This window comes from Chryseolinea serpens, from assembly GCF_900129725.1.
Taxonomy (GTDB): domain Bacteria; phylum Bacteroidota; class Bacteroidia; order Cytophagales; family Cyclobacteriaceae; genus Chryseolinea; species Chryseolinea serpens.
The window spans coordinates 173,015-288,357 of record NZ_FQWQ01000003.1 but is presented as its reverse complement, the minus strand read 5'-3'; the positions used below and the strand labels follow the sequence as shown (position 1 = coordinate 288,357).

99 protein-coding genes (2 of these 99 running past the window's edge) are annotated in these 115,343 nt (G+C 51.9%); 43 read left to right on the top strand and 56 right to left on the bottom strand.

The window, feature by feature from the left end:
- The 3 genes from BUB30_RS21030 to BUB30_RS21020 all read right to left on the bottom strand — a co-directional run.
- Nucleotides 1-828, bottom strand: partial view of a carboxylesterase family protein gene (locus tag BUB30_RS21030; protein ID WP_073137909.1) — the 5' portion only. It extends 75 nt beyond the left edge of the window; the window shows 828 of its 903 coding nt (coding positions 1-828); its start codon is at nucleotides 826-828; its stop codon lies beyond the left edge, outside the window.
- A gap of 306 nt (nucleotides 829-1,134) precedes the next feature.
- On the bottom strand, nucleotides 1,135-2,235 hold the full coding sequence (locus tag BUB30_RS21025; protein WP_073137907.1) for an ABC transporter ATP-binding protein: 1,101 nt from the start codon (nucleotides 2,233-2,235) through the stop codon (nucleotides 1,135-1,137).
- A 109-nt stretch (nucleotides 2,236-2,344) separates the two neighbouring features.
- Complete coding sequence (locus BUB30_RS21020) at nucleotides 2,345-3,544, bottom strand: helix-turn-helix domain-containing protein (RefSeq protein ID WP_143165020.1); 1,200 nt, start codon at nucleotides 3,542-3,544, stop codon at nucleotides 2,345-2,347.
- Between the two features lie 34 nt (nucleotides 3,545-3,578).
- On the opposite strand from BUB30_RS21020, the gene BUB30_RS21015 reads away from it, so the two are divergent.
- The 5 genes from BUB30_RS21015 to tsaA all read left to right on the top strand — a co-directional run bounded on the left by BUB30_RS21015 (nucleotide 3,579) and on the right by tsaA (nucleotide 7,158).
- Nucleotides 3,579-4,250 carry an FAD-binding oxidoreductase gene (locus BUB30_RS21015; RefSeq protein WP_073137903.1) on the top strand — a complete coding sequence of 224 codons (672 nt, stop codon included), beginning with the start codon at nucleotides 3,579-3,581 and terminating at the stop codon, nucleotides 4,248-4,250.
- Nucleotides 4,251-4,423: 173 nt separating this feature from the next.
- Nucleotides 4,424-4,720: a hypothetical protein gene (locus BUB30_RS21010; protein ID WP_073137901.1), complete on the top strand. Its 297-nt coding sequence runs from the start codon at nucleotides 4,424-4,426 to the stop codon at nucleotides 4,718-4,720.
- Nucleotides 4,721-4,722: 2 nt separating this feature from the next.
- Nucleotides 4,723-5,580: an immunity 49 family protein gene (locus BUB30_RS21005; RefSeq protein ID WP_073137899.1), complete on the top strand. Its 858-nt coding sequence runs from the start codon at nucleotides 4,723-4,725 to the stop codon at nucleotides 5,578-5,580.
- Between the two features lie 289 nt (nucleotides 5,581-5,869).
- Complete coding sequence (locus BUB30_RS21000) at nucleotides 5,870-6,745, top strand: AraC family transcriptional regulator (protein WP_073137897.1); 876 nt, start codon at nucleotides 5,870-5,872, stop codon at nucleotides 6,743-6,745.
- A gap of 11 nt (nucleotides 6,746-6,756) precedes the next feature.
- Nucleotides 6,757-7,158, top strand: coding sequence for a tRNA (N6-threonylcarbamoyladenosine(37)-N6)-methyltransferase TrmO (gene tsaA, locus BUB30_RS20995; RefSeq protein ID WP_073137895.1), 402 nt, complete (start codon nucleotides 6,757-6,759; stop codon nucleotides 7,156-7,158).
- Between the two features lie 45 nt (nucleotides 7,159-7,203).
- On the opposite strand, the gene BUB30_RS20990 is transcribed toward tsaA, so the two are convergent.
- The gene (locus tag BUB30_RS20990) at nucleotides 7,204-8,097 is read right to left on the bottom strand and encodes a phytanoyl-CoA dioxygenase family protein (RefSeq protein ID WP_073137893.1); all 894 of its coding nucleotides are present in this window, start codon (nucleotides 8,095-8,097) and stop codon (nucleotides 7,204-7,206) included.
- Nucleotides 8,098-8,232: 135 nt separating this feature from the next.
- Between BUB30_RS20990 and BUB30_RS20985 the strand changes: the two genes are divergently transcribed.
- Together BUB30_RS20985 and BUB30_RS20980 are read left to right on the top strand one after the other, a co-directional pair.
- On the top strand, nucleotides 8,233-9,081 hold the full coding sequence (locus BUB30_RS20985; RefSeq protein ID WP_073137891.1) for an AraC family transcriptional regulator: 849 nt from the start codon (nucleotides 8,233-8,235) through the stop codon (nucleotides 9,079-9,081).
- Between the two features lie 130 nt (nucleotides 9,082-9,211).
- Nucleotides 9,212-9,598 (top strand): iron chaperone, encoded by a 387-nt coding sequence (locus BUB30_RS20980; RefSeq protein ID WP_245804145.1) that lies wholly within the window; start codon nucleotides 9,212-9,214, stop codon nucleotides 9,596-9,598.
- Between the two features lie 62 nt (nucleotides 9,599-9,660).
- Here the strand turns inward: BUB30_RS20980 and BUB30_RS20975 are convergent, their stop codons facing one another.
- The 6 genes from BUB30_RS20975 to BUB30_RS20950 all read right to left on the bottom strand — a co-directional run bounded on the left by BUB30_RS20975 (nucleotide 9,661) and on the right by BUB30_RS20950 (nucleotide 17,762).
- Nucleotides 9,661-10,155, bottom strand: a complete 495-nt coding sequence (locus BUB30_RS20975) for a DUF2061 domain-containing protein (protein WP_073137888.1) — start codon at nucleotides 10,153-10,155, stop codon at nucleotides 9,661-9,663.
- A 277-nt stretch (nucleotides 10,156-10,432) separates the two neighbouring features.
- A complete protein-coding gene (locus BUB30_RS20970) occupies nucleotides 10,433-13,111 on the bottom strand; it encodes an FtsX-like permease family protein (protein WP_084138285.1) in 2,679 nt (892 codons plus the stop codon).
- Entirely contained in the window at nucleotides 13,108-13,437 is a 330-nt protein-coding gene (locus BUB30_RS20965; RefSeq protein ID WP_073137886.1) for a PadR family transcriptional regulator, read from the bottom strand. The genes BUB30_RS20970 and BUB30_RS20965 overlap by 4 nt, the downstream gene beginning before the upstream one ends.
- Before the next feature lie 98 nt (nucleotides 13,438-13,535).
- A complete protein-coding gene (locus tag BUB30_RS20960) occupies nucleotides 13,536-14,741 on the bottom strand; it encodes an acetyltransferase domain-containing protein (RefSeq protein ID WP_073137884.1) in 1,206 nt (401 codons plus the stop codon).
- A gap of 56 nt (nucleotides 14,742-14,797) precedes the next feature.
- Nucleotides 14,798-15,070, bottom strand: coding sequence for a DUF4242 domain-containing protein (locus BUB30_RS20955; protein WP_073137882.1), 273 nt, complete (start codon nucleotides 15,068-15,070; stop codon nucleotides 14,798-14,800).
- Nucleotides 15,071-15,161: 91 nt separating this feature from the next.
- Nucleotides 15,162-17,762: a helix-turn-helix transcriptional regulator gene (locus BUB30_RS20950; protein ID WP_073137880.1), complete on the bottom strand. Its 2,601-nt coding sequence runs from the start codon at nucleotides 17,760-17,762 to the stop codon at nucleotides 15,162-15,164.
- Between the two features lie 119 nt (nucleotides 17,763-17,881).
- Here BUB30_RS20950 and BUB30_RS35480 point away from each other — a divergent pair, with 119 nt between their 5' ends.
- Nucleotides 17,882-18,496: a DUF4242 domain-containing protein gene (locus BUB30_RS35480; RefSeq protein ID WP_221408766.1), complete on the top strand. Its 615-nt coding sequence runs from the start codon at nucleotides 17,882-17,884 to the stop codon at nucleotides 18,494-18,496.
- Between the two features lie 105 nt (nucleotides 18,497-18,601).
- On the opposite strand, the gene BUB30_RS20940 is transcribed toward BUB30_RS35480, so the two are convergent.
- Together BUB30_RS20940 and BUB30_RS20935 are read right to left on the bottom strand one after the other, a co-directional pair.
- Nucleotides 18,602-19,375 (bottom strand): DUF4382 domain-containing protein, encoded by a 774-nt coding sequence (locus tag BUB30_RS20940; protein ID WP_073137878.1) that lies wholly within the window; start codon nucleotides 19,373-19,375, stop codon nucleotides 18,602-18,604.
- A gap of 236 nt (nucleotides 19,376-19,611) precedes the next feature.
- Nucleotides 19,612-20,889, bottom strand: a complete 1,278-nt coding sequence (locus BUB30_RS20935) for an amidohydrolase family protein (RefSeq protein WP_073137876.1) — start codon at nucleotides 20,887-20,889, stop codon at nucleotides 19,612-19,614.
- Nucleotides 20,890-21,129: 240 nt separating this feature from the next.
- On the opposite strand from BUB30_RS20935, the gene BUB30_RS20930 reads away from it, so the two are divergent.
- The 5 genes from BUB30_RS20930 to BUB30_RS20910 all read left to right on the top strand — a co-directional run bounded on the left by BUB30_RS20930 (nucleotide 21,130) and on the right by BUB30_RS20910 (nucleotide 26,657).
- A complete protein-coding gene (locus BUB30_RS20930; protein ID WP_073137874.1) occupies nucleotides 21,130-22,041 on the top strand; it encodes a VOC family protein in 912 nt (303 codons plus the stop codon).
- Nucleotides 22,042-22,227: 186 nt separating this feature from the next.
- Complete coding sequence (locus BUB30_RS20925) at nucleotides 22,228-22,677, top strand: SRPBCC domain-containing protein (protein ID WP_073137872.1); 450 nt, start codon at nucleotides 22,228-22,230, stop codon at nucleotides 22,675-22,677.
- A gap of 163 nt (nucleotides 22,678-22,840) precedes the next feature.
- Nucleotides 22,841-23,179 carry a PadR family transcriptional regulator gene (locus BUB30_RS20920; RefSeq protein ID WP_073137870.1) on the top strand — a complete coding sequence of 113 codons (339 nt, stop codon included), beginning with the start codon at nucleotides 22,841-22,843 and terminating at the stop codon, nucleotides 23,177-23,179.
- Nucleotides 23,176-25,845 (top strand): ABC transporter permease, encoded by a 2,670-nt coding sequence (locus BUB30_RS20915; RefSeq protein WP_084138283.1) that lies wholly within the window; start codon nucleotides 23,176-23,178, stop codon nucleotides 25,843-25,845. The genes BUB30_RS20920 and BUB30_RS20915 overlap by 4 nt, the downstream gene beginning before the upstream one ends.
- A gap of 62 nt (nucleotides 25,846-25,907) precedes the next feature.
- Nucleotides 25,908-26,657, top strand: coding sequence for a DUF72 domain-containing protein (locus BUB30_RS20910; RefSeq protein WP_221408765.1), 750 nt, complete (start codon nucleotides 25,908-25,910; stop codon nucleotides 26,655-26,657).
- A 46-nt stretch (nucleotides 26,658-26,703) separates the two neighbouring features.
- Here the strand turns inward: BUB30_RS20910 and BUB30_RS20905 are convergent, their stop codons facing one another.
- From BUB30_RS20905 to BUB30_RS20865, 10 genes are all read right to left on the bottom strand, one after another.
- On the bottom strand, nucleotides 26,704-28,560 hold the full coding sequence (locus BUB30_RS20905) for a carbamoyltransferase family protein (RefSeq protein ID WP_073137866.1): 1,857 nt from the start codon (nucleotides 28,558-28,560) through the stop codon (nucleotides 26,704-26,706).
- 3 nt (nucleotides 28,561-28,563) lie between these two features.
- On the bottom strand, nucleotides 28,564-28,713 hold the full coding sequence (locus BUB30_RS35825) for a DUF5989 family protein (RefSeq protein WP_221408789.1): 150 nt from the start codon (nucleotides 28,711-28,713) through the stop codon (nucleotides 28,564-28,566).
- A 20-nt stretch (nucleotides 28,714-28,733) separates the two neighbouring features.
- Complete coding sequence (locus tag BUB30_RS20900) at nucleotides 28,734-29,126, bottom strand: hypothetical protein (RefSeq protein ID WP_143165019.1); 393 nt, start codon at nucleotides 29,124-29,126, stop codon at nucleotides 28,734-28,736.
- 15 nt (nucleotides 29,127-29,141) lie between these two features.
- Entirely contained in the window at nucleotides 29,142-31,184 is a 2,043-nt protein-coding gene (locus BUB30_RS20895) for an SGNH/GDSL hydrolase family protein (protein WP_073137862.1), read from the bottom strand.
- Nucleotides 31,185-31,222: 38 nt separating this feature from the next.
- The gene (locus BUB30_RS20890) at nucleotides 31,223-32,497 is read right to left on the bottom strand and encodes a glycoside hydrolase family 99 protein (RefSeq protein ID WP_073137860.1); all 1,275 of its coding nucleotides are present in this window, start codon (nucleotides 32,495-32,497) and stop codon (nucleotides 31,223-31,225) included.
- 535 nt (nucleotides 32,498-33,032) lie between these two features.
- Complete coding sequence (locus BUB30_RS20885; protein WP_073137858.1) at nucleotides 33,033-34,559, bottom strand: RagB/SusD family nutrient uptake outer membrane protein; 1,527 nt, start codon at nucleotides 34,557-34,559, stop codon at nucleotides 33,033-33,035.
- A 28-nt stretch (nucleotides 34,560-34,587) separates the two neighbouring features.
- Nucleotides 34,588-37,707, bottom strand: a complete 3,120-nt coding sequence (locus BUB30_RS20880) for a SusC/RagA family TonB-linked outer membrane protein (RefSeq protein WP_073137856.1) — start codon at nucleotides 37,705-37,707, stop codon at nucleotides 34,588-34,590.
- A gap of 282 nt (nucleotides 37,708-37,989) precedes the next feature.
- Nucleotides 37,990-39,426: a GDSL-type esterase/lipase family protein gene (locus BUB30_RS20875; protein ID WP_221408764.1), complete on the bottom strand. Its 1,437-nt coding sequence runs from the start codon at nucleotides 39,424-39,426 to the stop codon at nucleotides 37,990-37,992.
- Between the two features lie 78 nt (nucleotides 39,427-39,504).
- Entirely contained in the window at nucleotides 39,505-39,717 is a 213-nt protein-coding gene (locus BUB30_RS20870) for a hypothetical protein (protein WP_073137852.1), read from the bottom strand.
- 46 nt (nucleotides 39,718-39,763) lie between these two features.
- On the bottom strand, nucleotides 39,764-42,049 hold the full coding sequence (locus BUB30_RS20865) for a GH92 family glycosyl hydrolase (protein WP_073139525.1): 2,286 nt from the start codon (nucleotides 42,047-42,049) through the stop codon (nucleotides 39,764-39,766).
- A 164-nt stretch (nucleotides 42,050-42,213) separates the two neighbouring features.
- Between BUB30_RS20865 and BUB30_RS20860 the strand changes: the two genes are divergently transcribed.
- The 3 genes from BUB30_RS20860 to BUB30_RS20850 all read left to right on the top strand — a co-directional run bounded on the left by BUB30_RS20860 (nucleotide 42,214) and on the right by BUB30_RS20850 (nucleotide 45,734).
- Nucleotides 42,214-44,769 carry a Kelch repeat-containing protein gene (locus BUB30_RS20860; protein WP_143165017.1) on the top strand — a complete coding sequence of 852 codons (2,556 nt, stop codon included), beginning with the start codon at nucleotides 42,214-42,216 and terminating at the stop codon, nucleotides 44,767-44,769.
- A 225-nt stretch (nucleotides 44,770-44,994) separates the two neighbouring features.
- Nucleotides 44,995-45,387 carry a VOC family protein gene (locus tag BUB30_RS20855; RefSeq protein WP_073137848.1) on the top strand — a complete coding sequence of 131 codons (393 nt, stop codon included), beginning with the start codon at nucleotides 44,995-44,997 and terminating at the stop codon, nucleotides 45,385-45,387.
- A gap of 74 nt (nucleotides 45,388-45,461) precedes the next feature.
- Nucleotides 45,462-45,734, top strand: a complete 273-nt coding sequence (locus BUB30_RS20850) for a Kazal-type serine protease inhibitor family protein (RefSeq protein ID WP_073137846.1) — start codon at nucleotides 45,462-45,464, stop codon at nucleotides 45,732-45,734.
- A gap of 21 nt (nucleotides 45,735-45,755) precedes the next feature.
- Here BUB30_RS20850 and BUB30_RS20845 read toward each other — a convergent pair whose 3' ends face one another.
- A complete protein-coding gene (locus tag BUB30_RS20845; protein ID WP_073137844.1) occupies nucleotides 45,756-46,991 on the bottom strand; it encodes an amidase in 1,236 nt (411 codons plus the stop codon).
- Nucleotides 46,992-47,160: 169 nt separating this feature from the next.
- Between BUB30_RS20845 and BUB30_RS20840 the strand changes: the two genes are divergently transcribed.
- Together BUB30_RS20840 and BUB30_RS20835 are read left to right on the top strand one after the other, a co-directional pair.
- The gene (locus BUB30_RS20840; RefSeq protein ID WP_073137842.1) at nucleotides 47,161-48,051 is read left to right on the top strand and encodes a PfkB family carbohydrate kinase; all 891 of its coding nucleotides are present in this window, start codon (nucleotides 47,161-47,163) and stop codon (nucleotides 48,049-48,051) included.
- Between the two features lie 169 nt (nucleotides 48,052-48,220).
- Nucleotides 48,221-48,688: a VOC family protein gene (locus BUB30_RS20835; protein WP_073137840.1), complete on the top strand. Its 468-nt coding sequence runs from the start codon at nucleotides 48,221-48,223 to the stop codon at nucleotides 48,686-48,688.
- 83 nt (nucleotides 48,689-48,771) lie between these two features.
- Here the strand turns inward: BUB30_RS20835 and BUB30_RS20830 are convergent, their stop codons facing one another.
- Entirely contained in the window at nucleotides 48,772-49,752 is a 981-nt protein-coding gene (locus tag BUB30_RS20830; RefSeq protein WP_073137838.1) for a GlxA family transcriptional regulator, read from the bottom strand.
- Between the two features lie 129 nt (nucleotides 49,753-49,881).
- Here BUB30_RS20830 and BUB30_RS20825 point away from each other — a divergent pair, with 129 nt between their 5' ends.
- Together BUB30_RS20825 and BUB30_RS20820 are read left to right on the top strand one after the other, a co-directional pair.
- Nucleotides 49,882-50,475 carry an alpha/beta hydrolase gene (locus tag BUB30_RS20825; RefSeq protein ID WP_073137836.1) on the top strand — a complete coding sequence of 198 codons (594 nt, stop codon included), beginning with the start codon at nucleotides 49,882-49,884 and terminating at the stop codon, nucleotides 50,473-50,475.
- Nucleotides 50,476-50,482: 7 nt separating this feature from the next.
- Nucleotides 50,483-51,019, top strand: coding sequence for an SRPBCC family protein (locus tag BUB30_RS20820; protein ID WP_073137834.1), 537 nt, complete (start codon nucleotides 50,483-50,485; stop codon nucleotides 51,017-51,019).
- Nucleotides 51,020-51,102: 83 nt separating this feature from the next.
- On the opposite strand, the gene BUB30_RS20815 is transcribed toward BUB30_RS20820, so the two are convergent.
- The 3 genes from BUB30_RS20815 to BUB30_RS20805 all read right to left on the bottom strand — a co-directional run bounded on the left by BUB30_RS20815 (nucleotide 51,103) and on the right by BUB30_RS20805 (nucleotide 56,638).
- A complete protein-coding gene (locus BUB30_RS20815; RefSeq protein ID WP_245804144.1) occupies nucleotides 51,103-52,344 on the bottom strand; it encodes an MFS transporter in 1,242 nt (413 codons plus the stop codon).
- A gap of 12 nt (nucleotides 52,345-52,356) precedes the next feature.
- Nucleotides 52,357-53,376, bottom strand: a complete 1,020-nt coding sequence (locus BUB30_RS20810) for a bile acid:sodium symporter family protein (RefSeq protein ID WP_317044214.1) — start codon at nucleotides 53,374-53,376, stop codon at nucleotides 52,357-52,359.
- Nucleotides 53,377-53,566: 190 nt separating this feature from the next.
- Nucleotides 53,567-56,638 carry a PKD domain-containing protein gene (locus BUB30_RS20805; RefSeq protein ID WP_084138281.1) on the bottom strand — a complete coding sequence of 1,024 codons (3,072 nt, stop codon included), beginning with the start codon at nucleotides 56,636-56,638 and terminating at the stop codon, nucleotides 53,567-53,569.
- A gap of 143 nt (nucleotides 56,639-56,781) precedes the next feature.
- Here BUB30_RS20805 and BUB30_RS20800 point away from each other — a divergent pair, with 143 nt between their 5' ends.
- A complete protein-coding gene (locus tag BUB30_RS20800; RefSeq protein ID WP_073137828.1) occupies nucleotides 56,782-57,021 on the top strand; it encodes a hypothetical protein in 240 nt (79 codons plus the stop codon).
- Between the two features lie 508 nt (nucleotides 57,022-57,529).
- On the top strand, nucleotides 57,530-58,726 hold the full coding sequence (locus tag BUB30_RS20795; protein ID WP_073137826.1) for a glycosyltransferase family protein: 1,197 nt from the start codon (nucleotides 57,530-57,532) through the stop codon (nucleotides 58,724-58,726).
- A gap of 216 nt (nucleotides 58,727-58,942) precedes the next feature.
- Here the strand turns inward: BUB30_RS20795 and BUB30_RS20790 are convergent, their stop codons facing one another.
- Complete coding sequence (locus BUB30_RS20790) at nucleotides 58,943-59,716, bottom strand: phytanoyl-CoA dioxygenase family protein (RefSeq protein WP_073137824.1); 774 nt, start codon at nucleotides 59,714-59,716, stop codon at nucleotides 58,943-58,945.
- A 37-nt stretch (nucleotides 59,717-59,753) separates the two neighbouring features.
- On the bottom strand, nucleotides 59,754-61,034 hold the full coding sequence (locus tag BUB30_RS20785) for an acetyl-CoA C-acetyltransferase (RefSeq protein WP_073137822.1): 1,281 nt from the start codon (nucleotides 61,032-61,034) through the stop codon (nucleotides 59,754-59,756).
- Between the two features lie 314 nt (nucleotides 61,035-61,348).
- Here BUB30_RS20785 and BUB30_RS20775 point away from each other — a divergent pair, with 314 nt between their 5' ends.
- Nucleotides 61,349-63,847 (top strand): ABC transporter permease, encoded by a 2,499-nt coding sequence (locus BUB30_RS20775; RefSeq protein ID WP_178377159.1) that lies wholly within the window; start codon nucleotides 61,349-61,351, stop codon nucleotides 63,845-63,847.
- A gap of 10 nt (nucleotides 63,848-63,857) precedes the next feature.
- On the opposite strand, the gene BUB30_RS20770 is transcribed toward BUB30_RS20775, so the two are convergent.
- Complete coding sequence (locus tag BUB30_RS20770; RefSeq protein WP_073137816.1) at nucleotides 63,858-64,445, bottom strand: TetR/AcrR family transcriptional regulator; 588 nt, start codon at nucleotides 64,443-64,445, stop codon at nucleotides 63,858-63,860.
- Between the two features lie 95 nt (nucleotides 64,446-64,540).
- On the bottom strand, nucleotides 64,541-65,656 hold the full coding sequence (dinB, locus tag BUB30_RS20765; protein ID WP_073137814.1) for a DNA polymerase IV: 1,116 nt from the start codon (nucleotides 65,654-65,656) through the stop codon (nucleotides 64,541-64,543).
- 273 nt (nucleotides 65,657-65,929) lie between these two features.
- Here dinB and BUB30_RS20760 point away from each other — a divergent pair, with 273 nt between their 5' ends.
- Together BUB30_RS20760 and BUB30_RS20755 are read left to right on the top strand one after the other, a co-directional pair.
- Complete coding sequence (locus BUB30_RS20760; protein WP_073137812.1) at nucleotides 65,930-67,270, top strand: ATP-dependent DNA helicase; 1,341 nt, start codon at nucleotides 65,930-65,932, stop codon at nucleotides 67,268-67,270.
- Between the two features lie 201 nt (nucleotides 67,271-67,471).
- On the top strand, nucleotides 67,472-68,158 hold the full coding sequence (locus BUB30_RS20755) for a hypothetical protein (protein ID WP_143165016.1): 687 nt from the start codon (nucleotides 67,472-67,474) through the stop codon (nucleotides 68,156-68,158).
- 6 nt (nucleotides 68,159-68,164) lie between these two features.
- Here the strand turns inward: BUB30_RS20755 and BUB30_RS20750 are convergent, their stop codons facing one another.
- From BUB30_RS20750 to BUB30_RS20740, 3 genes are read right to left on the bottom strand one after another with little or no spacing between them, the layout of a single operon-like run.
- A complete protein-coding gene (locus BUB30_RS20750) occupies nucleotides 68,165-68,971 on the bottom strand; it encodes a polysaccharide deacetylase family protein (RefSeq protein ID WP_073137808.1) in 807 nt (268 codons plus the stop codon).
- The gene (locus tag BUB30_RS20745; RefSeq protein WP_221408763.1) at nucleotides 68,964-69,932 is read right to left on the bottom strand and encodes a glycosyltransferase family 2 protein; all 969 of its coding nucleotides are present in this window, start codon (nucleotides 69,930-69,932) and stop codon (nucleotides 68,964-68,966) included. The genes BUB30_RS20750 and BUB30_RS20745 overlap by 8 nt, the downstream gene beginning before the upstream one ends.
- Nucleotides 69,929-71,116 carry a glycosyltransferase family 87 protein gene (locus tag BUB30_RS20740; protein WP_073137806.1) on the bottom strand — a complete coding sequence of 396 codons (1,188 nt, stop codon included), beginning with the start codon at nucleotides 71,114-71,116 and terminating at the stop codon, nucleotides 69,929-69,931. The genes BUB30_RS20745 and BUB30_RS20740 overlap by 4 nt, the downstream gene beginning before the upstream one ends.
- Nucleotides 71,117-71,570: 454 nt before the next feature.
- On the opposite strand from BUB30_RS20740, the gene dnaX reads away from it, so the two are divergent.
- From dnaX to BUB30_RS20725, 3 genes are all read left to right on the top strand, one after another.
- Nucleotides 71,571-72,680 carry a DNA polymerase III subunit gamma/tau gene (gene dnaX / locus BUB30_RS20735; protein ID WP_073137804.1) on the top strand — a complete coding sequence of 370 codons (1,110 nt, stop codon included), beginning with the start codon at nucleotides 71,571-71,573 and terminating at the stop codon, nucleotides 72,678-72,680.
- Nucleotides 72,681-72,946: 266 nt separating this feature from the next.
- A complete protein-coding gene (locus BUB30_RS20730; protein ID WP_143165015.1) occupies nucleotides 72,947-73,321 on the top strand; it encodes a hypothetical protein in 375 nt (124 codons plus the stop codon).
- 30 nt (nucleotides 73,322-73,351) lie between these two features.
- Nucleotides 73,352-73,750 (top strand): hypothetical protein, encoded by a 399-nt coding sequence (locus BUB30_RS20725; RefSeq protein ID WP_073137800.1) that lies wholly within the window; start codon nucleotides 73,352-73,354, stop codon nucleotides 73,748-73,750.
- Nucleotides 73,751-73,875: 125 nt separating this feature from the next.
- Here the strand turns inward: BUB30_RS20725 and BUB30_RS20720 are convergent, their stop codons facing one another.
- From BUB30_RS20720 to BUB30_RS20695, 6 genes are all read right to left on the bottom strand, one after another.
- Nucleotides 73,876-75,426 carry a helicase HerA-like domain-containing protein gene (locus tag BUB30_RS20720; RefSeq protein WP_073137798.1) on the bottom strand — a complete coding sequence of 517 codons (1,551 nt, stop codon included), beginning with the start codon at nucleotides 75,424-75,426 and terminating at the stop codon, nucleotides 73,876-73,878.
- A gap of 101 nt (nucleotides 75,427-75,527) precedes the next feature.
- On the bottom strand, nucleotides 75,528-76,457 hold the full coding sequence (locus tag BUB30_RS20715; RefSeq protein ID WP_073137796.1) for a DUF3078 domain-containing protein: 930 nt from the start codon (nucleotides 76,455-76,457) through the stop codon (nucleotides 75,528-75,530).
- Nucleotides 76,458-76,514: 57 nt separating this feature from the next.
- A complete protein-coding gene (locus BUB30_RS20710) occupies nucleotides 76,515-76,895 on the bottom strand; it encodes a response regulator (protein ID WP_084138278.1) in 381 nt (126 codons plus the stop codon).
- Nucleotides 76,896-77,065: 170 nt separating this feature from the next.
- Nucleotides 77,066-78,982 (bottom strand): LysM peptidoglycan-binding domain-containing protein, encoded by a 1,917-nt coding sequence (locus BUB30_RS20705; protein ID WP_084138277.1) that lies wholly within the window; start codon nucleotides 78,980-78,982, stop codon nucleotides 77,066-77,068.
- Between the two features lie 12 nt (nucleotides 78,983-78,994).
- Complete coding sequence (locus tag BUB30_RS20700) at nucleotides 78,995-79,636, bottom strand: O-methyltransferase (RefSeq protein ID WP_073137790.1); 642 nt, start codon at nucleotides 79,634-79,636, stop codon at nucleotides 78,995-78,997.
- 16 nt (nucleotides 79,637-79,652) lie between these two features.
- Nucleotides 79,653-80,891, bottom strand: coding sequence for a M16 family metallopeptidase (locus BUB30_RS20695; protein ID WP_073137788.1), 1,239 nt, complete (start codon nucleotides 80,889-80,891; stop codon nucleotides 79,653-79,655).
- A 465-nt stretch (nucleotides 80,892-81,356) separates the two neighbouring features.
- On the opposite strand from BUB30_RS20695, the gene BUB30_RS20690 reads away from it, so the two are divergent.
- A complete protein-coding gene (locus BUB30_RS20690) occupies nucleotides 81,357-81,608 on the top strand; it encodes a hypothetical protein (RefSeq protein ID WP_073137786.1) in 252 nt (83 codons plus the stop codon).
- Nucleotides 81,609-81,766: 158 nt separating this feature from the next.
- Here BUB30_RS20690 and BUB30_RS20685 read toward each other — a convergent pair whose 3' ends face one another.
- The 8 genes from BUB30_RS20685 to BUB30_RS20650 all read right to left on the bottom strand — a co-directional run bounded on the left by BUB30_RS20685 (nucleotide 81,767) and on the right by BUB30_RS20650 (nucleotide 90,297).
- Nucleotides 81,767-82,627 (bottom strand): nucleoside phosphorylase, encoded by an 861-nt coding sequence (locus tag BUB30_RS20685; protein WP_073137784.1) that lies wholly within the window; start codon nucleotides 82,625-82,627, stop codon nucleotides 81,767-81,769.
- Nucleotide 82,628: 1 nt separating this feature from the next.
- Nucleotides 82,629-82,838, bottom strand: a complete 210-nt coding sequence (locus BUB30_RS20680; RefSeq protein ID WP_073137782.1) for a hypothetical protein — start codon at nucleotides 82,836-82,838, stop codon at nucleotides 82,629-82,631.
- A gap of 7 nt (nucleotides 82,839-82,845) precedes the next feature.
- A complete protein-coding gene (locus tag BUB30_RS20675) occupies nucleotides 82,846-83,484 on the bottom strand; it encodes a NeuD/PglB/VioB family sugar acetyltransferase (protein ID WP_073137780.1) in 639 nt (212 codons plus the stop codon).
- A 37-nt stretch (nucleotides 83,485-83,521) separates the two neighbouring features.
- Nucleotides 83,522-84,808, bottom strand: coding sequence for a hypothetical protein (locus BUB30_RS20670; RefSeq protein ID WP_073137778.1), 1,287 nt, complete (start codon nucleotides 84,806-84,808; stop codon nucleotides 83,522-83,524).
- 66 nt (nucleotides 84,809-84,874) lie between these two features.
- Nucleotides 84,875-86,164 (bottom strand): DUF2851 family protein, encoded by a 1,290-nt coding sequence (locus tag BUB30_RS20665; RefSeq protein ID WP_073139517.1) that lies wholly within the window; start codon nucleotides 86,162-86,164, stop codon nucleotides 84,875-84,877.
- 64 nt (nucleotides 86,165-86,228) lie between these two features.
- On the bottom strand, nucleotides 86,229-87,047 hold the full coding sequence (gene pyrF, locus BUB30_RS20660; protein WP_073137776.1) for an orotidine-5'-phosphate decarboxylase: 819 nt from the start codon (nucleotides 87,045-87,047) through the stop codon (nucleotides 86,229-86,231).
- 106 nt (nucleotides 87,048-87,153) lie between these two features.
- Nucleotides 87,154-87,795: an outer membrane lipoprotein periplasmic chaperone LolA1 gene (locus BUB30_RS20655; protein WP_073137774.1), complete on the bottom strand. Its 642-nt coding sequence runs from the start codon at nucleotides 87,793-87,795 to the stop codon at nucleotides 87,154-87,156.
- Nucleotides 87,796-87,825: 30 nt separating this feature from the next.
- On the bottom strand, nucleotides 87,826-90,297 hold the full coding sequence (locus tag BUB30_RS20650; RefSeq protein ID WP_073137772.1) for an FtsK/SpoIIIE family DNA translocase: 2,472 nt from the start codon (nucleotides 90,295-90,297) through the stop codon (nucleotides 87,826-87,828).
- 326 nt (nucleotides 90,298-90,623) lie between these two features.
- On the opposite strand from BUB30_RS20650, the gene BUB30_RS20645 reads away from it, so the two are divergent.
- Genes BUB30_RS20645 through BUB30_RS20635 form a run of 3 tightly spaced genes read left to right on the top strand, consistent with a single transcriptional unit; the run spans nucleotide 90,624 to nucleotide 94,432 of the window.
- Complete coding sequence (locus BUB30_RS20645; RefSeq protein ID WP_073137770.1) at nucleotides 90,624-93,323, top strand: T9SS type A sorting domain-containing protein; 2,700 nt, start codon at nucleotides 90,624-90,626, stop codon at nucleotides 93,321-93,323.
- Between the two features lie 32 nt (nucleotides 93,324-93,355).
- Complete coding sequence (locus BUB30_RS20640) at nucleotides 93,356-93,787, top strand: lipocalin-like domain-containing protein (protein WP_073137768.1); 432 nt, start codon at nucleotides 93,356-93,358, stop codon at nucleotides 93,785-93,787.
- A gap of 9 nt (nucleotides 93,788-93,796) precedes the next feature.
- Nucleotides 93,797-94,432 carry a porin family protein gene (locus tag BUB30_RS20635; RefSeq protein WP_073137766.1) on the top strand — a complete coding sequence of 212 codons (636 nt, stop codon included), beginning with the start codon at nucleotides 93,797-93,799 and terminating at the stop codon, nucleotides 94,430-94,432.
- 187 nt (nucleotides 94,433-94,619) lie between these two features.
- On the opposite strand, the gene BUB30_RS20630 is transcribed toward BUB30_RS20635, so the two are convergent.
- Nucleotides 94,620-96,341 carry a tetratricopeptide repeat protein gene (locus BUB30_RS20630; RefSeq protein WP_073137764.1) on the bottom strand — a complete coding sequence of 574 codons (1,722 nt, stop codon included), beginning with the start codon at nucleotides 96,339-96,341 and terminating at the stop codon, nucleotides 94,620-94,622.
- Between the two features lie 181 nt (nucleotides 96,342-96,522).
- On the opposite strand from BUB30_RS20630, the gene BUB30_RS20625 reads away from it, so the two are divergent.
- Complete coding sequence (locus BUB30_RS20625; protein ID WP_073137762.1) at nucleotides 96,523-96,978, top strand: lipocalin family protein; 456 nt, start codon at nucleotides 96,523-96,525, stop codon at nucleotides 96,976-96,978.
- A 23-nt stretch (nucleotides 96,979-97,001) separates the two neighbouring features.
- Here the strand turns inward: BUB30_RS20625 and BUB30_RS20620 are convergent, their stop codons facing one another.
- The 6 genes from BUB30_RS20620 to xerD form a co-directional block, all read right to left on the bottom strand.
- The gene (locus BUB30_RS20620; RefSeq protein WP_073137760.1) at nucleotides 97,002-98,036 is read right to left on the bottom strand and encodes a quinone-dependent dihydroorotate dehydrogenase; all 1,035 of its coding nucleotides are present in this window, start codon (nucleotides 98,034-98,036) and stop codon (nucleotides 97,002-97,004) included.
- A gap of 8 nt (nucleotides 98,037-98,044) precedes the next feature.
- The gene (locus tag BUB30_RS20615; RefSeq protein WP_084138275.1) at nucleotides 98,045-98,599 is read right to left on the bottom strand and encodes a DUF4136 domain-containing protein; all 555 of its coding nucleotides are present in this window, start codon (nucleotides 98,597-98,599) and stop codon (nucleotides 98,045-98,047) included.
- 61 nt (nucleotides 98,600-98,660) lie between these two features.
- Nucleotides 98,661-99,371 carry a carbohydrate-binding family 9-like protein gene (locus BUB30_RS20610; RefSeq protein WP_073137756.1) on the bottom strand — a complete coding sequence of 237 codons (711 nt, stop codon included), beginning with the start codon at nucleotides 99,369-99,371 and terminating at the stop codon, nucleotides 98,661-98,663.
- Between the two features lie 66 nt (nucleotides 99,372-99,437).
- Entirely contained in the window at nucleotides 99,438-100,598 is a 1,161-nt protein-coding gene (locus tag BUB30_RS20605) for a hypothetical protein (protein ID WP_143165014.1), read from the bottom strand.
- A 29-nt stretch (nucleotides 100,599-100,627) separates the two neighbouring features.
- Entirely contained in the window at nucleotides 100,628-102,568 is a 1,941-nt protein-coding gene (locus tag BUB30_RS20600; protein ID WP_143165013.1) for a WD40/YVTN/BNR-like repeat-containing protein, read from the bottom strand.
- A gap of 600 nt (nucleotides 102,569-103,168) precedes the next feature.
- Nucleotides 103,169-104,077 carry a site-specific tyrosine recombinase XerD gene (gene xerD, locus BUB30_RS20595; RefSeq protein WP_073137750.1) on the bottom strand — a complete coding sequence of 303 codons (909 nt, stop codon included), beginning with the start codon at nucleotides 104,075-104,077 and terminating at the stop codon, nucleotides 103,169-103,171.
- Nucleotides 104,078-104,221: 144 nt separating this feature from the next.
- Between xerD and aroQ the strand changes: the two genes are divergently transcribed.
- The 10 genes from aroQ (at nucleotide 104,222) to BUB30_RS20545 (ending at nucleotide 114,010) form a co-directional block, all read left to right on the top strand.
- Nucleotides 104,222-104,644: a type II 3-dehydroquinate dehydratase gene (aroQ, locus tag BUB30_RS20590; RefSeq protein ID WP_073137748.1), complete on the top strand. Its 423-nt coding sequence runs from the start codon at nucleotides 104,222-104,224 to the stop codon at nucleotides 104,642-104,644.
- A 129-nt stretch (nucleotides 104,645-104,773) separates the two neighbouring features.
- The gene (locus BUB30_RS20585; RefSeq protein ID WP_073137746.1) at nucleotides 104,774-105,826 is read left to right on the top strand and encodes an aminotransferase class V-fold PLP-dependent enzyme; all 1,053 of its coding nucleotides are present in this window, start codon (nucleotides 104,774-104,776) and stop codon (nucleotides 105,824-105,826) included.
- A 106-nt stretch (nucleotides 105,827-105,932) separates the two neighbouring features.
- Nucleotides 105,933-106,289, top strand: a complete 357-nt coding sequence (locus BUB30_RS20580) for a hypothetical protein (RefSeq protein WP_143165012.1) — start codon at nucleotides 105,933-105,935, stop codon at nucleotides 106,287-106,289.
- A 287-nt stretch (nucleotides 106,290-106,576) separates the two neighbouring features.
- On the top strand, nucleotides 106,577-108,778 hold the full coding sequence (locus BUB30_RS20575; protein WP_073137742.1) for a SulP family inorganic anion transporter: 2,202 nt from the start codon (nucleotides 106,577-106,579) through the stop codon (nucleotides 108,776-108,778).
- A 2-nt stretch (nucleotides 108,779-108,780) separates the two neighbouring features.
- Nucleotides 108,781-109,311: a carbonic anhydrase gene (locus BUB30_RS20570; protein WP_073137740.1), complete on the top strand. Its 531-nt coding sequence runs from the start codon at nucleotides 108,781-108,783 to the stop codon at nucleotides 109,309-109,311.
- A gap of 53 nt (nucleotides 109,312-109,364) precedes the next feature.
- The gene (locus tag BUB30_RS20565) at nucleotides 109,365-110,741 is read left to right on the top strand and encodes a hypothetical protein (RefSeq protein WP_073137738.1); all 1,377 of its coding nucleotides are present in this window, start codon (nucleotides 109,365-109,367) and stop codon (nucleotides 110,739-110,741) included.
- Nucleotides 110,742-110,824: 83 nt separating this feature from the next.
- Nucleotides 110,825-111,397 (top strand): MarC family protein, encoded by a 573-nt coding sequence (locus BUB30_RS20560; RefSeq protein WP_073137736.1) that lies wholly within the window; start codon nucleotides 110,825-110,827, stop codon nucleotides 111,395-111,397.
- Nucleotides 111,394-111,861, top strand: a complete 468-nt coding sequence (rnhA, locus tag BUB30_RS20555; protein WP_073137734.1) for a ribonuclease HI — start codon at nucleotides 111,394-111,396, stop codon at nucleotides 111,859-111,861. The genes BUB30_RS20560 and rnhA overlap by 4 nt, the downstream gene beginning before the upstream one ends.
- Before the next feature lie 74 nt (nucleotides 111,862-111,935).
- Entirely contained in the window at nucleotides 111,936-112,844 is a 909-nt protein-coding gene (locus BUB30_RS20550) for a bile acid:sodium symporter family protein (RefSeq protein WP_084138274.1), read from the top strand.
- 56 nt (nucleotides 112,845-112,900) lie between these two features.
- Nucleotides 112,901-114,010: a 1-acyl-sn-glycerol-3-phosphate acyltransferase gene (locus BUB30_RS20545; RefSeq protein WP_073137732.1), complete on the top strand. Its 1,110-nt coding sequence runs from the start codon at nucleotides 112,901-112,903 to the stop codon at nucleotides 114,008-114,010.
- A gap of 603 nt (nucleotides 114,011-114,613) precedes the next feature.
- On the opposite strand, the gene BUB30_RS20540 is transcribed toward BUB30_RS20545, so the two are convergent.
- On the bottom strand, nucleotides 114,614-115,343 hold the 3' portion of the coding sequence (locus tag BUB30_RS20540) for a saccharopine dehydrogenase family protein (RefSeq protein WP_073137730.1). The gene runs 599 nt beyond the window's last position; the window shows 730 of its 1,329 coding nt (coding positions 600-1,329); its start codon lies off the right edge, out of view; its stop codon occupies nucleotides 114,614-114,616.

Here is a 115,343-nt window from a genome sequence, read left to right as displayed (position 1 = left end):
CTTGCCTCTGCCTGTACCGGTATAGGTCATTTCCCCGCATTCATGGGCCACCCCAGGGTATAAAGTCAGCCTCGCGCGGACCGTCGGCGACAGGGCATTCATGGCGGGTACCACGGCCATGACATATTCCGGAAGTACCGTTTCATCCTGTTCGCCATGGAAAAACCACATCGGTACATTGGCCATACGTTGTGTGAACAGATCGTTCATGACACCACCGGCGGCGATCGGCACGGCGGCGGCGATCTGATTGTTTTCGAATGAGTTCAATTGATCGACCGTGGCATTGCCTCCCATACTCATGCCGGTGAGGTAAATGCGTGTGGTGTCGATGCGATAGGTCGTGCTGATGAACCGGATGAACGTGCGCACATGCTCGCGATCCCACCATCCTTCATGACATTGCGGCGAGACCACCACCATGGCATGCGATGGCGCCCAGTGTTTGGTGTCGATCATCTTCGGCGGACCGGAGCCCAACACTTTTTCCAGTTCGGCGGGCGCGCCCTGGCTATCGCCGGTTTCGTTGGAACCGTGCAGGTAAATCAGCAAGGGGTACTTCAATGTGTCGGTGGCGTATGCTTCGGGCGTGTAGACGTAATACCCGTAAGGGGCATCATCCGTACCGCGTGGCATGGCTTTCTGGACACCTTTGTCATCGGTGACGGGAATCGTAGTCGTCGTATCTACCGGGTTTGTGCGGGTGGTATCTCCCGGTGTGTTCGGGTTGGAGGGATCGGGGTTCGGGTTGACGGGCTGCACCGGATCTTTGGTACATCCCAGCACAATCAACCCTGTGGCCAACAGGAGAGAAATCTTGTTTTTCATAAAATGAAAAGGTTGTTAGGGAACGCTTAATCTAACGGGGGGGACATCAAATTACATACCTACGTATATACCCTCAGTGAGGGGTCGAGGTAACCCTTTAAATTTGCTCAAAAACCGGGATTTGTAACCTTTCATGTAAAAACTGCCGACCAGGTAACCCGGTCGAAAGCCCAAATTGGAACTGTTTTTTTCCAAATTCTGGTCCGTCATTTCTGGCTTAGGATGGTCATTAATTGACGGATGGGTGGCTGGAAAGGCCAGATTTTCCGCCACCCGTCCGTTGGGTTCATTGTTCCTGTTGACGCCCTATCTTCCGCGAACCTTGTGCATCTCTATGGTGATCGCGTTCTCTCCCAGGGTGCCCGTGAGGATCAATTCCCTATCATTTTGTGTGGTGAGCGTGGCCTGCAACGGTGTATGGAACGTTGAGGGATAATGCCACGTAGCCCCCAGCTTTCCCGTATGCTCTTCATAGGCATATTTCCCGAACAGGCGTCTTTTCTGGTCGTTAAATTCAAGCACCATATCGTTTCCGACGTCGAGGTAAACCGTGGTCAATACACTGTCCTGACAAGTGCCTGGCTTTAGCGTCGCCTGATTCCATTGCAGTTTTGTCACTTCATATTTGCCCGTAAGCGCAGGATGCTGGTCTGGGTTTTCATAGCGTGCGATGAGCAGGAGGGGAATCATGACAACGGACAGACGGATACTTCTTTTGATGAATTTGTTTTTGAAAACAAGGGAAGGCATGGCGGTCTGCGTTTTAAAAAAGAATTCCACCAGCCGGTGATATTCCGTGAGCAGGAGATACAGCAGTTCCACGAAAATGACAGAAGCATAAAGCTGCTCACCCCAATCCAGCCCATAAAAGAAATCGATCAGCACAATGTTGAGCAACACCGGCAACAAGGTGAACAACGCCAATAACCGTGTGCGATTAAAAAGCAACAAGAACGACCCGATGATCTGGAGGCTACCGATCGTCACCACCATCGGATAGGAATGTCCGAAGTAACTCCACGTAAGGTCCTCGCCCGACAGGCTGCTGAAGGGCAGATCGAGCATGCCCATTGGTGACACCAATTGAAGACGGGTGATCTTTTGCCAGCCAAACATGGAAAGATCAAGGGCAATGGCGTAGCGAAGTATGCCCTGCCAAAAATTCAACTGCATCCAGAGGGGCGAAGGTGTGTCTGGGACGGTGGCGTTTTTTACTTTCTCACGTCTATGCCACACCACGGCGAGGACGAGGGCAGATATGAAAAAGAGAAGCGCAAAGGCCGCGATGACTGGAAGGGGGATCAACGGAGAAATAAATCTTCGGCCGATCCTGAGCGTTGCCGCCATAACGGAAAGGCCGGCAAAAAAACAGGCAACAAATTTTTGAAGAAACGAACGGGCTTTCATTTTGACTTTTGATTTAGGATGAACGCCCTAAAGTAGGCCTCCCCTGCCGCCGGGGTGTTCCGATGGAACCATCCGAACCCCTTTCCAGAGTTTTAAAACAAAAAAAGCTTTAGCCGCGCGTGTCCATCCGGCCTTCTTCAGGGCGTGCCGGCGGTGCCGGTTGGACTTCCCCCAGGGCGTTTCGCTGGAATTGGGTGGGCGATTGACCGGTAAATTTCTTGAAGGTCGTATTGAAGGTTGTTTTGGAGCTGAACCCCGCCTCGTAGGCGATGCCGAGCACGTTGAGATGGCGATGTTTCGGAGAAAGTAAAAGTATTTTCGCCTCGGCCACGCGATAGCGGTTAACAAACTGGAAAAAGCTTTCGCCAAATCCTGCGTTGAGCAGGTAAGAGAGATCGTGCGGAGACACGTGCATACGCCGGGCCAGCTGTGGCAAATCCAACTCCTGGTCCAGGAACGCCTTGTCGTGTTCCATGATCGCTTGCATTTTTTCTTTCAGCGTCGCCATCGCTTCGCCGGAAAGGCGCGGCGTTTTCGCGGTCGAGACCGGGTCTTCTTCCAGTATTTCGCGAATCGCTTCTACTTCTTGTCTTTCAAAGCGGAAGATCTCTTGTTGGCGAAGTGAAAAATAGCCGATGAAATAAACGGCCACCAGGTATCCGAACGGCGCCAGGGTTTTAATGATCGTGATACCGAAGAACAACTCGTTGAACCAAAGAAAGATGATGAACACCAGGGCCCAGAGAAAATACTGCAACCACCGCAAATTTATCGCCGCGGTCGTCGAAGCAAACATGCGAATGTTGCGCTGGTGCCAGACAAGTCTACTCTGACTCAACAACCAATAGGCGACGATTTGAATTTTTACACTTAAGAACATCGCCGCTCCCATCGCTTTTCCCAACGCCGGGGGGAGTAGAGGGGGGAGGCGCGGCGATGAAAACAAAGTGATGATCGAATACAGGGCAAAAAGAAGGAAGGGCAGAAAGTGGAGATACTCGCCTTTCTTGAACGTTCGCCCTGGCGAAGTAAAATTCAATACACTCATGTACAGCGCGGGAGCGATCGCAAATCTGGACAGTTCCGTCAACACCGTGAATGGCGTCGGCGGCATATGGGGTGGAAAAGAAAACAACGCCCGCTCCAGCAATGCGCAACCAAACGAAAACAGAAAAACGCCCAGCCATTTATTTGCCGTATCGTTCGCCCCCTTCGGATTCGCAACCGAAAGAAATGCCAGCAAAAAAACACTGCCGGCGGTGAGCGTAAAAAGGACAAGGTCTTGCATGCGCGAGATTGATCGCTGCAAGATATTTAATTATTATTTATAACTATCTTACATCATGGAACCTGCCATCGTCAAGATATTGAAAGTCGAACCCGTCACGCACAACGTCAGGCGATTTACGCTGGAAAGACCTGAGGGCCTTGCCTTCGTGCCTGGCCAGGCGGCCGACATTTCCATCAACACGCCGGAAATGAAGGGTGAAAAAAGACCATTCACCTTCACCGGTCTGGCCGAGTGGGACCACCTGGAATTCACCATCAAGATCTACACGGACCACAACGGCGTCACCAACCACCTGGGCAAATTGAAGACCGGCGATCAATTGATCATCCACGACGTTTTCGGTGCTATCCGCTACTATGGCGAAGGTGTATTCATTGCAGGCGGCGCGGGCGTAACACCTTTTATCGCCATCTTCCGACAATTAAAAAAAGAGGCGAAACTGGGCAACAACACGCTAATCTTTTCCAACAACACCGAAAAGGATATCATCCTGCGCGAAGAGTTCACGCAAATGCTTGGCAAGAATTTTATCAACACGCTTACGCAGGAAGAGACAAAATCATTTGATCATCGTATGATCGATGCGGCTTACCTGAAAGAAAAGCTGCCTACCTTCTCTACCTATTTTTATCTTTGCGGCCCTGACCCCATGGTGCTCGCTTTGCAAAAAACACTGATCTCGCTGGGGGCAGAATCCTCAAAAGTTATTGTTGAACAATTTTAGAGACGGTCTTATAGTAAGCGGGTCGATCAGTTTCCGGTCACCACAGTGTATGTAATATGGTTTTTGTCCTTTCCTGCTAAACTCCCCCAACTTCGCGCTGCAAAATACCGGCCTATGCCACTAATGGCATATATTCGCTAGTTGGCGGCAAGCCATTAGACTAATAAAATAACATGAAAAAACGATTAGCTCTTCTGATTTTCAGTTTCCTCATTTACCCTTGTGGGTTTGGACAAACAACCCAGGGTGATTTAAAAAGACCCGATGACCTACATGACGGCATTACGACTTCTACATTGGAAGATGTAGGAATGAATAGAGCCGCAATTAAACAAATCATTGAAGACATTGATTCGGGTTTTTATCCCAACAGACACAGTCTGCTTATATACAAAAACAATAAACTTGTTCCGGTGAAATATTCGAAAGGAGAATTAGGTGACTTAATTATTAATGAATTTTCAAATTGAAAATGGATAGACACGACATAGGGTTTCAGATTGATAGGATAGAAACTTACCATGAAAAATTCAAAGTAAGGTTATCATCTTACGTAGAGGCGTTAAAAATAGATTTCAGATCGCGAGACATAATTTCCTTTTATACAAGCATAATAAATGACATTGGATACTCGATTGTTTTAAACTGCGATAAAGATGAAATTTTTCAGAGCTTTTTTTACGCTCTTCAATTTGGGTTGAATCATTTCAAGTTGGCTTCTAACCCAAACAAAGAAAGAGAAATCCAAGTAGGAAAGACAACCATCAAAACAGTTGGAAAAGAGACTAGAGATTATATTGATTTCGGAACATGGATACCAGTGTTTTATACAGCCGTTATTTTAAGGGATAAAAAAGCTATTGATTTTTTAACAGATCTTGAGAACAGGTTTATGAAACAAGGAAACGTTTCTTTTGACGATGTAAGAATAGCCGAAGTCGAAGTTTATAAAGTTCTTTTTGAAGATTCTAAGTATTTAGAGAAAGCTATTGAGATTTATGAGTTAAAAGAAAAAGAGTTTAGTAAAACTAATCCATCAAGAAATTGGATTGACAATCAGGGAACTCCGGTTATAATGTTATGTAAATCAGTTCTTCAAAAAGATGCATTTGGTTTTAATGATCTTCTTGAAAAAGCTTTGAATAAACATAAAGAATATTTTAGTAAGAAAGATAGAGCGGCTGATTTCTGGGGCTGGGTTTCCTTTCCACTCCTTATGATTTGCTCCTATGCCTATGATAACGGAATTTCTATTACTGTAGAAAGTGACTATATACCTCGATGGTTATGTGAAGGTGATTTTAAAGATTGCGAACTAAATATAAAATAATTTTTTCTCCGCAGAGGCAAAATGCTTATTTCCGGGCCCGGCCAGGGATAGCAGTGGAAAGCCCGAAGTGCGTTGGCTTTGCGTGTTGGACGGACTTGGAACGGATAGCCCGGCCCCGAGGCCTCCGAGGGGGGCCGCATTAACAGATACCACGCTCCGAGGGCGACGCCTGTCTTTTTCCAATATGCACAAGCTTGCCTCGCTAGCTTGTTTGCCCGGCATCCGGAACAAAACTGATACTTTTTTAACATCAAAATATCCGTTAGTTTAGACCTGGCAAAACACCATCATGCAACCCGTACTCGAAAGATTGCCCATAAAATCGGAGGAATCCTTTGTCGTGAAGTATTTCGATTATCGTTACTACCCCACGCCGTGGCATTTTCATCCCGAATACGAACTGGTGCTGGTCACGGCCAGCACGGGCCAGCGCTTTATCGGCGACAACATCAGGACCTTTCGCGAAAACGACCTGGCGCTCATCGGCCCCAATCTGCCGCACCTCTATAAAAATGGAGCTGAATATTATCAGCCCAAAAGCAAACTGCGTGCGCAGTCGATCGTCGTCCACTTTCTCGAACATTCTTTCGGGGATGATTTTCTTTTGTTGCCGGAAGCCCGGCGGCTTAAAAGCCTGCTCTCACGCAGTGCCCGAGGTCTCGACATTTTGGGGAAGACCAACGAGAGCGTTCGTAAAAAAATGTTCGAGCTTTGCGCGCTGAAAGGATTCCCCCGCATGCTCAAACTGCTGGATATCTTGCAAGAGCTTTCGGAGTCGCGCGATTATCGCCACATCTCTAACGAACCGGTGAAAGGCGTGAACGCGGTGGAGTCGTCGCGCATGAACGAAGTGTTCGATTTCGTTTTTAACAATTATCAACGCGAGATCCGCCTGGAAGAAGTGGCTTCGCTGACCAACCTGGCCGTGAATTCCTTTTCGAGGTTCTTTAGTCAGCGCACGCGTAAAACCTTCACCTCCTTTCTCAACGAGGTGCGCCTTGGGCAAGCCACCAAACTGTTGATCAACCAGGACAAAAGTGTTTCGGAGGTTTGCTTTGCCTGTGGGTTCAACAACCTCTCCAATTTCAACCGGCAATTCAAAAAAGTTTATAAAGTCAGCCCGCTGGTGTTCCGGCAGGAGTATTGGAAAAAGGTCATGAAGTAACTATCGATGCTATGGAAAAATTCTCATTACAACCCATCGGCTACATACGTTCGTCGCTAAAGACGTTGGAAGATTGTCCTTTGCAAGAAAGTGAAGGCGCACCCGAGGCCGTGATCGAAATCGATGCGGCGTTCGCGGAGGGAATTCAAGGGCTGCGGGTGGGTGCTCCCCTGGTGTTGCTCACCTGGTTTCATCTCGCCGATCGCCGTGTGTTAAAATGTTATCCTCGCCGCGAGACCACCGCTCCGGAAATTGGTGTTTTCACGACGCGTTCACCCGACCGACCTAATCCCGTCGGTCTCCATCGTGTCAAGGTCATCGAGGTGTTGCCGGGTAAACTGAAAGTGCATCCGTTGGAAGCACTCGATGGCACGCCCGTGATTGATATTAAACCAGACATTTCGCCGCGGTAAATATTCCCAGTGCCGGCGTCAAACCAAAACGTTGCGCCACGCAGATCAGCGGATCGAAGCTGGATCGAACAGCAGCGGAAAAAATTGCCCCTGCATTTTATTGCCTGTGGCGATGGCCGGCACGCCGGTCAAGACCGCGTCGTCGGTGTTCGACACTGTGCCGTCGGCAAATACATTCAACACAAAGGCGCGACGCGAACGAGGCGAGCGGTTCTCGTAGGAGCCGTGCACCATCAGCGGATGATGGAACGTGGCATAGCCGCGGGGCATTTCGATCGCCACCTTGTTGGCAAATTGTTTTTTCTGTTCGTCGGTCAGAAATCTCTCCAGTCCTTCCATGTCGCCGGCCAGAGTTGTTCTGTCCAGCAAATCCCAGCGATGACTTTTTGGGATGTAATGCAAGCAACCATTTTCGCTCGAGGCGTCGTCCAGCGCCACCCAGCAGGTGAGGTGCTGCATCGGTGTGGTGCGTGTCCAATAGCTATAGTCCTGGTGCCATGCCACGACGCCGCCATGGTGTGCCGGTTTGCAAAACAGTTGGTCGTGCCAGAAACGCACCGCGCGATTTCCGAACAATTGGGATGCGGGAATAACAAATCGCGGATTCCACAAAACATCATGAAAGCCCGGCGTGATGCGCCAGTGCCCCAGGGAATGAAACAATACTGAATTTGGATCTCCGGATTCGTTGGAATGGAATTCGTAAAACAAGTGATGGAGCGGGTGTGCAGGGTTCATGATCTCGGTCAACTCCTGGTTGAGTTGATCTACCTGGTCATGTTCCAACAGTTTGATGTTGGCGAGGTACCCGTTCTCTTCAAAAAAAGCGAGTTGGTCGTCAGACAATTTATAGGCTTCCCAAAGTTCGCGGGTGTTGGCTTCGGGAAACATCGACCCCAGTAAATAATGATGCTCTGAAAGATCGCTGTACATGTCCATATTTTTCAGGTTTGGGTTGAGACAAAGTAGCGAAAACAATGCGGCACAGTTCTTCCTTTATTTTAACAAAAAAATACACTATTTTGTATAATATATTGATATAAAGTCCATTATTCCATACAAAATACAGGATAAATGAAAGCCGTCTTCGAAAAAGTAAGAGCCCATGAGGAAAGCTCGGTGACGGCGTTCGATTACCAGGGGCCGGTGTTTGATGCTCCCTTCCATTTTCATCCGGAGTATGAATTGACGTATATCGTGAAGAGCAAAGGCATCCGTTATGTGGGCAATCACATCTCGCCGTTTGCCGAGGACGACCTGGTGCTCATCGGTTCGAACGTGCCTCATTATTGGAAGAGCGACAAGGCCAAAACAACCGTCGCGCGATCTTTAGTCATTCAATGGAATGATGCGATCATACAACCGTTAAAGGAATTTGCGGCCATTGCGTCGCTGTTGAAACGCGCCGAGCGTGGCATCAAATTCGACGACGCGTTTGCCCGTCATGTAAAAAGCAAGCTGCACGAAATTATCGACAGCAAGGGAGTGAACCGCTACCTGCAGCTGCTCGCGTTGCTGGAAGAACTGACGCATCAAAAAAAGATCGCATTCCTCTCCACGCCCGATCACACCTTCACTCTTTCACACGACGTGCACGACCGGTTGAAGTGTGTACAGGAATACGTGCATGAAAACTACGCACGCCGCATCACCCTTGCCGAAATGGCCTCCCAGGTTTCCATGACGGAACAATCTTTCTCGCGTTTCTTTAGCAATGCCATGCGAAAGCCTTTCTTCAGCTATCTGAACGAGTACCGCATCCAGGTGGCCGCCCGGCTTTTGGCGGAGGGCTCCACACCGGTGGCACAGGTGGGATATGGTACCGGTTTTGAAAGTCTGCCTTTTTTTTACCGGCAGTTTAAAAAATACAAGAACACCTCGCCGCTACAATTCAGAAAACTACAAATGCCCGGTCCGTCCTAGGAGACGCGAGGCATCAACCTAAGCCAACCCATTCACCCTGCCGCATTCGGCCCCGCTGATTGTCGTTTTCATACAGCTTTTATTTTCCTTTGTTTGGCTAGCTTGTCATACATCAAAAATCTCACAGACCATGGCAAAGACTATGAAAAGCCCACCCGCCGAAAGCATCGATGCCTACATCGCCGACTTTCCGGAGAACATCCAGAAAATTCTGAAGACCCTACGGGCCACTATTCGCAAGGCCGCTCCAAAGGCAGAGGAAACCATAAAATATGCGATGCCCACTTTTACCCTCGATGGAAACCTCATCCATTTTGCGGCGTATCAAAAACATATTGGAATATACCCCGTGCCCACGGGTGTGCAGGGTTGGGATGAGGCACTGGCGCCTTATGTGAGCGGCAAAGGCTCTTTACAACTTCCCTTGGATAAGCCAATGCCTTTAACGCTAATCGATAAGATTGTAAAATTCAATGCGAAACGCAATGCCGAGAAAATGAAGGCTAAAAAGAAATAGCGGAAGCGAATGCTGCTTTCATGCAGGCTCGCTTCCGCTATTTAATATTCCGTTCTAAAAAATCAGGATTGCAATGTGGTCTCGCGGACCTCGACTTTTTCAGGCTGCGCGACAGCGGCGACGGCAGTGCCGCGTCCCCACTTTATTCCACTCCAGATGCGTTCGTGAACATAGAAGAACGCCACTTTGGTAAATACTTCGAAGCCGCCGATCTTGAGCGCGTCGAGAGGAACACCGGTGATGAAATACGCAATGAACATCGTGTCCAACGTACCCACTGCACGCCACGAGATGCCTTTCAGCAAGCTGCGCAAGTGTGAAGGTTTTTTGTCGCGGGTGCGGGCGAAGGAAGTGGTGTTCCAGATCCGTTCGTGGAGGTAGTATAAAAAGACTTTCGTGAACACTTCCGTGAACCCGATCTTGAGCGCGTTGCCGATGTTTCCCGTGACGATAAAGGAAAGGATGATGGTGTCGATGGTGCCCACGACCCGCCAGCTTATACCCTTCACGAGACTCCTCGCGTGGCTGTCCAACGTATTCCGGTTTGTTAAAAACATGTTCTAAAGTCTATTTTTATTATTTACTCTATCGAATTAGTAGCGCATCAGGCACAAACATTGACCGCGGTTATTCATTTTTCTTCAAAAATTGCGGGAAATGCAGGTTTTCTGCGTCTAGGAGCCCTAAAGGTAAGACCGCTCCGGCCAGAAACCAAAGGTCAGAACACCCAATCTCAGAATAAAATGTAACTAGCTAACGCCCGTTATTTGTATTTCTTTGCCTGCCAGACGAAGCTTCAGCGAAGGAGGACAGTTAAAAAAGTACAGGCCCACCCTACTCCGTGCGAATAGACTTCACCGGATCAGCCGAAGCCGCGCGAAACGAATGGTACCACGTGGTCAGCCAGGCAATCACCAAAACCAGGAGCCCCGCTGCAGCATAGACCATAAGTCCAATATCAACTTTATAGGTAAAGTTCTCCAACCACCACCGCACGCCAACCCAGGCCAACGGCGCGGCGACAACAAAAGCAATCACGATCAGTTTTGTAAACTCACCCGACAACAAAAAGACAATGCTGGCCACCGAAGCCCCCAAAACTTTCCGGATGCCGATCTCCTTTGTACGCTGTTGCGAAGTGTAGGCGGTCAGTGCGAACAACCCGATGCAGGCGATGATCACGGCGAAGGCGGCAAAGATGCCAAACAACTTTGCGAGGCGCTGTTCTCCGGCATACATGCGCCCGTATTCCTGGTCGAGAAAAGAATATTGAAAGGGTTGGCCTGGCGCCATGCGTTTCCATGTGGCTTCGAGTTTGTCAATGACCGGCTTTGGGTCGCCATCAAACCGAATGCTGACAAAACCGTCGCTCTTGCCCAGGAAAAGTGCCAGCGGGCCGATGTTCTCCTTCAGTGAAGAGAAATGAAAATCGTCCACGACGCCGATCACGGTAAAGAATACTGGGTGATCAAAATCCGGAACACGGCCGCCCCCAAATGTAGCGATGCGTTTGCCGATGGGATCGGAACCCAGGCCAAAGCGATCGGCACCGGTTTTATTCAAGACCACCGCAGCTGAATCGGATGGGAAGTCTTCTGAAAAACCTCTTCCATCCACTACATCCAGCCCTAGCGTGGTGATGTAGTCAAAATCCACACTCCATTGTTGGATGTTGACCAGGTTGTCTGACGAGGGCTGCGTCCCTTCTTTCCAAAATGAACGATCGCGTCGGGGAAAATCCGAACCGCCTTCGACGGGAATAAATCCCGACACCGTCGTGCTGCGAACGGCTGGAATCTTCGCCGCCTCTGTTTTGTATACGCCGCTATTGGGACGAAGGGCATAGGCGTCTTTCACCAGCAAAACGTGATCCTTTTCGAAACCCAGTTTCTTGTTTTGAATATACGCCACCTGTTGATTGACCGTGAAGGCGCCTACCATTAGCAGTATGGAAACTACAAATTGAAACACCACCAGTCCGCTGCGCAGAACACCGTTGGAGCGTAAGGATGTTCGTCCCTTCAAAACACTCACCGGTTTAAATCCCGACAAGACAAAGGAAGGATATGCCCCCGCCAGGAGGCTCACCACGCCTGTGGCGACACCTAGCGCCGCATAGAACCACGGTTCTGTTAGTGGAAGCTGCAGCGGTTTCTGAAGAATGCTGGAGAACAGGGCCGTCAGCAACTGCGCCAGGCCGATGGCAACGGTGAACCCCGCTCCGGTGATGATGAACGACTCCAGCAAAAATTGTCTGACCAAATGTCCGCGCTGTGACCCCAGCACTTTCCGGATGCCGACTTCTTTTGCGCGTTGTGTGGATTGCGCGGTCGCCAGGTTCATAAAATTGATACAGGCAATGATGAGTACAAATACCGCCACGGCAAAAAACAAATAGACATAGGTGATGTCGCCGTTTGTTTCCAGCTCGCCGCGCAGCTGTGAATGCAAATGAATGTCGAGCAGGGGCATCAGTTCAAGCCTTGCAAAATCCCCGCCTTTCGATGGGCCGTTGTACTTCTCTACGAACGCGGGAAGTTTAGCTTCCAGGCTATGCACATCGGCTCCAGGCCGGAGCAGGATATAGCTGTTGAAGTTATTGTTTGAAAATCCACTAAACCTTGCCTCACGGGCTGCGGGCCAATCGCCCGCCAGCGAGATGAGCATGTCGGCATGGAAGTGGGACACCGCAGGAAGGTCTTCAAAAACGGCGGTGACCTGAGCGTGGATCCGGTTGTCGAGCACAAGTGATTTTCCCAGTGCGCTGGCATTGCCAAAGTATTTCACGGCCGTGCGCTTGCTGATCGCCACACCGTAAGGATCAGCCAAGGCCTTGTTGGCGTTGCCTTCGAGGACCTGTAATGAAAAAATTTTAAAGACCGTGCTGTCGGTCCACAGCACATGATATTCTTTGATACTCTCTTTTGCCTCGGCTGCTCTGACCAGATACGTGCCGTAGTCCAGGAACCGCGTGGTCGATTCAATCTCTGGAAATTCTTGTTGCAAGGTACTGGCGGCCATTGCCGGCGTGGTGGCCATGTGCGCATGATTCTCGCCGAAACGATGCTCAAAGTTCAGCCGATAAATGCGATCGGCTTTTGAATTGTAACGGTCATAGCTCCGTTCGTGAGCGATGAACAATAAGATCATAAGACCCACTGCGCCGGAAATGGCAAGCCCGCCGATGTTCACCACGGCATAGCTTTTATTTCTAACCAGGTTGCGGAATCCAATCTTCAAATAACTGAGCAGCATGGCGGTTTGGGCCGACGCGCCGGCATAGGGATGAAACGCCGCCCGTTGTTTTCTTCGTCGCAAGGCATAGGAAAAAATCAGCGACAGCACGTGTCGCCAATAGTTCCATTTGGCGCGGCGCACCGACATCTTTTCCAGGTTTCTAAAAAACAATTCTTCCAGGTCGCCGTGCAGGTCTTCAATGGACGCATTGTTACAGTACCATTCAAAAAGGCGGTCGGCCAGGCGTGGGGGTTTAACGGAGGGTTTTGTTTTCATTTGGCTAGCGTGAGGGTGGCTTTTGAAAGTTTCCAAAGTTCATCCCGTAGCGCCTTGATCTCGTGCAACGCGACCTTTCCCTGGTGGGTGAGTTCGAAGAATCGCTTTCGTCTCCCACCCCGCTCTTGTGTGGGCTCGCCGAGCCACGATCGGATAAATTTCTTCTCTTCCAATCGCGTGATGGTGGAATGCAACGCCCCCAGGCTGATGTCGCGATCAGCCCGCATTTCGATGTCTTCTTTGATCGCGACGCCATAAGCATTTTCGCCCAGGCTTGCGATGGTGAGCAATACCAGCTCTTCAAATTCGCCGATGTAGCCTTTCATTCACTACTTTGGTTTTCTTGTAAACAAAGCTAATGATATGTTTCTACTTTTAAGATATAATTAGATACTTTTATTTCATCAGCAAAAGAGCCCGGCCGCTATATATACTTCATCCATCCTATTTCCGGATGTTCGGCCTTATACCGGGCATACCACCGGCAGACATAATACAAGATCACCACGTCGATAGCCCATACCAAATACAACAACGGCAGGCCCCAGCGCTGATCTTCGGCCATCCCCACGAACGGTGCATTCGTGTACCAGTCCTGGTGTATCGCTCCGTACAACAATAGATTCACGATGAATGCAGAGAGGTGGATCAATAGCAAATGCAGCAGATAATAAAACATCGGCACACGCCCGACGATCTTCACCGCGTCGGCCAGGCGGCCGTGCGTTTTCTCAGCCCAGGGTACAAGCGCGATGATGGGACCGAGGGTCATGAGCAGGAAGAGTTGAGAAGGCGGATATTTTTTTTGGCCGAGCAACCGGAACAGGAAAGGCGTGGTGTCATCCGGAGGTATGTTTATCGAAGCCATGATGATCCCTCCGACGAGAAAAAGAACCACCGCTCCCAGGCCTATGCGCAAACAGAGCTTTTTTACTTCAGCCGATGGTCTCAGCAACAATTTTCCGAAACCGTATCCCGCCATCATCACCCCAATCCAGGGGATGATCACATAGAAAATGCTGAGGCCAAACGGTTTGTCCATACCCGATGTTCCGGAGAGGTTTCCGGCGCCAGACAATCCCTCCATGGCCGGTGGATAGAAGAAGCCCCAGACTTTTGCTACGGACCCTTGCAGGGAAGCCGGAAAAAGCTGTGGCACAAATTGAAAAACTTGCTGACCGAAAATGATCACGAGTCCTACTATACCCAGCGTCGATGGACGGAGCCCGACAAAGGCCGCCATCAACACCATGCACCATCCCAGCATCCAGATCACGCCGGTGAAAGTGAAGGTGGCGTAGTCAAAATTGAACATCCAGAAGAAACGGATCACTGTCATTTCCAGCAGTACCAGCAGCAGGCCGCGGGTTAGTAAGAATCTTGCCACGGGTCCCTTATCGCCTGTTTTTTGAAAATACAGGAACGCACTGGTGCCGGCGAAGAAAACGAACGTCGGTGCACAGTAATGGGTGATCCAGCGGGTAAAGAAAACATCGGCGGTTGGCCCCCCGGCGGGAATGCCGGAATAGACGCGCACGTGGTCGATTGCCATAATGATCATGACCGCACCTCGCAAAAGGTCTACCGATTGTATGCGAGAGGCTCCGCCGATGTTTGGAGAGGAATTCATAGAGAGGGTCGGGTTGGGCTCCTGTTTACCTAAGATACTATTATCTTCTCTTATTTTTATGCGCTGGTGGTCGGATCCATAATACTTCTTACTTCGGATACTTTGTCGGCAGGAAAGCCACCCTGGCGGGCGTGTTCCAAAACCGTTTCGCGGTCGGGTGCGATGTGGACACAATACAGTTTGTTATCGGTCACGAAGGTTTGGATCCAATGGTACTGTGCCTCCAGGTTGTCCACAACTTCGCACGACTTGGTGGCAATGGACTTCAATTCGGAGGGGGTGAGTTTGCCGGCTCCCGGCAGCTCGCGTTCGATGATGAATTTTTTCATGCAGAGAATTTGTTTTAATTTCTCTGCAAGCTGGTTTTGGCTGGGCATTTGTGCGCCAGGAGGATTCCCTATTTTATCCTCCCGGGGTCCCCTATTTTAAGATACCCAACTTCTGCGCCTCCAGCACCGCCTTGGCGCGCGAGGTCACTTCCAGCTTCGAGAGGATGGCCGAGATATGATGGTCCACGGTTTTGGGCGAGATGAACAACTTGTCGGCTATCTCTTTGTTGGGCGCGCCGCCTTGCAACAGGTTCAGGATCTCGATCTGGCGGCCGGTGAGTTGGGCGGGATTGTTTCGGGTGCTTTCGCGCGGTCCTCTCGGAATGTTTCGCATGCCCAGTCCTTTTAATTTCAGCTTTAGCATTTCGCTGGTGGCGGTGGCGCCCATTTCATCGAGCAAGAGGATGCCTAGCTTTTGATGTTTCTCGTCGCCACCCAGCAGCGCCAGCGCGTGTTCATAGCGGCACCCGGCTTCCTCCCATTGTTCTGCGGCAGCTTTCCAGTGGCCCTCCATTTCTAAACGGAAGGGACCAACAAAATCGATGTTACTGGTCAACGGCAGTCTGCATTTGTGCATCCAGTACGCCAACGCGGTATAATGCCAGGATGTATCTTTTTGAAAGAACAAGGATTCTTCTACGCCTTTCAATTCTTCCAGGGGAAGAGGCTCCCCGGTGATCCAGCTAAATTCCATTGCGGCGGTCAGCACGGGAACGATGCGTTGGGCTTCGCTGGTTTGGGGGGCGATCCGTTTTCCTTCCTCAATCAATTGTCGCGCTTCTTCAAATTCTCCTCGCCTTGTCTTCAGGCGCGCCAGCGTAACGATGGCGCCGATCTTTGTGGTGATCGGTTGAAGAGCATTGCTCAGTAACGATAGGGCCAGTGCTTCGGCTTCAGGCCAGGCGCCTGTATCCAACAGGATCTTCACCCTTTCGCTCTCCATATAATACGACCATGATTTCAAGTCGCGCTCTTCACAGTACTTTAGTCCCTCATCAAAAAATGTGGTAGCTTTTTTATACTGCCGGATCAACACATAAGAATAAGAGAGATTGGTGTAGGCCCGGGCCGCGTGTTCGTGCAAGCCGTTCTTTAACGCAATGGCCAGGCTCTCCTGGAGCTTGGCTGCTCCTTCTGTTGCATCGTTACTAAATTTTATTTGCACCGCGCCCACATTGTTGAGGGCATGCGAAAGGATCTCCTGGTCGTCCATGCGCTGTGCCAGGTCGATGGCTTTGTTTCCCCAGAGCAACGTGTTTGCGGGATCGTCGGCCAGCATGCTGAGTTGTGCCAGGTTGCTATAGGCCAATGCACGCTCGCGTGTTGGAAAACCGTTCTCCAAAACTTCGATCGCTTCACGTGCCAGTGCGATGGATTGTTCACGATGCCCGCTAAACCACCAGAGTCGCGACAAAAAGCGAAGGGTGTCGCCTTCTCTCAATTTCACTTTCCGTTCGCGCCACATCGCGAGCACGATTTGTTGTGAGGCGATAGCCGGTGCGATCTGGTTGGTGAGATAGCATTCGTAGGCATGACGTTCATAGAGCTCTACCAGCATAGGGTCCGTGGGGTCGGTGTATTCAATGGCCGTCAGGTAAAGCTTGGATGCCTGAAGGTGAGCACCCAACGCGGCGGCTTCTTTGGCGGCTTGGGGTGCGAGGCGCGCTACGGTCGCGCGGTCATCGGCTAGCCTGGCGTGGTGCACAACTTCCGAGAGGTTGTTGAATTCCACAGGGCAGTCCAACATGATCTGGAGTATCCGGTGGTGCAGGCTTTTGCGCCGGTAGGGCGTCATCGACTCTTCGATGGCGATGCGGTAGAGTTCGTGTTTGAAGTAGAGGAAATCATTTTTGCTCACGATAATACCTGATCGCATACAGTGTTCCAGGCCCTTTGGAAAGTGAGGATCGATCTGTTCCGCTTTTTTGTAGTCAATACCCGAGGGCAGGATGGACAAAAATTCCCACAGCGCTTGCGTGGTTTCATCACGCCCGTGAAAGACGGTGAGGATAGCGTCTTTCACCTTTTCGGGGATGCCGGGGCTATAGCTGGCGAGGATCTCCGTCACATAAAAAGGATTCCCGGAGGTGAGGGCGTATACTTCTTTGCCTGAAGCGTAGCCTTTCTCCAGTGCCATGCGGTCCACGGCTTCGCGCGAAAGTCTTTGTACAATGCGTTTGGTGAACAGGCCTGCGGGGAGTTCACCGAACAAGGCCTTCAGGGGAATATAAAAGTTGGCTTCCTCATCGCGAAACGTCAGCAGGAACAAACACGGAATGCGGGCAATGCGACGCGCCAGGAATTTTATGAAGTCGATCGTAGCTTCATCGGCCCAGTGAATGTCTTCGAACACCAACACGACCGGGGCACCCGGGGTCGACAAGGCTTGCAGAAAAGAGGTAAAGATCAGTGCGCGGTCCTTTTCATTTCGCAGCAGTTCCAGCAAGGATCTATCCAATTGCCCGGCAATGTCATAGAGGGGTCCGAGGGGTCGCGGTGTGAAGAGGGAATCGCAGGCGCCGGTATAAATTTTGGCTTTGCCGGCTATGCCTTCCAGGAAACGATTGACGAGCGAGGTCTTGCCCACGCCCGCCTCCCCTCCCAAAAACACGGTATGCCCGACGCCGTTAACGAGGTGCTGATACTGTTCTGCCAGCATACTGAGGTACGCATCGCGCTCGACTAATTCCATGTTGCGAAGAGAGGGTTTAGTAAAAATAGGGAACCGGAATACTAAAACGGGGAAAACCTCCGATGAGATTTGCTTTCCCTTGAATTTCCTTTGTCCTAGTTAAAACTAAATCACGAAAAATGAAAAAGACCTGTATTGTTTTCCTCTCCCTGGCCCTGGTTTTGGGTGCTTGTTCCACGAATGTCCAACAGCCTAAACCAGTCGAACGACAGCTTTACATCGATGTACACAACCTGGAGCCCGGTAAAGTAACGGCCGCCGACGTGGCCGGTGCCCACCAGAAAGATCTGGCAACGCAAGACAAATTTGGTGTGAGTTTTCTAAGCTATTGGGTGGACGAAATGAAAGGCAAAGTGTATTGCCTCTCTGAATCACCTAACGATTCCGCCATCTATAAGACACACCAACAAGCGCATGGCCTTGTACCCGACCTGATCGAACTCGTCACCAGTGGGACTGCCGCTGCGGCCCAGTCGCATGGTTCACTCTTTCTCGACGTTCACCATCTCGGTGCCGGCAATGTAACGGCCAAAGCCGTCGCCGACGCGCACGTGAAAGACCTGGCCGTTCAAGGCAAATACGATGTGAACCTGATCAACTATTGGGTAGATGAAAAATCAGGCGTGGTGATGTGCCTGGCCGAAGCGCCCGACTCGGCCGCCATGGTGAACACGCACAAAGAAGCGCATGGCCTTATCCCCGACGAAGTGCACCTGGTGAAGCAGGGGAATTAAGCGCGGAAATCAGAGACTTCCATGGAAGTGAATTGTTAATAGTAAAAGAGGGCTGCCTTTGTAGTGCAGCCCTCTTTGTATGCTTAGGTGTCGTTTGTTTTTATGCTAAGGAACATTGACGACGCCGACATCCGTTACCACTCCCAGAGATACCGATACGGCTGGTTTCTCTGTGGGTTGATAAGTCGGTTTAGGGCTAATCTTTAATGTATAGGTGCCCGGGGCGATGCCGCGCAATAAGAAGTTACCCGAGGTAGTATCGCTGTACGTTGTGGCCACAGTGTCGCCACTCATGTTCACGGCGAAGATCGCAGGTTTTGAAATGGCGGGCACAATCACTCCTTTAATGGCACCACTGGTAGCTTCACTCACGCCGCGGATCACCGGCTTGAGATTGAAGCCGCCGTTGCCTTTTTCAACAACAGAACGCGCTGCGTCGAAGTCGAGTAGAATGGTGTAGGTAATGCCCGGCGTGAGGTCGGCATTCACTTTTACTTTTAAACCCGACTGCTGGGCGCTGGGTGTTTTCAAGGGAGTTATAATGCCGTTCTTTTTCACGCTGTTATTTTCACCCAGTATCAGTCTGATCTGGGAGATATGACCTGCGGGAAGTTCCACATGGCTCAACACGGTGTCCAACCCGTTGGTGAGTTTGAGCAGGTTGTAAACGCCTTGGTGTACTTCAATTGTTTTCCATCCCGAATCCGATTCGGTATCGCTGGCGTTGATCTCTACGGATTGGATGTCGATGTTCACTTCTTCATAGTCGCCGGGGGCGTCGGTCAATCGAATCTCGAGTTGCGCATTTTCGTTGCTGTCGGAGTTGCTACAAGCCGTCGCGATCAGCAGCACGCAGAATATCTGAAATAGTTTTTTCATAGTCGTCATAGTTGTCGGGGTTAATCTTTTAGCATACACCTTTCATACATACTCCTTTCAGTATAAAGGTATCGTACGATACATCCTCAACTGTCTGTGAGTGTATATGCGCACACTAAAAGTCCGCAATATTAACCAATCTTAACCTTATCTTGTTTGTCCGTTCAAAGAAGCACCGAGGCCTTTCAACGCCGTTAACTACATGTCCACGGCGTTGCGATTTCGGAGGCCTTGATCTAGCGACTAACCTCGTGCCCTGCGATAAAAACAGCATTTATTTCTCTCAGATTTTTTATATCGCTCAAGGGATCGGCATCCAACACCAGGAAGTCGGCCCAGTGGCCAGGAACCAGTGTGCCCACGTCCTTCAGGCCCAGGTATTCTGCAGGGTTCTTTGTCGCCGACAAGAGAATCTGTTGGGGTGTGAGACCGGCGTCGGCCATCATGCTCATTTCTATGTGTTCGAAGTAGCCGATAAATCGGGTGGGCACGCCGCTGTCGGTTCCAAAAACAATGGGAACGTCCTGGTTGCAAAGGATTTTGAGATTGGCTTTGGCTACGGGCAATTGTTTCTTATACGTTTGCGCGCTTTTGCTGTCGCGCATTTTTTTTTGGCGCGCAGGATCCAACAGGGGTTTGATGGTGGTCGTGTCGTATTCGCGCAAGAAGAACGGATCGGAGAAAAATTCGGCCGTATCCTCATAGACAAAGGTGGAAAGTTCGCGGGTTAAGGTTGGACAATAGCAGGCTTTCTTTTGTTTGATCAGTTGAATAAAGGCATCGTCTACGGGGAGGTCGCGAACGCTGTGGGCCATCATGTCGGAGCCGGCGTCGAGCAGTTTGCGGGCGTCGTCGAGGTAGTACATGTGGGTGGCCATTTTGTAGCCGAGTTCGTGTGCGCGTTTGATGGCGGCGCGATAAATTTCCTCGGGCATTTTCGGCGAAGTCCCGAGATTGTCGTCCACCCTGATCTTCATGATGTCGACCCCCATGTGGTGGTTGCTATCGGCCACGGCCATGGCTTCCTCCGGTGTTTTGCCATTGATAATTTCACCGGCAATAAATAAGCGGGCGTGCGCTGTGTTGGTGGTATCGTTCACCGCCCGCAGCATTTCCGCTTCCGGTTTGTCGCCGCCCAGGCTCACCACCGTGGTGATGCCATAGCGGGCATAGATCGACAGATTGTCGATAATATTTTCTTTCGAATAATGGCCGCCTTCAATACCCTTCACGTCGCCCACGTGACCATGGGCGTTGATCAATCCGGGGATAATGGTTTTGCCCATTACATCGTGGACCGTGGCATGCTCCGGAATTTTCACATTTTCCTTTGTACCCACAGCCACCACGCGCCCATTGGAAATCAAGAGCACGCCATCCTGGATCGGGGTGGAGCCACTGCCATCGATAATGGTGGCGCCGGTGTAGGCTGTAAAGGATTGACTGGTTTGTTCAGGGCGCTTGCACGCCATCGCGGCGATGAAGAGCAGGGGGAGTAGTCTCACGAGGTTCATGGAGGGAATTTAAACAGTTTCCAGGTATGATCGTTGGGTTATTATATATCCGGTGGAGGCGCGACAATTTTTCTGACGCATCTGCCCCCTTAAGTTGACGTTTTCAGGACGTCGTCAAAAGCGTCCCCTACCCTACCTTTGAATGGCACAACGACGCGGAGTATGAATCACCAAACGGTTCGCCGCACTGGTTCAGCACAGCTACTAGATTATATCATTCATAAAAAAACAAATTTAACCATGACAAAAATCACCAAACGAATCGCCACGGGGTTGTGGTTCGACACCCAGGCCGAAGAAGCAGCAAATTTTTATACGTCGCTTTTTCCCAACTCACACGTCGGAGTTATTGCACGCTATGGCAAAGAAGGCTATGAAGTTCACCACCAACCCGAGGGACAGGTGCTCACGGTAACCTTCAACCTCGACGGCCAGGAGTTCATGGGCACCAACGGGGGACCGCTCTTCAAAATGAATCCGACCATATCCTTATTCACGGTTTGCGAGACGGAAGCGGAAATCACAAAACTCTGGAAGGCGCTTTCAAAGGATGGAACCGTGATGATGCCGCTGGACAAATATGACTGGAGTGAAAAGTGGGGCTGGGTCAGCGACCGCTACGGATTGTCGTGGCAACTCAACCTGGGCAGCGTGAAAGACGTCGGTCAACGAATAACGCCCATGGTGATGTATGTCGGCAATCAATTTGGAAAAGCGGAAGAGGCCGTCAAGTTCTACACCACCGTGTTTGAAAATTCCTCCATCGAAACCATTCAGCGCTATGGTCCGGAGATCGACGGTCATGAAGGCAAAGTGATGCATGCCCGTTTCAAACTGGCCGGCCAAACGTTTATGGCCATGGATGGCGGCTTGCAACACGATTTCGAATTCAACGAAGGCATTGCGCTGGTCGTGAACTGTGAAACGCAAGCAGAGATCGATAACTACTGGAAGAAACTCACGGCCGGTGGCAAGGAAAGCATGTGCGGGTGGTTGAAGGATAAATTTGGTTTGTCTTGGGAAGTTGCGCCGGTGCAACTCGGGGAGATGCTTATCGATCCCGATCCGAAGAAAAAGGGAAGAGTGATGAATGCCTTTTTGAAAATGCGGAAATACGATCTGGCTACTTTGGAAAAAGAGTATGCAGGATAAGCGGGTTCCCCGGAAAGGAATGTCATAACCTCGCACTTTGTGGAATTTACGCCGCATGGAAAGCAAAACGTTGCTTCCCTGCGGCGTTCTTTTCTTAGCATCGCTGCGTTCCACGAACATTGCCGATGGCAGATTGTTAGTCTCAGGGAGAAGGAAAAAGTCATCCACCACAAAAAAAATCTTTTTATGAAAACAACCATCGCCGGCAACCATGTTGTCAACAAAAGTATTCGCATAAAAGGAACCCCTGCACAGGTTTGGGATGCGCTGACCAATCCTGAAAAAACAAAAGAGTACTTTTTCAACTGCGAAGTGATCTCCGATTGGAAACCAGGCCGCGCCATCACCTTTAAAGGCCACGTCATGTCAAAAAAGATCGAATTGCGCGGTGAGATCCTGGCCATCGAACCGGAAAGACTCTTACAATACACGTTGAAGAATTCCGAGGACAAGCATCCGGACAGCACCTCGACCGTAACGGACCGCTTAGAATACCAGAATGGCGAAACCGTTGTGTCCATCACAGACGACGTGGGCGCGGGAGACGGGGCCGAGACAAGGTATGAGAAGTCCGTGCAGGGATGGGATAATGTTCTGAACGGCTTGAAAGCGCTCGTGGAAAAAAAGACGGCTTAGCCCCTGCCCATTTCATCCGGCCACACGAACGATCCATCCCGAAAACGCACACTTCTCGCAGGTCAACCCCATCCGACTACAGGACTTCAAAAAAAATTCCTTTACAAAAATTGTAACCTTTCCGATTTACGCTGATATTTAGGCAAAGGTGAAACATATAAATATGAAAGGGACCTATTTGGGCGAATTTGAAGAACTGGTCTTATTGGCGGTGGGCATTTTATTTGGCGACGCTTACGGATTAGCCATCATAGACGAATTGGAAAAGAAAACAGGCCGCAACATCATGATCAGCTCCGTACACAAGACGCTGGTGCGCCTGGAAGAAAAGGGCTATCTCAAATCGCACATGGGCGGAGGCACGCAACAACGCGGCGGCAGAGACAAACGATTGTACACACTCACCCAAGGCGGGAAGAAAGCGCTCCAGGAGGCCAAAGAACTGCGCAACGCCATGTGGAAGGAGATCCCAAAAGTCGTGTGGGAAACCGTGAAGCTATGAAGGGCGGCACTCACCCTAAACCAGCCCCGCCGAAATGGGCCACGCGCTTCTTGCGCTGGTTCTGCAGCGATCACCTGGCGGAAGCCGTGCTCGGCGACCTGGAGGAACTTTACGAACGCCGCGTTGAAAAGCTCGGAAAACGCAGCGCGGATCTTTTGTTTGTTGCCAACGTCATTCAATTCCTGCAGCCTTTTGCTTTTCGAAAAAGAAATTACCGATCCACATTAAATCAACGCGACATGTTTCAGAACTATTTCAAGATCGCCTGGAGGACCATGTCCCGCCAGAAGATGTATGCCGGCATCACCATCGGGGGCTTTGCTTTAGGATTGGCCACGTGCCTGGTTATTTTTCTTTTCATTCGCCAGGAGCTGAGCTATGACCAGCAATATGCCGATGGGGATCGCATCTTTCGTTTATACAATGAATATAAAGGACCAAAAGGTGACCGATGGGTCAATATTCCCCCACCCGTTGCCGGCATTCTTCGAACGGATTTTCCGGAAGTGGAAAAAGCGGGCAGGCTTATGCCGGGTTCGTTGGGCTTTGGCACGAAAGGTTTGTTCCGTCGTGAAGACGCCGTTGAGAATAATTTTGAAGAAGGTTTTGGTTACGCCGATCCAGACCTGTTAGAGATCCTGGAAATTCCGATGGTCTATGGCACAACCTCCACAGCACTCGATAAGCCTAACACCATTGTACTCTCCAAACGCAAGGCGGATCAGTATTTTCCGAACGAAGATCCTCGCGGAAAAAGCATCATCCTCAACGATGACAAATCCAGGTTGTTTACGATCGGCGGCGTGATGAAAGACATGCCGGCAAACACGCACTTTCAATACGATTTTCTGATCACGTTGACAGGACAAGAATTCTGGTCGGGTGAACAAAGTAGCTGGTGTTGCTGGAATTACAATGTCTATGTCAAATTGCGATCGGGCGCGAATCCCCTCGCACTCGAACAGAAAATGACCGTCCTGCGCGACACGCATTTTATCAAATACCTGGAAGAACAGGGGGATCAATCGGCAGCGGATGTAAAGAAGAATCACTTATTCAGATTACAACCGGTTGGAGACATTTATCTGAAATCGAACGGGATATATGATGACATGCGGCATGGCGACATCCGCTACATTTGGTTGTTCGGCGGTGTCGCGACATTTATCTTGTTGCTAGCCTGTATCAACTTCATCAATTTGTCTACAGCCAAATCGGCGAACCGTGCCAAAGAAGTCGGGTTGCGCAAAACGGCAGGTTCGGTTCGGGGCTATCTGATCGCCCAGTTCCTTACGGAATCGGTATTCTATAGTCTTGTATCATTCGCGATTGCCCTGTTCATGGTTTGGGCTACCCTTCCGTTCTTCAACACACTGGCCGGAAAATCGCTCACCATTCCCTGGCTGTCGTGGTGGTTCTTTCCTTCATTGGTTGTGGCCATGCTTTTTATCGGTGTGGTAGCAGGCCTCTATCCATCTTTTTATCTATCGGCCTTCAAGCCCATCGATGTGCTGAAGGGAATTGTGAGTCGTGGAAGCAAAAGCTCAGGGCTGCGCAGCGCTATGGTCGTGTTTCAGTTTACCACTTCCATCATCCTGATCATTGGAACCTTGGTCATTTATCGTCAGATGAATTACCTGCTCACCACAAAGACCGGCTTTGATAAAGAGCAAGTGGTCATTCTCTATGGCACGCATACATTGAATAACCAACAGCTCACCTTCCGGGATGAACTGCTGGGGTTAGCGGATGTGCAGCATGTCTCCATCAGCAGTTACCTACCCGTAGATGGCGGTAGTCGCGAAGGATATGGCTTCTGGCGCAAAGGCCGCGAGAAAGCTGACCTGCCTATTACCTCACAAAAATGGCGTATCGACGTCGATTACATCAGCACCATGAAGATGCGCATCGTTGAGGGGCGCGACTTCAACCGGGAGCTTGCCTCCGACTCGCAGGCGGCGGTGGTAAACCAGGCGTTTGTCAAGGAATTCGGTTTAAAAAAACCGGTGGGAGAGCAAATCACGAATGGTCCCCAGACGTTCACGATCATCGGTGTAGTCGAAGATTTCAACTTTGAGTCGATGAAGGAAAAGATCAGACCGCTTTCCTTGGTGATCGAAGGGGGCGGCAACTCCGTCATGACCGTGAGGGTAAAATCAAAGGACATGCAGGCCACGCTGGGATCGCTCACGAAGGCATGGAACAAATTCATGCCGCACCAACCTTTTCGCTATGGCTTCCTCGATGAAAGCTACGCCCGCATGTACGACGACGTGCAACGCATGGGCCGCATCTTCGCAGGCTTTGCCACGCTCGCCATCATTGTGGCCTGTCTCGGTCTGTTTGCACTCTCTGCCTTTATGGTCGAACAACGCAGCAAGGAGATCAGTATTCGGCTTGTGCTGGGCGCCACTACGCAAGGCATTTTTCGTTTGCTCACACAGAATTTTGTGAAGCTCGTCTTCGTCTCTATTGTGATCGCTACGCCACTGGCGTGGTATCTCATGCGGACCTGGCTAGCCGACTACACGTATAAAATCCCTATCACCTGGGACGTATTTGTATTGGCGGGTGCCATGTCGATATTCATCGCCTTGTCGACGGTGAGCTACCAATCCATCCGGGCGGCCCTGGCCAACCCGGCGAAGAACCTGCGGTCGGAGTGAAAAAGAGCCTGTAACAAATTCGCTTCCCATTTTGTTATGAGTAATGTAACCATTACTTGCAGGTGGGCATACTACGAATCGGCACCAGCGGAATTGTTGTTCCAGGCACGAAGGAAACCTTCCCCGAAGAATACCGCTCGGGCAGCCGGCTGCACTATTATGGTTCGCTCTTCAATACGCTGGAAGTAAACAGTTCCTTCTACAAAGTGCCCTTGCCCGCGACGTTTGAAAAATGGTCACAGGAAGTGCCGGATGATTTTAAGTTCACTGTCAAGCTGTGGCGCGCGATCACGCACAAAAAGAAATTGCCCTACGACCCGGAGGACATTACGGCATTTCTACGGGCTGCCGACAAGATCGGGGACAAGAAAGGATGCCTGCTCGTTCAATTTCCCACCAGCGTCAAAATCGAACTTCGACGCGAAGTAAAGAATATATTGAAACAGATCCATGCTCTGAACAGCGCGCCGGGATGGCGGGTGTGCGTTGAGTTTCGCGATATAAATTGGTATATCGGCCCGGTATACGAACTGCTGGACCGTTACGAGGCTTCTGCCGTCTTGCACGACATGCCCGGTTCGAAACCGCCGGTTTCGGATGAGGCCACCCGGGTTGTCTATCTGCGGTTTCACGGGCCCGAGGGAAATTATCGCGGTGGATATTCACCGGAGTTTCTGGAAGGCTATGCAGCTATGATCAAAACATGGCTTGCCCGGGACAAAGAGGTATATGTCTATTTTAACAATACTGTGGGCTCCGCTTTTGAGGACGCCCAGACGCTTCGAAAATTAGTGGAAGAATCAAATCCGTAAAAAATTCCATGGGCCGGTGCGATGGAAGACGAGAAAAAAGTCCAACCTAATCCAAGGCAAAGGTCTGCTCCACCAGCTCCGCGGGCAACGACGGCTGCTCGCTCCGGTCGAACAAAAATCTTCCCATCACCAGGTAATCCATTCCCGTGCGCATAAACCCAACATAGGCCTCCTGCGGTGTGCACACGATCGGTTCGCCCCGCACATTGAACGATGTGTTGATCAACATGCCGCAGCCGGTAATCGCTTTGAAGTCGCGCAGCAGTTGGAAAAATTTCGGGTTACTCTCCCGGGTCACGGTTTGGATGCGCGCAGAATAATCAATGTGGGTCACGGCGGGCACATCCGACCGCACATGATACAGCCGGTCATACAAAGGCAGCGCCTGATAGTGTTCCGGTTCAGGTTGACGCAACTCACAGCGCAGTGCAGCAACAAACAACATGTAGGGCGACGGTGTGGTCGTATTGAAATAGTCCTGAAGATCCTCCAGCAATACACTTGGTGCAAAAGGCCTGAATTCTTCGCGGGACTTTATCTTCAGGTTCAACATTTTTTGCAGGACCGGGTTGCGTGGATCTCCCAGGATGCTCCGGTTGCCCAAAGCCCGCGGCCCAAACTCCATCCTACCCTGGAACCAACCGACGATATTTCCGGCAGCGATCTTTTCGCTTACCTGCACGCTGAGGTCAGAAAACTCTTCAAAACGGTGAAAAGGGGCATTGAATTTTTGGGCAGTGTTGAGAATCTCCTTGTCGGTGTATTCAGGCCCGAGGTAAGCATGCTGCATCGCATCGCCTGGGATGGGCGTTCGCTCCTGGTGATGCCCGATGTGAAAGGCCGCCAGTGCCGCACCGAGTGCACCGCCGGCATCTCCCGCAGCGGGCTGCATCCAGATCGCCTCAAATATGCCCGCCTCCTGGATCTTGCTGTTGGCCACGCAATTTAGCGCGACGCCACCGGCCATGACCAGGTTACGGCTCCCCGTGAGTTGCCGGGCCGTGCGCGCGAGTATCAACACGATTTGCTCCGTTACCTGCTGCAGGGCCAGGGCGAGATTCATGTGGGCTTGTTGTATCTCGGATTCGGATTTGCGGCGAGGCAAGCCTAGCAGGTCCTCCCATTTTTCATCGCGCGTCATCGTGAGTTGGGTGGCGAAGTCGAAGTAGTCCATATTGAGGAGCAGCGAACCGTCGTCTCTCACGTCGACAAGCGTGGAGAGAATTTTTTGACGGAATTCGTCGGTTTGGGGTGAGTGCGGGTCTCCGTACGGCACCAGTCCCATTACTTTATACTCGCCGCTGTTTATTTTGAAACCAAGGTAATAAGTGAACGCCGCATACAAGAGTCCGACCGAATGTGGGAAATGAAGCTCTTTTAGAATTTTAATGGTGTTGGATTTTCCATAGCACAACGTGGTGGTAGCCCACTCTCCCACGCCATCGAGGGTGAGAATCGCGGCTTCCTCGAAGGGCGAAGGATAAAATGCACTGGCGGCATGCGACAAGTGATGTTCCGGGAATAGCATCGGCACCTTCGCGTCACCTAAGGTTTTCAGTTGCCGGCGCAATACATCCTTCATGAAAAGCTTTTCTTTCATCCACACGGGGAGCGCTGTGACAAAGCTTACCAGGCCGCGGGGCGCGAAGGCGTGATAGGTCTCCAGCAAACGTTCAAATTTCAATAAGGGTTTGTCGTAAAATGCAATCGTGGTGAGCTCATGAAATTCGACGCCGGCCTCCCGCAACACGTAACGGATCGCGTGGATGGGAAAGCTCGCATCGTGCTTCTTCCGGGTGAAGCGTTCTTCCTGCGCGGCGGCCACAATGGATCCATTCACGACCAGGGCGGCAGCGCTGTCGTGATAGAATGCCGAGATGCCCAGGATCACGATGCGCGTCATACTTCAGAACAAGGCATAGATGAAAGGCGCCAGGGCCGAGGCACTGGTCAGCGCGATGAGCGCCGCGAAAAGCAGCAACACGACAATAAGCGGCAGCAGCCAGAACTTTTTCCGGGTGCGTAGAAAGCGCAGGAGTTCTTTTAGAAATTCGATGGCCTTATGACGTTAAGTTTTCAAAATGTGTCTTTCAGATCGGCTTCGGTATAAACATGGTCGCGGTTGCTCATCACCGACGATCTCCCCTTTTTGAATTGACGAAGCCGCAACGCATCGCGTCCCATCACGCGGCGCACCAAACCCAACGGCGTCACCATCACAAAAAATAAAATGCCGAGCAACACCGGCGGCACGACCGCCGCCAATAGTTTCGCCAGCCCAAACCATACCACGGCAAATGGATAAAATACCATCGGTACCACGATCGTCAGTAGGATCAAAATTAGCGCTGCCAGGATGAGCGCATGATCGTCCTTAAAATATAGTGCGGCCAGTAAAACAACCAGCACAGCCACCTGACCAAATTCCATACATTGCTTTCTGGTAATCAATGTAACAAGTGATCTCATACTTCCCGTTTGGGTTTACTTGTGACTAAGTTTTGCCTGCAATGCCAACGCCGTGGCATTGCGCGCGTCGAGTTTAAATATTTTACGAATGTACTTTTCCGTTGCGTCCTGATTGTCCATACTAAAATAGGCCTGCGCAATCTCATTCAAAAGCGTTACGTTGGTGGTGTCTTGTTTCTGAATGGTCTGCAGCTTTATTATTTTTTTCGCATACGTTCTCACGGGCAGAAGCGTAGCGCGTGAAGGACTGTGGGCCATAACATAGTCCAGGTAGGGCAAGGCTTCGACGGGCCGGTCTTGCTTCAGGTAAAGAACAAAAAGATACCGTGCTTTCTCGGTCGTGGGCGCACGCCGAAAAGTCTGCTGAAAATACACGAGGGCATCGGTCAGGGCGTTCACCTCACCACTCAACATCGCCGCCTTTTCATACAGCCCTGCGTCCTCTGGATACTCGAGCACAAAGGTTTCCATCACAGTCTTTGCCGCGCGAAAGTCCTTCTTCGCTAAGTAATAGTTGTACAGGCTGTCGGTGGCCGCTTGCCACGTCACTTGCCGATTGGCCAGCTTTTGTGCGAGCAACTCCTCATAGGTCTCCACTTTCATAGAATCGCGGTGAAGGGCCTCGCGGAAAGGCCAGCTTCTTTTTAGCCGGTCTATTTTATACAAACCCGAAAGCGAGTCCACCTTCGTGACCGGCATAGCTTTCAGAAGCTGTTGCACCGTCATTTCCCTTTGCGTATCCACGGAAACAAGTTTCTCTTTATTCAATGCCTCATAGAACGCATCCGACAACACGCCATAACCGGTCAAGTTGGGATGGACGTGTTCCAGGATCAGCGCATCTCCCGTCACGCCATGTGAGGAGGCCTGTTCGAAAAAAGCTTTTGCATCCACTACATGGGCATTACGGTGTTGCTTGCACGTCTGTCGAATGATGTCATTGGCTTCTTCCGGCGCTCGAAAACGAAGGCCGTCAACGTCTTTTGCCCTTTGGAAAGATCGTTTGGCTTTTTCATAGTCACCATAACGGTAGGCCAGTCTTCCCAGATAATATTGACTCAACGCGTGACCATCACAGATGGAATCCGCTTCTTTCAAATACTGATAGGCACGGGAAACATCATTATCCCGAAGGGCCTTGACGGCAGCGGTAAACCTTTCCTGGAACCCGGGATATTTCACACTGTCCACCCGAAAACTGACAAAGGGTTTCAGGTCTCTTTCATTGCTCACCAGCGTGCTGACAAAAACCGGGATGTGGTGTTGCTGGAGAACGTCCAGTGTCTCCTGCAGGTTGGCCTTGAATTGTTCCATCCCGCGACGGTAGAGTTCCGACCCGAAGGGGATCTGCTCGTCAGCCACCATCATTTTCATGCGGGTGCCGCCGTTGGTTTGCGATGAGGGCGCAAAGAGCTTTTCATACAATCGCGTCATGCCCTGCACAATCCTCAGTTCGCGCAACAACAACATAGTTTTCACCATCAAGCGGCTCCCTCCTATCCGATCCGTCGACGCCACGCCCAACGTGCCGTAATACTCATTATGGCCCGTATAAATAAAGACGGCGTCCGGCGAATAATCGACCACCTCCCTGGCAAAGCCCATTACTGTATACGAGTTGACCGCCGTCAGGGCTAGGTTAATGATCTCGAAGTCGCGTTCCGGAAAAGTATGTTGCAGCCGGTACTGCAGCCAACGGTGAAACGAACCGTTGTGAAAATACGGGTAGCCCAGCGTGGTGGACTCCCCCAACACAAAAATGCGCAGCGTGTTTTTATTTTTCACCTTCCTGAAAAACTCCACATTCCCGACCGTCGCCGTAGACGCGTTCGTAAAATATTTCTTCGAGGCATCCGGGTTCATGACCAGGAGTTCTTTGTTCCCCGGATATTCCATAAAAAGATCGGTGGAGTATCCATAGTGAAACACCCGCAATAACACCTCTACCAATACCAGAAATACAAACGGCAGCAAAACACCGATCACCTTAAACGCCAGCACCCTGCCGGGTCTTGGAGCCGATGCGTTTGGTTGGTCGTTGATGCTGGGATGCGTCATAAAAAAATTTCTTCAGGGAAAACTACAAAAGCGTCCTTTCATTTCCGTTCCGGCAATGTAAAAGTGAGCGGCTTTTCACCGCGCAACATTTTCGCTGCCTCACCGGTGAGCCAGAGATAATGATCGGAAGGTTTGTGATCGAGGTCCATGAACTGAGTTGCACCCCCCACGGGTGGGGTATCGCTCACTTTGAAAATGGCCGTGCCCTCGTTCACCTCGTCGAACATGGCCACGTAAAGCATCTTCGCGCCGGTGTTCAGCGCGGTGGCGATCAACTGCCAATAGAACCTTCCCCCCTGACGCGGAATGGAAGCCACTGGTTTGATGTCGTCTGGGAAAGCGTGGACGCTGAGATTGTGCCAGCTAAAACCCGGGTATACGCAAGGCACATAGCCAACGTGATTTTCTTCGCACCACTTCATGTCGGCCAGCATCAGGTCACGGTACCGGTCCATGTCGTTGTGCAGCAAAGGTGAGAAGCGCTGCACCGTCCAGGGCAACACCAGGTCGGCGGCGCGAATGAGATCGTGCAGATAAGGGTCGGGCAAACAATCGGCATTCAATTCCCGCCAAGCCGTGGGCACGCCAAGCATCACGGAACAATTGCCATAGACGGGGTCATTCTTTAAAAAATTTATCAAACGCTCCAACCCAATGTTGCGGATGTTATACGGCCGGTCGGGAAAGCCCACACCCCAGATCACCACCAACGGTTTGCCGTTGTGATGCAAGTATGTATTGTTTTCTTTCTGGCTGGTGACGCGAAGCTGGTCCACCAAATATTTCCAATCTTCAATAATCGAGGAACAATCTTCCCCTGATCCTTTCAATCCCGAAAGATCGTACATGACCGCGATGGCGCGTTTATATTTCGTCGCCGCCTCCATGGCGTTCGTCAAAATCGCAGTCGATTCTTTTTTGCGGTTATTATCACGCGTGTCATCGAAGAAGCGTTGCATGAACACGCCGTCTACGCCGTATTGTTGCATCCATTTAAAGTGCAGATCGACGGTGCTCTTGTCGAGCGAGCTAAAGAATTTTGCTTTGGATCCGTTCGGAAGCTTGAAAGGAGTTTCGTACGTTTTTTCGTATTCCGAAACGTCGGGCCATGCGTCGATGCTCGAACGGCTCTCATCGCCATAGGCAAAGTGCCGGGCTTGACTACCGTCGCCAGCCGCACGGAACCAGCCCTGGTAGCCGGCCATGACGAGGCCGTTGTAAGTAGGAAATAAAGTTTTTGGATTGTGTTTGAGTTGGGAAAAAGCAAGAGGAGCTGTTGCTAGCAGTATCAGAAGAAGTATTTGTCGTTTCATTTGTGCTTATGTTAATAATGATGGTGTGATGAAAGTTGTGTGGCTCGTGCGTAACTTGTGTGAGGTGTGAGGTTTGTGTGTGACGTGCACAGTAGGAAGTGTGTAGCAAAGGCGCGAAAGAAGGTTCATCACCTTTATCACGTGCGTAGGCGCGCCGTAAAATAACTTTGTGCTGATCAGGCACCTTGGTGGTGCCTGATCAGCACAAAGTTTAAAATGCAAGAATATGCTACGCATCTTCTTGATGGATTCAACCCCCGTTTGGCTCATTCAATTCGAAAAAGCAAGCATCCGCTCAGCGGATGCTTGCCCCTAAAGCTGTTGGTGTAGCAAAGCTGTCCGCCCCGGACGGCTTTGCTACACCAACCAGCTCCAACCGCGCCGCTACGAGCGAAATAGATTCGTACGAACCTTCCGCGGCGCGAAACAGCAGTCCCTTGCAAAATGAAGGAGAGCTGGGGAACCCTTTCCCAGCTCAACCTCCCTAAAAGTTAAACCACACGCTACAGTATAGTTCAACCTAACTCAACAAAAATCAATACCCATCATTCTGTTGCCAGAGGGGATTCCTGTACATCTCGTTCTGGGGAATCGGCGCGAGATACTTGTCGTTTAGATTGCCAGATGTGTTGATCGCATTTTCTTTGTCGCTTCGGGCGGCAATAACTTGTGGCAGCAATTGCAACCGCACGATGTCGAACCAGCGGATGCCGAACTCTCCGGCAAATTCGTAGGCGCGTTCATAGACCACAGAGTCGCGGAACGCTGTTGCAGACAATCCGGTGGTGAGATCCTTCAGACCGGCGCGGTGACGCACGGCGTTGATGGCATCGTAGGCGGCTTGGTCGGGGCCGGTAGACATGGCTTTGGCTTCGGCAAAATCCAACAGTACCATGGGATAACGGATGATGTCGAGCGCTTTGTTGGTGCTGGGGTTCATGGTGATAATGGAGTGGTCGGTCTCGGATACTCCATCGCCATTAAGCCCTGCGCGGAACTTCTTGAAATACGGGTGGCGGGCGTGTGTTTCCTCATCATCCCAGTTCACCAACTTATACGTCACGTTGTCGGCCTGGCGCAATTTGATCGTGGTGTAAAACGTGTCGTCGCTGCGTTTGCACTTCGGCGCGTTCAGATAGAAATTGATCTCGGGATAGTAGTCGTCCCATCCGCTGGAACCGTTCAAGGCTACTTCTTCCAACGGAACAGAGGAAGATCCGAAGCTCCTTTGGGGCGTTCCGCCGGCTACGTTGTACTGCAAGGCAAAGATAGACTCCGAGTGATTGTTCGTAGTGAACACCGTGGCGTAGTCATCCACCAACGTGTAGGTTCCATCCATCACGCCTTGTGCTTCCTGGGCAGCCAGTGCGTAGTTGTTGGTTTGGTTCATCGGCCAGCCGGCCATGGTGAGATACACATCGGCTAGCAACGCGCGTGCAGCCATCTGGTTGGCTCTGCCGGGTTCGCCGTCGAACTTCACGGGCAACAAAGATTTCGCCTGTTGCAGATCGCTGATGATGGTCGCATAGATATCGGCAATCGGGGCGCGGTCGGGGCGCGCGTTCACATCGATAGGGCCCGTCACGAGCGGCACAGAGCCGAATGTCCGCACCAGGTTATAGTAGCCCCACGCTCTCAAAAAATAAGCTTGGCCTGCCGAAGCATTCTTCGCAGCCTCGGTGGATTCTACTTTCTCATAGTTGGTGAGCACGTTGTTGGCCTGGTAGATACCTTGCCAGGGTCCCGACCATTCTGCTACCATGCTGTTGTTCCCGGCGCCACCGGCAAGGCGATCGAAATCGCGGAAGTCGGCTTTGTTCAACGCGGGGTCTGTGGTCAAATCGTCCGCTCCAAAGTAGGAGGTCATCCGACTGGTGAAACCATAGGCGCCGTCGATGGCGAACTGCACATAGATCGCCGACACGGCCGCGTCTAGATCGGATTGCGTTTTGAAATACGTCTGTGGCGTGAGGGTGGCTTTCGGATCTTCGTTGAGGTCCTGGCAACTTGCCAGGGCCAGCAGTCCAACGTAGGCGAAGGGTATAAAATATTTCTTGTTCATAGTTACGTTTTTAAAAATGGTTGTGAGGTTAGAAGCCTGCTTTCAAACCGATGGTGTAGGTTCTCGGGTTGGGGATCACACCCATTTCGAGGCCTTGTGTAACCGCGTTCTGCGCGTTGTTGATCTCCGGATCATAGCCCGGGAAATGCGTGATGGTGAAAACATTCTGTCCGCTCACATAGATTTCCAGGTTCTTCATTTTCACTTTATCCAACAAGCCCGTGGGCACATGGTAGGACAGCGAGATGTTCTTCAGCTTGACGTAGCTGCCATCGTACACATAGCGGCTGCTGTTGATAAAGTTCTTACCATTGCCGCCAAACGAAGGGTTGTCGGTTTCGTTGGTGGGTGACCACATGTTCATGGCTTCGCTGGTGGTGGCATTCTTGGCTTGTCCTTGTCCGCCCCACAGATAGGCCATCGTCTGCGAATAGATCTGGTTGCCGTGTGTGCCCTGGAACATAAAGCTCAGCGTAAAGTTGCCGTAGCTCACGTCGTTGATAAAACCAAAAGAATACTTCGGTGTGCCATTTCCAATCGGCTTGAGATCGGCAGAGTTGTAAGCATGGTCACCATTGACATCCGTATATTTAGCTGCCCCCGGCAACAGTCCGAATTTGGCCGCTTCATCGGCTTCACTGCTTTTCCAGGTTCCCAGGAATTCGTATCCATAGAATTCACCCAGCGGTCGGCCTACCCGCATGATGGCGGCACCGTCTTGTGCCGAACCGATATTGTTCGCTTGGATGTTGTCGAGTCCACCCAAGTCGAGCACTTTGTTGCGGTTGAAGGAGAGCGTAAAGAAGCTGTTCCATTTCAAAGCACCCGTGTTGATCGGGGTGCCCCGCAAGGCGAACTCAAGCCCTTTGTTTTCGATCTTACCCAGGTTGGTTTGATAGTAGCCGCCACCCATGTAGAAGGGCGCCTGGTAGTTCAACAGCAAGTCGTTGATCGTTTTTTTATAGGCATCGACGGTAAAGGTCAAACGGCCTTCGAGGAAAGATGCGTCTAAACCGACGTCAAACTGATCGGTGGTTTCCCATTTCAAGGTTTGTGAAACGGGCGAACCCAACGGTGTGGATACACTCGCTTTGGTTCCGTCGAAATAGTAGGCGGGGTGCGGACCGCCCGTTGTAATTTGTGCCAGCGACGAGTAGGCCGGCACGGCCTGGTTACCCGTCTTGCCATAGCTCGCCCGCAGCTTCAGATCGGCAAACAGCTTTTGTGATTGCATGAACGATTCGCGTGCAATGTTCCAACCCACTGCCACCGAGGGGAAGGTGCTGTATTTTTGCACCAAGTGCGACGAACCGTCGGTACGCACACTGGCGGTCAGGAGATATTTCTGGCGATACGAATAATTCACGCGGCCCATATACGATTGAATGGCCTCGTTAAAGTAGCCGGCACTGAGCTGTTGTGATTGCCCCAGCGCAAGACCATAGTAGCCCAGCGCATAACTGGACAAACCGGCCGAGCGGCCGTTAATGTTGCGACTGATGCGATTCTGCTGCTCATACAAAGCCGTTACCGTCAACGCGTGCTCACCAAAACTGTGATTATACGTGAGGAAGTTGCTGTTCTGATAGGCACGGCCGCTGGTGGCCTTCGTGTTCGCATAAAATGCCGAGCCCGGATCGGTGCCTGGTCCACGCAACCCATCCTCAAAACCGGATTGGATCTGATACGTGTTGTTGGACGTGAACACCAGGTCTTTGAAGATCCGGTAGGACAACGTACCGATACCGGTCACGTCGGTCGACTTTCTATCTTCCTGTTGGCTCGTCGCTTGCGCGATGGGGTTGAAACCCGTGGATCCATAGGAAGAGCCGTTCACCCAGGCGCCGGTGGTCGGATTGCGCACGGGAGATGTGGGATCCCAGATGTTTGCTTGTGAGAAGGGGTCTGTAAGGTCGCCCTGATATTGCGTGTTGCGGCTTTGTGGAAGTACTGCCGTCACTTTGAATTTCAGATCAAGTCGGTCGTTGACTTTCACATCCACATTCGTACGGAAGGTTGTCCGTTTGTAGTATTGGTTGAGGATGAGACCAGGTTGGTCGAGGTGGTTGAAAGAGAAAAGGTAGTGTACCGCCGATGAGCCACCCGACATGTCGAGTTGATAGTTCTGAAACACCGGTTTCCTTTGAAGCTCCTTCTGCCAGTCCGTGCCGCCGTTCTCTTTGAATTGTTGGAGTTGCGCATCGCTAAAGGCTGGGCCCTGTCCCACCTGCGACTGTTGCAAATTTACGGTGCGGGCAAAATCATAGGCGTTCATGATATCGAGTTGCTTGGGCACCATCGCTTTGCTGAACCAGGTGCTGAAGTTGATACGGGGTGCGCCCTCTTTGCCGGTTTTGGTGGTGATGATCACCACCCCGTTCGATCCCCGCGATCCATAGATAGCGGTCGCGGATGCATCCTTCAATATTTCGAGCGACTCGATGTCGTTGGGGTTGATCGATTCAATGTTACCACCGATAAAGCCGTCGATCACATAGAGCGGATCGTTGGAGCCGCTCACCGAGTTTGAACCCCGGATGCGGACACTCAGGCCCACACCAGGCTGGCCGCTGTTGCTGGTCACCACCACACCGGGCGTGGTTCCCTGCAGGGCCTGCTCCACGCGCGTAATTGGACGTTTCACAATTTCGTCGGACTTCACCGTAGAAGTTGCGCCCGTAACATCGCGCTTTTGTTGTGTACCATACCCCACAACCACCACTTCTTGCAAAGTGGAAACATCGGGCGTAAGGGAGAGACTGATGGCCGTTTGCGTTCCCACGCGCACTTCCTGGGATGAATACCCGATGAAGGTAAACAACAGAACAGCATCCGGTCCGGACACATTGAGCGCATACTTTCCTTCCACGTCGGTCGTCGTACCATTGGAAGTTCCTTTTTCAATCACATTCACGCCGGGCATGGGGTCCCCGCTTTCTGAAGTTACCACCCCCTGCACAGCCTGTGCCGTCCGTGCGGCGGCCAGTGGCTCCTCATCGGGGGGAACCGTGGTGTCGAGAGCAGTCGCGTTGGCGATCCGCCCCACATTGCGATCTTCGTTCAAAGCATCCTTCGAACCGGCGTTGCCGGCTTGCAGAAGGGTACTTGTGCCAACGAAGAGCGCCAAAAACGTGTAGATTTTGATCATCGTTTTGGATAGTTAGTTAAGTGGAACATGGGTTGGTATAATCATCGTTTGCGATGGGCAATTCAATCGTTTACGATGAATCAAATCTATCCGGGGGGAATTAATTATCTCTTAAAAACCTATTAACAGGGATTTTTTTGAAGGTTTTTGCTTTTTACGGTTGAAAAAAATCAAGTGTCATCCATTCTATCGAACCGCAAGCGTAAAATTTGATCTTGCCGATCGTCGCAACATGTCCATTTGGAAAAAAGTGGAGCTGGTTTGGGATGGGGTGAATCGAATTTACCGGTACGCCTGCCACGCCGCCATAACAAAATACACGATGGGGGTTGGGTCCGGAAGACTGTGAGGATGATGTGCGAAGCCCGGTTTATGGATCACCGTGATGTCGCCGTGAAGCGCCTTTACTTTTTGCTCGAACGGTATCGTGTTTTCGATCATGGGCACGTCGCGGTCCGCATCACCGCAAACGTGCAACAGGGGATAATGTCCGTTTACGATCAACGACACCTTGTCGATGGGACTCCCTTGAAACGCCAGCGCCGCCTCATCCGAAACCAACCCAAAGTCCTTTTTGAAGATCTCCCACTCCGGCCGTTCGGTTTTGGTGCGCTGACTCCCTGGCCAACTCTTCAGGTCCAGCACGGGGTTGTCCACATAAACAAATATTACTTTCTCCGGATTGGCCGCCGCCCAATTATAACAATACACCGCACCGCGACTCATGCCTTCAAGCACCGCCTTAGGATAGAGTCCGTTTTTGGTGAGCCTATCATAGAACACATTCCAGCGTCGCACGGCCTCGGCGTTGCCGAATAGTTCGGCCACATCGCAATACACCACGTGAAATCCTCGCTCCAGCAACGCGATGTCCGTCTGAGGTTCGTGACCCCAGAAACGCGCGCGCCAGATCCAGGGGTGATGTTTCGCAGCGCGTTTAGGCTGGACGATCTTGCAGGGATGTCCTTCCATGGCGAATTCGGAACACGCGTAACCATAAAACGACTGCAGGTGTTCGGGTTTCAGGGTTTTAAAAATATCGAAACGGTCGTCATTGTCTTGCGTGAGAAAAGCGTGAAGTCGTTTCGCCATCAGGGCGGCGCCAACTTCGTCGGGGTGTATTTTATCCGGCATGTGCGCGGATTGGGTCAATAATAATGGATGCATATCCAACACTTCACAACCCGCATCGAACGCAACGTTGCGCAAGTGCGGGATAATCGTTTTCACAATCGCCGCGTCCCAGATCGCCGTTGTATCGGCCACAAAGGAGACGATCGGCAGCAGCAAAACAACCCGCGGGTGCGAGGGAAGTGCCCGAAAGGATTGAACGAGGTCACGACCATCCTGTTCCAGCGCACCGGCATGCACGCGGTTCACCAGCTTGCTGTCGTTACCCCCCAAGTCGATGAAGACGATGTCGGGGTTGCTGGCCAGCGCCGACGCATACGCTTTTGTACTCCAATAAGGATAATCTCCCTGGCGCAGTAGCGTGGTGCTGTTCACACCATAGTTGGTCACGGAATAACGGTCGCCTAACAGGTTTTGAAGTTGCGCGGGATAGGATTGCGTTTCACGATCGGCAAGACCGGCGCCATAGGTGATGCTGGCCCCAATGCAAGCGATGCTGATCTTACGGTTGGGCTGGGCGCCGACAAACGAAACGGAAAGCAGCATCAGCAGAATTCCGGTTGTTAAAATACAAACACGCGCGATCATGGAATAAAGTTGGACAAAAGGCCCGGAGTGAACGAATGAAATTTATGTCAACGGCAAAAACCAGGTGATTACTATCCATCATGCCGGCTCCTGCGTCGAAACACCATCCAAGATCCGCTTCCGTTGGTAGCTGATGATGTCTTTCATTTTCCGGATCCGGCTTTTTGCCAGGCTTAGCTTCTCTTGGGTTTTGCGCAGTTGAGTGTTTTTCTTTTGCATCTTGTCGTGGGTAAGGGTCAACAGCATCATCAGGTCTTCCTTCTCCAGCTTGGCAAGCTCCTCTCGTCGCATAGTATTTTTCGATGTATTCTTTTTTATTTCGGATAAGTTGAAAAGGTCAAGGTGTGATGAGCGGATGTGCCGACATCACAAATTCCAATGTGCCTCCTTTTAAAATATCTTCGTGCGTGATGAACGGGGTTTTGAGTGGCGTGCCGTTCAAGCTCACTTTGGTGACGTATTTATTGGTCACGCTGTTGTTCTGCGCTTTCACCACAAAAGTTTTCCCATTTTCAAGATGCACTTTTGCTTCGCTAAAAAGCGGACGCCCCAAGGTGTAGGTGGGATCTCCCGGGCTCACCTGGTAAATTCCCAGGCTGCTCAGAATATACCATGCCGACATCTGTCCACAGTCTTCGTTGCCGGATAAGCCATTGGCATCGTTGAAATAGAGTGTGTTCAGGATCTTGTCGGCAAGCTCCTGGGTTTTCCAAGGTTGGCCTACATAGTTATAGAGATAGGCAATGTGATGACTGGGCTCGTTGCCATGCGCATACTGTCCAACTAAACCCGTGATGTCGGCCGAAGAATTGTTGCCTTCGATATCCGATTGCACCGAAAATAAACTGTCGAGTTTTTGAATGAACGGTTTCCGGCCGCCGTGCAACGCCATGAGGCCATCGATGTCGTGGGGCACAAACCACGACCATTGCCAGGAGTTGCCCTCCACGTATTCGTCGCGGCGGTGGTTGGAGAAGCGCGGGTTGAACGGCGTCTTCCACGTGCCGTCGGCATTCACGCCGCGCATGAAGCCGACGCGTTTGTCGAAATATTTTACATAGCGCCGTGATCGCTCCATAAACGTTTCGTAGTCTTTCGTTTTACCCAGGGCTTTTGCCATTTGAGCAATGCACCAATCATCATAAGCATACTCCAGCGCCTTGCTCACCGACTCATTATCTTTGTCGCACGGAATAAAACCCAACGTCTCGTTATAATACTTGCCCACGGGCATCACGTTGTTTTTGATTTCAGCATCAGGGAAATGAACGGAAACCGTGTCGAAGTGCGGTGCACGCAACAATCCTTCGTAGGCTTTCTGTACATTAAAGTTGCGATTGCCTTTCAAATAGGCGTCGGCGATGACCGATGCGGAATGGTAGCCGATCATGGTGCCCGTTTCATTGGCGGCCAGTTCCCACATGGGCAACACGCCGTCTTGTTCATATTTTGTGATGAGCGTTCTCACCCAAGCCTCGTTGCGCGAGGGATTAATGATGGTCATCAGCGGGTGAAATGCGCGGAAGGTGTCCCACAGCGAAAACACGGTATAGCTTTCTGATCCCTTTTCGGCGTTGTGTATTTTCTTATCGAGGCCCCGGTAACGTCCATCCCAATCCGTATAGAGGTTAGGACTGATGGCGGAGTGATATAACGCGGTGTAAAAAATGGTTTGCTGATCGGACGTGCCACCTTGCAGGTCGACCTTGTTCAACCATTCGTTCCAGACGGCAGCGGCGGCGTCTTTTACCGCTGCAAAATTCCAATCCGGAATTTCGCTCATCACATTGTTGCGGGCCCCTTCCATATCGACCGCCGAAATGCCGACGCGCACTTGCAGTTGACCGTCATTCAGGTTTTCAAATTTCAACACGGCCTTGGCGCCCACGGCGTTCAGGCTAGACTGGGATGAGGTGGCATAGGCATCACCGCTCGCCAGCCGGTAGGTAAAGGGTTGCGAGAACACCGCATGGAAGTAAACATGATGTTCACGCGCCCAGCCCCGGGTGAACTTGTGACCCCGTATTTCGTGGTCGTTCACAATTTCAATAAAGTTCTCCGCATTTTGATGACTTTGCAGCGTATGGCCCACGTCGATGATCAGGCCTGGGATGGTCCCTGCGGGGTAGGTGTACCGGTGCATGCCGGCGCGCGTAGTGGCCGTGAGCTCCGCCAGGATGTTGTCATCTTTGAGGGTCACGCGGTAATAGCCCGGTGTTGCCGACTCGGACCCCTCCACTTTACGGGAGCAATAGCCGCTCTCCGGGTTGTCGGCCGTGCCTTGGTTTAGCCAGGGTTGGCCGGTCACCGGCATAAACAAAATGTCGCCGTAGTCGCCAATGCCGGTGCCACTCAGGTGGGTATGCGAAAATCCGAGGATGACCGGGTCTGAGGCGTGGTAGCCGGAACACGCATCCCATCCGTTCAAACGCGTGTCGGGACTAAGCTGAACCATGCCGAAGGGAACCACCGCACCCGGAAACGTGTGGCCATGGCCGCCCGTGCCGATGAACGGATTGACGAGCGCGATTTTGTTTTGCGGCTTTTTTTGTTGCGCTTTCGCGGGATGTTGCACCAGGGCCGTGAGGGCAACCAGGATCAAAAAAGAAAACAACACTCTCATGGCCATGCATCTTTTATTTTGGATTGCCGTGAAAGTAGGAGTGGCCTCTTAAAATTGAATTAATAACGACTTAAAGAAGCCGTTCAAACGTTTTTTTATCGCGTAATGAGGATTTTTTTGACTAAATTCGTTTTTAAAACAGTGATGGAGAAATACAGGTTGCGATGCTTTCTTTAACTCGAACTTTTCTTCGCGTACTCCCCCTCCTCTTCTTCGTTACTGGTCTTTTTGCGCAAAAAGTATCGACCGTTCCGGACTATGGATTGTCGTTTGCGTCGCACGAAGTGATCAAAGATCAGCGCACTTCTCTCAACCTCACCCCCGAAGCCCCTTTTGGTTTTGACAATGGCTTCGAACTGTCCTTCAATCTTTCGTTCCACCGCCTCACCAATGCCTACGGCTACGTCGTGCGGATCATCGCCAACGACTCGGTGAACATCGACCTCTTGTCCAGCCCCGAACACAGCGAGTTCCACGACATGGGCATCATCGTGAACAACAAACAAACGGACATCCAGTACGAATTCCTCGACGTGAAACTGCAGCCCGCCTTGTGGACGCCCGTGCGGATTGCCTTCTCACCCCAAACCAACCAGATCACCGTGACCTGGAACGGCGTAAAGAAAACGCAAGCTTTCCCCGTATCCCAACTCAAGACCTTCCGTTTCTTTTTTGGCGCCAACGACTTTGGCAGATTCAACACGGCCGATGTGCCCCCCATGAGCATCAAAGACGTGGTCCTCCGCGACAACGACAAGGTTGCGGCGCAATGGGAACTGAAACGCCACGCCGTCAACGAAGTGTATGACAGCCAAAAAGAGCGCGTGGCCTTTGTGAAGAACCCCACGTGGCTCATCGACCAGCACACCAAATGGGTGCACCGGAAAAATTTCGTGATCGGCAAATATCCCGGCGTTGCCTTCAACGGCAAAGACGGCATTTTATATGCTTCCGATGTGAACGGCGTCTACACCCTGAACCTGCAGCATGGCGAAATTCAATTCGAAAAAATTACTGCCGGCAATGCCGTGCACACCGACGCCAACCAGTTGCTGTACGTCGAACAGCGCCATGCATTGATCAACTATGACGTGTTCACCAACACCCTCTCCCATTACAACCCCGAGCGCCATACCTGGACAAATCACGACACGGCCTACCACGAACCGAACTACTGGCATAACAATAAATTCTACAACGCCGCCACGGGCATGCTCTATGCGTTCGGGGGCTATGGCTTTTTCTCCTACAAAAATGCCTTCTGGCAATACGACACCGTCGCAGCGAAATGGGTCAATCTGAAAACTAAGGGCACCATTCCTCCCCGCTACCTCGGTGCGTCCGGCGTTACGTCAAAGGGTGATAAGGTGCTGATTTTTGGGGGCTACGGAAGTCAAAGCGGTAAGCAAGAATTGTCACCCCAAAGCTTCTACGACCTCTATACGTTCGACATGAACGATCACAGCGTGAAAAAGCTGTGGGAATTCCCCGAGGGACACAGCACGGAAGACCTCGTGTTCTCCAATTCGCTGGTCATCAACGAAGCTGACAGTTGTTTTTATGTGCTCAGCTTCCCAAAGAATAAATACGAAAGCCACATCAAGCTGCGCCGTTATGCCCTGCGCGCACCCGAAACCGAAGTGCTGGCCGACTCCATTCCCTTCCGCTTCCACGACGAGCACTCCTTCTGCGACCTCTTTCTTTCCCGGGCCACCAACGAGCTCGTAGCGGTGACGGCCCATAAAGAAAAAGGCCAGTATAAAGTAGACGTCTACACCATCAACTATCCGCCGCTTCGCACCCAGGATGTTCAGCAACAACCGGTAACGGCGTCGGCCGCGGGATACTATGTTGTACTCGCGTTTGGCATCGGTGCCATTGTGCTCTTTATCTTACTCCGGAAAAAGTCAAAAGCACCCGCCGTGCAGGCAAACATCCCCGTCCATGACGCAGCGCACGACATCGACTTTTTGAAAAACCTGCACGAAGAAAAACCCGTGGCCACCGTCAATCTCTTTGGCGGGTTCCAGGTTTTCGATAAGACCGGCCACGACATCACCGGCAAGTTCACCATGACTTTGAAAGAACTGTTCGCGCTCATCCTCCTGCATTCTGTCAAAAATGAAAAGGGCATCTCCACCACCGAGCTACAGGAATATTTGTGGCCCGACAAAGACGAAGTGAGCGCCCGCAACAACCGGAATGTGAACATCAAGAAGCTGCGCACGTTGCTGGAAGAGATCGGTAACATCACCATCGAAAACAACAATTCCTACCTCCGCCTCGACATCGGTCCTGAAGTGTTTTGCGACTACCAGGCGGTCTTCAAAATTCTCAATGCCGACAGCAGCGCGGTCCCCGAAAATCAAAAAATAGAGTTGCTCTTAAAATATGTAAAGCGCGGCAGCCTGCTCCCCAACCTGCAAACCGGGTGGCTCGACAATTTCAAGTCCGACATCTCCAACAGGGTCATCGACGCCCTGCTGGCCTATTCGGCAAAACTTGACACCTATAAAGACGACAAGCTCCTGCTGGACATCGCCGACGCTATTTTCAATTACGACACCATCAACCAGGAGGCACTGGTGATCAAGTGTTCGGTGCTCAACAAAAAAGGAAAATATTCACTGGCCCGCACCTGGTACGATCACTTTGTGAAAGAGTATAAAAATCTCTACGCCGAAAACTATCCCAAGACTTTCGACGATGTGATCTCCTGAGCGCAGGAAAAACCAATACAGGTTTAAGGGCAAGTTTCCTGTAACCATTCCACACCGCAGGCGAAATGTAACAACGGCAACGCCTAGGACAATTTCTTAAAAAAATCGCGCCCTTGCATAGACGGCAATCCGCTGGTGCGCGTTGCTATGGTATCCCCCTAAACCAACCACACCCGTTCAGAAAAATAATCCGTAACTTCCATCTCCACAAAAAACTCCCTCCCTATGAGCACTCCCCGCATCTCCTTCCTCCCCACACTTTCGGTGAGAAACTGCCTGGGCGCCATTGAATTTTACAAGCATGCTTTTAATGGCGTAGAACTTATGCGAAACGTGAGCCCCGATGGCGAGGCCGTGGCCGAGATCGCCATCGGTGACTGTCATTTTATTGTGGCCGACGAAGCCCCGACCTATGGCAACTATAGCCCCGAAACGTTAGGAGGCACCACCATCCGCATGGGACTACAAGTTGAAGATCCCGACGCGGTTGCACGGCAAGCCATTCATGCCGGGGCCCGGGAAGTCTATCCCGTAGCCGACCAGAGTTATGGCTATCGGCTTGGACGCGTTGTTGATCCGTTTGGTCATCATTGGGAAATTTTTAAACCATTGAAGTAATTCCAAAATGGATCGTCTTCACGCAGTGCTGATGTTATGATCAAATTAAATGTGCTCTAAATAAAATGTGGCGTATGAAAAACACCTCTTCCTGGACCAGCCTCCTCACGATGACGTTGCTCCTGTTCACCTCGTTTGCCTTGTCGGTTTGCTCTTCTTCCGTGCAAACAAAAAAATCAGGCACGACCCAAAACAGTCCTTGCATCGATTCAACCAAAATCGATTTGAATGGTCCCTGCATCATGATCTACGCGCCGGTGTGCGGATGCAACAACGTGACCTATGACAACGAGTGCCTGGCCACACGGTCTGGCGTGCTCCGATGGAAAGAAGGTAAGTGCAAATGAAAAATTCCTTCAGCCCGATATTTATGCGGGATACGCTACGGGCAGCTTCTCCTGAAAATCTTTTGCGGCATCGAGCACGGTGTCTTCTTCTCCTGCCCTGCCCACCAACTGAAGTCCGGATGGCATGTTGTTTTTATCCATACCACACGGGATGCTGATCGCCGGCAAACCAAAGTAGTTGGCAAAAAAAGTATTGTTGGGCGACACTGCCTGAGGACCTGATTTCTGCGCAGCCTCAAGGGTCGGTGTCAGATCCGTAGTCGTTGGTAAGAGCAAGAGGTCGATGTCCTTAAAGAGTTTTGCGTTGATCTTTTCGCGATCGGCATCGATCGTTCGAACATCAAAAACAGCCGAGGCAAACGGCACATCAGTTTCGGTGAAGATGTGTTTCGATTCTTTCAGGCCTTCAACGACGGCATAGAACAGGTCGCGGACGTCGGCGGTGGCTTCGAAATTACGGACCACCCCGATCCTGTATTTTTTCCCGGAAGCAAAGGCCATGCGATAGTCATCTTTGTATTGCCGCTTGCTGTTGTCGGCCAGCGCATTGAGAAGGATAGCCGTGTCGGCTACCCAACGCGTGGTTATTCCCACATGGGCCAGCTTGAGGATGGTCTCATCCGCGCGTTCGCCTTCCAGGATCCCTTGGCCACTCATCAATCCGTAGGTAGCCTTAAAGCCCGTGACCCCACAGCACGAAGCCGGCAAACGACAGGACCCGACGGCGTCCGTATCCACCGTGGCATAACACATCCCGCTGGCGACAGCAGCAGCCGATCCACCCGAAGAACCACCGGCAACGTAAGCCACATTCCACGGATTGTGAACGCTGCCAAAATAGCTTATCACCGACGTTGTGCCCATTCCCAACTCATGCATGTTGGTCTTGCCCACCACGATGGCGCCGGCCGCTTTTAATTTTTCCACCATCACCGCGTCCTTCGCCGGCACACGGTCCTTGAAGTGAACAAACCCGGCTGTGGTGCGAATGCCGGCCGTATCATAAAAGTCTTTTACCGCCACGGGTATGCCGTGTAACGGCCCCCGCCATTGTCCCTTTTTGATTTCCGCTTCGGCCACGGCGGCCTGCTTCAAGGCTTCGTCCGACAGCACCGTGATAAAGGCATTTAACGTTGGATTCAGCTGCGCAATACGCGTCACACATTCGTTTACCAACGCCACCGGCGAAACCATTCCGCGCTTTATTTTTTCGCTGGCTTCCATGATGCTCATGTAGCCATATTTTTCTTTTTCCATGACACAAAGGTTTGAAACGCCTCAAAGTTGCATTTTTCAGCGCTCGGAGGCGATGCGGATCGCGACAACAAGAGGGCCATTTGAGACAATCACCCCTCGGCACGCTCCACTTCGGGAATCTTTCTTACTTTTGCCGCGTTTGCCGTGAAGCTCGGCTAAAAGTCATTCTATGTTCGACATCTGCTGCATCGGTCACCTCACACACGACAAGGTGGTGACCACCAAAAAAGAAGTACACATGGCGGGAGGCACCTCCTTCTATTTTTCCAATGCCATCCGCAACATGGATCTTTCCTATGGCCTGGTCACAGCGCTGGGTCAGGATGAGATACGCTTCGCACATGCCCTCCGCGAAAAAGGGATCGATGTGCAAGTGCTCCCCAGTGCACACACCGTATACTTCGAAAACATTTACTCCGGTAATCTCGATCATCGCACGCAACGAGTATTGCAGATTGCCGACCCCTTCACCGTAGAACAACTCGCCGACGTGCAAGCAACGGTGTTTCACCTCGGACCACTGCTGGCACACGACATGCCTCTGGAACTTATCCAGTCGTTGGCTGCGCGCGCGAAGGTCTCCCTCGACGTGCAGGGATTTCTCCGGAAAGTCGAGAACCAACAAGTGTTGCCCATCGACTGGGCCGACAAGCACGCCGCGCTCCGCCACATTCATATTCTGAAAGCCAACGAACACGAAATGGAAGCCTTGACCAAACAGACCGACCCCAGAACCGGCGCACGCATGTTGAACGAATGGGGCGTGCAGGAAGTGCTGATCACCCTGGGCAGCAAAGGCTCCATCATCTACAGCAACGGAATCTTTTACGACATCCCCGCCTACGTTCCCGCGGCCGTTACCGATGCAACCGGTTGTGGCGATACCTACATGGCCGGCTATCTCTACCAACGCCACCACGGTGCAGGATTCCAGGAAGCCGGCGAGTTTGCTGCCGCTATGGCCAGTCTGAAAATTGAATCGTCAGGCCCTTTTTCCGGCACCTACGACGACATCCTGGCCTTGCTGAAACAAGGTCAAAAAGTGATGCCGGTCGCGTAAGCTGGAAAACCCGGCGAGTCCGCCGTTACCGGAATTTTTCCATTCAAAACTTTTATCCGGATAGGGATGGAAAAAATTGTCAAAAGGTTTGTTCACCAAGATTTTACGCGATAGTATTGTTACACCCCGGAGCGGCTCTCCACACCGCGCTCCCCTAAACGGTACTTTTATGAAGCGATCTCTTTTGATTTTTATTTTCGGATGTCTCCTCAGCGTCACCCTGAAAGCCCAGGCGCCAAAGAAAGACAGCATCATGCTGAACCACATGGCCATGTACGTGCACGACCTGAAGAAGAGCACGCAATTCTATGAAACTATTCTTCGCTTTAAAAAAGCGGACGAGCCCTTCAAGGACGGCAAGCACACCTGGTTCGACCTCGGCCCCACCAGTCGCCTCCACCTCATTGAAGGCGCACCCAACGATATTCCCCGCGACAAAAATGATCACTTGTGTTTCAGCGTGCCATCGGTGGATGACTTCATCGCACGGCTCGAGAAAAACAATGTGTTCTATTCTAACTGGAAAGGCGAACCCAAAACGTTTACGCTACGCGTGGATGGGGTGAAGCAGATCTATTTCCAGGATCCGGATGGGCATTGGATTGAGATTAATGATGATGGGTTTAAGAAAAAGTAGGGCGCTTGAAATGTTATGTATCATGGATGTGAGTTGCCGGAAACTTGTTGGTGAAGAACACCAACAAGGGCGGTAGCGGCACGTCAGGCCAGCATGACCCGGTTGTATTTATTTCTGTATTGCATGGGCGACAGGCCAGCGATGCGTTTGAAGGTGGTGCGGAAAGCTTTCATGTCGGTGTAGCCGACGTTGAGCATCACTTCGTTGATGTTCTCTTGTGATTTTTCCAGACTGATCTTGGCGGCTTCTACTTTCACGCGTTGGATGTATTCCACGATGGTGTTGGATGTGGCCTTTTTAAATCTTCGCTCCAAATTCCGGCGGCCCACGGCGAGCATTTCCGCCAGTTGATCGACCGTGATGCGCTCGCGGAAATTGGCTTCAATAAATTCCTGCGCTTTTTTGATCGACTCGTCGTCGTGGTCGCGTTGGCCTTCGAACATGATGAAGGGTGACTGGCTTTTGCGGTCGATCTCGATGGCAAACAACTTGGACGACATGATGGCCATGCTGCGATCGGTGTATTTTTCGATGAGGTACAGAATGAGATTCAAATAAGAATAAGCGGAGCCGCTGGTGTAGATGCCGTCTTGTTCCGTAAGAAGCCGGTCGTCCACCAACTGGGCGTTGGGGAACATTTTCCGGAACTCGTTGATGTGCGCCCAATGGGTGGCGCATTTTTTACCCGTCAACAAACCTGTTGACGCCAGTAAAAAAGAGCCGGTACACAGGCTGGCCACTTCTGCACCACCTTCGTGCTGACTTACAATCCAGGGCACGAGTTCCTGGTTCAACGACAAACAATGATGCATTTCGCCGTGCATGGCCGGGATGATGACGAGGTCGAACTGAACGCCGTCTTCGATGAGCACATCGGCGTGAATGCTGAAGAAATTGTTCTTGATGCGCGAATCGCGGCGGGGGCCCACGAGGTGGATGTCGAACAAACGAAGTTTTCCCGCGCGGATCAGCGCCTTGTTCACTTCGGTCAGGATATGATGGGTGCCTTCAACGTTGCTGACGCTGATGTCACCGGAAGGAATTAGAATGGCTACGTTTTTCATAGAGCAACGATAAATAAACCTGTTGTCGTAATCAACCCCTTTAATTTTCGGAATCTCCCCCTCTCATTGCGGCTTCCTGAAACTAAGTTTGTCCCATCAACACGCGTCTATAAAAGAAAAATAAAGCCGATGAAAAAGCAAGTACTATTCGTCCACTGTGGCGGCACCCAGGGACCCAATTGCGGCAGCCGCGACCTGGTGGATTACTTGAAAGACGAATTGGGCGTTTCTTATGACGTGTTGTACCCGCAGATGCCCGATCCCGACAATCCTCAGTACGCGTTGTGGAAGCACACCCTCCAGCAAGCGCTCCACTATGTCGACGACAACATCATTCTTGTGGGCCACTCACTCGGCGGATCCGTGCTCCTGAAATTTCTTTCCGAAGAAATCTCCGAAAAAAACATCGCCGGCCTTTTCCTCATCGCCCCACCCTTTTTCAGCGCGGCGACCTGGCAAGTGGATGACTTTATCATGCAGGATTGCCTCTTCCAACGCCTCCAGCAAGTGGAACACATCTTTCTGTATCATAGTCGCGACGACGAAGTGGTTCCCGTCGCCCACCAGGTCCTCTATTCCGACAAGCTGCCAACGGCCGCGGTACGCGAATTGGCGGATGGCGGACACCTGTTCACGAGTGGCATCGTCGACCTCGTAGATGATATCAAGACGTTGCACATTCCCGAAACCCACATCACATTTTTAAACCCCCAACTTAACTGATACAAACATGAACGCGCTCATCATTATCCTGCTCATCATCGCCGTGCCGGTGGCCCTATTCCTGCTCGCCGGTCTGTTCGTAAAAAAAGAATATTCCATCGAACGGCAGATCACGATCAACAAAACAAAACAAGAGGTCTTCGATTATGTGAGGTTCCTGAAAAATCAGGAACACTATAACAAATGGGTCATGGTCGATCCCGCCATGAAGAAAAATTTCAAGGGCACCGATGGCACCGTGGGGTTTGTGTATGCATGGGATGGCAACAAGAAAGCCGGCAAAGGTGAGCAGGAAATAAAGCAGTTGCGCGATGGCGAAAGTATGGACATGGAACTTCGCTTTGAAAAACCTTTCGCAGGCGTTGCTAAGGCATTTTTTACCACCACGACAGCGCAATCCGGTCAAACGACGGTGAAGTGGGGAATGAACGGAAGCAGTGCGTTCCCTATGAATGCCATGAATCCATTCGTAATCGGAATGCTCGGCAAAGATCTCGAGCAAAGCCTCTTCAATTTGAAAACAAATCTCGAAAGGGCTTCTTAATTCTTTGCGCCTTTCTTTGCGTCTTTGCGCCTCCGCGGTTCAAGATCTCTACCGCGGAGACGCAAAGCTCAGCGCAGAGCTTTTTACTGGATGAGTTTGGCTTTCGATGATAGAATGGCTGTACCCAACCCGAGGGCAGCGATGACGGCAAACGAGTAACGCAAACTCGCCGCTTCCGCGATGAAACCGATCAACGGCGGGCCAATAAGAAATCCCAAAAAGCTGATAGTTGACACAGCCGCCAGCGCCATGTTCGGCGGCAGCGTCGGCGATTTCCCCGCAGCGCTGTACACTAGCGGTACTACGGAAGAAACGCCGAAGCCTACCAGCAAAAATCCAATGGTTACCGGTATGATGAAAGGAAAGATCACCGACACCATCAATCCCACGGAAATAAAAACCCCACTCATCTGTAGCATTTTCCTTTTGCCAATCGTGTTGGCCAACCAATCGCCGACAAAGCGTCCGCCCGACATCGTGCTCATAAATGCCACATAGCCCACCGTGGTCAGGGCTTTCGGTGCATTCAATACTTTGTCAAAATATACGCCGCTCCAGTCAAACATGGCGCCTTCGCAGGCCATGCCACAGAAACCGATGAGCCCGAGGGCCAGCAGCGCATTGTCGGGTTTGGCAAAGATGGGTTGGCTGCCGCTGCTCATGTTTCCCCGCAGCGTGAAGCGATGGGCGATGAAGATGGCCAGAAAGCAAAATATAGCGACACCTGAAAAGTGAAACAACGGCGGCACACTGACCAGCAGCGTACCAATCGCCGCACCGGAAAGTCCGGCAAGACTCCACGCACCATGAAACGATGCCATGATCGATTTCTTATAAATATTCTCCACACCGATCGCCTGCGTGTTCACCGCAATGTTCACCAGGTTACCGGTCAACCCAAAACAAAACAACGCGGCCACCAACTGCCAGGTCGCGCTCACAAACCCGATCGACACCAATACCAACACGTAGAGTAGGGCACCGAACAACAACACGCGCTTGCTCCCCAGACGTGAAACCAGCCACCCCGACAAAGGCAAGCCCACGATAGAACCCGCGGGAAGCGCAAACAATACGCTGCCCAAACCCGCGTCACTTAGACCCAACAAATTTTTGATGTGGGGAATACGGCTTGCCCACGAGGCAAAGCATAGCCCCTGTGTAAAGAAAAAGGTGCCCACGCCCAGGCGGATCGATCCCTTGATAGAGATGGCGCGGCGAATGTTCCAGATCCGCATCTTGGCCGCGGGCATCACGGGCAAGTCTACCGTTCCGGGAAGGGATTGTTTTGAGACCGGCTTTTCATTTTCTACGGGAGGGTTCATGTATAGTATGCGTTAAGATTCGGTTGGAACACGTTGAATCGGTGGCGGGGCCTCTACCTCGAGGGCCATACGCCGGGCGATGCGGCTGACAAAAAGCAATTGCAGCGCATGATACATCATGATGGGAAGCAACACAATGCCGGCGGCAGCCGACTGCTGAAACAACACCTTCGACATCACCGTGCCGTGGACAATTGATTTCTTCGATCCACAAAACAAAAGTGTTATCCGTTCCTCGCGCTGCAACCCTACGATGCGCGCCACCGCCGACAAGATGAAGTATACTATGAAGAACAACGCGGTCATCAATTGACTCAAGAAAATAATTTGCAGCATGGTAAGCTGGTCGAATACGTGTCCGGCAAAAGAATGACAAAACGAAGTATACACGATCGTCAGGATCACGGCCTGGTCGAAGTAGCGTAGTTGCTTTTTATATTTCATGGCCCAACCGCCAAAATACGAATGCAGCGAAATACCCACCAGAACCGGCGCCAATACTTGCACCGCCAGCTTGAGAATGATCCCGCTCGTATCCATCCCACTAACATCCGCCGATAAAAATAACGCCATCCACAACGGCGTGATAAACACACCCAGCAGGCTGGAGATGCTCGCGTTGAAAATCGCAGCCGGTATGTTTCCCCGCGCCATCGACACCATCACCACCGAAGACGACACCGTAGAAGGCAAAGCAGCCAAATAGAACGTGCCCAACCAAAGCAACTCAGCTTGCTGTGGCACCAAAGGTTTCACACCCAACAACAGGAGCGGAAATAAAACAAACGTTGCCGCCTGCACCAAAAGGTGGAGACGCCAATTCGAAAGCCCATCGCGCAATTCCTTCGGGCTTAATCGCAACCCATAAAAGAAAAACACGAGCGACAGTCCATAGTTGGCCAGGCTACCCAGCGATGCCGGTCCTGACATCAACCCCGGACCGGGCCAAAGGTAGGCCAGCACGATCAGGGAAAGGAGTGCCAATAAAAAACCGTCGAGCCCCACTTTGTTCAGGAGCGTTTTCGGGGACAAGGAAGTTTGCTTCATAAAAAGAAATCGCCGGATCCGGAGGCTACATGAGCTTCAAAGGTAAGGAAGTAAGCGCACATTGACGCAGCCACTCATCCCCCGCTGCCCATAAAAAAAGTTATCGCGAAAGCCGTTGGCGACTTTCGCGATAACTTTTTTTATCGGGCACCCCAATCCTGAGGCGGGATGTAGGCTATCGTTGTACGACCGCCGTTTTGCCCGTGTCTATCTTATTGCCATCCTGGAGAACGTGGTAGATATACATTTCACCGGGTGTAAAGATCTGCGTGTACATTTCCGGGCTCCACTTGCCCATGTACAGGCGACGGCCGGAACTGTTGAAGATCACGACGGTGTAGTCGTGGCCACCGGGGTAATGGTTATCCAGAAACACAAAGTCATCTTCTGAAGGCGTTGTCTCTGTGGTCGTCGGATCAACCACCGCAGTGTCCGTTGCCGGCGCGACAGGCGTCGTGTCTACGTTGATCGTGCGGGCGACCGAGAGGCCCTTGGAAGTAAGGGCTTGTTCTTGTGTCAGGTCAATGACCACAACCCAACCCACGTAGCCGAAGTTCATGGCGCTGCCGGCCATCTTGCGCGCGCTGATGCCGATCTCGCCACTGGCGTTCGGAGTAAGCGATGCATACTCCACTTGCAACGTGGCATTGTTGGTCACGTTCAAGGTCTTCACGACACCGCCTACGCGGTATTCAAACGTACCATATTGATCAGACGTACCGTTACCGGTTGCGCGTGAAGCACCCATCTGGATCGTGTACTGGTGTGCAGGATTGAGCCGGGTCAGTTTCAGGTTGTCGCCTTGCAACACACCATTAACGGTAGTGCCATACGCGGCGTTGAAGTTGAACCAGTTGGTTTGTACTACTGCGGCAGGTTGAACCGTACCATTGGCAACACCACCGGCATATGAACTGGTGTTTGTGCCATAGTTAGCCGGGTTCCACTGGCCAGTAGCCACGCTGCTCACCGTGACGTTGGTCGACGGATCGGTTGCTGTGATCACACTGGCGTGAGGTGCACCCGCCACGCTGATCCAGCCGCTGATGCTGGCCGCTGTGGGCGTGAAGTTGAAACGCGTGATGGCGCCTTCCGAAACACTTACCGAAGCATCGGCGCTGGCGGCAGCACCCGCGTTGTCTTTCACTGTCAAACGGAAAACATAAGAACCTTCTCCCATGCCGCTCACGGAAGCCGTGGACGACGCTGCGTTGGAAAGCGTACAGGTACCTCCGGAAACTTTGGCCCAGGTGTACGATGTGATGGTACCATCCGGGTCAGATGCACTTCCCACCAGGGCAACCGAATTGGTGGGCAACACCAGGTCTTTGGCGCCGCCCGCGTTAACGGTCGGTGCTACGTTGGCGGCGATCGCTACAATTACGGTCTTATCCGCAGAGGCAGTGGCACCGCCGTTGTCGGTTACGGTGAGACGAAATACATAGGTGCCCGTTACGAGACCGCTAAGGCTCAGGGTCGCCGTGTTGGCGTTCGTCAACGTGGCCGCACCACCGGATACTTGCGTCCAGGCATAGGTCGCAATGGTGCCGTCGGTATCGGAAGCCGTGCCCGTGATGGTCGTTGTCGCCGTAGTGATGTTCAGTGTTGTGCCTACGCTTACCGTGGGCACGCTGTTGGCTTTTACCGTCACCGTCACGTCGTCGCTGGCGGTGGCGCCGGCGTTGTCTTTCACGGTCAGACGGAACACATAAGTACCAGCTACCAGGCCGCTCGCGGTCACGGTGGCCGTGGCAGCGTTGGTCAATGTAGATGCCGTACCAGACACTTGTGTCCAGGTGTAGGTGCTGATGGTGCCGTCGGGATCAGAAGCGGTGCCGGTAATGGCAACCGAAGCGGTGGGCAGGGTCACGGTCTTATCGGAACCTGCGTTGGCCAGCGGAGCCTGGTTTGTTGCTCCTCCAAATTCAAAAGCGCCTTGGTCATATGCCCCGACACGCGCCTTGCCGTCCATGTCGACGGTCACGCCATAGGAAGTCAGGTCTGTACCCGCATTGATGGCCGGTGAGCCCGTGAGCAGGTGATAATCCATGGCGGCGGCGTTTGTAAACTTCACGCTGTTGATGTCGGTCGTCTTCAGGTTATTGGCTTCCACCGTGCGCGCTTGTGCCGTAGGGCTGTTGTACTTAATAAAGGTGTAGCCGCTCGCCTGGTTGGTCACAAAGATGTTGTTGGCAATCCGCGACGTGGGCGGGCCTTCGCTGTACATGATAATATCGAATTGCGGGCAGTTCACGATGGTATTGTTCATCACCATGAACCCGGTCGGAGCATAATTGCCGGCATAGTCTATTAAAGAGAAACCTCCCAGCAAACCGTTGCGGGCGATGTTGTTGTAGTAGATACCACCCCCTCCGGAATCCCAGAAGCAATAGCCGTTACCGGTATCGATGATGTTGTCGTATACTTTTGCCTGTGTGGTACCGCCGCCGGCCTGGAAGCCGTTGGTGTGTCCATAATTATTGAGTGCGCCGTAGTTGGTCACGGTGTTGTGGTGCACTTCACAGCCAGAAACGGCCGCTCCGATCTGGATGCCGTCGTTACCGATGCTTTGCAATGTATTATTATAGACCTTCACGTTCACCACATCGTGTTCCATGATGGTGAGGTTGGTGCCGTTACAAGTCTTGCCTACGCCCGAGTCGTAGTGTGAATTACCTATGTAAAATCCTTCGCATCCCGTATTGCTGATTAAATTGTCGTGAAATGATGTGTTCTTCATAACGAAATTGCCCTTCCAGGTGGAAGCGTCGCAAGTGGGGTCGGTCTTGGCCACAATACCCACACAACCCGTGTTATGAACATAAAGGTGATCGACTTCGAAATCCGAGCTCAACTGCTGGAAGTTGATCCCCATCTGCCCGCCGGTGATCTCAATACCGTATTTAACAGACGGATTGTTGCTCCCGGTGAACTTCACGTAAGTCACATTGTCGACCTCGATCGCGTTTCCGTACGACGACGGAGCACTAATAATGACCGAACTGGTGCTTTCATTCGAAATAATAACCGGCTGTGCCGCCGTACCGTGGATATTTACAAGTGCAATACCCGTCCTGGTTCCCCCTTTGAAACAAATCCTGTCCCCCGGTTTCACCCCCTTTGCCGCCCCATCAAATTGCCACTCCGTCGCCGAGGTAGAAATTGTGAATGTACAGCCGCTCTGGGCCATAACTGCCATCGGAAATAGCAGTACTGCCCCCAACAAACCTAGAATCCTTCTTCTCATTGTACATTTATTTATGGATACAAATGTATAATGGAATGTACCTCGTGTATCAAAAAGCGGACATTGGGTAATAGTTAATCGTCACCCTTGTAACTTTATCTGTTTTTTGTTTAAATTAGAGTGGCTTTAAACTTTACCTCAGTATGCCTAAAACGCTACAGGAATTACAGGTGATTATCCGGAAGGAACCCATCCGGCGGGTCAAGGATTATATAGAAATTCGTCACGACGCCAAAGTCTTAATCGACGCTTCGGGCGAAAAATTGGAGGACATAGCGAATGCTCTTTGCATAACCCGGCAAAGCCTCTACCGAAAAAAAGAAGGTGAAGCGTTGTGGAAACCGGAAGAGCTTCTGATGCTTTTTGAGTACCTCGGAATCTGATCATGTACCATTTTTTGGTGTAGGAAATTTTTTTGGCGTGGATGTTCCAATCTTCGCTCAAACCGCTCATGATTTTCAGTTTTTTTTAAGTTAAAAAAAATTTTCTTCATCGCAACGGTATGGCTATACTAAAATGAATTCCACACTTTTTAAGGAGTTTTTAAGGGAATACGCCACAATGATCAAAACGCAACACACCTTTTTTTATTACACAGAAATTACAAAGCACGAAAACTTATTTCGTGAGCACATTCACACACAGCGATGACGCGTTCTTCATTTTTCATAGAGCAAACGTGTGCGGTGACAACGAATATGTTGACACTATTTTTCATCCGTCAACGCTTGGGACAGATCACGGAATTTAAACTCCATCCCAGGTCAACTCACATCGTCATCACGCACTTCATCGACACACGCTGGCAAGTATGGTCACCGTGATGTTTTTTTGTGTTCTCTTCGCGGCGTAATTTTTTCCTGCGTTTTTCTGCGCTCACTTTCCGGAAATTTGAATGTATTTTTGGTGATGCTGCGCATCGCCACCCGAAGAGATTTCGTTTTGCCCATCGTCCTGGCCGTGCTCTGGTTGGGGATACACACCGTTCTCTTTCTTCACTATGGCGTCCGCAACCTCCTCGATGCCCATCGCTATGCGCTGAAGGCGGATTTTCTTCTTGCCCAGGGCCACCTGGAGGAAGCCAGCGACCTTTTTTATGTGGTTCACATCGGACTATTGGCCCTTTTTGGAAGGTTTTTTCACTCCGCCACCCTTCCCGTGATCGTTTTCCAGTGCATCCTTTCTGGGTTCGCCACGGCGGCCTTGTATAAAGCCTCGTCAAAGCTTTTCGATGACCGTATGGCTGGTTTCTTTACAGCGGTCATTTTTCTCCTGTGGATCGACCACCTCCAATGGAACCTGGTGACACTCACCGAATCGCTGGCCTGCAGCACCGGATGCTTTGTGCTCTATGTGCTGGTCTATTTTGATGGGAAAGCAAAATGGTTCTTCACACTCGCCCTCCTGGTTGCCTTGAGTCTTTTTACCCGCCCCACCGGTCTGCTGACCCTCGCGGGCGTGCTCGTTTTTTTTGCGTTCTACTATCGCTCGCTGTGGAAGACGTCGCCGGTGGTCATGACGGCCGCTGGTGTGTCGATCGCGATCCTGGGAACTTGGGCCGGACTCACGGTGCTGGACCAATGGGATTTCACCGATCAGCTCGCGCGGGGCAACATCATTACCTATGTGGACACGCTAAAAGGTGGCCCGCTCTATGACGCGAGCTTGCGCATGGATACCACCGAAATCATTCCTCCCCGACACATGCCCTCCACGGTCGGGAAACTGTTGTTCTTCTTTCGCGACAATCCGTGGCTTTCGGCGAAGGCAGCTTTCCTGAAAGTTTTTTATTTGATCACGGCGGTGAGACCATACTACACAAAATGGCACAATGCTTTTTTGTTGACGTGGATGGCCGCGGTCTATTTCTTTTTTTTCGTGGGATGGTCGATCGTGCGGCGCAATCCGGTGGTGTCTTTTGTGAGCGCCGTCATCTTGTTGAATGGCATACTCATCGCGATCTCTACGGTGGATTGGGACAATCGGTTTTATGTTCCGATGGAACCCGGGATTGTGTTGTTGGCCGGTGGTGGGATGGCGTCTGTCTGGAAGAAATGGGGCAAAAGAAAATCAGGCCTGCATGCTTAATTTTTGCTTCGATTTTAGCGAGCGGTCAAGAGGTGCGAAGCTCTTATCCCAGGACGTACGTTTCGTGTCAAACAGTGTGAAGCTTGATCCTATTCATGAACTGGCAAAAAAAATTGCACTCAAGCCCGTAGGGCTTATTCAGTTTAACATCTTGAACTCGCCCCTTTTTCCAAAGAAAGTTAATACGCCGCCTATCTAACGGTATGCCTACAGCATCTATAGAAGCGCCAGGCGAATGGCTTCCTCCACCGGGGAGTACCTCCCCGCGGGATTGTGTATTGAGAAGGGTGTCTTGGGCATCAACGGAGGTTGGGCCATGAAGCGGGGTTCGGTGCCTTTGTGGGGTTGGGCGGCGTGCGCGAGGAAAGGGTGGCAGAGGTATACGGTGCCGGCTTCGCCAGTGGCTAGCACTTGTGGGCAGTCCTCTGTCGTGTTCAGCCGCGCGGCCAGTTCCATGAATGACATTCCCTCCTCTCCAGCCGGTTCCAATATTCGCGCGACGACGTGATGTGAGCCTGTACGAATGCGCGTGGGCGCGTCGCGTTCGCCGACATCGGAAAACAAAAAGAGCATGAGCAGTGCGCGGCCTTTCGAGTGTAGGTTGACGCGCCATGAAAAAAAAGACTCATCCGCTCCCGGAAAGCTTGCATCGACGTGCCAGCCGGCATCGCCTGGATCTTCATCGCTGGGAAATCGCACGGGAAAACTGCCGAGGCTGCCACGGGGTACCCAACGGCCCTCGCCTACCAGTTGATCAAAGGCGGCATGCAGTCGCGGGGTGTTGGCGGCTTCCGCAAAGGGCGCGTGGGCATAATCGCCCAGGCGAACAACAGGCCTTGTCCACGTGGACTTGTCCCTCGGATCGCACCCGGTATCGCGCCATAAGATCTCGCGGGCGCGGACCGCTCCGTCTTTTGAAAAAGCACCTTCCACTTTGACAAATCCTTCCTCAATAAATTGCCGAACCTGATCTTTCGATAGTGCTTCCATCTTTGCATTCTCTATAATTCTTTGCGGCGTAAGAGATCTACCGCTCCATGATCATCGTGATCCCCTGTCCTCCTGCAGCGCAAACGGAAATGAACCCCCGTCCGCTTCCCTTCTCCTTCAACAATTTTGCCATGGTGGCGATGATCCGTCCACCCGTAGCGGCAAAGGGATGGGCGGCGGCGAGGCTGCTTCCCTTTACGTTCAGCTTGGTGCGGTCTATACTTCCCAACGGCGCATCGAATCCAAATGTTTTCATCAACTCGGCGCTTTCCCATATTTTCAACGTCGCCAGCACCTGCGCGGCAAAGGCTTCGTGGATCTCGTAAAAATCAAAATCCTGCAGACGCAATCCGGCCTTCTTTAACATACGGGTCGATGCATAGATGGGCGACAGCAGCAGGTTGTGCTGGTGCTGCACATATTCGATGGCCGCCAGTTCGGCAAACGTGATGTAGGCCAGCACGGGCCAGCCGTTCTCGCGTGCCCAATCCTCGCTGGCCAGCAGTACGGACGATGCGCCGTCGGTCAAGGGTGTGGAGTTGCCGGCGGTCAGGGTGCCATTCACTTTGTCGAACGCGGGTTTCAATTTGGCGAGCTTCTCCAGGCTGGTATCCTTGCGCACATTGTTGTCGCGATCCAGGCCCATGTAGGGTGTGAGCATGTCGTTGAAGAATCCTTCGTCGTAGGCTTTCACCGTTTTCTGATGACTTTGCAAGGCCAGCAAGTCCTGCTCCTCGCGCGGGATGCCATAATATTTCGCCGTGATCTCGGTGTGTCCTCCCATAGACAGCCCGGTGCGCGGCTCCACATTCAAGGGCGCCACCGGGGCCAGGTCTTTGAACCGTATTTTGGAAAACGCTTTCAACTTGGCGCCTGTGGTTTTTGCACGACGGGCTTCCAACAAAATTTTCCGCAGGTTCTCGCCCAGGAGCAGCGGCACATTGCTGGTGGAATCCACCCCGCCTGCAATGCCCACCTCAAGCTGACCCAGGGCGATCTTGTTCCCGATGTAGACGGCCGCTTCGATCCCTGTGTCGCACGCCTGCTGCAGGTCGCATGCTGGGGTCGACGGATCGAGCGCGGTGCTCATCACGCTTTCGCGCATAAGATTAAAGTCGCCGCTGTGTTTGATCACCGCACCGCCGGCCACCTCGCCCATGCGTTGACCGTGCAGCTTGTAGCGGTCGATCAATCCATTCAGCGTCGCCACCATCATGTCCTGGTTGCTGGCGGTGCTGTAGGCGGTGTTTTGTCGTGCGAAGGGGATCCGGTTGTAGCCGATCACGGCCACTTTTCTTCGTTCATTGGGAATGAGCATAGTTCTTCAATTAAGGTGGTTGAAAGATAGGAATTACGGGCAAGCAAAATGACCCTGTCAGCGGGGGAAAATTCAGGAGCCGGAAGTCAGGAGCCGGAAGCCAGGAGTCAGGAGCTTGTTCTCGGTAGTCCAGTAGCCAGTAGTCAGTATTCAGTAGCCGGAGATTTTTTTGTTGGGGATTTCGTTTGCGGACATTTGGTTTCGTTTCCGGGCAAGGATTGGTTTGGGGAGGTGGAATTTGATGGGTTCTGTTGGGATAAATGGATTGGTCTGATAGTTGGATTGGGTGGGGAAGGAATAAAATGCGGATGATTATGATCAAGAATTATGTATTGGTGGCTTGGAGAAGCTTTTTGCGCCAGAGAGAATATTCCGTGTTGAACGTGGTGGGACTCACCATTGGGTTCACGAGTTGTATGATCATCATGCTCTATGTTATCAACGAGCGGAGTTTTGATCGCTTTCATTCGAAGGCGGACCGGATCTTCCGGGTGGTGCAGCAGCTTCCGGCCAATCAGGGTTGGGCGTGGACGGGCGGGGTGATGCCTTCGTTGGTGAAATCCGAATTCAAGGAGGTGAAAAAAGTGGTGTCGATTCATTGCGCGACCAGCTGGAATGCAAAGCGTGCCAACGCGCAATCCTATACGTATGTGAGTTATGAAAAAGGAAATCAGGAAGCTGTTGCCTTTGAGGAGGCCAGGATCTTTTATACGGATCCGGAATTTTTTGATGTCTTTGATTTCGCATTTGTGAAAGGCTCGCCGGGAACAGCGTTAAAGGAATCCGGGCAGGTGTTGATCACGGAGTCGACGGCGAAGCGCTATTTTGGATCGGAAGATCCCATTGGAAAAACATTAAAGCTGGACAATTTTCTACCGGTGACCGTGACCGGCGTGTTGAAGGATGTTCCCTACAATTCACATTTCCGTTTCGACTTCCTCTGTTCGTTTGCAACCTTCAAGGCATTGCAAAAAATGCCCACCACGGCCGAGTTCACCAGCCATTGGTGGCCCGTCGTGTGGACCTATGTGTTGCTGGATGAACCGGGATCGGCGGAAAAGATCAACGCCGCTTTTCCGGAGGTGATCCGTAAACACCGGTCGGCGGAAGAGGCCAAGCTTTTTGTGCCGCACCTGCAACCGCTCACCAGCATCCATTTGTTCAGCGATTTGCAAAACGAGATCAACCCCAATGGAAGCATCACCAATGTCTACATCTTCACCACTGTGGCGGTTTTCAGTTTGGTGCTGGCCTGTATCAACTTTATGAATCTGGCCACGGCGCGGGCCGTGAAGCGGGCCAAGGAGATCGGTCTCAGGAAATCGATCGGTGGTCAGCGGAAGCAGATTGCTGTGCAGTTCTTCTACGAGTCGGCCCTGCTCAATGTGATGGCCTTTGCCTTTGCCATCGTGCTCACGGAGATCCTCCTGCCCCTGGTGAATTTGTTGTTGCATCAGCAGCTTGCGTTGGGCGATGGCCTGCTCTGGTGGGGCATGGCCGCGGGCATCGTGGTGGTGTCGACGTTGCTTTCGGGGTCCTACCCGGCGCTCTATCTTTCATCGATGAAACCGAGCGAGGTGCTCAAAGGTGTTCAGCTGCAAGGTGGTGGCGCGGGGCTGCGTCGTGGGCTGGTGGTGTTCCAGTTTGTGCTTTCGGTCACGCTGCTCTTCTGCACGGCCGTGGCCTGGTTCCAGGTAAATTTTTTAAAAGGCTCCAACCTCGGCTTCGAACAACACCGGGTGGTTGCCGTCCGCACAGGGCCTTCGGTGACAGACCGCTATGCTGTTTTGCGCGACAAACTTTTGCAGGATAAAAACATCGAGAGCGTGACCGGCGTCAGCGACCTTCCGGGCATCGATCCGGGTTGGGGGCCGCAAGTAGAGTTCGAAGGATACAATCCCCAGGAATTTCCATTCATCTTTCAACAATTCGTTGACTATGATTTCTTCTCCACCCTGAACATTTCTCTCCTGGAAGGCCGGACCTTTTCGCGCGAATTCAGCGACGAAGGAAAAAGCAGCTTGCTGCGCAATCAGTTCCCCGCCCACGAGGGAAGAAATTTTGTGATCAACGAAAGTGCGGCCCGCTTTTTTGGAAAGACCCCGGCGGCGGCGATTGGAATGCCCTTGCGGCTGTTCACGGAAGAAAATGGCGAATTGTTCAGCGAAACCAAAGGCATGGTGGTGGGCGTCGTAAAAGATTTTCATACGGCCGATCTGCACAGTCCCATCCGTCCCACGGTGTTCACGCTCCTGAACCCGAATGAAAATGCCGAGCTATCCTACGCCCTGATAAAGATCGCGCCCGGAAATTTCTCCAGCACGCTCGACGCCATCAAGAAAAGCTGGCGGGATGTGAATGGAAATGCGGCATTTGAATTTTCATTCCTCGACGAAGACATCAACAAGCAATATTGGCAAGATCAACAGTTGGGCGACGTGGTCGGTGTGTTCGCCGGCATCACGCTGTTGATCTCGTGCCTGGGATTGTTCGGACTCTCTGCCTACACAACCGAGGTGCGGACAAAAGAAATCGGCGTACGCAAGGTATTGGGCGCCTCCGAGCAAAGCATCGTGCGATTACTTTCGCGCGAATATCTGGCGCTGGTCACTTGGGCCATTGTCATCGCGCTCCCGCTCGGCTGGTGGATCATGACGCAGTGGCTGGCAAAATTCCCTTACCACACCTCGATGAAAATAGGGCTATTTATTTCCGTGAGTGCATTGGCCGTGGGCATTGCCCTTGTGACGGTGAGTTTTCAATCCATCAAAGCAGCCACGCTTAACCCCGTGAAGGCCTTGCGAAACGAGTGAGCACAAAAAATTATTTTAATCCACGGATCATTTTCTCCACCGACTGCATGACGGCCTTCCGGTAATTTATTTTTCCGGTGACTTTAGCGATCATGATGCCGCCTTCGATCAGGGCGATGATGGCAATGGCCGTTTGCTCGGCGTCCACGGTGGCGCGGATCTCTTTTGTTTTGATACCTTTCTCCAATAAACTCACCAGGCTGTTCTTCCACGACAAGATCGCCCCCGCCACTTTCTTCCGAAGCTCGGGATGGGTGTCGTCGGATTCGGTGGCTGTATTCAGGATGGGGCAACCGCCCAGGGGGAATGGATATTTCTCAAAGCCTTCGTATACGGACACATAGGCCATCAACTGGTCCAGCACACCGGTGCGTTTGGCCATCTCCGCCTTCACAATGTTTTGCACTTTTTGAAAATTGTGATCGAAGGCAGCGAGGGCCACTTCGTCTTTGTTGCTGAAGTTGCCATAGATACTCCCTTTGGTGAGACCGGTCGCTTCCGACAAGTCGGCCATGGACGTGCCGGCATATCCTTTCGTGTTGAACACCGGGGCGGTCTTTTCAATGATGAAGGCCTTGGTTCGCTCGGCTTTTGACATGGTGATGGGTTCTTTCGTGAAAGATAATAAATATACCGTTCGGTACAATTATAACACGTCACGGCTTTTTTGGTTCCGGAAAAACAAAGGATGCATTACCACTCGCCTTGAAATAAGGGCAATTGATCGTTCCCCTCATCCCGGCGCGACCGCTCTCCAGGCTCGCCGAAATTCGACAGCGAAATCCCCAACAACCGGATCTTTTTCTCTTCCAGGTCGGTGGCCAGCAGCAACTGTTGCGCTATCTCCAGCACGGTGGCTTTGTCGTCGACCCCTTGCGTGAGGGATTGGCTGCGGGTGACTTGCTTGAAGTCGTGGTATTTTATTTTCAGGGTGATGGTGCGGCCCTTCAGTCCGTGACGCTTCAGCCGGCCCTCCAGGATCGTCGCGATCTTGTCGAGCTCCTCCACCATTTCGCCAGCCTCCTCCAGGTCGTAGGGGAACGTGTCTTCGGCTCCTACCGATTTTGTTTCGCGGTCGGGCTGCACGGCGCGGTCGTCGATGCCGCGCACGATCTTGTAAAAGAACTTACCGGGCTTGCCAAAGCGCTTGACCAATTCTTCTTCCGAAAGTTGCTTTAGGTCGGCTCCCTTGTGCAGGCCCATGTTCCGCATCTTCTCCGCCGTCACCCGGCCCACTCCAAAAAATTTTTCTACCGGCAAATCCTCCATAAATTTTTCGATGCGCGAAGGCCCTATGAAGGTGAGGCCGTCGGGCTTGTTCATGTCGGACGCGATCTTTGCCACAAATTTATTGATAGACACACCCGCCGAGGCCGTCAGCTGCAACTCGTCGCGGATCGCCTGCCGGATGAGCTTGGCAATGTCGATGGCCGAACCAATGCCTTGCTTGTCGTGCGTGACGTCGAGATAGGCCTCGTCCAGGGAAAGCGGTTCGATAATGTCGGTAAACCGATGAAAAATCTCGCGGATCTTTTGCGACACCTCTTTGTAGACATCAAACCGCGGCCGCACAAAAATAACCGTCTCGCAAAGCTGCCGCGCCCGCTTCGACGGCATGGCCGACCGGATCCCAAACTTGCGCGCCTCATAGCTGGCCGTTGCCACCACACCTCCACGTCCCTCCGGCGACCCACCCACCACGATGGGCTTACCCCGGTATTCGGGATGATCACGCTGCTCGATGGAAGCATAGAAAGCATCCATATCGATGTGAATGATCTTGCGGAAATTTTTGGACGGAGAGGTCATATCGCGGGGATCAATCTAGTAAACGAGTAGCTTTCGTGAAAGTCGGTATTCAGGAGCCAGGAGCCAGGAGCCAGGAGTCGGAAGAGTGTGAGTAGCTGGGAGGCAAGTATTTGGGGGTGCTGATGGTTGGCGTTATTTTTCAAAGGCAGCATCGCTTACAAACTCAAAACCCGCACTCACACTCCACACCTCCACTCCCACACCTCTACTGGCTCCTGGATTCTGGATTCTGGCTCCTGATTGCCAACGGCTATTTTTTTAGTATGTTGTCGCATGAATAAGGTGGATCGCGATACTTCCGGGAAAGAGTCCATTATCATCCCCAGCGACTTCCGGCTGGAAGATGACCTGGCCGCGGCGTACCACATGATGGAGTTCACCAACGAGACCCTTTTTCTGACCGGACGCGCGGGGACGGGGAAATCGACGTTGTTGAATTACTTTCGGAAGACTACGACGAAAAAACATGTGGTGTTGGCTCCTACCGGGTTGGCGGCGCTTCACGTGGGAGGAGGTACGATCCATTCTTTTTTTGGGTTTCCGTTGCGGACGTTGGTGAAGGACGATCCGGAGATCCAGCCGTGGGGGAAAGGACATCCCCGGTTGCGCATCCTTCGCAAGATGGAGACGTTGATCATCGACGAGGTGTCGATGGTACGGGCCGACGTGTTGGATGCCATCGACCTGTCGCTTCGGCTCAACATGAACAACGACCTTCCTTTTGGCGGCAAGCAACTTATTTTTATTGGTGATGTGTTCCAGCTTTCACCGGTGGTGAGCTCACAAGACTTTCAAAGTACCGACCTGGACAGCTATGAGAGTCCTTATTTTTTTAGCGCCGATGCCTTTCGTGCCAGCCGTCCCAAGGTGGCGGAGCTAAAGAAGATCTACCGGCAGCAGGATGATGATTTCATTTATCTTCTCAATCGCATCCGCATGAACAATGCCGACGGCCACGACCTGGAGGCCTTGAACAGACGCTACCGGCCGGGAGAGGATGAACATGAATTTGCCGTGTCGCTCACCTCGGTCAATGCCATTGCCGACCAGGTGAATCTGCAAAAGCTTATGGCCTTGAAGACACATGGTGAAGTATACCGCGGTAAAATGGATGGCGCCTTCGATCAACGTCTCTTCCCGGCCAGCCTGCAGTTGAGCCTGCGCGAAGGGGCACAAGTGATGATGGTGAAGAACGATCTGCAAGGGCGATGGGTGAACGGCACCATTGGCATCGTGGACCAACTCACGCCCGGGGTGATCATGGTGCGGTTCGCCGATGGCGCCATCCATCGCATCGAGCCCGTGACCTGGGAGCGCAAGGCCTATACGTGGGACAAGCAACTGAACACCATCACCTTCGAAGTGCTGGGCACCTACACGCAATACCCTATCCGTTTGGCTTGGGCGATGACGATCCACAAAAGTCAGGGCCTGACCTTCGACAACGTCGCGATCGACATGGGGCGCGGGGCCTTCGCCCACGGGCAACTCTACGTGGCGTTGAGTCGGTGCAGGACCCTGGAAGGGATTACGCTGAAGTCGAAGATCAACGCCCGGGACATGATCGTCGACGAAGCCGTGGAGTACTTTGCGGGACGTTGTGGTCTGGGCTGAACCGGATTTGCGGCATTCCGCCAGTTTCGGAGGGATCATGACTCCATCCTAACCCCAACCTTCCCGGAAAAGGCAAGGCCGGCAAGAACCCGGCCGGGGCGTTGTAAGGCGCCTATTGTTTTCTTACTTTTATCTCCCGTTCACAAAAAACGGGTCATGAATTCCGGCATGCCACCTGTGGGATTCATCCCTTGTATGAATATGATCAGACGACTGCTTACATATGCCTGGTGTTTTTGCTGCGCATCAGCCTGGGCTCAAACCTCGATATTGGAGATCGCGAATCCCGCTCCCCGCGCCGGCGAGGAAGTGGAGATTATCATCACGGTAAAGAAGGAAAGCCTGGAGGCCATCGAAACCAAGGAGAAAAAATCTACCGACGACTATGCGGCCTTGCGCAAGAACAAGATCGCCTACGGCAATCTGAAAATATCACAAGTGCTGCCCGATACAGGCAAAGTAAAGATCGGGCCGTTTCGTTTCTCCATCGCCGACCGCGTGTATGAAACCAACAGCCTTACGTTGCGTGTATATCCTAAACTTCCCGACACGGCGCGCGAGGGATTGTGGATCCGCCAGGTCGACTACAACGGACAGAGCTACCTGATCATCGAACAGCGCAGCGAAACCGAAGACGCAAAGTTCGCTCAGCTGAATCGCGACAAACTGGAAGCCTCCGGCCTCAACATCGTGACCAGCACATCCAAATCGGAAAGCCAGTTCCTGGACAAGAAAATTACCGCAGGCTCCACGCCGGTCAACTACAGAATATCGACCTACAAATTCAAACGCACTTCCGCCTTCAAAGGAAAAGTAAAGATCGACAAAAGCCTTTTTCTTGATTTCCCGCCCAACGTGTCGATGGACGAGCTTTGGATCAAAGGGTAGAGGAATCTACACCGTCAATCTTTCGGCGTGAACATTATGCTGTGAAAATTTTTGCAGCGTCTGAAACCCATAGCCCTTGCGTTTACACCAGGATAGCCAGCCGTCAAAGGCTTCGATCATCTTTGTTCCCGTTTTGCGTTTCACGAACCCGGGAAAGCCGAAGCGCGGCAGGGTGAGGTCCGTGAATTCCCAAGGATGAAAATAGATATTGAGGTAGTGATCCTTCCGCATCGTGATCGCGCAGAAGTTGCGATACAGCCACTGCGGCAGGTTGTGAAACGACAACCAAAAAAGCGGGAACCGCACGAAGGGGGTCGCCGATGCGGGAATCTCCAACAATGCCCCGCTGCGAAACCACGTTCTGTTTTTGAAATAGTTGTTGTAGCGACCGGGGATATAAACCGGGTTCAACGACGAGTTATACCGGTAGCCCGCCCGGATGATCTCCTCCGTTTCCACCGGCATCATCCGCGCCATGCGAAAACCATCGATGCTTCTTCCCGACAAGCGCTCCAACTCCAATCGCGATTGCAACAAGTGCTCGTTTCTAAAATCGGAATGATAAAAACCATGCGAGGCCAACTCATGTCCTTCGCCGAGGATGCGCGCAATGACGTCGGGGGCATTTTGTGCAAACACGACCGTACTAAAAAAAGTGGCGCGCGCGGAATGCTTCTTCAGCAGATCGAGGATATGGTGACAGCCGGTTTTGGATATGGAGATCTGTTCTTCGAACGAAATGGATTTCCCATACTCTAACGGCATGTCGAATTCCTCAATGTCGAAAGAAAGGTAGAGGAGCGATCTAGGCATAGGTTGTTTTAACAACAGCAGGATGGTTGGTGGTCCGGATCACATATTGTGGCCTTCCTTTTCCCTGCATAACAATGCGGCCGAGATACAGGCCGATAATGCCCAGCATGAGCAGTTGGAGGCCGCCAAAGAAGATCACCGTCATGATGATCGAGGTCCATCCCGAAACAGCATGGCCCGTAAAATAGCTGATGAGGGCGTAGGGAAGATAGATCAGCGAAATAAGAAAAAATATGATGCCAAGATAGGCCGTGATGACCAGCGGCTTCGTGCTGAACGAGGTGATGCCTTTGAAGGCAAGAGCCACCATGCGCATAAAGCTGTATTTGCTTTTTCCGGAATAACGGCCATTGGGAAAGTAGCGTACGGAAGTTTGCTTGAAACCCATCCACTTCACCAGTCCGCGAATGAAAAGGTCGCTCTCGCCAAAACGAATAAACACATCCACCATCGACCGGTCCATGAGGCGGAAGTCGGCCGCTCCTTTTTCCAATTCGATGCCCGACAATTTATTCAGGAGTTTGTAGAAATAGGATGAGCTCTTGCGCTTGAACCAGGAAAGGCCGGGATCTTCTTCCCGCACGGTGTAGACTACATCGTATCCCTTTTCCCACAGGTTCACCAACTGCGGGATGACTTCGGGGGGGTGCTGCATATCACAATCCATCGAGATCACACCGTGGCCGCGGGCCACGTCCAGGCCGGCTTTCAGTGCATGCTGGTGTCCGAAGTTTCGCGATAGTTCGATGAAGAACACGTTCGATTGACCCGAGGCGATCTCTTGCACGAGTTCCAGGGAATTGTCGCGGCTTCCATCGTCAACGAAAATGATCTCGTAGTCGTAGGGAAGGGTATCGAACACGCGCGAGAGTTCCGCGTAGATCTTCCGGATGTTGCCCGCCTCATTAAAAACGGGCACCACCACAGAAATGAGCTGTCGATTCATTGGGTTCATGTTCATGCGATTGTCTTTTGCCATTTCGAAGATGGATTGTATTTCAAAAGCTCTGCCATTAAATATAACCAAACAAACACACACGGCACGGCCTTCAATGAATACGACGTGATGAACGCTCTGACGGGACGGGGTACAAGGTCAGTAGGCGACAACGACGTTAACACGAAAGCAAAGATCAGCAAGCCTAAAATAATTTTCGCCGGCGGTGGTTCATGCAGAAGGAACCAAAGTGACACACCCGTAAAAGCAACAATATAGGTAGACGACTCCGTACTGCTGCTGAACAAACAAATGAAGAGCAACACCGAACACAACATGAGCTGCTGGAACGTGGTGTCGTCATAATATTGCGTTTTAAGATACGGCAACAGGAAAAGAACGAGACCGGGGATCAAAAAGTAAAGCATCGGTATGTCGCGGTGGCCCGAAACGCGCCGCACCACACCCGACAGGGAAATGTCCTGGTGGTGCGACTCCTTCGCATTCAATTCATCTTTGGTTTTGATGGAAACATACCAATCCCGGTACGACTGCACCACAAAGGCCGGCCCGGAAATGACCATCGGCGCGGAGAAACATACGATCGCCCAAAACACGCACGATGCTACCAGGTTTGTTTTGTTTTTCGAAAAAAAGAAAAATGCCAGGCCGGCGATGCTGTACAATTTTATGAAGGTGCCGGCCATGATCACCGCGGCCGCCCAAAAATCTTTCCCCTGCCGCATCCAGGTATAGGCCAGGATGATCGACGCCGCCACCAGCGGATTGATCTGCTGGTTGGAATAGGATGTATACAACTCGTTGGTGACGAGCCACAGCAAAGCGATGATGGTGGATTCTTTCAGCGGAAGCTGACGGATGGCATAGAACAATACGGCACCATTGAACATGATCCACAAACAAAGCCCGGGGGCATCCGGCAGCAGGGCGAAAGGTGCAAACACCACGCTGAAGAAAGGCCCGTAATGATTGGAGTCGTTGTGTTCGTCGGGGTACAGCGCGTAAAGGTTCTTGCCCTCCACGCTGTTCCAAAACACATTTTTAAAAATGCGATAGTTATTATAGTGACCCAGCGCATAATGCTGGAGGCCCGCCACGGTGGCCAACGACAGCCATACAATCAGGATGAATAGGGGCTTTCTGAAAATCTTTTTTATCAGGGGCACAACACGGATAGAGAGGCTCACTTTACACAGGTTTATGTTTCCGATCCTTTTTTTCCTTAGACACCAAGATACGACAAGAAGATGCTATGCTTTGAAAATTTAAATTCAGGAAATCGGTATCGTTCATTCAAAAACGTCTGTCGATACAAGGGTTAAAACTGCTTTCCGTGAGAACCATTAAAAAACGCAGTTGGGGGGGCGGCCGCTCTATGTTCCCGCAGCCCAAAACTACAACGGAACCTGTCTTAAAATGCAAGCACCTTATGATATTATTTTTTTGTTTCCCAATCCACGCGCATCCCGAACAGTTGTTCAGTAAAACCAAGACCTCGACCCGAACCCAACGAGAATGTAACGAATGAAAGGCCTGGGTGTTGCCTTTGCCAGTACGTAACGGAGAGGACCCCGGTTGGTTTGCCGCATAAAATTTTTTTGCCCTTGTCAAGTTTACAATGTTCCTGTTATCTTGCGGCCAATGGAGAATTTTGTCGTATCGGCACGGAAATACCGCCCCACGGGGTTTGACGAAGTAGTGGGCCAGGAGCACATCACCACTACGCTCAAAAATGCCATCGACAACAACAAACTGGCGCAAGCCCTGTTGTTTTGCGGACCCCGCGGCGTGGGGAAGACCACCTGTGCCCGCATCGTTGCCCGCCTCATCAACGGGTTTGAAGAAAAGGCCGAAACCAACTCCCTGAATATCTTTGAGCTGGATGCCGCCTCCAACAACTCGGTAGAGGACATCCGCAACCTGATCGACCAGGTGCGCTACCCTCCCCAGTTTGGAAAATTCAAGGTCTATATCATCGACGAGGTGCACATGCTTTCCAACGCCGCCTTCAATGCTTTTTTGAAGACGCTGGAAGAGCCCCCCTCCTATGCCATCTTTATCCTGGCCACCACCGAGAAACACAAGGTGATCCCCACCATCCTCTCGCGGTGCCAGATCTTCGACTTCAACCGCATACAGATCAGCGACATCGCGCATCACCTCAAAAAGATCGCGCAACACGAAGGCATCCCCGCCGAGGATGAGGCCCTCCACCTGATCTCACAAAAAGCCGACGGCGCCCTCCGGGATGCTCTGTCCATCTTCGACCTGATGGTGACCTATTCCTCCGGCAAGGGCGTCACCTTCAACGCCACCCTGAGCAACCTCCACATCCTGGACTATGACTATTATTTCCAGGTAGTCGATGCGCTGTTGACCCAGAATCACACCCAACCCCTGCTGTTGCTGGACGAAATCCTGCGCAAGGGGTTTGACGGTCATAACTTTATCGTGGGCCTCAGCGAACACCTGCGCAACCTGCTGGTATCTCAAGACGCACGCACCACCAACCTGATGGAGGTGCCCGAAAGCGTGAAAAAGAAATATGCGCAACAAGCGCAGTCCTCACCCCCGTCGCTCCTACTCACCTGGCTGAATATCGCCAACCAGTGCGACATCAACTACAAAGGCAGCAAGAACCAGCGCTTGTCCGTGGAGCTTGCCCTCATGAAAATGGCAAACGTGGGAGCTGTGCTCCAACTGCAACAGTTGAACCACCTGGGGGATGGGTTAAAAAAAAAATTAGTGTAACGTCGGAAGAAACCGGAACCACCGCAGCAGAACCAACTCCTGTAGCGGAAACACCCACGCCGACAACACCAAGCAGTCCCACGCCGCCACCTTCCACACCAAAGGAGCCATCCGCACCGGAGACACCGCCATTCCCCGGTCTTTCGCAAAAGCCCGATTTCTCCGAACGCTCCCGTTTCAAAACGGCCCCCAAGACCACGGTAAAACTTACCGGTCTCACCAAGGTCGAACCCAAACAAGAGCAGACCGAGCAGCAGCAAATCGAGATGCAATCGCGGGCCAGCCAGTCGTTCACACCCGAACAAATGCAGGCCGCCTGGAATACTTTTGCCGAGCAACGAAAAAAATTCCAGGCCGAATACCAGCTCCTTTCGCAGCCCTACGAACTCCGGGGCACCCAGGTCATTGTCCATTTGTTGAGTCCCGTCCAGGACACCATGCTCAACAACGTCAAAGCCGAACTCATCACCCACCTGCGCGACACGCTGCAAAACTATTCCATCCTGGTGGTGGGCGAAATGCGCGAAATGGAGGAAAAGAAAATGATGTACACCCCCCGCGACAAGTTCGACTACCTCGTGGAGAAGAATCCCAACCTGAAGGAACTGAAGGAAAGACTTGGGCTTGACCCCGATTTCTAGGTAAATTGGTTGTACCCAAATCGCTTGTCTATGAAACGGATCCTTATGGCGTGCCTGGGCATGACCCTGGCCTCTCTTCTTGTTTCGGCGCAAAATCCTGGCTCACCTCAAACTCCCGCTGTTATGTATGTGGAACGCAACGTCTTCATCCTAAAGTTCGGCGCCAGCAAAGACGCTGTGCCGATGTGGAAAGAATATCTTGAACGCGTGCAGAAACGCGACAAGAAGATCCACGCGCGACTGTTGACCGATGTGTCGGGGACTGCGTATAGCCTGGTGTTGGAGCTGGGGTATGAGACCTTTGCGGAAGCCGAGCCGTCGCAGTGCAGACTGACGCATCAGGAAGATTGGAAGGAGTTTTATGCGAAGTTTATTCCTTTGTGCGAGCGGTCGGAACGGACGTATTATAAGTTGCAGGTAGAGTTCTAGAAATTCACGTTCACGAGAGACGCAAAAGGCGCAAAGCCAAAACTCCTTTTCGTTAATCTTGCTCGCTTGCTTGCCCGCCGAAGCTTTAGCGAAGGAGGGCGGTTGAAAACTTTAGGGGGCGACGTCTAAAATAATCCACCTCTCCTCTTCGAACTCCGCCGCGTACTTGTCCCGAACAAGACTCCAAACACTCCTCTTACCAACTCCCGCCCTACTTGCTTGGCCACCGGCGACGCAATCACTTCCTCGAAAGTAGATTTCTCTCGCCGCGAAGAAGTCTTCGCCTGGGCCTTCTGCTCCTTCGCCTCTGCCTGCTCCTCTTCATGCTGCTTCATGCGCCCATCCAACATCTCAAACGCGCTTTGGGGATCGACGGTCTCTTTGTATTTTTTATACATGTCAGACGATTCCAATTGTGCTTTATACTCACCCTCACCCAACGGTCCCATCACTGACGCCGGCGGCGCCAGATGCGTCACCACGGTTTCGGTGGGAATGCCTTTTTCGTTGAGCACCGTGATGAAGGCCTGACCCGTGCCCAGTTGCGTAAACTGTTGTTCCATCTCGTAGTACTCCGACTTGGGAAACGTCTTCACCGTTTCTTTTAAAGCTTTCACATCGTTGGGTGTGAAGGCACGGATCACGTGATGCACCCGGTTGCCCAACTGTGCCAGCACCGAGGGCGGCACGTCTTGCGTGAGTTGTGTGCAGAAGAATATGCCCACACCTTTCGAGCGGATCAATCTAATGATCTGATCGATCTGGTCCAGGAAGGCTTTGGGCGCATCGTTAAAGAGCAGGTGGGCTTCGTCGAGGAAGAAGATGAGTTTGGGTTTGTCCAGGTCGCCGGCTTCGGGCAGGCGCTGGTAGAGCTCGGCCAGCAGCGACAACATGAACGTGGAGAAGATGGCGGGTTGGTTTTGGATGTCGGCCACGTTGAGCAGGCTGATGACACCGCGGCCGTCGATCTTTTCGAACAGGTCTTCCACGTCGAACGAGGTCTCTCCAAAAAGGCTGTCGACGCCCTGTTGCTCCAGGGCCACGATCTTGCGCAGAATGGTCGAGGCGGTGGCGCCGGATATTTTTCCGTAGTCGCTTTTGATCTCCGCGGCGCCGGGGCCTTCCGTGAGGTAGTTCAAGACTTTCTTGAGATCGTTGAAATCCACGACGGGCAAATTCTTATCGTCCGCATACTTGAAAAGAATGTTCAACACGCCGGTCTGGGTGTCGTTCAGTTCCAGGATTTTGCTGAGCAAGGTCGGGCCGAACTCCGTGACGGTGGCGCGCATTTGTGCACCGAGTTTTCCGGTCAGGGAATACAATTCGACCGGAAATCCGGAGGGTGTATATTTTATGCCCAGTGCATTGGCGCGCTCGGTGATCTTATCGTTGGCCACGCCGTCCTTGGCCATGCCCGACAAGTCGCCTTTCATATCGGGCATGAAAACACAAACGCCGGCGGCCGAAAGCTGCTCGGCCATCAATTGCAAGGTGCGCGTTTTGCCCGAGCCGGTGGCGCCGGTCACCAATCCATGCCGGTTCATCATGCGCAGGGGTAAATTCACTTTGGCTTCGGCGATGATCTCGTTGTTGAGAACACCCGCGCCGAGATAGATGGAGGGAAGCGATGTGGTGTACGCCTTGTTGATGGCGGCGATGAAGCTTTCTTTTGACATGGGCGATGGTTTTTTATGCAATTTAAAATTATCGCGATAGCAAAAGAAAAGGCCTGAAAATTTCAGGCCTTTCAAATATGGATGTTGGGACCACGATCCCGTTATTTCGGTTCCTCGTAGTTCTGGAAGGTATAGGCAAAGCCCAGGTTGAACGCCTGGCTGATCTGCGCACCGGAATCCTGGTCGTAATCGTAGAGCAGTATCCCTCCTAAACCAACCTGGATGAACCGATTCACTTTTGCATTCAGCAGCAACTCCAGCCGGTGGTCGATGGTTTTCCAGGCCAGGGTCTCGTAGTTGGCGAACATGATGTAGCGCCATTGCAGGTTCATGTTCTTGGCAATGTCCTTATTGAACTCGGCCATGAGTTGGAAGGCCAGCCATTCAAAACGAGTTTCGTCAGGGGGTGTGACGCCATACGGTTTTACGGGATCTACGGAAGGAATAAACCGTTCGGAGTTGCGCACGATGGTGACCCTGGGGGCAAACGGTGACATGCGCACTTTAAAATAATCCACGGGATGGTACTCCAAACCCCAGGCTGACGTAATGTAGGCGGGGGCCAGAAAATCGGAGATCAAAATACTTTGCTCCACGCCGTTGGCGTCCTTCTCATATTTGTATCCGGGAGCAAACTGCGAAATGAAATTGAGCGAAGAGAACAATCCCCAGTTCTTGCTCAGTTCGTAACCATACTTGGTGTCGATAAAAATGCGATCCACGGTCTTGCGATAGCCTTGACCTGCGTTGTTCACAAAACCGTAGAGCAGATCGATCTCGTTCTCCCATCCGTTCCGGCCGTGTTTGTAGGTGAGTTTATAATTGAAGCGGGCATTCAAGCCGATGGAGTTCGTACCCCCAGCCTTCCAGTTGGACGAAAACGAAGCTTGGTTTACGTTGACGTTGAACAACAACTTCCTCTTCCAGTGCGTGAGCGAATCAGGCTTCACTACTTGAGCCTGCAAACCCGGGGCGATGATCAGTAAGAAAAAAGCAACAAGGACGGTGAGGAGGGTATGGGTCTTTTTCATAACAGTGGGTTTTTAACAAAACTACTAAGTACCGTTAAAAACCCAAACAATGAAAAATCAGATATTGTTTAGCTTGATCTCGTCGAGGGCCACTTCCGTGAGGGGCTTGGTGATGAACTTGATCACGTGATTGTTGTTCACGATCTTGTCGATGTCGCGTTTGTTGTCGGAGCTGGAGAGGATGATGACCTTGCATTTGTTTCTCACCACTTCGTTGAACTTCTCAAACTCGTAGAGAAAAACAAAACCATCCACGATGGGCATGTTGATATCCAGGAAGATCAGGCTGGGCAGATTTTCAGCATTGGTCTGGTTCTCGCGCAGGTAGTCCAACGCGGTTTTGCCGGAACCTTTTACTTCCACGCGCTTGGCAAACTTGGTAATCTCGATGATACGCTTACTGATAAAGTTATCAGTGTCATTATCATCAACGAGCATTACTAAGTCAATGGCTTTTGTATCAGTTTGCATCAATAATCAGTAAATCAGGCCTCACTTTCAATTCCACGAATCACAAAAATATCCTTTTGTTAGAATATCCGGCATGGGTTCCGTAAAATTCATGAAGTCAGGTAATAAATTATCTAAAAACGTCAAAAAACCGCAATTTACCTACTCTTGATTTTCAGCCGCTCGCCAATGGACAAGGTAAAGTCCTTTTTATTGTTCCATTCCATCAGTTCCTTGATTGTTACGTTATATTTTCTGGCGATGCTGTAGAGCGTATCGGTGGACTTCACCTCGTGTTCGATCTCCTTTGCCGGGGGCGCGACGGGCGTCTCGACCTCAACCGGCTGACTATCAACCAACTTGATCACCTGGCCCGGTTTTATGCCTTCCTGGAGGTTCAGCTTATTCCAATTCACCAGGTCCATGACGGCCAGGTTATATTGTTTGGCAATGGCATACAGGGTTTCGCCCTGCTTCACGATGTGCTCTCCTTTGTTTTCGGGAACGACAACCTCGATAGTTTGTTGTGTCGCCGTGTCCGGAGCGACCACAGCGGGGGTGCTCGGCTGTATGTTTTGAACTGAATCTTTCGGTTCCGGGCTTTTCTCCGCCGGAAGCGTGGTTGTTGACGCCGCGGCGACGACAGGACCTGCCCCAGGCGTTGTGGACGGGGACGGCGACGACGCTGTTCCTGCGACAGCTGTCGACACCGGGGGCACGATGGCCGCGGCGGGCTTTACCGATACCGTTGGTTCAGTCTCCCCGGATGCACCCCACGAAAACGTCTGGCCATTGTCGACCTGCACCACTTCGGACGGGGCCGTCATCTTATCAGCATCTTTTGGCTTCACCGACGCCAGCCAGAGCGTGGTACCCGCCGTCAACGGAGCGTCTGTGGACGACAACCGGTTGTAGCGTCTCAGCTTTTTCATCTGCACGCCATATTGCTGGCTCACGGCCCAGAGGTCTTCGCCGGCCAACACTTTGTGGTAGGCCTCCGTAGCCCGGGCGCGTTTCTTGCCCAACAAATAATATCTATCCGGCACCAGGGCCGTGGTGGTCGTGATGTCGTTCCATTTTGCCAGCTCACTGGCCGTCACACCCGCACGCGAGGCCAACTGGCCCACGCTTTCGCCTGCCATGGCCTTCACGGCGTTGATGCCGTTGATCTTGATGCGTGCGGCTTTGCTGGCCATCGCTGCTCCGGCCGCGATGGGGGCTGCCCCAGCTTGGGCGGAAGCCACAGTGTTGGCGTTCTCCGGAAGCTTGAAGGGCTTGCCGTCACCTTTCATGGGAATGAGCACGATGTATTGGCGGTCTTCCGGAATGGTGCCTTTCTTCACCCACTTATTATACTGCACCAGTTCGGTCTCGTTCACAGAAACTTCGCGGGCCAGGTCGCTCAGGCTCTTTTTGCTCCGGTTCTCGTAGGGCACCACCTTCGTTTCGCCTTCGCCTTTCACCGCATTTTCAAACGCTACTTTGTGGGCGAGGAATTTCTTTACATACCAATAGGTGCCGCTGTTGATCTCCATGCTCTTGGCACCGCTTTCTCCCTTGTCCACGGTCTTCATCACACCTCCTGCGCCCATCTGGTAGGCTTGCAGGGCGTAGACCCAGTTGTTAAAAAAGAAGTTGTTCTTCTTGATGTAGCGCGCCGCAGCGCGCGAGGAGGAAACAATGTTGAGGCGCTCGTCGATCTCCTTGTCCACACGCAAACCCATTTCCAGGGCGGTGTATTCTTTGAACTGCCAGAAGCCAACGGCATTGGACACCGACACGGCATCGGCAATGAGTGCGCTTTCCTGCAGCACGAGATACTTGAAATCGTCGGGCACGTTCTCCTCTTCGAACACTTTTTGGATCAGCGGGAAGTAGGTCTTGGCCCGTTCCACCTTGATGTTGTGGTGGCGGGGTGAGGCGGTAAGCGCATCCACGTCCTTCTGGATCTCGCGTCTGGCATCGTCACGGATCGTGAGCGTCATGCCGGCGAACTCCATCTTATGAGGAACTTGTGGTGTTTGCGCAGCAACCGTAAAGCAGGTTGCAAAAAATAGCGCGAATAGTATTCTCATGATCAAACCGTTCTACAAAGATACTTTTCTTATTGTCAAAATCCCATCTCTTAACGGAAGAAGTGTGTTTTCAACGCGTGGATCGTTCTGGATCTTCGTGTTGAAGTCGATGATCGCCTTTGTGTCCTTGTCCACGTCGCCTTGCAACACCTTGCCGCTCCACAGCACGTTGTCGGCCAACAGGAAGCCACCCACTCTCACCTTGTCAAAGACCATGTCAAAGTAGCGGGCATAGTTCTCTTTATCGGCATCAATAAACACCAGGTCGAACGTTTCGTTCAGCGTGGGGATGATGGTGCGCGCATCGCCTACGCGATAGTCGATCCTGGCGTTAAAGCCCGATTCCTTGAAATAGCCCCGCACGCGGGTTTCCAACTCTTCGTTGATGTCCAGTGTGATGATCTTGCCGTCGGCGTGTAGTCCTTCGGCCATGCACAAGGCGGAGTAGCCGGTGTAGGTGCCGATCTCCAGGATGCGCTTGGGCTGGATCATGTGGCTGACCATGGATAAGAAGCGCCCCTGCATGTGGCCCGACAGCATTCGCGGACGCAGCACCTGGGCATGTGTTTCGCGGTTGATGCGTTTCAGCAGGGCGCTTTCCGGCGTGGTGTGTGCCTCGGCGTAGCGCTGGATGTTCTCGTCTATAAATTCCATAAGAGAGGGTATTCTATTACTTCAGATCCGGCTCCATCGTCAGGTAGCTCAGGTGGCGCGGGTCAAATGTTTCCTGGGCCACGGTCTGCAAGGTTAACGCGTCTACGGCCTCGATCTTGTCGAACGTCTCCTGCAAAGGCGGCACTCTGTCGAGATCTATGACGGCTCGTCCCATCATGATCATCAACCCGAGGTTGTTTTCTTCCGACATGGCCAGTTGCCCCTTGATCTGTTCCTTGGCCGAGGCCAGCTCGCGGGCGCTCAGCTTCTTTTCGCACAGCTTATCCATTTCGCGGTGCACCAGCGCCAGGCATTTTTTTGCCTGCTTCGGCTCTGTACCAAAATAGATGGCAAACATACCCGTGTCGGCATAGGCCAGGTATTGCGCGTCGATGGAATAGACCAGGCCGTGTTTTTCACGCACCGAAAGGTTCAGACGCGAGTTCATCCCCGGACCTCCCAAAATATTGGTCATCAAATAGAGCGGTATACGTTTTTCGTTCAGCAAGGGATAGGCGGTGCGACCCAATGCACAACGCGTTTGTTTCACACCCCGCTTCAGGCTGTTCTCTCCTTTCTTGTATTTCGTGAATTTCTTACGCGAGGCACGGGCCTTGAGCCGGGGAATGCGGTCCAGGTATTTTTTTACCAGTTGCTCCACCTCTTCGAGCGTAATGTTGCCAATGCAACTGAACACGATCTTGCGGCTGTCGGCATGGTCGGTAAAGAACGACACGAAGTCTTTTTTTCGAAAGTTGCGCACGGTCTGTTCATTGCCGAGGATGTTCATGCCCATGGGATGATCCTTGTAGATGAGCGCCTCCATTTCGTCTTGCAGTGAATCGTCGGGGCTGTCGAAATACATGGCCATCTCTTCGAGGATCACGCCGCGTTCTTTTTCCAGTTCTTTTTCGGGAAAGGTGGAATGAAAGGTGATGTCCGTCAGCACATCGAGCGCGCGTTCAAAATATTCTTTGCGTACAGAGGCATAGAAAACGATCTTTTCCTTATCGGTAAACGCATTCAACTCACCGCCGATGGAGTCAAGGCTTTTGATGATGTCAAGCGACGTGCGTTTGCGGGTGCCTTTGAAGGCCATGTGTTCCCAGAAGTGAGCGATGCCCTGGTTGGCGATCTGCTCGTCGCGGCTGCCAATGCCCACGAAAATACCACAATGCACAATGGCCGTTGTCGGAATATATTGATGTACAACGCGCATGCCGTTGGACAATGTAAAGATGCTACAGTTTCTCATTTGGCCACAAAGGTAACCCATTCAGCCGAATTCGCGCCCCCAAAATACCGCCACCGGACCCCAAAAAAAGGCTTTTTTGACCATTCTGACCCCCCACCGCCGGATCGACACACCGTCCCCCACCCTCGTTCGCTACATTGGTTTTGCTCCCGTCAAGTCCTTGCCCAGTTTATAATCCGGGCCGACACCCTTTTGTTGGTGTCCCACCAACAAAAAAATCCTTCAACGTTCCATTCCTAACACCTGCCCCGGCGACGTTCCACACGTTATACCGAAAGCCAAAAAACGAACCTCTCAAACATCCCTACCCTCGAACGGGGTAGGCCGTTCAACACCAAAAAACACCGCTTCCCAACGCCGAACACTTATGCCCGTTCGCGGTCAAACACTTGACCCAACGCATCGTTTTTCTGTATTATTAATACAAAAATCAACTGGCATAACTATTGTAAAATTCTACTTGCTATGGACACACAAAAAGTAAGAACCTGCTTCACCATCACCTTCACGGATGATCAATACAACCGCGCAAAAGGCTACGTTGAAGACATGAAACGCCATCCCAATCGCATTTTTTGGCAAGGCAAGCAAGGCAAGACGGACGATGAGCTCATCATCGAGCAAATCGCCCACCGCATCCTTTCCGGCTTCTACAACAACGAGCCCTTTGCTGCTGCCAAGCACATTATGCGGATGGATAGCTCCGTGAATATCTAGCATTTGCCGGCGTCGCTTACCGGGGCGTGCGCTTCACCGAAGAGCGACACGAAGGCAAGTCATTTAAAGAACTCTAGCCCTAATAACAACAATGGTCGCCGGCGATACCAGCGACCATTGTTCAATAATTCCTTCACGTTTCGGTGTCCTGCCCTCTCTTAAATTCTCTCCAGCACTTTCTTGATCAACGCGTCGATCACTTTGTTCGGATCCTTTGAGAATTTGTTTTTCACCCGGTTGGCGATGATGGCGTTCACGCTCAAAACATCGTGTCCCAACAGTCGCGCCAAGGCATAATAACCTGCTGTTTCCATTTCGAAATTCGTCAGCCAAAAGTCATTGCTTTTGTTGTGATAGCGCGTCAGGTCTTCCAGTAGTTTGGGATACTTGATCGGAATGCGCAGCGATCTACCCTGGGGCGCATAGAAGCCGGGCGAGGTGATCGTGTTGCCGGTGATCATGTCGGCGGCGATGTTTTGTTTTAGTGTGGCCGATCCTTTCACCACGTAGGGCGAAAAAGGAAGGGCCAATTTCTTTTGAATATCGCGGGCGATGCTTTCTTCGAACCCGTCATTCTCCAGGTTGTAGAAGTTCATGAGGTTGTCGAAGCCGACGGCGTATTCGGTGGCCAGGTGCGCACCGAGGGGAATATCGTCTTGCAAGGCACCCGATGTGCCGATGCGAATGATCTTCATGCGCTTGCGTCGCGCTTTGGGTTCGCGCGTTTTGAGATCGATGTTCACCAACGCATCCAGTTCGTTGAAAAAGATCTCGATGTTGTCGGTGCCAATGCCGGTGCTGATGACGGTGATGCGCTTGCCTTTGTATTTACCTACGTGCGTGATGAACTCGCGCTTGTTCATCTCAAATTCAACATCGTCGAAATATTGACTCACGCGGTACACGCGGCTGGGATCGCCCACGGTGATGATGGTGTCGCTGATGTGTTTGGGCAGCAGGTTGAGGTGGTAGACGCTACCATCCTTGTTTAAGATCAGATCGGTTTCAGAGATCGGCATATCAAGATCCTTTCGTCCATTTTAGACCGGTGCGGATAATAAAGAAGCAAACCGTAGCCATGAGGGCTAGCGCTATTAATTTACCGAGTAAAAAAAATGTTTGATTGGTCAGGCCTATACCCTCAGGTACGAGGGGAAACATCGCGAACACAGCAGCTATAACAAATACATTCCCGACGACCAGCATCAGCACCCCGAAAATTCTCTTCATATGCCGGTCAGGTTTTAATTTTTTGAGCCGGGTTGCCGAAAACGGTCTCGCCGGCTTTTACGGGCGCCACCACCACCGACCCAGCGCCAACGCGCGCACCCTTGCCTATTGTGATGCCACCTACGATAGTCACGCCCGAGCCGATAAACGCCTCATCCTCCACAACCGTCCCAGCATTGATCACCGTACCTGAACCAAGCTGTACAAAATTACCGATCTTCACTTCCATGCCCACAATAGCCCCGGCGTTGATGATGTTGTGATGCCCGATCACGGCGCCGGCGCCAAAGATCACACCGTTGTCAATAAAATTTCCATGCCCCATCTCCAACGACTGGGGCAACACGGCGACTTTGGGCACGACATTGATGGGTTGCACGTGGCGCACTTCCTGCAACATCGCCACCAGGTTTTTGCGCAGCTTGTTTTCGTCTGCAGCCACGAAGGCTTCACATTTTTTTCCGATCAGTTTCAGGAAACCGTCGTCGTCGGTGCTCCCCAGCACGACAATGTTGTCTATCTCGGTGTTGTGCAGTTGTTTGTTGTCGTCCAGGAAACCATAAACCACATTGCCATTGCTTTCGAGGATCTCTTTCGCTTGGCGACCTAAGGGGTTTGCACCAAGGATGATGACGGGATTTTCCATACGTATTTTGCGAGCAGCAAAGGTAGAGTCCGTCACCCTACCGAACAAGGCGGGCCCATGATCTTTCTATGAAACGCGTAGCCCGGTTCACCAAGGGATTTTCAATCGATATCAGCAAAACAAAAAACGGAAGAAAGCCTACGCGATATCGCGCGAGGGTGCCATAATTAGGCGTGGACAAAGCCAGGAAGACGCACAGCAACACGGTGTACAACAGCACGGACACCACCAGCATGCGGTGCGGCGATGCCAACCCTTTCCTGAGGTTTGTCAAGGCGGCGGCGGCCAAAATCAGTAAGCCTACATTTTCCCAGGCCAGGGCCATCTGTAACCCGTTGCTGGCTTCCCAGGGAAAGGGTCTGAACAGCCCTGCCACCAAGGCCCGCGGCGCATTCATTACCATAGAAGACGCTGTGGCCTCCAGGCCGGGGTACTCCACCACGTCTTCGGGCTGTGAAATGGTGTGGAAGACTTCATAGTTGGAGGCAATGACCTCTAGGAATCGTTCGGGATAAAAATTCGGATGGACGAGGGTGGCCACACACAGCGGGATCACGAAGATGACCACCCACAACATGCCCTTCACTGCCACGGAAACGTGCAGCCGGCTGAACAGGAATTGGGCCACCAACGCGCTGGAGATAACCGGGAAATAAATGGCCAGGTAATAATACTTCAATCCCCATCCCAGCCAAAGGCAAATTCCCGTGACCACGCCTTGCCACCAGGCTACACGCTGCCGTTGCCAGAGTTTCAAAAAAATGACGGTGACATAAAACAGGCAAGCCATGGCGATTCCCTCCTTGATCAACCCCGTGCTCCAAAAAACCGCCGACGGAAAAAAGAGCAACGCAAACACGGCCGCATTTCGCCACGCTGCCTGCATCTGCACGACCGCTTTCACGAGCAGCCACGAGGAGAAGAATGCCACACATGAAAAATACAAGGACGTTACCCAGTAGTTGTCGTGCGTGAAAAGGTTGGCGATGCTGGTGATCTTGGCCATGAACAACGCGCGGGGCTCCTGCAGGTTCAGGTTGTTCCACACCGGAAACGATTCGTCGCCGCTCCAAAGAAATTGGAGGTACGTGGCCGGATCGGTACGGGCCAACGTCGCGAGGTGTGTGCCGTCGTCAAAATAGGCCAGCGTGTCGCCCAGGCCATAATGATATTTATAGAGCGCGCCCAGCGCCATTCCGGCGAGACATTTCACGATGAGCCCCGGCCAGAAGAAGGGCTTCAAAATGGCGGGTTCATTTCGCCACAGGCGGAACGCCACGAAGAGCAGAAATCCTACATTGATGATGGCAAAGAAAACGTCCATTTCGTCTCGTAAAAATAAATCGCGCTACCCGCCGCACCATCCCGACCGTTGCGGCCCGGAGGTTGTTTACACCGGCCGCCCCGGCTTCACCAGCGACGCCCCGATGCTGCACTCCAAACATCGCCGCTTCAGGCAGAAGTTGTTGTAGAGCTCCACCAGGGCCTGCGAATCAAATGCTGTCTTACAGGCCAATCCCACGTTCTTCCATTGCTGGATGATCCGGTTGGCTTCTGCATGAACCTGCTGCAAGATAGCGACTGCCCGGTCAACATACAGGTTTTCATCTTTTGATTTTCCATAGGCCACCAGCAGCGGCGCCACCGTGTTGATGATAATGTTGCCCACACTTGCCTCGCCGATGTTGGCCACGACATCCCTCGCGGGCTTAAAGAACTGATAGTGGCGTTGCCAATAGTCAGATTGGGGCACTGAAAAAATTTCGGCCAATTCCTTCGCGGTCTCTGCTTCCATGAGGTTGGAGAAAAGTTTGGGTCGCTGATGAATGAGCGAGGCACATTGCGCAATTCGCAAGGTCGGGAAATTCGCTGGCCTCAGGCGCATGAACTTCCACTGAGCTTTCTGCATCTGCTTCCCCCACAACTGGTATTTGTGGCACAGCAAATGGTATTCGCGTTTCAATTTTGAAAAGTAGTCGTCGGTTTCGTCGGCCTCCAAAAAGCCGGCTTGGCCAAACAACAGGGCTTCAACCTGGAGGAGTTGATCGCCGTGTTTCAGCAGCAGGCGATAGGGCAACGCCCTGGCCAGTTGCTGAAAGGGATCCACGTTCACTTTAAACCCAAAATTGCGCGCGAGCCATTGATAGCAGGTCTCTTCCCAATTGTTCCGGTTTCGTTTCAGCAGGTCGTTGATCACGGCGGTCTTGGCTTCGAGGCGGTGCATGAGCGCACGGTCCAGCATGGAGATCTTCACCAGGTCGGGTACTTCCGCAAGCTGCGGCGCACAGGGAATCGCGCCCGGGGTTTGGAGCAGCAATCTGAAATCGGTCAACAATTTGTGATCCACGCGATGTTTCAGCTCCAGCGCAGGCAGCGGCGAGCCGTCGTTGCGACACACGGGCTTGTCGTTGCTCCACACCACGTGCAGCACCACATTTTCATAGGCCGCGTCCTCGTGGTGATGATGGTCCATCCAACTGCCGGCCTGGATGTGGATCTCCACATTGCCCACCCATTCGGTGGCGCCGATCTTCAAACGGGCGTTGAAGAAGTCCGGGCCTGCGTGGGTATTTTTTTGGCCGGGGTGAAAGATCTGCAAGACGTCGCCTTGCGTGGTGCGGAGTTCGTTCTTATTGAAATACTGGAACTGCCAGAGGTAGTGTAAAAATGATTCGGTCACGACACAACGATTTAGAAACGAGTATACCATTTTCTCGTTCCAAAAACAACGGTATGGCCACTGTTTATTTGTAGTAGTCCTGCAGATGTCGCGCCATTTCGTCTCTCACGTTGACCGCCTCTTCGCGGGCGCGCTGGGCAAAGTCGGGGCCGCTGGAGGCATAGATGATGGCGCGCGCAGAATTCACCAGCAGTCCGCATTGGGCATTCATGCCGTATTGCGACACCATTTTCAGATCGCCGCCTTGCGCACCGATGCCCGGCACCAAAAAGAAGTGCTCCGGTGCCTGGGCGCGGATGCTTTCCATTTTTTCGGCTTGCGTGGCGCCCACCACAAACATGAGCTGGTCGGGCGTGGCCCATTGCTGCGATTTCTGCAGCACCTCTTCATACAATTTGCGGCCGGTCACCACGGACTCCAGCAGTTGAAAATCGGAGCTCCCCGGGTTGGAGGTGTGGGCCAGGAGGATCACCCATTTGTCTTTGTACAGGAACGGTTTCACGGAGTCTTCGCCCATGTAAGGGGCCACCGTCACGGAGTCAAAGTGGAAGTATTCAAAAAATGTCCGCGCGTATAGTGCCGAAGTGTTGCCGATGTCGCCGCGTTTGGCGTCGGCGATGGTGAAGATGCCTTTCGGGATGTAGTCCATCGTTTTTTGAAGACTCTCCCACCCCTTGGGGCCCAGCGCTTCGTAGAATGCGATGTTGGGTTTGTAGGCGACGCAGTAGTCGTGCGTGGCGTCTATGATCTGTTTGTTGAATTCGAAGATGGGGTCGGCGGTGGACCGCAAATGCGCGGGGATCTTTTCCATGTCCGTGTCGAGGCCGATGCAGAGGTAGGAGTTTTTCTTTTTGATCTGTTGGAAAAGGGCTTCGCGATCCATAGTACCAGGGTTGAACGGGCGCTAAATTAAGAAAGTTGGGGATTGTTTTAAACGAAAGAAGCCATCGTTGCAGGATGGCTTCTTTTTTTGTCGGCTTATATCGGAACTATCGAAGATCGATCACTTCCACGCCGGGATATTTTTTGGGGTCAAAGGTGAAGAGGTTGTCTTCTACTTTGGCGTTGGGAACGAATTTGGTGATGGTGTATTTGTATTTGTTGCCACCCTTGTCGAACATGGTCCAGCTTTGGATGTTCTTGTCTTTTTTGTTGATGAACATTTTCACCTTGAAATATTGCGCATCTTTTTTCTCGGGCACCAGGTCGATCTCTTCGCAGAGCACACCGCCTTCGGTTTTATCCTGGAGGTAGAGGTATTTAAAGCCTTTTTTATAGATCTCGTAAATTTTGGACGGGTTCACATCGTCGGAGTTCTTGTCGTAGTTGTCGATGTTCACTTCTTTGGCTTCGGGCAGGTAGGTCCAGATGGTGGCGCCGTTGTTGATCACTTCCTGTTCGGGCAATACCATGCGGAACTTGTCGCCTTTCACGGTGAGTTTGCCTTTGAATTCTTCGTTCACTTTTTCTACGTCGTTGGTGAGCACATACGAGAAGTTGGCTTCAAAGGCAGGGATGGACTTGTATTTTTTACTCATTGCCTCCAGGATCTCCAGCGCTTTGGGATCGTACTGGGCGAAGACATTTACGGTTAAAAGGAGGCAAAAGCCTGCAAAAATCAAATTTTTCATTTCTTTTAAAACTTAAAAAACTGCGTAAAGTTAAGATTGACTGTGTTTTTCTTTCAATGTGTTCAATAATTGTTCCAAACTGAGCTCGTCCTTGATCAAAACTTCGCGGGCTTTGCTGCCTTCGAAGGGCCCCACCACCCCTGCGGCTTCCAATTGATCGATCAAGCGGCCGGCCCGGTTATAGCCAAGCTTTAATTTCCGTTGAATGAGGGATGTGCTGCCCTGCTGATGGCCCACGATGAGTTTCGCCGCTTCTTCGAACAGCGCGTCGCGCTCCGAGAGGTCTACGCTGGAAGGTCCCGATTCTTCGTCGCCTTCGTACTCCGGCAGCATATAGGCCGAGTCATAACCGCGCTGGGACCCGATAAATTCCACTACTTTCTCAATTTCAGGTGTATCCACAAAAGGACACTGGAGGCGGATCACATCCGAACCCGACGACAACAGCATGTCGCCCTGCCCCACCAACTGATCGGCGCCGCCAGCATCGAGGATGGTGCGCGAGTCAACTTTAGACGTTACACGGAACGACAAGCGGGCCGGGAAGTTGGCCTTGATCACGCCGGTGATCACGTTCACGGAAGGCCGCTGCGTGGCCACCACCAGGTGGATGCCGATGGCGCGGGCCAACTGGGCGAGGCGTGCGATGGGTGTTTCCACTTCCTTGCCGGCCGTCATCATCAAATCGGCGAGTTCGTCGATCACCAGCACGATGTAGGGCAGGAAGCGGTGGCCTTCTTTCGGGTTGAGCTTGCGCGACACGAATTTGGCGTTGTATTCTTTCAAGTTCCGGGCCCCGGCATCTTTCAGGATCTCGTAGCGGTTCTCCATTTCGATACAGAGCGAATTCAGGGTGTGGACCACCTTGCGCGTATCGGTGATGATGGCCTCCTCACTGTTGGGCAACTTGGCGAGATAATGGCGCTCCAGCTTGCTGTAGACCGACATTTCCACCTTCTTCGGATCCACCAGCACAAATTTCAACTGCGACGGGTGGCGTTTGTAGATCAGCGAGGTCAGGATCACGTTCAATCCCACCGATTTTCCCTGACCGGTAGCTCCGGCCACCAGCAAGTGGGGCATTTTGGCCAGGTCGATCACCAGCACTTCGTTGGAGATGGTCTTTCCCAAGGCAATGGGCAGTTCCTTGTCGGTTTTGGCAAACCCCGGGGTGCCGAACACCGAGCGGATGCCCACCATCTCGCGGTTCTTGTTTGGCACTTCGATACCAATGGTGCCCTTGCCGGGAATGGGCGCAATGATCCGGATGCCGAGGGCCGACAAGCTCAATGCGATATCGTCTTCGAGATTTTTGATGCGCGAGATCTTGATGCCGGCGTCGGGCACAATTTCATAGAGCGTCACCGTGGGGCCGATGGTGGCCTTGATGCTTTGGATGCCGATCTTGAAGTTGACCAGCGTGGCGACGATCCGATCCTTATTTTGATTGAGTTCTTCCTGGGTCACACCCGCTTTACCCGCATCGTATTCGTTCAGCAATTCGAGGGGCGGGAATTTGAAGCCGCTCAGATCCAGGGTCGGGTCGTAAAGGCCTTGCTCCTGCACCAGTTGTTCGGCGAGCTTTTCGGTGTCGGTGGTTTCTTCTACCGTAAAGACCGGTTCAGCGGCTTTGGTTTCTTTTTTGGGAGGCGTGGGCGTATCGAGGTCCAGCTTCACCTGGTTCACCGCAAGGATCTCTTCTACGGGTGGCTTAGGAGCAACCAACGGTTTTGGAGCCGGCTCCACTTTGGTGGGCTCAGTTTGGTCGGGCCAGTTGTCTTTATCATCGATATAGGCCGAAAACAGCGGTTCCTCGCCTTCTTTCTCTTCGTCCAGGATGGCATCGTTGCCCATGGGCTTGGGATCTTTGACAAAGAGGGGGATGGCAGTGACGTTGAAATAGAAGATGATAAAAATGAAAAGGCTAAGGATCAGGATCAGGAAGGTGCCCCAGCCAAACATGCCATCGCTCCACACGGCCAGGTAATAGCCCATGCCGCCACCCAGGAAGCTCCATTCGCTCACGCCGTCGTTGATCATGGTCATGTAGCCCAGCAACAGGCTCAGCCAGAGGCCCGTGAAAATCGATAAAATGGAAAAGGAAAAAATCCGCAACAGTTCGCGATTGAAAACGATCTTAAAACCGATGATGAACAACAGGGGCGGAATGAAAAATGCGGAGATGCCGAACCACCGGAAGATAAAGTAATGCGAGGTAATGGCACCGTACAGGCCCAGCCAGTTGGCCGCCTCCTTGCCCGACTCGATCACAGACGCATCGTGCGCCTCCACAACACTTTGGTCGGCTTGCCCGGTGAAAAGATATGAGAACAGTGCCAGGAACAGGTAGATACCGGCGATCATAAGGAAAAATCCGGTCGCCAGTTTGAAGCGGGGATCTTTCAGAAATCCGAGTGATATTTTACTTTTCGAGGACGATTTCCCCTTCTTTTCCTTCTCCGGCTTTTTAAATGTATTTGACTTATAGGTGTTTTGTGCCATTTATTATCAGTGTCGCAAAACTAAAGAAAAAACTCCCATATCCCTATCCCGGGCGCGGGCTATTCTGCCATGGGGCGACGCATAAAAAAATGGGCCGACGGGGCCCGACCGACGGGGCCGGATTTCGCCGGATGATCTCCCGGGAACGGGCGCGTCCCTCCGATTCAATGTCCATCCCAATTCAAAAGTTTCAGGTATTCCGGAGAAAACGCGGTGTGCTCTAGCAATTCCGTTTCAGGAAATGCAACGAAACGTACACTGGTCGAAATTATTTCGCGCCGCCGTCAATTTTTTTTAACTTTCAAACTGTTTTAAACCCTTTCCGAATGATTGCCGCTACTCCCACGTCAAGAAGGCTCGTCACTTTTTTGGCCGCGTTGTTTTTCACCTTTCGCCTGTTGGCACAATCCGGTGAACACCTCCAGGAAAACTGGATCACCGACTCGGACGTCAACCGCATTGAACATTCCAACGGTTATACTATGCTCTCCGGCTACTTTTCCCAGGCCGGCCCCTACCAGGGCGGTGGTGTGACTACCGATCCGACGACGGGCGTGGTCGATACGGCCATGCCGAAAATACACGGGTCCGTGCAAGAGGTTATTTCGGATGGAAGCGGCGGATGGTATGTCGCCGGATATTTTGAAGGCATCGACACCGTGCGCATCCAAAACCTGGCGCACATCAAGAGCGACAAGACCGTAGACCGGACATGGAAGCCCAATCCCGATGGCGGCGTGACCGTGCTCGCCCTCGATGGCAGCACGTTATATGCCGGTGGAAATTTCACCCTTATTGCCGGACAAAGCCGCAAAAATCTTGTATCGTTCAACGCTACCACGGGCGCGCTTACCGCGTGGAATCCCGCACCGGACAACGAGATCTACACCATCGCCGTCGCCGGCACCACCGTATACGTGGGCGGATACTTCGGCAAAATCGGCAGCGCCACCCGGTATGGCGTGGCCGCCATCGACGCAACGACCGGGATCCCCACGAGTTGGGCGCCTGTGCTCGCGGGCTCATCAACACCCTATGTGAATGTCATCAAATTAGATGCGAATAATATTTATATCGGGGGCTATTTCACCACGGTAGGTGGTGTGGCGCGGGGCTCACTGGCCCAATTTACCCTCGCGGGTGCCCTTACGGCCTGGGATGCCAAGCTGACGGCTACGCCCTACCAGGTTTATGTAAACGACATCGAGGTCACGACCAACGTGGTCTTTGTTGCTGGATATTTCACCGCCGTCAACGGCACCCCCAGAACCACGCTGGTGGCGCTCGACAGGGGCAAAGCTTCGCTGCTGGCCTGGGACCCTGCGATGACCGGTTCGTCTGTGTCCAAACTCTCATCCCTTGGCAACATGCTTTATCTGGCAGGGTATTTTGACTACGTGGGTGCGATTCAGCGCTATGGCGTTGCCAGTATCGACATCTCCGATCTGAATACCGTCACCGTCACAAACTGGGCGCCGAGACCCAACACAACCTACGGCTCCGTTGTAACACCCGTAGGATCGACTGTCTTTGTAGGTGGCTACATGAATGGCTTCAACTGGCTTGACCGTCCCGGTTTCGTGCTCATGAGCGAGGCCACACACGAGGCATGGCCATTTCCCGTCGACCTGAGTGGCGGTGGCAACATCAACACGATCGCTGTTAAAGGCAATGTGCTGTACATCGGCGGGCGGTTCAATCTCATCGGCAGGGATACACGCAACAACCTTGCGGCCTTTGACCTCACCACCGGCGCATTGTTGCCGTGGGATCCGTCGGTCGATGGCCTTAGCGTGGGCGATCCCAATGCGGAGGTCTACAACATTCGCATCAAAGACAACCTGTTGTATGTAGCAGGTCGGTTTAGGTCGGTCAATAACGCGAACACCATACGCTTCGGACTTGCGGCAGTCGAACTGACCACGGGTGCGGCCAATGCGTGGAATCCTTCTGTTGGCGATGGCAAGACCATCGATCAAATGGTGCTCTCCATCGACATCGTTGGCAACACCGTCTATGCCTCAGGATCCTTCAGCCTCGTAGGGGGCAGCAATGCGCGTGGCAACCTCGCAGCCATCGATGCCACCAGTGGTGCGGTATTGCCCTGGGCACCGATAAGCAACGGCCCGGTGCGCAAGATCAGAGTGGCTCCCAATGCCGCCTACGTCGTAGGCGATTTTGCCAATGGTATCGGCGGACAGGTTCGGACCGCGGGCATTGCCGCCCTGGATCTCAGTGCGGGAAAAACACTTCCGTGGGATACCCTTTTTGGTGGGTCGGTCAGTGATATAGCCTTGAGCGCTACCGATCTCTACGTGTCAGGGTATTTCGATTACGTTGGAAAGTCGTTCACGTTTCGGCCTGGCTTGTGTTCCTTCTCTTTGGCCACCGGCGCACTCAACCCCTGGTTGCCCGACAATGGTGATGGCGGAGAAGGAGGCTATGAAGTCGAGGCCCTCTCCATCTCGCCTACCAAACTTTATGTCGGCGGATACATCAACTATTTTGGTATTGAGAACCGCGAGAATTATGGCGAGTACGGCATCTGCCCCGCCGCACCGGTGATCAATTCCTCCGCAGACGGGACCTCCCTCACTACTCCCACACCACTCGCGGGAAGCACTATACAGTGGTATCGAAACAATGTCGCCGTCAGCGGTGCTACAACGGCTACGCTACCGATCAACATGTTTGAAAACGCCACGTACGCTGTCGAAGTAACGTACTTTGGCTGTGTGGGGCGTTCCACCGATTATACCTATCTGATCACAGGCACGGAAAAACCAAGCAACATTTTAGCACTGTACCCGAACCCGGTACGCGATGAATTGAACATACACCTGAAAGAAGCTGCTGCTTCCGTAACATTCACCATCAACGACATTACCGGCCGGCCGATGAAAGTTGTTCAGGGCAGCGGCCAGGAACACGTGTTGTCGCTGCGCGACTTGCCTGCGGGTCCGTATGTGCTCATGATCGACAACGGCGCACAAAAGCAGGCGCACAAAATCATCAAGGTCAACTAATCCAGCAGTTCACTCAGCCAATTTATCACGATATGAAATCTATCCTTGCCAAAATAACTGTTCTTGTCTTCCTGGTCCTCGAAGTGTCGTGCGGGGGAGACATTCCCGATTGCCCCAGCAAGATGTGCGTGCTGTCGGGCGAGTGGCGGCTCACGCAGATCTACGCCAACGGTGTGCTCGATACATCGATCGACCTGGAGAAATATAAGCTCACGCTCATCATGCCCAGTCCCACCACAGCTACCACGGCCAATTTCAACCGCGTCAACCTGTCGGGTGTTGCCGACACCGGTACGTGGACCATCGGCAACAACAACACGGTGCTGACGTTGACCCCGCAGACAGGCATCTCAGAGCCTTACATCATCAAGTCCTATACGCCGCGCAAGATCGTGCTCGTCATCGAGCGCGATGTGAACAAGACCGGCCCCGATGAATTCGAATATGTTTTAGAACCCTTTTAAGCCACGACCATGAGAATAGCATTCCTGATCCTTTTTCTTTTTTCTGCCTCGCTGGCCTCGGCGCAGATCTGGTATATCGGTGTGAAAGCCGGACCGACCTTCTCCAACTATAAAACAAAAACGCCGTGGAAGGAAGCCTCGAATGTCGGCTACACGTTTGGCTTCACGTCGTTCAAGCAAATGGGGCCGCACTTTGGTCTTGCCCTGGATTTTCACTACATCCAGAAGGGCTATTACCACAAAGTGTGCAACACCATCACCGACAAACTGGAGGCACATTACCTGGAGGTACCGATCATGGTTGATTATACTTTCATTATGCCGGGGTTAAAGAATTTTAAACTCCATGCCAACGTGGGGATTTACACGGCGTATTGGCTGAATGGCGTTTATAAAACCAAAGGGTACGATCCGGGTGGGGCGTCGGATAACGTCGACTTTAGCCAGACCGGCACGAAGCGCTTTGACTTTGGGCCGAACGTGGGTGGACGGTTGGAGTATTTTTTGAAGAATGGAAGTTTGTCGTTGGACCTGCGGTATGAGTTGGGGGTTTTGGACCTTCAGTCGAATGCGCATGATAATACGAACAATACCAACCGGGCTTTTATTGTTGGGATTAGTTATATGAAGCCTTTGGGGAACTGAGTTCTTTAGTCGTCTCGTCCTGGCGATTTCATATTTTACAGCCTCACCTTCGCTAAGCTTCGGCGGGCCCTCCTTCGCTGAAGCTTCGGCGGGCAAAGCAAGCAAGCGAGCGAGCAGAGTTGGCGCAAAGCTTAGGCTCCTCTCAGGTCTTATTGTAGAACTGAAAGGAGCCATTAGAATTCCAAAGTTAGAATCGGGAAGTGATGGTGGTGATGTCGGCGTTTTTCCAGGAGGCGGAGAAGCGTTTGACGGTATTGAGGACGGCGTCTCTTTTTCCTTGTTCGTGTTGGGCGCGGTGGAGGCCCGCCAGGGACCAGCCGTTTTCGCGGTTGCGTTTTAAATCTTCGTTGTATACTTGTTCGGCTTCGGCAAATCGGGCGGCTTCCAGCAGGGCGGCTCCGAGGAAATGGCGCGTGGGCAATTTCCAGTCGGGGGGCTCGTTGTAGCGCATGCCGTCTTCGGCTTTCACGGCTTTTTGAAAGAACGTGATGGCCTCGTCAAACTTCTTTTCTTTTAAGGCGATCTCGCCGTGCAACAGGTCGGAGGCAATGCCTGCTGCCATGGAAACGGGATTGAAGGAGATGTACATCGTCTTCAGGGCATCCAGCTTGGCCAGCGAGTCGAGCTTAGAGAGTTCGTACTTGGCCTCCAACGCAAAGCCCGTACGCAGCAGAGCCATGCCGCGGGTGAAGCGCCACATCACTTGTGGATAGGGTTCTTTCCCCGGATCGGGCAAGGCCAGAATGTCGTTCCACTTGCCAAAGCGTGTGTAGGCGATCATGGGTTCCACTTGCATGTACTGCGAAAAGCCCGGCGCGCTCGACAAAATAAAATTGGCTTTATACGCCAGCTTCAGCGCCGATTGAATGCCCAGGTTGCTCCGGCCTTCCATGTAGGAGCTATAGCAAATAAAATCGATGTTGTGCGGGTAGTACATGAGGCGATACATGCCCTGGTTCTCTGACCGCGCCAAATATTTTTCGTCCACTTCCGCGGCCTTCACGTTGGTGGTCACCGCGCGGGTGTAGTCGCCTGTGCGGATGTAAATGTGGGAAGGCATGTGCACGATGTGTCCCGCGCCCGGCATGGCGGCTTCTAAAAACTTGGCGCTGTTCAAGCCCAACTCGGGTGTGGGCGAGGCTTCGATGAGGTGTATGTAGAGGTGGTGTGCACCGGGATGCCGGGGAAATTTTGCCAGCGTCGACTCCAGCACGCGTTTCGCTTCCTGGGTTTGAAGTTTGGCCTTGCCGTCGGGTAGCCAGTAGTCCCACGGCATGGTGTTCATCACCGCGTCGGCATAGAGAATTTGCACTTCGGGATCTTCGGGGTAGCGTTGGGCGATGGTACCCATGGCGCCGGCGTATACCTGGTTGAGCGAGTCGCGCACCTCGTAGGCCTTGCCGTTATAACGGGTGGCCAACGCATCGATCATATCTTTTTCTACCTGCGAGATCCGGGCCTTTCTTTTTTGGGCTTGCTGGATAGCTTCGAGTGCGAGGCGTTCGCGGTCTTTCGGATTTACGTCGTTGAGATTGGGTCCATAGGCAAGGGCCAGTCCCCAATAGGCCATGGCACACTCGGGATCGAGACGCGTGGCCTCCCGGAACGATTGGATGGCTTCCCAATGATTGAAAGCATAGACAAGTCTCAGGCCCTGTTCAAAAAACTTTTGTGCTTCCAGCGAAGTGGTGGTGACGGGGTAGTGCAGATCGCCGAGACCATTGAGCAACCGCGGTTGGGCGAGCAAGGTGTCGGCCATGTCCCACGAGATGGCGCCACATAAGGCAACGGGTGTGTTGGGTAATTTTCCATATCCCTTCGCCTTGGGGCGTTCCCAGGTTTTCCAGGAGATGAAGAGCACACTACAAAGCAGAAAGAGACAAGCAGGAAGCAGGGTTCTTGTTTTCATGAGAGGGTCGATCGGAATGAGGTTGTGAGTATACTAAAGATAATGAACAAATGCGCAAAGAGCAACGCATTCTGCGCAACAGGGTTACACTTTATCTTTCGTTATTTAAGGGTTCGAACAGAACGACCAAAAATGGCGTTACAACAATAGATCTTTTGTCGAACTTATAAATTAAAGCATCATGACCCCCCGCATTATCACATTCTTCCTAGGTTTGAGTTTCATCCTCCTGGTGTCGTGCAAGGACGACGACAAGTCCTATCCTTCCGTCACCGGAAAATGGCAGGGCACCTTGCTCACGGCCGAGATCACGGTCTATGGCGTTACCCTCCCCAACAAACAAACCGACGACACCTTTGATGCCGTGGTGGAATTCAAGTCCGACGGCACGGCGATATTGACGGACGACAATCAGACCTCCACGGGCACGTGGTCACAGAACAATGATAAACTCACGCTATCGGTCACCTTCGGCACTGAATTTATCGACTTGTCGGGCACATACACCATCCAGGAAATCACCGACAAGAAACTCACACTGTACATTGAAAAGGACGGCAGCTATACCGATCCCGACACGAAAGTCGAAGTGCAAGGTACGGTGAAGGCAACTTTGAATTTCGATAAGAAATCATGAGCAGAGGCCGGGGGCACCGGCACTCAAATTTTCTGCTTCACAAGGCGCTTGTTGATCCTTTTGGCCAGGGCGGGACCTTCATAGATAAACCCGGTATAAAGCTGCAACAGGTCGGCGCCTGCGTTTATTTTTTCGATCGCGTCTGCCGGCGAAAAGATGCCACCGACGGCAATGATGGGAAACTTTGGACCCAGGGAGGTGCGTAAGTAGCGGATCACTTCGGTGGACCGCGCCGTCAACGGTCGGCCACTAAGCCCCCCGTTGCCGATACGATCGAGTTCCTCTTTGCTGGCGCGCAGGCCATCGCGGGAAATGGTGGTGTTGGTGGCGATGACGCCGTCGGTTCCCGTTTCGCGCAGGATGTCGACGATGTCGTTGAGTTGTTCGGGCGTGAGGTCAGGGGCGATCTTCAGGAGTACGGGTTTGGGATGAGGCTTGGCCAGGCTGCGTTGCTTGATGGACTGCAACAATTTTCCGAGGGGTTCCTTCTCCTGCAATGCGCGCAAGCCCGGGGTGTTGGGCGAGCTGACGTTGATGACAAAATAATCTACGTGATCAAACAAGGCGTCAAAGGCGCGCACATAGTCATCCATCGCGTTTTCGTTGGGCGTGACTTTGTTCTTGCCGATGTTGCCGCCGACGATGACCCGCGACGTTCTTTTTCTCAGCCGCTGCACCGCAGCCTCCACCCCTTCGTTGTTAAAGCCCATGCGGTTGATGAGCGCCTGATCCTGTGGCAACCGAAAAAGACGGGGCTTGTCGTTGCCGGGTTGCGGCAGCGGCGTGAGCGTGCCGATCTCGATGCTACCAAAACCCAGGCAGGCCAGCTCGTCGATGAGCCGCGCATCTTTGTCTAACCCGGCAGCAAGGCCAATGGGGTTTTTGAAGCGGATGCCAAACAGCTCGCGCTCCAGGCTGGGGTGCTCATAGTGATAGGCCCACCGCAGCAACGTCTTGCCACCGGGGACACGGCCGACGAAACGGAGAAAGCCAAAAACAATGTGGTGGATTTTTTCAGGATCGACAGCAAACAGCAGGGGACGGATCAGGGAGTACATGCAGGGCGTTACGACTTTTTCTTTTTATTCCGTTTGGGAAATTTCTTGAAGGCTTTATACACGGAAGCATCCAACGCACGGTGCAGGTCGGCGCCGTTGAGCACCAGGGTGGCGTTGGCTTTCCAGAGTTCTTTTTTGGAGCGCGCATCGTCGATCTCGATCATCATCATACCTTCGCGGGTTTCGCGCGACCAGGTGCGCGACTGGTCCATGTCCACCGGGTTGTCGGCGGGGCGTTGGCCAAGGGGACCGTTGGAGCCGCCGTCAGTAAAGTTATAGCCACCGGCGACGTAGCTCACCACCATTTGGGCAGAGTCGTCCACGTAGGTATAGCCGCGCATTTCCAGTTCTTTAATGATCGATTTTTTTATGGTCGCGAACAGGGCGTCTTCGGAGGTATTCTTTTCGTCGGCGGGGGTCATGAACTCCCCTTTGGTGACGGTGAAGGTCTTGTATTCGGTGAGGTCCACACCTTTTTGTGTGTGCGTTTCAACGCTTTGGGCGTAGGAAAGGCTAAACCCAAGAAAGAACGCACACAAGGCTACACACATGATTCGATTCATGGGGCGAAGGTACGAAAGATATTTTTATGGAAAATCTTTTAAACAGGGAAGGCTACAACTGTTATTCAAACAGCATAATGCCAAAATTCTTGTAGTCGTGAAAATTGGTTTTCACTTTGTTCCACGACCACGCGCTTCTCCCATCATCGAAATCGACCCGGTACATGTTCATGCGCCAGCGGGTTCCCTTTTGAGGCGGTACGTGCTGGAGGGGTTGTAGCAATTTGTAGGGAACGAAGATCTCCGCGGTCCAGGAAGCGATCTTTCCGGCTGCATCCTTGGCGGTGGTGACGAGGTGTTTTATTTTCCGGTCGCCCTCGTAATGCCAGGGCCGCCATCCCAGGAACTGCCCGTCATAGTTGGGAATCAGCAGCGCGAGTTCGTAATTGAGGGGTGAGATCTCATATTCAAAATAGAGCGGCGAGGATTCATCGGTCCAGAAAAAAACTTCCATTACATCTTCCTTCCATAGGTCGGCAAAATCTTGCGTGTTGGTTGCCGTTATCTTTTCATCGTCGCAATGGAAAAGTACGTAGATCCCTTGTTCGCTGTAAAGCAATTTGGCTTTTGTTGCATAGGATTTGTTTCCCTGGCGTTGGGTTAGGGTGAGCCAATCCGCATCCTTCCACGCCGCGGAATTGCCGGCTCCGGTGATTTCAAAATCTTTGGTGGGCTTGATGTGAAAGGTTTCGTGTGCATCGGGGGCTACTTGAGCCAGCGACCGGGAAACCAGCAAAAGAAACATCAGCGCTGTTGGGCAAGAGAATTTCATATAGCCAGGGTGTAGTTGGTAAAAATAACGTTTTTCCTCATAACAGGCCTGCTAAATTCAGTCGTATTAGTGACTTTGATTTTCATTCCAATCAACCTTCGTCACTCTTTTATCGTCCACAATGATTACCGACACTTCTTTGTCCAACGCGGTACCATAAAAGTCCAAGTTCACCAAAACATAGTCGTCATAGCGAGTGGTGAGTGGATTATGCGTGTAGATTTCATTATTAAACAAGGGATTTACGATCTGTATGTCGGTTCCATTGATTTCCGCCAAAAATGTTAGTCCATTCAGGTGGGCGATGTTGATTTGTCTTTGTCCTGCACGGAAGCTTGAAAATAATTGAATCTCAAAAAAATCAAGCAGCTTCTTAAATGCCGCGGATTTGTCTGCGTATCCCAACGTCTGACCATCCTTCATTTTGCTTATTTCCTTTTTCCCGGCCATGGCAAGTTTGCGCGGATCCTCAATTGACTTAATCTCTGAGGTGCCAAGCATATGCCCCAACTGTGCCAGTACAAAATAGAAGTCACCTTCCTTATATACCGAGTTCGCACACGTCGATTCTGTGAAGAAAATTTTCCCGGATGCTTTTTCAAAGAAATAAACTGTTCCTCCAAATTCTCCATGACAATCATTAAAGACAATGAATCGACTATCTTCAAAAAGCTTCGGCTGCTTTCGCAATGGAAAGGGGGTCTTCAATTTAGTCCACCCGTTGTTCCAGACATAGATCGTATTTCCGGAAAGCGCGGCCAGGTGGTTACTGATTATCCAATGATACTTGAATCGTTTGGTGTTCAGTTTTTTTTCAAAGCCGGCATCTCTTGTAAAGCCCTGCAAGGTGTGGCAAACAAACTTGCCGTTACCAAATAATGAAACAAGCTTGTTGTCGTAAATCACCGAGTACGACGCCGGGTAGTTTTTGTAATTATCATCGTAATCCTCAAAATCGTCGGTGTAGTAAGGATTCTTTAGTATGATGTGGGCCGTGTCAAAAGGGATGGGATTCTTGCTTATGGAGACACCATACTGATCCGTGCGGAAAAGACAGGAAGCGGTTACGGAGTCGTTCTTTTCACCAGAAAGCGGATCACTGCGGAATGACTGTTTGAATTGTTGAAGTATCTTATCAAAGGAGACGCTATGGGGCTCAACAGGGTTTTGCGCTATCACCGCCGCAACCCAAAGGAAAGACATCGATATGGATAAAAGGAATTTCATAGCAAATACAGTTTTTTACTGGGAATAGCTTAATAACGAGTACGTCTCTCTTCGACCAGGTAATCCGCCAGCTCCATAAGAAAATTGCTGTTGCTAAAAATCTGCTTGCCGATAAAGTCCTTGGGTACGCAGGTGTCGATAAATCTTGACAATGCGACCTCATAGCTATTGAAATGCCGTCCTTTGTAGAGAAACCGCCAGGGCAAATTCCAAGGTTTGTTTGATTCAAAATAGTACCTCGTCGCGCTCAGGGTATCTCCCTCTGCATTGACAAAATCCACATTAAACCAATAACTTGTCGTACTCCAAAATCTCTCTCCGCGATCCAGAGCCTTCTTTATCGATGTTGCGCTGAGCGTGTCCAGCAATGACGGCATGCTCTTGTAGATTGTTTCATTTTTTTTGAATGCCGCATATCCATCATAGCCACGATGCTGAGCGCGCTTACGCACCAATTTGAGGTACTGATTTTTGTCGGAATCGGTAATGTTAAATTTGTCGATGGTGGGCCCTTGGCCGGCATACAAATCTACCGTCCGTAGGATTTTTTCAAGACTAACCAGACTGACTTCATTTCGGAACAAAGATTGATGGCGGTCGTCGTAGGAGCTGCTGACTGCTTCCATGGATGAAAGCGTGGTGTCATTTTTCACGCGATAAGAAATGATGTTGCCTTCATTGTGGAAACATCCGCGACTTCCGGCATCTATCTGGACGGAAACCAGTTTCCCTTTCAAGAAATCCGACAGCGGATTTGTATGGACATAGGGGCGCAGCAAAGGATCATGGAGCGAGTAGGTGTAGTTGTCGTTGCCATCCCAAAGTACCACCAGGCTATCGGTCAATACCAACAGGTCGTGAAAACGACGGCCAAATTCTTCCAATCTAAACCAGTCCACTCCGTGGTTCCGGGACATATACAACTGATTGCCGTTCAATCCCCATGTGAGCAAAGGACCGTTCCCGATCAACGCCGGCTCGGCAATTTTCCGGTCGGTGGTATAAAAGGCCGCCCGGGTGAACCCATCCTTTTTTAGTTTGATAATAGCAAAGGCTTCGTCTAGCAGAAATACCTCATCCTTTACGACTTGGATCGACCACGGCATGGCCGGCAGCGGATCTTTGGTCAGGTACGTTGGCCGCATATTGCTGTCGACCTGTATGACGTGTTTGTTTGTCAATACGCAATAGAGCATCCGGCTCTCCGCATCGACATGGAAATCGGAAACGGAAAAGGGAAATGGCTCCCACATAATGTTGTCAAGCCCTGAATTGAAAACTCGCCCGCCCTGGCTAACAATTACCCTACTATTCCATAGTGCTACGGACTCAATCCTTTCACCGGTTAAATCATCAACATCAATTTTGCGTTGATCCTCCGGCGTTACGATCTGTTGAGACGTTTGCCAATTGTCGTGGGTGATGTAAATCTGGTTGTGCAATGCCCCGGCCACGCCGTCGTTGCTGTTCGCCATGAATATCTTGTGCATTCGGGTGGAGGAGTTAAACGGAGAATTGAGTTTGGTCCAGGCATCACCAAAATTCCCAGAAAAGTAAATATCCCCGGAAGAACCGCCCATCCAGGCGCGGCCCGACCGGTCTACAAAAGCATCATAAATCCAGTCGTTGCCACCAAAGTCAACAACCCTCCAGTCGCGTCCTCCATTCGATGTTACGTAAATACCGTTCTTGACCAAATCTCCATGCACCACTGAGATGTACCCCGAAATGAAAGCCGTATCCTGGTTAAAGAATGACACGCGGTCAAATGTGGGATCGTCCCAAGGCTTGCCATTCTTACCGGAAAATATAGTTGGCCCGTAATGCCAGTTTGAGTCAATGCGCTCCGCGTAATAACTGTGCCCGGTCGCAGAGACCAACCACAATTTTCCATTTGGAGCGACATTGATCCCTGCCACGCGACCCTCCACATCGAGCTCGGCTCGCGTATCAAGTCCTTGTCCGGCCAAAGAACCACTCAGAAGGGTTAGCATTATAAATGTCCGCAGGAACCTCATGACGCTAAGATAATAATCCGCTATTCCACACATAGTACTCTGTGTCAATCCATGTTTTGTAATTGTAATTCTCATAAAACTTATTTATATCATTGGTATCACCAAAAATCTTTCTACGTCCATGACGTGGTACCGCTTAAATCAAGCGGCGTGCCATACCAAAGTTTCTGCGCTAAATTAAAAGCTATTTTGGTGCTTCTACCCCGGGGTAGCTGAATGAATCATAATATTTCACCATATTCTATGTTTACTCTTTTCATCTAAATAGTCATTTAAATTTCCACATCCTTGCTATGTATGAGCCAGTTTTGTAGTTACTACGAGTTGTTTGTTTGAGCTATTCGCGAAAACTAATATCTATCATGTTTTTAAGCCTTGCCTTAGTTAGCAACTTGACATTATTGTTGTTAGTCGCAAATTTCGTTAGGTATAGATAAAATGTTCCGTCATACCAAAGTATAAAATCAGTTTTTGCATCGAAGTCGAAGTCGCCTGTTGAATAAACATAGGGAATCGAGCCAAATGCGTTTAAGGGCAAGAACGGGAGGCCGGCTATGCGCGCGGATGAAACTCCTGGATCACCTGGCGGAGATAATCGCGGTCGAGGTGTGTGTATATCTCGGTGGTTGTGATGGATTCGTGACCTAGCATTTCCTGCACTGCACGTAAATCGGCCCCACCCTCGATGAGATGCGTGGCGAACGAGTGACGAAACGTGTGCGGGCTGATCGTCTTGTTCAACCCGATATGGAGGGCGAGATTCTTGATGATCGTAAAGATCATAACCCGCGTGAGCTTCTTTCCATTTCGATTCAAGAACACAAAACCCTCATGCCCCTTCTGCGCCGGCTTGTGTGGCGAACGTCCGCGGATCTCCTCCACGTAAAGCTTCGTATACTTCAACGCATCACGGCCAATCGGCACAAGCCGCTCTTTGTTTCCCTTTCCGGTGACCCGGAGAAATCCCACGTCGGCGTGGACGTCGTTTAACTTGAGGTCGACCAGTTCGCTGACACGGAGCCCTGAACTATAGAGCACTTCCAGCATGGCGCGGTTGCGGCCGCCTTCGGGTTTGGATTGGTCGATGGCCTGCAGGAGCTTTTCGATCTCGGGATAACTCAGCGTATCGGGAAGTTTGCGGCCCAGCTTCGGGCCTTCCAGCAAGGCCGTGGGATCTTTTTCGATGAGCGACTCGAAAAGCAGGTATTTGAAAAAGGCCTTGAGACCGGAGAGGATGCGCGCCTGGCTGTAGGCGCTCATGCCCAGCTCGTTGATATATTGAAGGAACTGTTGGCAATGTTTAGTGGTGACCGTGAGCGGCGACGTGTTGGGGTGGTGCATGCTCATAAATTGTTGAAGCAGGGTCACGTCGTGCAAATAGGCTTGGATGGAGTTTGGCGACAGGGAACGCTCGAGTTTGAGATAATGATTGAAATGTTTGGTATGGAGGTCCCAGTTCATGGCACTAAGTTAATGGCTTTCGTTGAAGCCTCAGCGGGCTCCTTCGAAGAAGCCTCAAAAGGGCCGCGCCCGTCGAAGCTTCAGCGAAGGCGGAGATTTTTTATTTCGCCTTGGGCCCGTAACTTTCCTGCTTAACTTAACCCCATGAACATACAAATCATCAACGGCCCCAACCTGAACCTGCTTGGCAAGCGGGAGACTTCCATTTATGGCAGTGAATCGTTTGAAGACTTTTTGGAGACGCTGAGAAAGCGTTTTCCGTCGTTGTCGCTCCACTACTACCAGTCGAACGTGGAAGGCGAGATCGTGAACAAGTTGCATGAGGTGGGCTTTTCGTTTGATGGGATCGTGTTGAATGCCGGGGCGTATACACACACATCGGTGGCCATCCACGACGCCATCGGGGGGATCAAGACGCCGGTGGTGGAAGTGCACATTTCCAACGTCTATGCCCGCGAGGAGTTCCGGCACAAAAGCCTGATCACCTCCAAATGCGCCGGCATGCTCACCGGCTTTGGCATGGAGGGCTATGCCCTGGCCCTGACCTTTTTGATGGGTCGGAAATAGGCTCCTGCACCTCATTTTGAGGCCATTTTTGCGCACTGGAGCAGGGCCGTTGTGACTTTGTTTGCCGGCCAACATCTAAACCACGTCGAAAGCCGTTAAGGTTTTCGAACCCAAAACAGATACTCCCCCATGATCAGCTTTTATCCAGGACCTTCACGCGTACACGACGAAATACCCCGCTATGTGCAAGACGCGCACGAGTTGGGCGTGATGAGCATAAACCATCGCAGCGACGCCTTCATGGCCATCTCCGAGCGCACGGTTTCGCTATTGAAACAACGGCTGAACATCCCTTCCGACTACACGATTTTCTATACCTCGTCGGCCACCGAGTGCTGGGAGATCATTGCCCAGTCGCTCATTACCGACAAGAGTTATCACTTATATAACGGCGCCTTCGGACAGAAGTGGCACGAGTACACGCAGCGCCTGCACAGCGGGGCCACGGCCGTGCCGTTTGGTGTGGAGGAGAAACTGGACCCCGCCAAGCTCACCTTCGCCGAAGAAGGTGTGATCTGTATCACTCAAAACGAAACATCGAACGGAACACAAGTGCCGTCGGCACTGATCAAACGGATCAAAAAAAATCACCCAAAACATCTCATCGCGGTCGACGCCGTGTCGTCTATGGCCGGCATTGCCCTGGATTTCAAAGCGGCCGACATTTGGTTTGCTTCTGTTCAAAAATGTTTCGGGCTTCCCGCCGGACTCGGTGTCATGATTTGCTCTCCCCAGGCGATCGAGCGCTCCAATCACATCGCGGAAAAGGAGCATTATAACAGCCTCACCTTCATGACTTCGATGATGACCCGCTGGCAAACACCCTGCACCCCCAACGTGCTGGGCATCTATTTGCTGATGCGCGTGCTGGAAGACAGTGACAACATCAAAGACACGCAGGAAAAAATCGTGGCACGCTATGAAGACTGGGTCACCTTCTTGTCGGAACGTAAAACGATCGCCCCGCTGGTGAGCAACCGCGCGGTTCATTCACACACGGTAGTGCCGGTGACCGGCGACGCCGACACGTTGCAACACATCAAGGCGCTGGCGAAGAAGCACGACATTTTGCTGGGAGAAGGCTATGGCGAGTGGAAAGCGACGACGTTTCGGATTGCCAATTTTCCGGCATTGAAGAAAAAGGAGATCAAAAAACTGATGGCCATTTTAAAGAAATTTTAAGTTCAGCGTAAAGTCCTGCAATCGATTGTCAAAACGCCACATGTAAGAAAAACTGCGTGGGAAGTTTTCGATTGTCATGAATTTATGCTAACCTTTGTTTCTGATCATGAGCGCAATGTCCAGGATATCCAAGCAAATTGTTCGCGTAGCACTCATCCTGCTGCTGTTTCAATTTCTTGCTCCCGCATTCCTCCCCCTGGTCGTGCAGGAGATCCCCGCCGATCGGGAAACTGCCTTTCATCCACAGCATAACTCCATTGTCGTTCCCCTGCTGTTAAAAGAAAATGACGAAAAAGAACACGATGACGTGCTCACTTCCGAGGGCACGCCCCCGCTGTTGGACCTGGCGGCTCACGGTGTGAACCTCATCGCGTTTTATCAAAATAAGCTCACCATAGTCAGTGCCCCGGATAACCATCCGCAACGTGCGCTGTTGACGTTGTTCTGCACCTTCCAGATCTGATCCCTTTTTGCTTTGCGGCGGGATTCCGGGAAGAATACCGACGCTTCCATTCTTTTCATGTTCAGCAATAATTTGACGTTCGGCATATGGCCCCCGGGTGATGTCGATTCAGGTATCAAAAGACTTGTAAACGTCATTTTTTGACAGGATTTGGATGGTCAGGGCATAGCTCACCTTTTGCCTTGGGCAACATCGCACCCCCCCTACTGGTATTCAAAAAAAATTGTTGTCTGGCCTCATTTTCACGCGGTGTTGCGCCGCCGACTTGAGATTAAAATTTTTCAAACATGAAAACATTAGAAATTCCTAAAGACGGTTTGGAAGGCCTGAAGCAGAACTGGCGCACCGATGCGCTGTCGGGCTTTCTCGTATTTCTACTGGCGCTCCCGCTCAGCTTGGGTATTGCCAAGGCCAGCGGTTTCGACGCCGCCATGGGTGTGCTCACGGCGATGATCGGCGGTTTGGTGGTCAGTATTTTTCAAGGGGGGCGACTCACGATAAAAGGGCCCGCCGCCGGTTTGATCACCGTTTGTGCGGGTGCTGTGACCGACCTTGGGGGATTGGGCATCGAAGGCGTTAGCGCCACACAACTCGCCTGCGGCGCTGTTTTGGTGATGTCGGTCATCCAGGTGGTCTTCGGATTTTTGAAGTTTGGATCGTTTAGCGATTTCTTTCCGCACTCTGCGGTGCACGGCATGTTGGCCGCCATCGGTGTACTGATCTTCGCCAAGCAATTTCCCATCCTGTTGGGTGTCAATCCATCGTTCACAAAAGATCTGTCGCCCATCCAACTCTATACGCACATCCCCGTCTTTATCGCCAATGCCAACTGGAGCATTGCCATCGTTGGGATCGGCAGCTTGATCATCATTTTCGGTTTGCCGATGGTAGGCGGCATCTTCAAAAAGATCCCCGCCCCCATGATCGTGTTGGTCATCATGATCCCGCTGGCCATGGTGATGGATTTCAAAGGCCAGTATAAAGGCTCCCTGGTTTCCATCGGCAAATTCTGGCAGAACATTTCCTTCAATGCCAGCTTTGCCGCCATCGGCACATACGTGTTCTGGAAATATGTTTTCATGTTCTTGTTTGTGAACAGCCTCGAGTCGTTGTTGACGGTGAAGGCCATCGACGGCCTGGATCCCTACAAACGCAAATCGGACTATAACAAAGACCTCAAGGCTTTGGCTTTGGGTAACGGCATCTCCGGCTTGTTGGGTGGTCTGCCCATGATCTCGGAAGTGGCCCGTAGCTCGGCGAACGTAAACAACGGTGCACGCACCCGCTGGGCAAACTTCTTCCACGGCCTTTTCCTGTTGATCTCGATGCTGGTGTTGATCCCGGTCATCGAAATGATCCCCACCGCCGCATTGGCCGCTATGCTGATTGCGGTGGCCTATCGCCTGGCTTCACCGAAAGAATTTATCGGTACGTATAAAATCGGCCCTGAACAGTTTGCCATCTTCTGCGTGACCATCATCGTCACCGTGGCCGAAGACTTGTTGCTCGGTGTCGCCGCCGGCATCCTGACCAAGTTCGCCTTCCACATCATCAACGGCGCGCCCGTGGCCAGTCTTTTCAAAGCCGACTATACCCTGACCGAAAACGACGACGAGTACAAAGTGAACGTAAAAGGTTCCGCAACCTTCTCGAACTTCCTCGGCTTCAAAAAACTATTCAATCAATTTAAACCCAACAAAACCATCATCTTCAATTTTGCCGATGCCAAGCTGGTGGATCACTCGTTTATGGAGCAACTTCATCATTTCGAAGACGACTATCATCTGACGGGTGGCAAATTGATCTGGGAAGGTTTGGACAAATTCAATCCATTCTCCAATCACCCTTTGGCCGCACGCAAACACACGCCGGGCAACGCTTCGAAACTGGAGATCCGGTTGTCGACCCGCCAGATCGAACTTCGGCGACTGGCAGAAGACAACGACATGGTGTTCTATCCCCAAAAGGTGAAGAACTCGCTGAAGTACCGGAACTTCCCGATCCAAACCGGAACGAAGATCCAATACGAAGAGAACATCCTCACGAAGTATACCGAATTCGGAAAAGTGGAAATCTCCGATCTGATCCTGACGGAAGGCGATGTGACCAAAACCGACACCACCATCACCGTGGTGCAGGTGTCCGACATCGAAGGCACGCTCCCGCATTTTGCGTTGGAGCCCGAAAAATTATGGAACAAGCTTTCGCAAATGACCCAGGGCAAAGACATCGACTTCAAGAACCACCCGGAATTTTCGCGCCTCTTCTACCTGCGCGGCGACGACGAAAATGCGGTACGCGAATTTTTCCGCGAAGCGGTGCTCACCTACCTGGAAACGCACGACAGCATTCACGTGGAGTCACATCGCAACAGACTGGTCGTCTATGCCAAGCGTGATAAGCTGTCGCCGGAAGAGATCAAGTCGGTACTGCTTTTTGTGAACGGGTTTATGAAGGCGGTGGGCAAATCCGAAACTCAATTGGCATAAGCATGAACAGTCTGACGACGCTAAAGCCCCTGATCGGGTTGAAGAAAACATTGGTGATCACCTGCCGGGAGTGTGGTTTGCAGGTGACGGAAGACTTTTCCGGACAAGTATTCACACATGCTTCGCTTGGCGCCATGCTGCAACGTCACGACTATTTGCAGCAAGAGAGCCTGGAGTATTTCGTGGGGACAAAAGGATGCACGCAGATCATTGTCGTGGGCCATACGCATTGCCACATTATGGATACCCTGAAAAAGGACCCCTTCCTGAGCCGTATGCTGCACTTCAACCTGGGCGCCTACTTCAAAAATCCCAACGTGCGGGTACTTCCCAAGACCGTGCGCGACCAAATGCTGCTGGAACTGAACGTGATCGATCAGTGCAAACTGTTGCTCGACTATCCGTTTCTGCGCGAGCGCATGCAGGCGAACAGCCTCCACCTGATTGGAGTGGTGATGGGCAACGGCCCGGCACAACTCAAGCAAGTTTTTTATAACAACATCCTCTACAACACGGTTATCGCATTGAATTAAATTCGCACGAACATACCTTTGTGCCTGCGATTTAAAAACAAACCAACGAACACATGAAAAACTTTACCCTACCCATCCTTGGGATGGTGGTGATGCCGTTTATATCCGCGTTCGCCCAGGAACAGACTCCGCCTCCCGCGCCGAAGCCTGCCATCGAAGAGATGCGTTTGAAACTGAACGAAGACGGAAGCCATTATCTGAAATGGACCTTCCTGAACCAGGTGTGGCTGCGCTACAACGACAGCAACCCCGGCACTACCGTACTGAAAGATCCCGCCAGCAGCACCGTGGACATTGGCTTGCGCCGAACCCGCATCCAATTCTATGGTCAACTCACCGACCACGTGTTCTTCTATACACAATTCGGACAAAACAACTTCAACTTCCTTTCCAACAACGCCGGCAACCGGAAGCTCCAGGTGTTCTTCCACGATGCGTTGGGGGAATACAAGGTTTGGAAAGACAATGAAAAGCTGAAGCTGGGTGGCGGTCTCACCATCACCAATGGGTTGTCGCGCTTTAGCCAGCCCAGCATCGGCACGATCATGACGATGGATGTTCCCGTGTTTGCACAGGCCACCGTAGACCAAACCGACGAGTTCTCGCGCAAGCTGAGCATCTATGCCCGTGGTCAGCTCGGAAAGTTCGACTATCGCATCGTGATGAGCGATCCGTTTCCCATCACCACCAACGGTGCAGCACTACCGGCGATCAATCCCAACGCCACCTTTGCGCAGCAGGGGCACCACAAACAATATCAAGGATTCTTCATGTATAATTTCTTTGACAAAGAATCCAACACCACGCCGTATATGACGGGCACCTATTTGGGCAAGAAAAACGTCTTCAACCTCGAAGCCGGTTTCATCACGCAAAAGAATGCCCTGTGGACTTCCGAAGATGCCGGCGTAACACAACAATACCACAACATGAACTTGTGGTCGGTGGCGCTGTACTATGATGCTCCCGTGGATGAAGAAAAAGGAACCGCGCTGTCGGCCTACGCCGGATATTTCAACCTGGACTATGGACACAACTACCTGCGCTACAACGGCGTGATGAATCCTGCCGACGGCATGGCCCCGGGCGCAAACCCCGGAGGATACGCTGGTACGCAAGGCAACGCATTCCCTATGTTCGGCAGTGGAAAAGTGGTGTACGCACAAGTGGGCTACCTGCTGAAGAAAGATCTCCTCGGCACGGGCAACGGCACACTGATGCCCTACGCTTCCATCCAAGCCGGCAACTACGACCGCCTGGCCAGCAACATGAATGTTTGGAACGTGGGGGTGAACTGGCTCATCAAAGGCCACACCAGTAAGATCAGCCTGGACTATCAGAACCGCCCATACTTTGAGACGCAAGGCACCGATATGGTGAAGGCCGGCAACAAAGGACAAGTGGTGTTGCAATATCAGATCAACTTCTAAAGATTTACGCAAGTAAGGTTTACAAAGAAATGCCGGGCAAAAGTCCGGCATTTTTAGTTTAGCTTTGTTCCAAATTTTGGTTCATGCTGGACGTTAAAGAAATTCTTTCAGTTTCACTCATTCTCTTTTCCGTTATCGATATCCTGGGATCCATCCCGATCATCATCGCCATCCGGAGGCGGGAAGGAAGGATCTATGCCGAACGGGCCACGCTCATCTCGGCGTTTCTCATGGTAATCTTTCTGTATCTGGGACAGTCGATCCTGCACTTGTTCGGCCTGGATGTGGCGTCGTTTGCTGTGGCAGGGGCCATCGTTATCTTCATCGTGGCCCTGGAAATGATCCTGGGCATCACGCTCATCAAAGACGACCCCGACGCCAAGGGCTCCAGTTCGGTGGTGCCACTCGCCTTCCCGCTCATTGCCGGAGCCGGTACGCTCACGACCATTCTCTCGCTGCGGGCCGTGTACCATGAGTGGAACATCTTGGTGGGTATTCTAGTGAACCTCGTATTTATTTATATCGTGCTCCGTTCGTCGTCGTGGCTGGAGCGCGTCATCGGCAAGTCGGGCTTTGCCGTTTTGCGTCGTGTGTTTGGCGTGATCCTACTGGCCATTGCCGTGAAGATTTTCAAAACTAATGTATTCCCCGCATGATTCGCATCTACACGGACGGCGCCGCCCAAGGTAATCCCGGTCCCGGCGGATATGGCGTAGTGATGAAGTTTCAGAGCGCCGTGAAAGAGATCGCGCAAGGTTTCCGGCTTACCACCAACAACCGCATGGAACTGTTGGCTGTCATCACCGGCCTGGAGGCCATAAAAAAAGAAGGCCACCCGGTGACCATCTATTCCGATTCCAAATACGTCGTGGATTCGGTAGAGAAAGGTTGGATCTGGGGGTGGCAAAAAAAGAACTTCGCCAAAAAGGCCAACCCCGACCTGTGGCAACGCTACATTCCGCTCCATCAAAAATATAAACCGAAGTTTATCTGGATCAAAGGCCATGCCGGCCACCCGGAAAATGAACGATGCGACCAGTTGGCCGTACAGGCGGCATCCGGCGGGTCGCTGCCTGCCGACCAGTGGTATGAAAATCACCGCGACAGTGTGGATTCATAAGGTTTATTAAAACCAGGGTTATTTTTATCTTTATCCCAAACCCTTTATTTTTTCATCCCAAAAAATTACCCCCCTTGCATCCGGAAACTCCTAGCATCAATTTCTCAGAAGGCAGCATCACACTGATGAACATCTGCCTGGCCTTCATCATGCTGAGCACGGCCCTGGAGATCAAACGCGAACATTTCACACAGTTGCTCTCGCAGCGGAAAGCGGTCATCACCGGCTTGCTGGGGCAGTATGTGTTGTTGCCGCTGGTCACCGTCATCGTCGTCACGCTGTTGCCCGTCAGCCACGGTGTGGGCCTGGGGTTGATCATGGTGTCGTCGTGCCCCGGGGGAAGTGTTTCCAATTTCTTTTCGCTACACGCCCGGGGAAATGTCGCCCTCGCCGTAGCGCTCACGGGATTTTCGTCGATGTTTGCTTTTGTGATGACGCCGTTGAATTTCTTTTTCTGGTCATCGCTCGTGCCCTCCTTGCATTCGGACGTCAAGGAACTCCACGTCGATTTTTGGTCACTCACCTCGAAGATGCTCCTGGTCTTGCTGTTGCCTTTGGTGACGAGCATGTTCGTGGCCGAAAAATGGCCTGCCATTGCCAAGCGCGTGGCCAAGCCGGCACGCATCATTTCCATTATCATTCTCACGATGTTCGTGGTCATGGCCTTCCTGAACAACAAGAGCATCCTGATCGACACTTTTCACAGGATCTTTTGGATCGTGCTGCTCACCAACGGCTGCGGCCTGGTCTGCGCCTACTTTTTTAGCAAGGTGCTCAAAAACGACGAGGCCGTGAACCGGACCGTGGCCATCGAAACGAGCGTCCACAATTCGGGACTGGGTCTCATTCTGATCTTCAGTTTTTTTGGGGGCAATGTCGAAATGGCGTTGGTCGCCGCCTGGTGGGGCATCTGGCACCTGGTGAGCGGGTTTGGATTTGCTTCGTTCATGCGCAACAGACCCCTGCCGGCACCAACAACCTGATCGCGAAGTCTGCGAACGGGAATTGTTTTTTACCGCGACTCCATTAATTTAAGGCCGTGTTTGCATTAGCTTTTTACGTTTCCCTGAAGCAGTATTGCCGCCTGGCGCTGCGTCTCTTTTTCCGGCAGTGGCAGGTGCGCTTCGTCGCTCCCCTACCGAAAGGTCCCGTGATCTTTGTGGCCAACCACCAAAGCGCTTTCATGGATGCCATCCTGGTCATCTGCAGTTCGGCAGCCAACCCCTGGTCCATCGCCCGGGCCAACATCTTTGGGAAGCCTTGGGCCGTCAAAGCGCTGACGCTGGTGCAGATCAAACCGCTCTATCGTTTTCGCGACGGTTTCAGCACCATGCGAAAAAATGATGCCGCCATGGAGGAGTATGCGCAAATGCTGATCAACGGAAAATCCCTCCTCATCTTCGCGGAAGGAAACGACGACGGCTACTGGAAACTGCGCCCCCTGCAAAAAGGATTTGCCCGCATCGCCTTGCGCGCCGAAGAAAAAAGCAACTACACGCTCGGGCTCACGATCGTGCCCGTAGGCATTCAATACGAAGATCACGCGAAGTTCCGATCGAGAGTGCTGGTCACCTTCGGAGAGGCCATTCCCGTGGTGTCACATCAAGCCGCCTCCACGGACAATGGACGAAGCCCGAAGGATGAGCTTGACACCGATACGCTGATGAATAAGACCAGCGACGGCCTCAAGCCCCTCATGTTGCACATCGCAGGCGATGGCGACGAGTACGAGCGAAAGGTTTCTTATCTCTACCAACACCATGTGACACAAAACGATCTGGCAGCCCAACTGGCGGCCGATCAAGCGATCGTCAAAAACATCCCCGCCAACTTGGAAAATATCGCGCCGGTACGCACAAAGAAAAGCTGGCCTTGGCTGAACCCGTTGTTCCTCTATGCCTTTATCAACCACCTTTTGCCGGGCAGCATCATCACCTGGTTTGTAAAAAAGAAAGTACACAACGAACAATTCCATTCTTCCATTCAATATGCCTTCGGACTGGTACTCGTACCGTTGTTCTATGGTTTACAAACGGGATTGTTTTTTAGCATTACGCATTCCGGACTTTGGTCGTTGATTTATTTCATCTCGCTACCCATATCCCTGTCGTTAACCGGGAGAAAATTAGTCGTTAGTCCATTGGCCTAAGAACGGTCAGGGATAAGCCGATGAGTGGTGTCTTTGTCCCTAGCCTAATGGTCTAGCCTAAGCACAAATTATCGTGATTTAACTTCTTTGGAAAAAGGGGCGAATTCAAGACGTTAAACTAAATAAGCCCGTAGGGCTTCCCCATCATAACGCCCGGTGCAACCGGGCGAAGCGAGTCCATGTATTTCAACCCTGTAAGGGTTACCGCTAGTGTGGGAATGTAAATTCGTAGGCGCAACCTATATTAGTACGAATGTTCTAGAGTGCCAAATGCGTAAGGTTCCATCGAAGGTTCGGGGTATGGTATGCTGAGTACGAGTAAATGGAGATTCTGAAGTGTAATAGTGTGAATCGGATCTGCAAGGAGAACCCACTCGAAGGGTAACCCCGCTGGGGTTGTTATGTATCGTCGCTGTTCGCCCGGTTGCACCGGGCGTTATGATGGGAAAGCCCTACGGGCTTGAGTGCATTTTTTTTGCCAGTTCACGTCGAGCTAAGCCCAAGGGTAACCCTGATGAGGTTGGGGTGCATGGTCACTGTTATTCAGCTCCGGGCCATGTACATAGACAAGACGCTAAGACTAAGAACTACGACTTTAGGACCTCAATATTCCGTTTCTATCAAACGAATGCCATAGAGCGCCAGCGCTTCCAGGATGGGATCATAAAATTCCTTTGTCACGGGAATGGCAACCCCGCGGGTTTTGATCTTACCCTCCAACAACAATTTAGCGGCGATGCCGACCGGCAGCCCGACCGTTTTGGCCATGGCGGTGTGGACCTCATTCTCCCCGGTAGCGACAAGGTGCGCCTGGATTTCTTTTTCTTTTCCCGCTAAGGTGAACCGGAACCGATGCCACATCACGATCAGATCTTTGTCGCCGGGATTGAGCTTCCATTTTTTTGCCAGGATGTGTTCCAGGATCTGCGCCGGTGTTCCCGACGCCAGCCCCACGTTTTCCTCCGAAAACAGACCGCTCCATTGCAGGCGTTTCATTTCTTCGCCTTCGCGGGAGATGTGAAACATTGCGGCGATCTTTTCTTGCAGTGTCGCCGCCGGCGCCTCCACGAAAGCATTCACAAAGCCGCGATGGGTCATTTCGGCGACGCCCTCCATCGCATACGTATCGTCGCAGCATCCCAATTGCACCAGCACATTCCAGGCGTGACAATAGCCCTTGTTTCGCAGGGTGCCTCTCACCATGGTTTGTATGCCTTGCAGCCCATAGGTTTCCAGGTATTTCAGGGAGTCGCGGTTGGCATAGCCTTCGTAGTCGCCATAGCCGGGAACCGACACGGTGGTGAGGCGCTGGAAGAGTTGTTGATAGGGAATG

Excerpts from the sequence above, each read along its gene's own strand:
- BUB30_RS20845 (WP_073137844.1), bottom strand. The coding sequence starts at position 46,991 with ATGGAAAAAGAAAAATATGGCTACATGAGCATCATGGAAGCCAGCGAA.
- BUB30_RS20840 (WP_073137842.1), top strand. The coding sequence starts at position 47,161 with ATGTTCGACATCTGCTGCATCGGTCACCTCACACACGACAAGGTGGTG.
- BUB30_RS20915 (WP_084138283.1), top strand. The coding sequence starts at position 23,176 with ATGAAGGGCGGCACTCACCCTAAACCAGCCCCGCCGAAATGGGCCACG.
- BUB30_RS20825 (WP_073137836.1), top strand. The coding sequence starts at position 49,882 with ATGAAAAAGCAAGTACTATTCGTCCACTGTGGCGGCACCCAGGGACCC.
- tsaA (WP_073137895.1), top strand. The coding sequence starts at position 6,757 with ATGGAAAAATTCTCATTACAACCCATCGGCTACATACGTTCGTCGCTA.
- BUB30_RS21025 (WP_073137907.1), bottom strand. The coding sequence starts at position 2,235 with ATGAAAGCCCGTTCGTTTCTTCAAAAATTTGTTGCCTGTTTTTTTGCC.
- BUB30_RS21000 (WP_073137897.1), top strand. The coding sequence starts at position 5,870 with ATGCAACCCGTACTCGAAAGATTGCCCATAAAATCGGAGGAATCCTTT.
- BUB30_RS20930 (WP_073137874.1), top strand. The coding sequence starts at position 21,130 with ATGACAAAAATCACCAAACGAATCGCCACGGGGTTGTGGTTCGACACC.
- BUB30_RS20925 (WP_073137872.1), top strand. The coding sequence starts at position 22,228 with ATGAAAACAACCATCGCCGGCAACCATGTTGTCAACAAAAGTATTCGC.
- BUB30_RS20630 (WP_073137764.1), bottom strand. The coding sequence starts at position 96,341 with ATGAAAACAAGAACCCTGCTTCCTGCTTGTCTCTTTCTGCTTTGTAGT.
- BUB30_RS20650 (WP_073137772.1), bottom strand. The coding sequence starts at position 90,297 with ATGGCACAAAACACCTATAAGTCAAATACATTTAAAAAGCCGGAGAAG.
- BUB30_RS20675 (WP_073137780.1), bottom strand. The coding sequence starts at position 83,484 with ATGGAAAATCCCGTCATCATCCTTGGTGCAAACCCCTTAGGTCGCCAA.
- BUB30_RS20640 (WP_073137768.1), top strand. The coding sequence starts at position 93,356 with ATGAAATCTATCCTTGCCAAAATAACTGTTCTTGTCTTCCTGGTCCTC.
- BUB30_RS20575 (WP_073137742.1), top strand. The coding sequence starts at position 106,577 with ATGAAAACATTAGAAATTCCTAAAGACGGTTTGGAAGGCCTGAAGCAG.
- BUB30_RS20990 (WP_073137893.1), bottom strand. The coding sequence starts at position 8,097 with ATGGACATGTACAGCGATCTTTCAGAGCATCATTATTTACTGGGGTCG.
- BUB30_RS20960 (WP_073137884.1), bottom strand. The coding sequence starts at position 14,741 with ATGAATTCCTCTCCAAACATCGGCGGAGCCTCTCGCATACAATCGGTA.
- BUB30_RS20950 (WP_073137880.1), bottom strand. The coding sequence starts at position 17,762 with ATGGAATTAGTCGAGCGCGATGCGTACCTCAGTATGCTGGCAGAACAG.
- BUB30_RS20820 (WP_073137834.1), top strand. The coding sequence starts at position 50,483 with ATGAACGCGCTCATCATTATCCTGCTCATCATCGCCGTGCCGGTGGCC.
- BUB30_RS20620 (WP_073137760.1), bottom strand. The coding sequence starts at position 98,036 with ATGTACTCCCTGATCCGTCCCCTGCTGTTTGCTGTCGATCCTGAAAAA.
- BUB30_RS20685 (WP_073137784.1), bottom strand. The coding sequence starts at position 82,627 with ATGCCGATCTCTGAAACCGATCTGATCTTAAACAAGGATGGTAGCGTC.
- BUB30_RS20865 (WP_073139525.1), bottom strand. The coding sequence starts at position 42,049 with ATGAGAGTGTTGTTTTCTTTTTTGATCCTGGTTGCCCTCACGGCCCTG.
- BUB30_RS20585 (WP_073137746.1), top strand. The coding sequence starts at position 104,774 with ATGATCAGCTTTTATCCAGGACCTTCACGCGTACACGACGAAATACCC.
- BUB30_RS20725 (WP_073137800.1), top strand. The coding sequence starts at position 73,352 with ATGAAACGGATCCTTATGGCGTGCCTGGGCATGACCCTGGCCTCTCTT.
- BUB30_RS20790 (WP_073137824.1), bottom strand. The coding sequence starts at position 59,716 with ATGGAAGCACTATCGAAAGATCAGGTTCGGCAATTTATTGAGGAAGGA.
- BUB30_RS20655 (WP_073137774.1), bottom strand. The coding sequence starts at position 87,795 with ATGAAAAATTTGATTTTTGCAGGCTTTTGCCTCCTTTTAACCGTAAAT.
- BUB30_RS20560 (WP_073137736.1), top strand. The coding sequence starts at position 110,825 with ATGCTGGACGTTAAAGAAATTCTTTCAGTTTCACTCATTCTCTTTTCC.
- BUB30_RS20830 (WP_073137838.1), bottom strand. The coding sequence starts at position 49,752 with ATGAAAAACGTAGCCATTCTAATTCCTTCCGGTGACATCAGCGTCAGC.
- BUB30_RS20965 (WP_073137886.1), bottom strand. The coding sequence starts at position 13,437 with ATGAAAGGCTACATCGGCGAATTTGAAGAGCTGGTATTGCTCACCATC.
- pyrF (WP_073137776.1), bottom strand. The coding sequence starts at position 87,047 with ATGGATCGCGAAGCCCTTTTCCAACAGATCAAAAAGAAAAACTCCTAC.
- BUB30_RS20975 (WP_073137888.1), bottom strand. The coding sequence starts at position 10,155 with ATGTTTTTAACAAACCGGAATACGTTGGACAGCCACGCGAGGAGTCTC.
- BUB30_RS20855 (WP_073137848.1), top strand. The coding sequence starts at position 44,995 with ATGAGCACTCCCCGCATCTCCTTCCTCCCCACACTTTCGGTGAGAAAC.
- BUB30_RS20720 (WP_073137798.1), bottom strand. The coding sequence starts at position 75,426 with ATGTCAAAAGAAAGCTTCATCGCCGCCATCAACAAGGCGTACACCACA.
- BUB30_RS20700 (WP_073137790.1), bottom strand. The coding sequence starts at position 79,636 with ATGGAATTTATAGACGAGAACATCCAGCGCTACGCCGAGGCACACACC.
- xerD (WP_073137750.1), bottom strand. The coding sequence starts at position 104,077 with ATGAACTGGGACCTCCATACCAAACATTTCAATCATTATCTCAAACTC.
- BUB30_RS20920 (WP_073137870.1), top strand. The coding sequence starts at position 22,841 with ATGAAAGGGACCTATTTGGGCGAATTTGAAGAACTGGTCTTATTGGCG.
- BUB30_RS20690 (WP_073137786.1), top strand. The coding sequence starts at position 81,357 with ATGGACACACAAAAAGTAAGAACCTGCTTCACCATCACCTTCACGGAT.
- BUB30_RS20860 (WP_143165017.1), top strand. The coding sequence starts at position 42,214 with ATGCTTTCTTTAACTCGAACTTTTCTTCGCGTACTCCCCCTCCTCTTC.
- BUB30_RS20710 (WP_084138278.1), bottom strand. The coding sequence starts at position 76,895 with ATGCTCGTTGATGATAATGACACTGATAACTTTATCAGTAAGCGTATC.
- BUB30_RS20625 (WP_073137762.1), top strand. The coding sequence starts at position 96,523 with ATGACCCCCCGCATTATCACATTCTTCCTAGGTTTGAGTTTCATCCTC.
- BUB30_RS20750 (WP_073137808.1), bottom strand. The coding sequence starts at position 68,971 with ATGCCTAGATCGCTCCTCTACCTTTCTTTCGACATTGAGGAATTCGAC.
- aroQ (WP_073137748.1), top strand. The coding sequence starts at position 104,222 with ATGAACATACAAATCATCAACGGCCCCAACCTGAACCTGCTTGGCAAG.
- BUB30_RS20635 (WP_073137766.1), top strand. The coding sequence starts at position 93,797 with ATGAGAATAGCATTCCTGATCCTTTTTCTTTTTTCTGCCTCGCTGGCC.
- BUB30_RS20715 (WP_073137796.1), bottom strand. The coding sequence starts at position 76,457 with ATGAAAAAGACCCATACCCTCCTCACCGTCCTTGTTGCTTTTTTCTTA.
- BUB30_RS20815 (WP_245804144.1), bottom strand. The coding sequence starts at position 52,344 with ATGAACCCTCCCGTAGAAAATGAAAAGCCGGTCTCAAAACAATCCCTT.
- BUB30_RS20570 (WP_073137740.1), top strand. The coding sequence starts at position 108,781 with ATGAACAGTCTGACGACGCTAAAGCCCCTGATCGGGTTGAAGAAAACA.
- BUB30_RS20755 (WP_143165016.1), top strand. The coding sequence starts at position 67,472 with ATGATCAGACGACTGCTTACATATGCCTGGTGTTTTTGCTGCGCATCA.
- BUB30_RS20770 (WP_073137816.1), bottom strand. The coding sequence starts at position 64,445 with ATGTCAAAAGCCGAGCGAACCAAGGCCTTCATCATTGAAAAGACCGCC.
- BUB30_RS20645 (WP_073137770.1), top strand. The coding sequence starts at position 90,624 with ATGATTGCCGCTACTCCCACGTCAAGAAGGCTCGTCACTTTTTTGGCC.
- dinB (WP_073137814.1), bottom strand. The coding sequence starts at position 65,656 with ATGACCTCTCCGTCCAAAAATTTCCGCAAGATCATTCACATCGATATG.
- BUB30_RS20935 (WP_073137876.1), bottom strand. The coding sequence starts at position 20,889 with ATGAACCTCGTGAGACTACTCCCCCTGCTCTTCATCGCCGCGATGGCG.
- BUB30_RS20705 (WP_084138277.1), bottom strand. The coding sequence starts at position 78,982 with ATGAGAATACTATTCGCGCTATTTTTTGCAACCTGCTTTACGGTTGCT.
- BUB30_RS20800 (WP_073137828.1), top strand. The coding sequence starts at position 56,782 with ATGCCTAAAACGCTACAGGAATTACAGGTGATTATCCGGAAGGAACCC.
- BUB30_RS20670 (WP_073137778.1), bottom strand. The coding sequence starts at position 84,808 with ATGGACGTTTTCTTTGCCATCATCAATGTAGGATTTCTGCTCTTCGTG.
- BUB30_RS20745 (WP_221408763.1), bottom strand. The coding sequence starts at position 69,932 with ATGAACATGAACCCAATGAATCGACAGCTCATTTCTGTGGTGGTGCCC.
- BUB30_RS20565 (WP_073137738.1), top strand. The coding sequence starts at position 109,365 with ATGAAAAACTTTACCCTACCCATCCTTGGGATGGTGGTGATGCCGTTT.
- BUB30_RS20870 (WP_073137852.1), bottom strand. The coding sequence starts at position 39,717 with ATGCGACGAGAGGAGCTTGCCAAGCTGGAGAAGGAAGACCTGATGATG.
- BUB30_RS20805 (WP_084138281.1), bottom strand. The coding sequence starts at position 56,638 with ATGAGAAGAAGGATTCTAGGTTTGTTGGGGGCAGTACTGCTATTTCCG.
- BUB30_RS20785 (WP_073137822.1), bottom strand. The coding sequence starts at position 61,034 with ATGCTCATTCCCAATGAACGAAGAAAAGTGGCCGTGATCGGCTACAAC.
- BUB30_RS20880 (WP_073137856.1), bottom strand. The coding sequence starts at position 37,707 with ATGATCAAAATCTACACGTTTTTGGCGCTCTTCGTTGGCACAAGTACC.
- BUB30_RS20850 (WP_073137846.1), top strand. The coding sequence starts at position 45,462 with ATGAAAAACACCTCTTCCTGGACCAGCCTCCTCACGATGACGTTGCTC.
- BUB30_RS20605 (WP_143165014.1), bottom strand. The coding sequence starts at position 100,598 with ATGAAATTCCTTTTATCCATATCGATGTCTTTCCTTTGGGTTGCGGCG.
- BUB30_RS20875 (WP_221408764.1), bottom strand. The coding sequence starts at position 39,426 with ATGATCGCGCGTGTTTGTATTTTAACAACCGGAATTCTGCTGATGCTG.
- BUB30_RS20580 (WP_143165012.1), top strand. The coding sequence starts at position 105,933 with ATGAGCGCAATGTCCAGGATATCCAAGCAAATTGTTCGCGTAGCACTC.
- dnaX (WP_073137804.1), top strand. The coding sequence starts at position 71,571 with ATGGAGAATTTTGTCGTATCGGCACGGAAATACCGCCCCACGGGGTTT.
- BUB30_RS20730 (WP_143165015.1), top strand. The coding sequence starts at position 72,947 with ATGCAATCGCGGGCCAGCCAGTCGTTCACACCCGAACAAATGCAGGCC.
- BUB30_RS20615 (WP_084138275.1), bottom strand. The coding sequence starts at position 98,599 with ATGAATCGAATCATGTGTGTAGCCTTGTGTGCGTTCTTTCTTGGGTTT.
- BUB30_RS20835 (WP_073137840.1), top strand. The coding sequence starts at position 48,221 with ATGAAGCGATCTCTTTTGATTTTTATTTTCGGATGTCTCCTCAGCGTC.
- BUB30_RS21005 (WP_073137899.1), top strand. The coding sequence starts at position 4,723 with ATGGATAGACACGACATAGGGTTTCAGATTGATAGGATAGAAACTTAC.
- BUB30_RS35480 (WP_221408766.1), top strand. The coding sequence starts at position 17,882 with ATGAAAAAGACCTGTATTGTTTTCCTCTCCCTGGCCCTGGTTTTGGGT.
- BUB30_RS20900 (WP_143165019.1), bottom strand. The coding sequence starts at position 29,126 with ATGAGATCACTTGTTACATTGATTACCAGAAAGCAATGTATGGAATTT.
- BUB30_RS20980 (WP_245804145.1), top strand. The coding sequence starts at position 9,212 with ATGGCAAAGACTATGAAAAGCCCACCCGCCGAAAGCATCGATGCCTAC.
- BUB30_RS20610 (WP_073137756.1), bottom strand. The coding sequence starts at position 99,371 with ATGAAATTCTCTTGCCCAACAGCGCTGATGTTTCTTTTGCTGGTTTCC.
- BUB30_RS20885 (WP_073137858.1), bottom strand. The coding sequence starts at position 34,559 with ATGAACAAGAAATATTTTATACCCTTCGCCTACGTTGGACTGCTGGCC.
- BUB30_RS20985 (WP_073137891.1), top strand. The coding sequence starts at position 8,233 with ATGAAAGCCGTCTTCGAAAAAGTAAGAGCCCATGAGGAAAGCTCGGTG.
- BUB30_RS20905 (WP_073137866.1), bottom strand. The coding sequence starts at position 28,560 with ATGACGCGCATCGTGATCCTGGGCATCTCGGCATTCTATCACGACAGC.
- BUB30_RS20970 (WP_084138285.1), bottom strand. The coding sequence starts at position 13,111 with ATGAAAACAAAACCCTCCGTTAAACCCCCACGCCTGGCCGACCGCCTT.
- BUB30_RS21015 (WP_073137903.1), top strand. The coding sequence starts at position 3,579 with ATGGAACCTGCCATCGTCAAGATATTGAAAGTCGAACCCGTCACGCAC.
- BUB30_RS20890 (WP_073137860.1), bottom strand. The coding sequence starts at position 32,497 with ATGAAACGACAAATACTTCTTCTGATACTGCTAGCAACAGCTCCTCTT.
- BUB30_RS20955 (WP_073137882.1), bottom strand. The coding sequence starts at position 15,070 with ATGAAAAAATTCATCATCGAACGCGAGCTGCCGGGAGCCGGCAAACTC.
- BUB30_RS20695 (WP_073137788.1), bottom strand. The coding sequence starts at position 80,891 with ATGAGAAACTGTAGCATCTTTACATTGTCCAACGGCATGCGCGTTGTA.
- BUB30_RS20940 (WP_073137878.1), bottom strand. The coding sequence starts at position 19,375 with ATGAAAAAACTATTTCAGATATTCTGCGTGCTGCTGATCGCGACGGCT.
- BUB30_RS21010 (WP_073137901.1), top strand. The coding sequence starts at position 4,424 with ATGAAAAAACGATTAGCTCTTCTGATTTTCAGTTTCCTCATTTACCCT.
- BUB30_RS20760 (WP_073137812.1), top strand. The coding sequence starts at position 65,930 with ATGAATAAGGTGGATCGCGATACTTCCGGGAAAGAGTCCATTATCATC.
- BUB30_RS20680 (WP_073137782.1), bottom strand. The coding sequence starts at position 82,838 with ATGAAGAGAATTTTCGGGGTGCTGATGCTGGTCGTCGGGAATGTATTT.
- rnhA (WP_073137734.1), top strand. The coding sequence starts at position 111,394 with ATGATTCGCATCTACACGGACGGCGCCGCCCAAGGTAATCCCGGTCCC.
- BUB30_RS20895 (WP_073137862.1), bottom strand. The coding sequence starts at position 31,184 with ATGACGCATCCCAGCATCAACGACCAACCAAACGCATCGGCTCCAAGA.
- BUB30_RS20775 (WP_178377159.1), top strand. The coding sequence starts at position 61,349 with ATGATCAAGAATTATGTATTGGTGGCTTGGAGAAGCTTTTTGCGCCAG.